Genomic DNA, 85,281 nt, shown 5'->3' with positions numbered 1-85,281 from the left:
GAGCACGCGTTTTCCGGCGAGCGCGAGCGCGACCGCCGTGCCCGCGAGCCCGACGATCAATGTGATCAGGAACACTGTTCCGTCCTCCTGGGGTACGGCCATTGGCTGAAGCGTAGGGCTCGCCGCCAGCTGGAGCGCGTGCGGGTCCCGTGTTGTACCGATGAGTAACTTACCAAGCCCGCGCCACGCGCTCGCACCGTAGTGGACCGGTCAAGGCAAGAGGTACCCCGCGTTTCCCGTTCGTGACACAGCAGACCTTGGATTGGGTGATTTGTGACGTTAGTCTCAGCGACGCCCCCAATCCCCCAGAGGCACACAGAGGCGGGCGTTCGCCTCACCGGTATCCCCACCCCCCAAGGAGCCGTGTTCATGCGCCGCGTCATCATCACAGGGCTTGCCGCCCTCGCCCTGGGCCTCGGGCTCGCCCAGGCGCCCGCGTCGGCCGACAACCCGTACACGCCGTCCGAGGCGGACTTCGCCGACTGCCCCGCGAAGCCCGCGGGCGCCTCGGACTGGACGTGCTTCGTCATGACCGCCCTGGACGGCCAGTTCCGCCTGAAGAACATGAAGGCCCGGATCAACTCGCCCTACCGGCTCACCATCGGCCAAGGCAACGTGAACGGAAGCAAGATCGCCGTCCTCGGCTCGCTGAAGGGCGACCCCATCCCATTCGTCACGGGTGTGCTCGGCACCCCGCTGGAGATCCCCGACCCGACGGGCTGGAAGGTCCAGATCGAGGCTGCGGGGCAGGTCTCGCCCGGCATCCTCTACCCGTCCAAGGTCGGCCTGAAAGCGCGCCTCATCGGCGACGGCCTCGGCCCGAACTGCTACATCGGCTCCAACGCCGCCCCCGTCACGCTCGCCCCCCGCATCCAGTGGGCGCTGCCGTGGGTGATCGGCGGGCACCTCATGAACCGGACGAAGGTCTACGACGACGTCTTCGCCATCGACTGGGCGACCGGCTGCGAGAGCCAACTGCCCAACGTGCTCATAGGCGCCGCGAACGCCACAAGCAACCACTTCGACGCCACGTGGGCGATCCGTACCAAGAAGCTCTAAGGACGTACCTCGATGAGATTCCGCCGTACCGGCGTCGTCCTCGGCGCGCTCGCCCTCGCCCTCGGCTTCGCCGCCCCCGCCTCGGCCGCGGAGCAGCCCTACGTCCCCTCCCCCGCGGACTTCTCCGACTGCCCCGCCCAGCCGGCGGGCGTGACGGACTGGACGTGTTACGTATCCATCGCCCTCGAAGGCGGCTTCACCCTCGGGACGCGCAAGCACATCCGCATCCTTATCGACAAGCCGCTCCGCGTGACAGCCGCCGAAGGCAAGGCGGCGGACGGCTCCAAGGTGACGGCCTGGGGAGGGGTCACCCAGCCGCAGAACTTCAAGGTGGTGACGGTGGTTCCGGGCACCAACGTCATCCTGTCCACCCTTCCGGAGATCGAAGGCAGGTTCGTCGGGCTCGGCCTGAACCGTCCGGACTCGATCCACGAGTTCAAGGTCAGGTTCCAGCTGTGGAGCCCGGGCGGCCTGCTCGGTCCGAACTGCACGATCGGGACGGACGCCGCCCCCGTCGTCCTGAAGCCGCAGAGCACGGTGTCGCTGCCGTGGCTGTTCTGGCTGACGCCCGGCGTCAAGATCTGGGCGAACGAGAAGGCGTTCGCGCTTCCGGCGTCCACGGGTTGCTCGACCTATCCGCTGCTCGGCCACCCGGACAACCTGCTCGGGCTGCCCGCGGCGGCCGGGGTCAACTCCGCCGACTTCACCTGGGCCGTCCGGCAGAAGAAGTAAGTACTGATTGTTATCAGAACAATCTTCCGCTCGGCCCAAACGCGAACCTACCCTCGCGTCTACACCACCCCCCTCCGGGAGCACCCTATGAAGAAGCTTCTGCGTCGCGCCGCGATCAGCGCCGCCGCTGTCGCCGCCGCGCTGGCGCTCGCCCCGGCGGCGCCCGCCACGGCGGAGAACCCCTACACGCCGTCCGAGGCCGACTTCGCGACCTGTCCTCCCAAGCCCGCCGGGGCGACGGCCTGGACGTGCTTCGTCTCGACGGTCGTGGACGGCACCATCGAGATCGGCTCGATCCGCGTCCTCGTGGACAAGCCCGTCCGCCTGGTCACCGCCCAGGGCAAGCTCGCCGACGGGTCCACCGTCGCGCGGGTGGGCAGCCTGACCAGCGGCGAGCTGACGATCCAGACCCCGCTCCTGGGCACCCCGATCTACACCGAGGACCTCACGGGCACCAAGGTGAGGATCGAGTCCACCGGGTCGGTCGTGGCGGGCACCGTCATGCCGAAGGAGTTCGGCGTCAAGTTCCGCTTCCTGCACCCGCTCATGATCGGCAACTGCTACGTGGGCACCGACGCCGCGCCGATCACCGTGAAGCCGCGCATCGGCCTCGCCCTGCCGGAGGTCCGCCAGGGCCTGCTCATGGCGCGGGTCTGGACGACGGACAACGCCTTCGCGCTGCCGAAGGCCAACGGCTGCGGGCTGATCCCCGGCGGCCTCGTCGACCTGATCGTCAACGACCGCTTCAAGCTGCCGAACAAGGTGGGCGACAACAAGGCCGCCTGGAACTGGATCGTCCGCCACAAGGACCTCTGACGACCGCTGACGCCCTCCCCGGCGTCGTCTCGCGAGCCGAACGGGCCCGCCGCCTGAACCCCCGACAGGCGCGGGCCCGTTCTTGTTTGTCCGTCGGGCTCCGTTTGCCCGGCGGAGGGGTACCAACTCGGAATAGGCTGCGTCACACCGGTGCTTGAGCAACTAAGTTGAGCCATCCTGACTCAACTCATTTGACACCAACCGGCGCGCGGGGCATCCTGGGACCTGTCAGAGCCCCGATTGAGACAGACGGAGGAAGCGGACGATGGCACGTGCGGTCGGTATCGACCTCGGGACGACCAACTCGGTCGTCGCGATTCTGGAGGGCGGCGAGCCCACCGTGATCGCAAACGCGGAGGGGTCGCGGACCACGCCGTCCGTCGTGGCCTTCGCGAAGAACGGCGAGGTGCTCGTGGGTGAGGTCGCCAAGCGGCAGGCCGTCACCAACGTGGACCGGACCATCCGCTCGGTGAAGCGGGAGATCGGCACCGACTGGAAGGTGTCGATCGACGGCAAGGACTTCACCCCCCAGCAGATCAGCGCCTTCGTGCTGCAGAAGCTCAAGCGCGACGCCGAGGCGTACCTGGGCGAGAAGGTCACCGACGCGGTGATCACCGTGCCCGCGTACTTCAGCGACCACCAGCGGCAGTCCACCAAGGAGGCCGGGCAGATCGCCGGCCTGAACGTGCTGCGCATCATCAACGAGCCGACGTCGGCCGCCCTCGCCTACCACCTGGAGAAGGAGGGCGACGCCACCATCCTGGTCTTCGACCTCGGCGGCGGCACCTTCGACGTCTCCCTCCTGGAGGTCGGCGACGGCGTCGTGGAGGTGAAGGCCACCAGCGGCGACAACCACCTCGGCGGCGACGACTGGGACAACAAGGTCGTCGAGTGGCTCGTCACCAAGTTCAAGAACGCCCACGGCGTGGACCTCTCCAAGGACAAGATGGCGCTCCAGCGCCTGCGCGAGGCCGCCGAGAAGGCGAAGATCGAGCTGTCCTCCTCCGCGGAGACGACGATCAACCTGCCCTACATCACCGCCTCGGCCGAGGGCCCGCTGCACCTCGACGAGAAGCTCACCCGCGCCGAGTTCCAGCGCCTCACGTCCGACCTCCTCGAGCGCTGCAAGGCGCCGTTCCAGCAGGTCATCAAGGACGCCGGGGTCACCGTCGACAAGATCGACCACGTGGTCCTCGTCGGCGGCTCGACCCGGATGCCCGCGGTGACGGAGCTGGTCAAGGAGCTCGCGGGCAAGGAGCCCAACAAGGGCGTCAACCCCGACGAGGTCGTGGCCGTCGGCGCCGCGCTCCAGGCCGGTGTGCTGAAGGGCGAGGTCAAGGACGTCCTGCTGCTCGACGTCACCCCGCTGTCGCTCGGCATCGAGACCAAGGGCGGCATCTTCACCAAGATCATCGAGCGGAACACCACGATCCCGACGAAGCGCTCGGAGACCTTCACCACGGCCGACGACAACCAGCCGTCCGTGGAGATCCAGGTCTACCAGGGCGAGCGCGAGATCGCCGCGTACAACAAGAAGCTCGGCACCTTCCAGCTCACCGGCCTGCCCCCGGCGCCGCGCGGCGTCCCGCAGATCGAGGTCTCCTTCGACATCGACGCGAACGGCATCGTGAACGTCTCGGCGAAGGACCTCGGCACCGGCAAGGAGCAGTCGATGGTCATCTCCGGCGGCTCCGCGCTGCCGAAGGACGACATCGAGCGAATGATGCGCGAGGCCGAGCAGTACGCCGAGGAGGACCGCCGGATCAAGGAGCAGGCCGAGATCCGCAACCAGGCCGAGACCCTCACCTACTCGACGGAGAAGTTCGTCAAGGAGAACGAGGAGAAGCTGCCGGAGGACCTCAAGAAGGAGGTCACCGACGGCATCGCCGAGGTCCGCAAGACCCTCGAGGGCACGGACACCGACGCGATCAAGGCTGCCGCGGAGAAGCTCAGCCAGTCCTCGCAGAAGCTCGGCGCGGCCCTGTACGCCCAGCAGCAGGCCGAGGGGGGCGCGGGCGCGACGCCGCCCGGCGCCGAGCAGGCCCAGCAGCAGGACGACGAGGTCGTGGACGCCGAGATCATCGACGACGACAAGGACACCAAGTGAGCAGTTCTCAGGAAGAACCGGTGATCCGCGACTCGCGGCGCATCGATCCTGAGACGGGCGAGCTGCGGACTCCGCCTCCCGCCGAGGAGGAGTCCGCGGCGCCTGCCGAGGAGGCCCTCGATGACGCCGCGGCCGCCCAGTTGCAGGAGCAGCTGGACGAGCGGACGAAGGACCTGCAGCGGCTGCAGGCCGAGTACGTCAACTACCGCAAGCGCGTCGAGCGCGACAGGGTGGCCGTGCGGGACCAGGCCATCGCGGGCGTGCTCACGGACCTGCTGCCGGTGCTCGACAGCGTCGACAAGGCACGCGAGCACGACGAGCTCGTCGGCGCCTTCAAGTCCGTGGGTGAGTCCCTGGAGACGACCCTCGGCAAGCTGGGCCTGGAGAAGTACGGCGCGGTCGGCGATCCGTTCGACCCGAACGTGCACGAGGCGCTGACCCACATCCCGTCTCCGGACGTGGCGGAGGACTCGGTGCTGGAGGTCTACCAGCCCGGATACCGGATCGGCGAGCGCGTGATCCGGCCGGCCCGCGTGGTCGTCGCCGGACCACAGGACTGAACGAGAACACCGAACACGCCCCGGGGGCGGCGGCGCCCCCGGGGCAGATCCGAAGCACATTCTGAAGGGGAGCCGGTGAGCACCAAGGACTACCTTGAGAAGGACTATTACAAGTCCCTCGGTGTCGCCAAGACCGCCACCCAGGACGAGATCAAGAAGTCCTACCGGAAGCTCGCTCGCAAGTACCACCCCGACGCCAACAAGGGCGACGCCGAGGCCGAGGAGAGGTTCAAGGAGATCTCCGAGGCGTACGACGTCCTGTCGGACGACAAGCGCCGCAAGGAGTACGACGAGGTCCGGACGTACGGCGGCGCGTTCCGCGGCGGCGGCGCCGGCGGCGGTCCGCAGGGCTTCGACCTGAACGACCTGTTCGGCAACACCGCGGGCAGCGGCGCCGGCGAGAAGCTCGGCGACCTGTTCGGCGGCCTGTTCGGCCGTGGTGGCGGCGGCACCCGGACGACGTCGACGCGCAGGCCGCGCCGGGGCCAGGACGTCGAGTCCGAGGTCACCCTGACGTTCAGCGAGGCGCTCGACGGCATCACCGTGCCGCTGCGGCTGTCGTCCGAGGCGCCGTGCCCGACGTGCCGGGGCACCGGCGCGAAGGCGGGCACCCTGCCTCGGGTCTGCCCGTACTGTGACGGCACCGGCCAGGAGACCCGCAACATGGGCGGGTTCGGGTTCGCCGAGCCGTGCAGCCACTGCCACGGCAGGGGCATGGTCGTGGACGACCCGTGCGCGACGTGCCACGGCAGCGGCCGCGCCATCGGCACCCGCACCATCCAGGCGCGCATCCCGGCTGGCGTCAAGGACGGCCAGACGATCCGGCTCAAGGGCAAGGGCGCCCCCGGCGAGAACGGCGGCCCCGCGGGCGATCTGCTGGTGAAGCTGAAGGTCGCCGCGCATCCCGTCTTCGGCCGCGACGCCGACAACCTGACCGTGTCGGTCCCCGTGACGTTCCCCGAGGCCGCCCTCGGCGCGGAGATCCTCGTGCCCGTGCACGGCGGACAGCCCGTCAAGCTGCGCATCCCCGAGGGCACACCCAACGGCCGCACCTTCCGGGTGCGGGGCCGGGGCGCGACCCGCCGCGACGGCAGCAGGGGCGACCTGCTCGCCACCGTCGAGGTGATCGTGCCGCAGAAGCTGACCGACGAGGAGCGCGAGGCGCTGTCGGGGCTCGCCGAGACCCACCGGGGCGACGAGCTGCGGGAGAGCCTGGTGCAGCAGGCGAGGGAGGGGTAGGCCGTGGACTTCCCCGATGACACACCCGTGTACGTCATCTCGATCGCGGCGCAGTTGTCGGGCCTGCACCCGCAGACACTGCGCACCTACGACCGGATGGGGTTGGTCTCCCCCGGCCGGGCCTCCGGCCGGGGCCGCAGGTACTCCGCGCGGGACATCGCGGCGCTGCGCGAGATCCAGCGGCTCTCCCAGGAGGAGGGCGTCAACCTCGCCGGGATCCAGAAGGTCCTCGACCTCCAGCGCGCGAACGCCGAGCTGCTGGAGGAGCTGGCGCGGCTCCGCCGGCTCGTCGAGGAACTCGGCAACGAGCTCGAATCCACCAGGGCGGTGGCCGCGCGGCTCGCGCAGCGGCGTGGGGAGGGGCGCGGGGGCGACCTTGTCCCGATCCGGCAGACCGGGGTCGTCCTTTGGCGCAAGCAGGACTGAACGACGGAACGACGCGGGGGTTGATCCATGGACTACAAGCTGACCAACAAGAGCCAGGACGCGGTGTCGGTCGCGATCCGGCGGGCGGCCTCGGAGGGCAGCCCCCAGGTGGAGCCCGCGCACCTGCTGGCGGCGTTGCTGGCGCAGAGTGAGGGCACGACGGTGCCGCTGCTGGAGGCGGTCGGCGCCGACCCGTCGGCGGTCCGGCGGCGCACCGAGGAGCTGATCGCGGGCCTGCCGAAGGCGCAGGGTTCGACGGTCGCGGCGCCGCAGACGTCCCGGCCGTTGCTCGCGTCGCTGAACACCGCGGCGTCGCGGGCCCGCCAGTTGCAGGACGAGTACGTCTCGACCGAGCACCTGCTGGTCGGCCTGGCGACGGACGGCGGCCAGGTCGCGACGATGCTGCGCGAGGTCGGCGCGTCCCCCGACGCGCTGCTCGACGCGTTCGAGAAGGTGCGCGGCCACGGCCGGATCACCAGCGAGAACCCTGAGGACACGTTCCAGTCGCTGGAGAAGTACGGCGTCGATCTCACCCAGAAGGCGCGGGACGGCAAGCTCGATCCGGTCATCGGGCGGGACGCCGAGATCCGGCGGACGGTCCAGGTGCTCTCCCGCCGCACGAAGAACAACCCCGTGCTGATCGGTGAGCCCGGCGTCGGCAAGACGGCGGTGGTGGAGGGGCTGGCGCAGCGGATCGTCACCGGCGACGTGCCCGAGTCGCTGCGCGAGAAGCGCCTCATCTCGCTCGACCTCAGCGCGATGGTGGCGGGCGCGAAGTTCCGCGGTGAGTTCGAGGAGCGGCTCAAGGCCGTCCTCAACGAGATCAAGGAGTCCGAGGGCCAGATCATCACGTTCATCGACGAGCTGCACACCGTGGTGGGCGCGGGCGCGGCCGAGGGCGCGATGGACGCGGGCAACATGCTGAAGCCGATGCTGGCGCGCGGCGAGCTGCGCATGATCGGCGCGACGACGCTCGACGAGTACCGCGAGCGGATCGAGAAGGATCCGGCGCTGGAGCGCCGCTTCCAGCAGGTCTTCGTCGGCGAGCCGTCGGTGGAGGACACCATCGCGATCCTGCGTGGGCTGAAGGGCCGCTACGAGGCCCACCACCAGGTGCAGATCTCCGACTCGGCGCTGGTGGCCGCCGCGACGCTCTCGGACCGGTACATCACGTCCCGGTTCCTGCCCGACAAGGCCATCGACCTCGTGGACGAGGCGGCCTCCCGGCTCCGGATGGAGATCGACTCCCGTCCCGCCGAGATCGACACGCTCCAGCGCACGGTCGACCGGATGAAGATGGAGGAGATGGCGCTCGCCAAGGAGTCCGACGACGCGTCCCGGCACCGGCTGGAGAAGCTGCGCGCCGACCTCGCCGACAAGCAGGAGCACCTGAACGGGCTCGTCGGCAGGTGGGAGCAGGAGAAAGCGGGCCTCAACCGGGTCGGCGAGCTGAAGAAGAAGCTTGACGACCTGCACAGCCTCGCCGAGCGCGCCCAGCGCGAGGGCGACTTCGAGACGTCCTCGCGGCTGCTGTACGGCGAGATCCCCGCGCTGGAGAAGGAGATCTCCCAGGCGTCGGAGGCGGCCGAGACGCGCGGCGCGATGGTCAAGGAGGAGGTCGGGCCCGACGACGTCGCGGACGTGGTGTCGGCCTGGACGGGCATCCCCGCCGGACGGCTCATGGAGGGCGAGACGGCCAAGCTGCTCCGCATGGAGGACTTCCTCGGCAGGCGGCTCATCGGCCAGCACGACGCCGTCGTCGCGGTGTCGGACGCGGTGCGGCGCTCCCGCGCGGGCGTCGCCGACCCGGACCGGCCGACGGGCTCGTTCCTGTTCCTCGGCCCGACCGGCGTCGGCAAGACCGAGTTGGCCAAGGCGCTCGCGGACTTCCTGTTCGACGACGAGCGCGCGCTCACCCGGATCGACATGTCGGAGTACTCCGAGAAGCACAGTGTGGCCCGTCTTGTCGGGGCGCCTCCCGGTTACATCGGGTACGAGGAGGGCGGCCAGCTCACCGAGGCGGTGCGGCGGCGGCCGTACAGCGTGGTGTTGCTGGACGAGGTGGAGAAGGCCCATCCCGAGGTCTTCGACCTGCTGCTCCAGGTGCTGGACGACGGGCGGCTCACCGACGGCCAGGGTCGCACCGTCGACTTCCGCAACACCATCCTCATCCTCACCTCCAACCTCGGGTCGCAGTACCTGGTGGACCAGTCGCTGACCCGGGAGGCGCAGCGCGAGGCGGTGCTGAAGACGGTGCGGATCGCGTTCAAGCCCGAGTTCCTCAACCGGCTCGACGACGTCATCGTGTTCGACGCGCTCTCGCCCGACGAGCTCGCTGAGATCGTCGACCTCCAGGTGGAGCGGCTCGCGCAGCGGCTCGCCGACCGCCAGCTCACGCTGCGGGTCACGCCCGAGGCGCGGGCCTGGCTGGCCAAGACGGGCTTCGACCCCGCCTACGGCGCCCGGCCGTTGCGCCGCCTCGTGCAGACGGCGATCGGCGACCAGCTCGCCAGGGGCCTGCTGTCGGGCGGGATCCGCGACGGCTCCGAGGTCGTCGTCGAGGTCGATCCGGCGGGCGACAAGCTGTCCGTGCACGCGACGGTGCCGCTGAACAAGCGCTGACCAGTGTCCTTTCCGGCCCGCACTCCTTTCCGGGGTGCGGGCCTTCGCCATTCCCGGACGGCTCCGCCACGGGCGCGACGGCGTCCACGAGAGCCAATTTCCGAGTTCGTCCATAATTGTGTTGACAGCTCCGGAGTGCCCCTGTAGTTTTACGGACATGGAGATCTGATCCCTTCCGGTTGAGCCGCAAGACGGCTCCCACCCCGTGGGCCACGGCCCGCCCGCCGAGTACCGGCGCCCGTCCTTCGGGCCGTCCGCTCCCCGGGCAAGCCCGCCCCTGCCCCGGCGTATGTCCGGTGTGGCATCCCGTTTCTGACGCGAGAACGCCCTCGCCGTCCGGAACACCCTCACGCACGTCACGGAGAACTCCGCGTTCCGCGCCGCGGTCCGCCGGTTTCTCCCGCCGCGCGCGCCTTTCGCCCACCCGATGATCCGGTGCATTTTCCGCTTCCTTTCCTCAGCCTCTGTGCTGCTCTTTTCCGGAGGATTTTCCATGCGTGAAACCGGCCGAATTCAGCGACCCCTCATTTCCGCGGACGACATCTCCGCGGCCCTCATCCAGCCCGAGAACTCCTTTCCCGAGGCCCTGCCCGAGATCGCCAAGCCCGAGGCCGTCCTGCCAGAGATCGCCAAGCCCGAGGAGGCGCCCGTGCCCGCCCGCAAGCCGAGCAAGAAGACCGCGTTCAAGCGCGCCGACCGCCGCACCGCCACCTTCGCCCCCCGCACCCGCGCCAACGCCCGCTCCCTGCCCACCCGCCGCATGAACAACCGCGCCGGCCGCTGACCCCACAGCCCGTCTGAAGCCACTCCCCCAGGGCCGCCACCCCCCAACCGGCGCGCCCTCCCCCGCACCCGCCCACCCCCCGGTGGCCGGGTGCGGGGTCGCCCCCATTTGGCACAGACCCCCACCCACCGCGTCGCAGGCATCCACCGCGTTGGTGTGTCGGTACAGCGGCGCGTTGATGCGTCGGCGCGACGGCACGCCGCTGCGTCCGCGTGGTGGTACGTCGGTGCGCTGTGTGTTGATGGGGTGGGTGTTGGTGTTGGTGTGGACGGGGGGCCGGAGTTCCGGTGCAATGGGGGCTATGACGGGATTGGTGTTGGGGCCGCTGCTGCGGTGGGTCGGGGAGCGCGGGGCGACGGTCTGGGTGGAGACCGCGGAGCCGTGCGAGGTGACCGTGCTGGGGCGGACCGAGCGCACGTTCGCGGTGCACGGGCACCACTACGCGCTCATCGACGTCGAGGGGCTCGAACCCGGCAGCACCACCCCCTACGAGGTGCACCTCGACGGACGCCGGGTGTGGCCGGAGGCCGGAAGCGAGTTCCCAACGAGCGTCATCAGGACCGTCGATCCCGAGCGCGCGCCCTCGGTGGCGTTCGGCTCGTGCCGGATCGCGCCCGCCGCCACGGCCACACACGGCGTCGACGCGCTCAGCGCCTACGCGCACGCGCTGAAGGACGGCGCGGAACCGCCGACGGTGCTGCTGATGATCGGCGACCAGGTGTACGCCGACGGCACCGGCGAACGGATGCAGGCGTTCATCAGGGGCAGGCGCGACATCACCGAGGAGCCCGGCGCCGAGATCGCCGACTTCGAGGAGTACACCGAGCTGTACCGGCTCGCCTGGGCGACCGACCCCGCCGTCCGCTGGCTGTTCTCGACGGTCTCCGTCCGGAGCGTGTTCGACGACCACGACGTCCGCGACGACTGGAACACCTCCTACGCGTGGCGCAAGGAGATCACCGCGCTCCCGTGGTGGCGGGACAGGATCGTCGGCGGCCTCGGCGCGTACTGGCTGTACCAGCACCTCGGCAACCTCTCCCCCGACGAGCGGCGCGCCGACGTGCTGCTCGCCGAGGTGCGCGCGGCGGGCGACGGCGGCGCCGCGCTCGACACGTTCGCCGAGCGGGCCGACCGGGAGCCGGAGACGGCCCGCTGGTCCTTCCGCTTCGACCTGGGCCGCACCCGCGTCGTCGTGGTGGACAGCAGGGCGGCGCGGCTGCTCACCGCGGAGCGGCGGGCCATGCTCGACGACGCCGAGCACGCCTGGTTCGACGCCCAGCTCACCGGCGACGTCGACCAACTGCTGATCGCCAGCTCGCTGCCGTTCCTGCTGCCCCCGGTGATCCACTACGCGGAGGCGTGGAACGAGCCGGTGGCGGCGCGCGGCGAGCGCGGCTTCGGCGAGAAGCTCAGGCGGTTCGCCGACCTCGAACACTGGGCCGCGTTCCGGCTCAGCTTCGACGCCGTCGCGCGGGCCGTGCTGGAGGTCGCCCAGGGCGCCAGGGGAAACGCGCCACGCTCGATCGCGTTCCTCGGCGGCGACATCCACTACAGCTACCTGGCCAGGGCCAAGGGCGGACTGCCGATCTTCCAGATCGTCTGCTCGCCCTTCCGCAACCCCCTCACCGGCGTCATGAAGTGGGCCAACCAACTCGCCTCCGTCCGCCTCCTCAACGGCCCCGCCCGCCTTTTCGCCCGCACCACCGGCGTGCGCCGCCCCCCCTTCACCTGGCACCTCACCGACGGCCCCTGGTTCAACAACGCCATCGCCACCGTCACCCCGAACACCGTCACCTGGCAAACCCCCAACTCCCCCACCTCGCTGCGGGTCCTGCACAGCGCCGCCCTGCGCGACGACTGAGCCCGCCAACCCCACCCGAGCCCGCCCGACCACCTGCCTAACCTCCTCCCGAACGCTCGCTTCGCCTCCGCCGCCAGCCGAGGATCAGCCCGCGGCGCAGTGATCAGCAGTTCTCGGAGCAGCTCCAGCGACAGGGCCTCGACTAGGCGATCGGTGGCGCGTGTGGGTCCCGGCACGTAGCCGAACCAGCCACCGCACGCCTCACCCCACCAGACGCGACAACCTGGAACCTCACGCTCCAACGCCGCCGCCTGACGCGCCTGCGAACGCCTCGCCTCATCCTGCGCGGCGGCTTCCCGACTCAGCCGCACCATCACCGACCGCCCCCCACCGCTGAACGAAGACGACCCGCCAGCGCGGGCATCGACGTCTCCCACACCACCAACGCCAGCAGCGCCCGCACGTTCGACGCCGGGCACTCCGCGTCACCGTCGTCCCCGACCTCCAGCACGAACCCGCCCCCGGCCATCCGACGCGGGCGCACACTCGTCCCGACAACCATGCCCCGACGGCTCACGAGCAGATACGGGCGCTGGTCCTGCCAACGCAACCGCGCTCGCACCCCTACCGCTGCCAACGGCATCCGCAACAGCATCAACGCCGCCCACTCGACCCGCGCCCGGTGTGCCGGATATCCCATATCCTGGACCACGATGGGAACCTCTACTTCCGATCAAGGCCCAGCGGCGTAGCCGCGCCGCTGGGGCCGCCATCTACTGGTCTCGCGAAGGGCTCGATAGCGGCGTCCGGGCATGACGTGGCATGGATGGATAGACGTGGACTTGAGGACGCTGAGGGACATCTCAGCCATCGGTGACCCGATCGAGCGAGCGCGGGCGGTCAGCCGCGCCATGACCGAGCAGCAGGGCATCACCGAGGAAGCGGCGCGCGTCAGGCGGGGAGCGATCGCCGAAGCACGCGAAGCCGGGTACAGCCTGGAGGAGATCGCCAAGGCCCTCGGGGTCACACCAGGTCGGGTATCGCAGATGCGCAAAGGACCGGTCGCCAGGGCACCGGAACCGCCGGTCAGCCAGGGACCGAAAGTCATCGTGCAGCGCGCCCTGCCGACCGACCCCGGCACGCGCGGCTCGGTCTCCCTCTTCCTCACCGAAGCCGAACGCCAGGGCATCCGACCCGGCCGCACCATGCTCTACACCGGCCCGGAGGCGTCCAGCGAACACGTGGCCGCAGCCCTCCGCGTGGACAACGGCGAAGACGTCATCGCGCGACGCAAGATGATGCTCGCCAACGACGTCCCCGTCCGCATCGCGACGAGCTACTTCCGCGCCGACCTGTTCGGCGCGACACGGCTCGCCGAACCGGACTTCGTCAAACCGACCCTGCAAGCCGCCATCGAAGCGCTCGGCTACCGCTTCGGCCACGCCGAAGAGACGCTGACGGCACGCCCCGCGACGCGCTTCGAAGCCGACACCCTCGAACTCGACCCAGGTGAATGGGTCGTCCAAGTCCTCCGCGCGTCGTACTCCACCGAGGGAACACCCATCCACGTCCTGGAGACGATCTGCGCCGCCACCCGACACATCTTCCCCATCGGACAAGTCGGCGGCCTCGACGAGTTCTGAGTGCGTGATGTCCTGCCCTTGGAGATCGAGCGGAACCGCGTCCGGGGGTCGGTTACGGGTGGGAGCCCGCCAAGGCGGCCCATGCCGCGGAGCCGTGTCCCAGCACGGCGAGCGAGCACACCGCAGCCACCACCGCACCACGGACACCACCCACGGAGACCCCCCGTCGAAAGAGCAAGTCGGTCCGCACAACCACCCACGGCGCCCGACTGCCCGGAACCGAACCACCAGCCGACAGCAAAGAATCTGGCCAGGACCAGAGGACTGGAGCCGACCGCCCGGCCGCAACCCTTCCGCGGCCCCCGCACCGGCGTGATGAAGTGGGCCGACCACCTCGCCTGCGTCCCTCTCCTCAACGGTGCCGCACAGCGCCGCGCCGCGCGACGCTGAGCCCGCGAACCACACACGCGCCCGCCTGACCACCCGCCCGAGCCCCCGTTCAACCGCCCGCCGAACCTCCGTGTGCCGGAACATCGTGCCCCCTTGTCTTGGTCTCGGCCGATGCCCCAAGCCTCCCCGCGAAAAACCCCGTTGAGCGCTGCGGACGCGATCTGTGGATAACTTTTTTTGGCCTGGCATATCCCATCTGACCAGGACGAACGCCGTGGAACGGCAAGAACGCGGCGGTCCGGGGACCGCCGCGTTCTGGGCGTTTTGTGGTGGTTTGGTGGGGCTGGTCAGGCGTCCAGGAGGGCGTCGTATTCGTCCTCGGGGCGGCCCAGGTCGACTCGGGCGCGGAAGCGTAGGCGGAGGAGGCCCTCCAGGCTTTCGGCGGCGTCGCCGCGGGTGCCTTCGGGGAGGGCCAGCACCAGGTCGGCGCCGTGGGTGGACCAGGTGTGGGCGCCGAGGAGGTCGCCGTGCTCGTAGAGGATCTCGGCGACGGAGCGGTACACCTCGGGGTCGGTCGGGGCGCTCTCCCGGATCTCGGCGAGCAGCCCGACGGCGCCCGCGTTGTCGCCCAGCTTGAGCAGGGCGTCGGCCAGGTAGACGCGGGGATCGCCGTAGGTGTCGCCGCCGTCCTCGATGGCGCGGCGGTACACCTCGGCCGCGCGCTCGTGGTCGCCCGCGTGCTGGAACTGCTCTCCGGCGCGGAGCAGCACCATCGCGCGGGTGAGGCCCTCGTCGCGGGTGGCGTTGTCCGCCCAGTCGGTGAAGGTCAACGCCGCGGAGCGGTGCTCTCCCGTCCGCAGGCTGTCGAACTCCAGGTCGTCGAGATCGCCTTCGGTCACGTGGGTCACGGCTAAGACGTTACCCGCGCCTCCCCGGGAAAACCGGAAGATTCCTCAAGATCGGCAGTGGGTGGCGGGGAGATCACCGACGGGAGCGTTCGAGCGCGTCCCAGAACCCGCGCCGCAGCGAGTGCCTGACCTCGTCGTGCAGGAGGAAGTCGATGGGCAGCGCCGAGCCCTGGAGCAAACGCGCCTCCAGGTCGGAGGGCATCCGGGGCTTGCGCGCGAGCACCGCCTCCAGCCAGAGCGCCGGCGCGTCGCGGGCGACGGACTCGCCGAACTCCTGGCCCTCGGTGTGCGCCGCCTTCACCGCGTCCGCCAGGCTCGGCCCGGGAGACGGCACCGACGGCTGCGGCACGACCGGCATCGCCTGGGCGCCCGTGTAGGCGGCGGCCGGGGGCGGCGCGGAGGGCGCGGCGGGCGGGCTGAGCGGGTAGGACGGCAGCGCCGTGAAGGACGCGGAGCCCGAGCCGAACTGGGTGGGCGGGCTGGCGGTGCCGAAGGGCGACGGGCTGGGGGCGGGCGTCGGGGTCGTGGGCTGCGAGGTGTAGCTGGGCTGCGGGGAGGGCGCCACCGAAGAGGTGCTGGAGAAGGGGATGCCGCTCAGGACGTTGCCGGTCGAGGAGGGGGGCGCGAGCTGGTGCGCGGGGGCGGGGGCCGGGGCGGGCGGGGCGACGACCGGGGTGGCGACGGGGGTGGCCGCCGGAGGGGAGAGCGTGGATCCGAGCCCGTTGGTCAGGGACGACGCAAGGGACGACCCGTTGGGCGACGTCCCGGCCAGGACGCTCGCCAGCGACGGCGGAAGCGAGGAGACCGAGGACTCGACCGGACGGGACGTGCTCTCCGGGACGGCCGAGGCCGCGCCGCTGGGGGAGAGCGCCACGTAGGGCCGCAGGTGGCCGGCGCCGATCTCGATGAGGTCGTCGCACTCCTGGCGCAGGATGCGCGAGATGGTCCAGTTGCCGTCCACCGCGACGTGCACGACGGTCACCCGGATGCCGAGGTCCTGGGCGTCCTGCAGGACGGTGGCGAGGTCCTCGTCGCCGCTGACGACGACGGCGTCGGCGATCGCCTGGTTGCGGGCGAGGGTCATGAGGTCGCGGTGCAGCTCGGTGTCCACGCCCTCGGGGCGGCCGGGGCGGCTGCGGCCCATTCTGAGCTTGAGCCCCGGCAGGTCGGCGAGCGCCTCGTGCTCGGGCGTGCGACGGCCCTCGACGCTCGTCTCGTACCAGTAGCAGCGCAGCAGTGGCATGCCCGCCCGCTCGCGCGCCAGGTTGCCCAGCAGCTGGAGGAGTCCGGCATAGTCCCACGACACCTGGTCGCGCTGGCGGATTCCGTGCACCGCCATCGCGCCGTCAGCCAGCAGGTAGCCGGCGTCTACGAACAGCGCACAGCGTTCCACGTGGCGACACCTCTCCGACCCCGAGTGGAGGTCTGACCCGTTACGACCCAGCTCAGAGCCCGAGCGGCTCCGGCCTGATTAGCCACTCTCGCCGTATGCCGTTCCGGCGATTCGCCATCCTTCTACGCACACATACCGCGCGCAAGGGTGAGAACGCAGGTGAGATGGCTGAACACCTGCTCAGGCGCGGACGGTACCAGCCTTTCCGGTCCATCCGTTAAAGAGTTCACATGTTCTTTACGGCGGATCTCGACACCGGTCAGCTGCGCAACGGCGCCGTTACCGTGACCACACCCGCCACATAGGCATCGGTTTTCGTCCTCAGTTCCACTGCTGACCCTCCTCCCAGTTCCACGGGGTGCGCCACCGCGTCCACCCCGAACGTCAGTGAAGCGCCGAGCGCGCCTGCCGCGTCACTCCTGAACGCGTTCGTTCCGCCCAACGGACGCCCGTCGAGGAAGATCGCGTCGTCGGTGAGCTCCGCGTCGCCCTCCCAGGCGACGAAGCCGAGTTCCGCAGGGGCGGCCGCCGGGAGGAGGCCGTCCAGGGGGACCCGTAGGGAGGACGCCCCGGTGGGCCCGAGGGCGCGGGCTCCGTCGAGGATCATGGCCCGGCTGTGCGGGGCGGACAGGTCCTCGGCCACGACGACGAGGCTCCAGCCCGCGTAGTGACCCACTCCCTCGCCGCTCGGTGCGTCGGCCACCGTCCAGGTGCCCGTGCCGCCCGCTCTGACCTGCGCCGTCACGTCGGCGAAGGACTGGTAGGCGGGGTAGCCGGGGAGGTCGACGACCTCCGTGCGGTCGGCCTTGACCGTCTTGTAGGGGCCCGAGGGGCCGCGCAGCTTGGCCGTCGGCCCTTCCCGGCCGGAGCCCGACCAATAGAGGCCCGCGAACAGGACACGGCCCGGAAGGGCGAGCCGCGCCGCACTGGACCTTGACGTCGAGGGCTCAGCGTCCACGTCGAGCGGGACCATCTGCCACAGGTCATTGTCGAGGCGGTCGCCTTTGCGCTCGCGAGCCTGCGCGCAGCCCTTGCGCTTCTCGGGGCAGCTCAGGAGGGCGTTGCCCGCCCTGAGGACGCGCACCTTGCCGTCCACGGCGTACCTCGCGGGCATCCCGGCGGCCCGCACCCCGGACGCTGCCTTGGCCGTCACCCTCGTGCCCGAGGAGCGCAGGGCGACGGACGGCCCCTCTCCCTGCCGGGCGCTCTCCGCCACGCTGACGTGCAGGTAAGCCGATGAGGAGCCGCCCGCAGGCAGCCCCGCCCGCGTGCAACGCAGGGAGGACGCCCCGGGACGGCAGGACCAGCCGTCTCCGGGCGGTGTCCGGGGCGCCCACAAGGCGGACGCCCTGCCTGTGGCGGCCCCGTCGAGCGACACCCCTTCGGGCAGCCTGACATCGGCGACGAGGTCGTCGGACGCGCCCCGCCCCTCGTTGCGCACCGCGAGCGCGATGATCCCCGGCCTGCCGGGGAACAGCACGCCGACGGTGCCGATCTCCGCGCGCAGCCGGGGCGACGGCACGGCCGAGGGCGTAGGCGACGCCGTCGGCTCCGACGGCCTGGCCTGCGGCACCGCGCTGACCGGACGCGGCTTCGCCGGCCGCACGACGGGATCGGCGGGCTGCCGGGGCCTGGGCGGCTTCGGAGGCGGCGGCGGCGCGGGCGCGGCCACGGGCGGGGCGGGCGGCGGCACCGCGGGCACGGGCGGCGCGGTGTGCGAGGCGGGCCAGGCCATGACGGCGGCCGCCACCAGCCCCGCGACGACCCCCGCCGCCACCACCGCGTTCCGGCCCTGCCGTGGCGTCTTCCCCCACCACAGCCCCACCCCCGCGAGGCCACCCTTGGCCAGGTAGGACGCCGAAACCGTGCCCAGGACGAGCGGTGCCACCACGACGGGCAGCCTCCGATTGATATCCCGCAGCTCCAGGTAGACGCCCCGGCAGACGGCGCACTCCTCCAGATGCCTTTCCGTACGCGTGCTCTCCCGACGTCCCACGGCGTCCCGGATATAGGCGGGCAGCCCTTCGAGCACCGGCGTGCAGTCGGAGCCGGACCGCAGGGGGGCGTGCATCCGCAGGTAAGCCTGCTTGAGCCCCTCACGCGCGCGGTAGGCGAGCACGGACGTGCCGTTGGCGCTGAGCCCGAGCACCTTGCCCGCCTGCGCGGGCTTCTCGCCCTCCACCACGGTGTGCCACAGGACGGCTTGCCAGCGTTCGGGCAGGGAGAGGTACGCCCGGACGATCAGCTCGTTCTCCAGCCCTGCCAGAGCGGGATCGACGAACGGAACGCCCGGGTCGTACGCCTCGATGGCGTCGGTGCTCGTCTCACGGGCACGCCGCCGGTACCTGTCGATGACGGTGCGGCGCAGCGAGGTGAGCAGGTAGGGCCGGAAGGCGTCCGAGGGGCCTCCCCCGCGCCGAAGCAGGTCGAGCACCTTGGTGAAGGTGTCCGCGACGACGTCGTCGGCCTCGGCCTCGCCCTCGACAAGGCGGCGGGCCAGCCTCAGCGCCGCCTCCTTGTGCCGTTCGTACAGCACGCCGTACCCGGCGGTGTCGCCCTGCCTGATCTGGTCGATCAGTTCGGCGTCGCTCGGTTCGAGGGCCGTCTGCTCCCCCATGGCACCCCCTTTGCAGCCGCCAGTAATCTATTGGCTACGGACAGTGCCTAGAGGTGTTTCCGTGAAGCTCGCCGTGACCCGTGGTCGCGCGAATCTTTACCCGGTGTTCCCGCTACAGCTCGGCGATGATCTTCCGGAGGGACTCGCAGAGGTTCTCCGGTGTCGTGTGGGCCGTCTCCCAAGCGCGCGCACGGGCCGCGCTCAGCCTTGCGTCGCCCTCGGACGTGGCGAGGAAGGCGCAGGGCGCGTCCGGCCAGTCGCCGCCGTGCGCGGGCAGGTCGGCGTCCAGGAAGACATAGCCGCCCACCAGCCGCTTGGCCGCCTTCTGGGCCCCGCCGAGCGACGGCAGGAGTGGCCCTGCGGGGCCGTGCCCGACCAGCACGAGCGGGGCCTCTGGAGCCGCCGCGGCGATGGCGAGCGCGGACCCGGCGACGTACCGGGCGCCGGACATGGGATCTTCGGTGGGCTGCGGAACGACGACGTGCAGCCCTTGCGTACGCAGTTCGTCGGCGAGCTCCCCCGGGAGCGGTGCGCCGAGTAGAACGAGAGTGCCTGGCGTCATGCACCCATCGTGACATCCCGCTCCCACCCGGGTGCGGACCGGGACCCCGTGAACCCTAGGCTTGACAGGTGAGCGATCGCGAAGACCTACTGCAAGAGATCAAGACCAAGGCCGTCGTCCACGGCGACTTCACCCTGTCCTCGGGTAAGAAGGCGTCCTTCTACGTGGACCTGCGGCGGGTCACCCTGGACGGCCAGGCGGCCCCCCTCGTGGGAAGGGTGATGCTGGACCTCACCACCGACCTGGGCTACACCGCCGTCGGCGGGCTGACCCTGGGCGCCGACCCGGTGGCGACGGCGATGCTCCACGCCGCCGCGGCGCGCGGCCAGATGCTCGACGCGTTCGTGGTGCGCAAGGCGGCCAAGCAGCACGGCATGCAGCGGCGGATCGAGGGCCCCGACCTGGCCGGGCGGCGCGTCCTGATCGTCGAGGACACCTCGACGACGGGCGGCTCCCCCCTGACGGCGGTGGAGGCGGCGCGGGAGGCGGGCGCGACCGTCGTCGGCGTCGCCACGGTCGTCGAGCGCAGCGCGGCGGAGCCGATCACCGCGGCGGGCCTGGAGTACCGCTACGCCTACGACCTGGACGCGCTGGGGCTCTGAGCCGGGCGGGACGCTCCCGGGGTCACTCGCCGACGCTGCGGGCCTCGGGGGCGCCCTCCACGAACGAGATCGTGACCTTGCCCGCGGGCAGCTTCAGCGCCTTGCCGTCCACCTGGACGCGGACGGCGGCCGAGTCCCCGATGGTCACGTCGACGTCGGGCCACAGCACGTCGCGTTCCTCACCCTTGGTGAAGTGCCCCTTCCAGTACACCGGCGTGTTGCCGGGTCCCGCGGCGTAGACCTCGACCTTGCGGACGAATCTGAACGTCGCGTAGACGGTGCGGTCCTTCTCGACGGCGCCCGCCATGGTCGTCGTCGAGTCGTCGGGGCGGACCGCCGCGTTGGCGGGCCCCATGGCTTCGGAGTTCATGGAGCTGACCAGGGCGGCGCCACCGACGACCACAAGACCGAGGGCGAGTGCCACCCCCACGGCGATGATCAGGATGTTGACGAGACCACGAGGGTCATTACGGTGACGTCCCACGGGATGAGACTAGCGACACAACTGGGGTTCAGCGAACGAAACTACGCATCAGTGACCCATGAGACCAACCAGTGTTCACTACCCCAGTCACGACCTTCCACCCAGCCCCCGTCAAGGCCCCTTTCGGAGAGTGTTCCAGGGCATACGAGATAGTAGGGAGCAGAGGCAGACCATCGCCGCACCCTCCTGCGGCACCGCCGTGCCCGCGCGGCGGCTGACCTGCCCCGGATGAGAGGAACTCACATGCCCATCGCCACTCCCGAGGTCTACGCGGAGATGCTCGACCGCGCCAAGCAGGGCGGTTTCGCCTACCCGGCGATCAACGTGACCTCCAGCCAGACGCTCAACGCCGCCCTGCGCGGTTTCGCCGAGGCGGAGAGCGACGGCATCATCCAGGTGTCCACCGGCGGAGCGGAGTACCTGTCCGGTTCCCTCAAGAGCATGGTCACCGGTTCCGCCGCGTTCGCCGAGTACGCGCGCGTGGTGGCCGCCCAGTACGACGTGCAGATCGCCCTGCACACCGACCACTGCCCGAAAGACAAGCTCGACGGCTTCATGCGGCCGCTGATCAAGATCTCCCAGGAGCGCGTCGCCCGCGGCGAGGAGCCCCTGTTCCAGTCGCACATGTGGGACGGCTCGGCCGTGCCGCTGAAGGAGAACCTGGAGATCGCGGTCGAGCTGCTCGCCGAGTCCGTCAAGGCCCGGACGATCATGGAGATGGAGATCGGCGTCGTCGGCGGCGAGGAGGACGGCGTCTCCCACGAGATCAACGAGAAGCTGTACACCACCGTCGAGGACGCGCTGGAGACGGCCGCCGCGGTCGGCACCGGCGACAAGGGCCGCTACATCCTGGCGGCCACCTTCGGCAACGTGCACGGCGTGTACAAGCCCGGCGCGGTCAAGCTGCGCCCGGAGGTCCTCAAGGAGCTCCAGGACGCGGTCGGCGCCCAGTACGGCAAGGACAAGCCGTTCGACCTGGTGTTCCACGGAGGCTCCGGCTCGTCCTTGGAGGAGATCCGTGAGGCCCTCTCCTACGGCGTCATCAAGATGAACATCGACACCGACACCCAGTACGCGTTCACGCGTCCGGTGGCGGCCCACATGTTCACCAACTACGACGGCGTCCTGAAGGTGGACGGCGAGGTCGGCAACAAGAAGCTGTACGACCCGCGCTCGTGGGGCAAGGCCGCGGAGGCCGCGATGGCCGCCCGCATCGTGACGGCCTGCGAGGACCTCCTGTCCGCCGGCAAGAAGATCAAGTAAGCCCCGGAAGTCCAGGGCGGGGGCCGGGATGCCTAGCATGCAGGGTATGAGCCAGAACCTGCTGGGCGGCCCGGCCCCCACCCTTCTGCCCGACCTGCCCGAAGCGTCCGGGCTGCTCGCCGACGGCGTCGCGCCGCACGAGGTGGCGGCCAAGTTCCCGGCCTACCCGCTCGCCTGGGCGATCCTCGCCGAGGCCGCCTACCAGCGCGGTGACGTCGTCGAGTCCTACGCGTACGCGCGCACCGGCTACCACCGCGGCCTCGACGCGCTGCGCCGCAACGGCTGGAAGGGCCACGGCCCGATCCCGTGGGAGCACGAGCCGAACCGCGGCTTCCTGCGCGCGCTGGCCGCTCTCGGCCGCGCCGCCGCCGCGATCGGCGAGGAGGACGAGGCCGAGCGGTGCAGGACGTTCCTGCGGGACTCCAGCGAGGCCGCCGCCGAGGCGCTGAGCTGAGGCCGCAGTTTCCGTGGACGACGCCGCCGGGTAGGATCTGATCGCAAGAGGCCCCTTGTTCGCTTGCGACCAGGGGCTTTTCTATTGGCCTGAAGGAGATCGTCAGATGCCGGCCATCGTGCTCGTCGGTGCTCAGTGGGGCGACGAAGGCAAGGGGAAGGCGACCGACCTGCTCGGCGGGAAGGTCGACTACGTCGTCCGCTACCAGGGGGGCAACAACGCCGGACACACCGTGGTGATCGGGGACAAGTCGTACGCGCTGCACCTGCTGCCGTCGGGCATCCTGTCGCCCGACGTCGTCCCGGTGATCGGCAACGGCGTCGTCATCGACCCCGGGGTGCTCCTCCAGGAGATCGACGGGCTGAAGGCCCGCGGCGTCGACACCGGCCGCCTGCTGATCTCCGCCAACGCGCACCTGATCATGCCCCACCACCGGGCGCTGGACAAGGTGTCCGAGCGGTACCTCGGCAAGGCCAGGATCGGCACCACCGGGCGCGGCATCGGCCCCGCCTACGGCGACAAGATCGCGCGCATGGGCGTCCGCGTCCAGGACCTCTTCGACCCCGGCATCCTGCAGAAGAAGGTCGAGCTGTCGCTGCGCGAGAAGAACCAGGTGCTCACCAAGGTCTACAACCGGCGGCCGATCCTGGTCGAGCCGGTCGTCGAGGAGTACCTGGAGTACGGCGAGCGGCTGCGGCCCTACGTGGCCAACACCGAGCTCGTCATCAACAACGCGCTCGACGAAGGCAAGGTCATCCTCCTGGAGGGCGCGCAAGGCACCCTCCTTGACGTCGACCACGGCACCTACCCCTTCGTCACCTCCTCCTCGCCGACGGCGGGCGGCGCCTGCTCCGGCTCGGGCGTGGGCCCGACCAAGGTGACGGGCGTCATCGGCATCCTCAAGGCGTACACCACGCGCGTCGGTTCGGGACCGTTCCCAACCGAGCTGCTCGACGACATGGGCGAGTACCTGCGCACCACCGGCGGCGAGTACGGCGTCACGACCGGCCGGGACCGCCGCTGCGGCTGGTTCGACGCGGTCATCGCCCGGTACGCGACCCGCGTCAACGGCGTCACCGACTTCTTCCTCACCAAGCTGGACGTGCTGTCCGGGCTGGAGGAGATCCCTGTGTGCGTCGCCTATGACGTCGAAGGGGTCAGGCACGACGAGATGCCGTCGAACCAGACGGACTTCCACCACGCCAAGCCGATCCTCGAGGTCCTGCCCGGCTGGGGCGAGGACATCAGCGGCGCCAAGACCTTCGACGACCTCCCGCCGAACGCGCAGGCGTACGTGCGGCGGGTCGAGGAGCTGTCGGGCGCCCCGATCTCGGCCATCGGCGTGGGTCCGGGCCGGGACCAGACGCTCACGCTGCGTGACCTGATTTAGGCGACACCCGCCCGGGTGTCCACCTTCACACCCCCCGATCGACCGGCCTCTTGCGCACTCCACCTACCCTTGGCCAGGAGTTGTTCTTCAAGAGGCAACCGGCACGATCGGGGGGCGTTACATTACCGTGCGTAATCTTCCACGCATGCGCCATCGTGTCGAACTCCACGGGCACCGGGGGGCCCGCGGGCTGCGTCCGGAGAACACGCTCCCGGCCTTCGCCCACGCCCTCGCGCTCGGCGTCGACGCCGTCGAGTTCGACGTCGGCTTCTCCTCGGACGGCGTTGTGGTCCTCCACCACGACCAGACCGTCTCCCCGCTGACGACCCGGGACACCGGGCCCGCCTTCCCCGGCGACCCCATGTACCCGTATGTCGGGCGCTCCATCAGGTCGCTGCGGCTCGCGCAGCTGAAGACTCTGGACTCGGGCGTCCGGGCGGCCGTCGCGGACGACCCGTACCACCGGACGGCCCTGCCGATGCCCGGCACGCCGGTGGCGACCCTGGCCGAGGCGTGCGCCCTGCTACGTCCGGCGGAGGGCGTGCGGCTGTGCGTCGAGCTGAAGACTGACCCGTCGTGGCCGGACGCGGAGGTAGCCCACTTCGTCTCCGAGGTGCTGACCGTGCTCGACGCCCACGGGCTGCTGCCCCGGGCGCGGCTCCTAGGGTTCGACTGGCGGTTCCTGAAGCACACCCGTCGCCTTGAGCCCTCGGTTTCACGGGTCGCCCTTGCCGAACCTCCTACCCTCGCGGACCCTTCCTGGCTCGCCGGAGCCGACCCGCGCGACCCGGCCCTGTCGGCCCTGTCCGAGGGCGCCACGATCTTCTCCCCCCAGTACACGATCCTGGACGAGGCACTCCTCACCCGAGCCACCGACCTGGGTCTCCCCGTCACCGTCTGGACCGTCAACGACCCATCCGAGATGTCCCGCTACCTCACCCTGGGCGTCTCCGCCGTCGTCACCGACTACCCCGACCTCCTCCGCACCGTCATGTCCACCCACCACCTCCCCCTCCCCACCCCCCACCTCCCATCCGTCCCGACCGCGCTGTAGCCCTGCCGCCCTCAGGGGCGGGCGTGAATCAGACGATTTGGTGGATGATCGGGACGTGGGCTTGGCCTGGGCGGTAAAAACCCCCTTATGGGGCTGTATGGCGGATATGTCCCCGGGTTCTCTCGGCGTGCGTTCCTTGGGCTGGGGGCGGCGGCGGTGGGCGGCGGGGCGCTCGGCGGTTGTTCCGGGCGGCGAGAGCGGGCGTTGACGGTGATGACGTGGGAGGGGGAGTTCGACGAGGCGGCCAGGGCGGCCGCCGAGCGGGCGCTCGGCCTGCGGGTCACCAGGATCGACCCGGACCTGACCCGGCTCACCGCGATGATCACGGCGGGCAGTCCGCCTGACGTGGTGCGCGCGGCGGGGGCGCTGGACACGCCTTTCCTCGTCGCGCGAAAGCTCGCCCTGGACCTCGACCCCTATCTGGCCGCGTCCAGCGCGCTGAGCGCCGACGACCTGGAGCCGATCGGCGACGTGTGGCGGTTCGACGGCGTGAAGCAGGGCGCCGGGCCCCGGTACGGGCTCACCAAGGACTACTCCCAGGACGCCATGTTCTGGTGCGACGCCGAGGTCTTCGCGGCCGCTGACGTGCCGCTGCCCGACGCGGCGAAGCCCCTCGGCCACGAGGAGTGGCTCGACCTGGCGCGGCGGCTCACCGTGCGGCGCGGCGGCCGGACCCGGATCCACGGCCTCGACGTCTCCGGACAGGGCATGTTCGTCCAGCTCATGGGGGCCACGGCGGCGGAGGGCGGCAGCGTGTTCAGCGCGGACCTGGCGCGGGTCGACTTCTCCGCGCCCGAGGCCACCGCCGTCCTGGGCTGGCACCTCGCTTACATGGACGCGAGGGTCGGGTTCAGCCCGGCCGACCCGAACCCCGACGGATGGCCGTTCCCCGCCTTCCAGGCGCGCAGGATGGCGATGGCGACGGCCGGATACTGGTTCGGCGCGCTGCTCGACGACGACCCCGCACTGGCCCGCGCCGCGCACCTCATGCCCGCCCCGCTGTTCGGCGGGCCAAGGGTCAGCCCGTGCTACAGCGGGATAGGCATGTGGATTCCGAGGGCCTGCCCCGATCCCGACGCGGCGTGGGCGTTCTTCGAGTGGTACTTCGGCGGGGAGCCCGCGCGGGAGCGGGCCGTCTCGGGGTTCGGGCTGCCCGCGTTGAAGTCCCTACGCTCGTCGCTTCCGCAGGGGGAGGAGTTCCAGCGCAGGGCGGTCGCCGTCCAGGAGGCCGAACTCCCCTATCTGACGGTGCTTTCGTTCACCCCCTACGCGCGTTCCGCTGAGCTCGAAGACATCGTCACCCGAGTGCTGCGCAAGGCGCACGCCGAAGGGCTGTCGGCCGGGAAGACAGCCGACGCGCTCAACACCGACATGAACGCCGTCCTCGCCCGGGGCAGGGACCTCGTCGGGTGAACCGCCTCTTCTACCTGTTCACCCTGCCCTGGGTGGCGGGTTTCGCCGGGTTCACGGCGTTCCCGCTCGGGTACGCGTTCTGGCTGAGCCTCACCAACACCGACGCGCTGGCGCCCGAAAGCAGGTTCGTCGGGGCTGCCAACTACGCCGAGGTCCTGGACGACGGGCTGGCGGGCGAGGCGCTCGTCCGGACCCTCGTCTTCACCGCGGTGACGGTCCCGGCGAGCGTGGCGGGCGGGCTGCTGTTCGCGGTGCTGCTCCAACTGCCCGTCCGGGGCAGGTCGCTGTACCGCGCGGTGCTGTTCCTGCCCGCCGTGGTGCCGCCGGTAGCGGGCGCCCTCACCTTCGGCGCGCTGTTCGACCGGGACACCGGCGCGGTGAACGTGCTGCTGGAGCGCTTCGGCGTCGCGGGGCCCGGCTGGACGGACGGGCCGAGGCTGCCGTTCGTCATCGGCGTGCTCGTGCTGTGGGGGCTCGGCAACCTCATGATGGTGTCGCTCGCGGCGCTGGCGGACGTGCCGCGCGACCTGTTCGACGCCGCCCGCGTGGACGGCGCCGGGCCGCTGCGCACGTTCACGTCGGTCACCCTGCCGCTCGTCTCCCCGGTGCTGCTGTTCCAGGTCGTCACGGGCGTGATCGCGGGCCTCCAGACGTATCTCCCGGCGCTGGTCCTGGGGTCGGCCGGGGCCGGGGGTTCGCTGGCCGCGCTGCCGGAGGGCGGTTACTTCTTCATGGCCCACGTGTACACGCGGTACGCGGTGGCGGGCCGCTTCGGCTACGCCTCGGCCCTGCTGTGGGCGCTGTTCGTCGTCACCCTGCTGTGCGCGGCGCTGATGCTGCGGACGACGCGCCGCCACGTCTTCACCCTCACCTCTCCCGGGGGCGCGCGGCCGTGAGACGTCAGGTGACGCATCTGCTTCTGTTCCTGTCCTGCGCGCTGTTCCTCGCGCCGCTGCTGTTCCTGGCCTTGGGCGCGCTGGAGAGCCCCGCCGAGCAGGCTTCCCCGAACCTGCTGCCCGAACGGCCGGTGTGGGGCAACTTCGTGCGCGCGTTCACCGACGCGGACTTCTCCGAGCGTCTGCCGACGTCCCTGCTTCTCGCGGGTGTCTACGCGGCGCTGACGACGGCGAGTTCAGCGTGCGCGGGCTACGGCCTCGCCCGGTTCCGCGCCCCCGGCTCCCGCCTTGTGTTGGTGCTGCTGGCGCTGACCATGATGATCCCCGGCGTCATCACCCTTCTGCCGACCTATCTGCTGTTCGCGAAGCTCGGCCTTGTCGGGACCTACTGGCCGTGGGTGTTGTGGGGCCTGGGCGGCAACTCCTACATCGTCCTGCTCTTCCGGCAGTTCTTCGTCTCGATCCCCCGAGAGCAGGAGGAGTCGGCCCTCCTGGACGGCTGCGGGCACCTCCGGGTCTTCTGGCGTGTCGTCCTTCCGCAGTCGCGTCCCGCGCTGGCCGCGTCCGCCGTGCTCACGTTCGCGTGGGCCTGGGGCGACTGGACCGCGCCCCTCCTCCTGCTCGACGCCGACACCACGACGCTCGCGGTGGCGCTGACCACGGCCTACGCGCACGAGCCAGGACACACCGCGGACAACCTGCTGGCGGCGGGCTCGCTCCTGTACACGCTGCCGGTCCTGGCGCTGTTCCTCGTCGCCCAGCGGTACCTCACCGCCGGCGCCTACGCGGTGCGGACGGGGTGAGGCCGGTGCGGGTCCAGATCGGCTCGGTCGTCGTGGAGACGGGGAACGTCGCGGCGAAGCGGACGGCACCGTCCCTGCTGCCTAGGCGGCCCGCGTCCTTCACCGGGCGGGAGGAGGAGCTGGCGGAGATCGTCGCGCAGGCGCAGGGTGAGCTGCCTCCTTCGGTGATCTGCCTTTCGGGCCGTCCGGGTGTCGGCAAGACCGCGCTGGCGTTGGAGGCGGCGCACAGGCTGCGCGGCGCCTACCCGGACGGCCACCTGTTCGCGGAGGTCGGGACGCACAGCGGGCGGCAGCGCCTGACGACGGCCGACGTGCTGGAAAGGTTCCTCGTCGCCTTGGATGTCGCTCCCGCGCGGATTCCCGCGAAGCTGGAGGAACGCTCCGTGCTTCTGCGTGCCGTGACGCGCGACCGAAGGGTCCTGCTCGTCGTGGACGACGTGGTGGCGGCTGAGGACCTCGCCCTGCTGTCGGCGTCTCCGGGCTGCCTGCTGCTGGCGACGAGCCGACGGGCGCTCGCCGGGCCGGGGATCCTGGGGTTCGCGCTGGACGGCCTGCGTCGCCACGAGGCGGTCGCGCTGCTCACCGGGGCGGGTGCCGACCCCGAGGCGGCCCCCGTCATCGCCGACGCGTGCGGCCTTCTGCCGCTCGCCCTGCGGATCGCCGCCGCGCGTCTGGCTCTTGACCCCGGGCTGCGCGCCGCCGACCTCGCCGAGGTTCTCGCGGAGCCCGACGCCCGGCTCCCGGCCCTCAGCTCCGGCATGGGGGACCGCGCCGTCAGGGCGTCGTTCGGCTACTCCTACCGGGCTCTGGACGCAGGTGCGCGCCGGTTCTTCCGGCTGCTCGCCGCGCTGCCGCTCGCGGACGTCACAGCCGAGTCCGCGGCTGTGCTCACCGGCGCCGACGACGCGGCCGAACGGCTGCGGGCGCTCGCCGACCTGCACCTGCTCGACGTGCGCGACGGGCACCGGGGGCCCCGCTACCGGACGCACGACCTCGTCGCCCTGTTCTGCCGCGAGCTGCTCGGCGACGAAGGCCGTGACGCCGCCGACAGGACGGCGGCCTGGTACGCCGCACGAACCCTGGAGGTGCACACCGCGCTGGAGACGGGCGCCGACCCCACCGAGGCGCGGCACTGGTACCGGGAGGAGTGGGACAACCTTCTCGCGGCGGGCCTGCGCCTGCGCGACCGTGGCCTGGCCGATCCGCTGTGGACGCTGGTCCGGGCCGTCGAGACCGACCTGGACGTGCACTCGCCGTGGAGCGGCTGGGAGCGGCTGCACCGCTGGGGCATCGAGGTGTTCACGCGGCACGGCCAGTGGGAGCGGGCCAGGGCCATGCACGAGCGGCTCGCGCTGGCGCTGCGCGAGGGCATGCGGATGACCGAGGCGTTCGCGGAGGTGCGGGCGATGCGGGCGCTGCTGCCCGTGGACCGGCGCGCCGCCGGGGACGCCGACGCCGACAACACCGAGGGCGACCTCCGGCGCGACGAGGGCGACACGCGCGGCGCCCTGCGGCTGTACCTGCGGGCGCATCCGGTGCTCGCGGCGCGCGGCGATCCCGGCACGACCGCCTGGTCGCTGCACGGCATCGCCGACACCCTGTCGGCGCTCGGCCACCACCGGCACGCGCTCCGGCTGCGCGCCGCCGAACTCGCCGCGTTCCGCCGGGCGGGCGACGGCTTCGGCATGGCGTGGGCGCACCAGGGCGCGGCCGAGGCGCACCTGGGCCTGGGCGACGCTGAGGCGGCCGAGACGGCCCTGCGGGCGGCGCTGCGGCAGTTCGCCGAGCTGGGGACGTTCAAGAGCGAGGGCTGGGCGCTGGAGCGGCTCGCGGAGGTCGTCCTGCGCGACGGCCGGGAGGAGGAGGCGCTGGTGTCGCTCACGGTGGCCCTGCGCTCCTACGAGGCGCGCGGCAATCTCGGCGACCAGGCGCGGGCGCTGCTGCGGATCGGCGACATCGCGCACGGGCGCGGCCGGACCGCCGAGGCGGCGGCGCTGTGGCGGACGGCCCAGGCGCGGCTCGCCGGGCTGGACGGCGGACGTGTCGAGAGCATCGCGGACGGGCTGCGGTCGCGTCTCGGAGGGCTGACGGACGCGGAGGCCGACGTGATACTTGCCTCGGGCTCGCGTTAAGGAGGCGCCTTGGATCCCGCCGTCGCAGCACGCCGTCTCTGCCTCGCCGTGGACATGGAGAACTACAGCGGCAGGAGCGACGCCGAGCAGGCGAGCGCGCAGGCACGTCTGGCCCGGCTGCTGGACGACGCGCACGCGGCGGCGTCGCCGAGCGCGCCGCTCGCCCGGCAGGCGTCCGGGGACGGCGAGGTGGCGCTCCTCGATCCGCCCGTGGACGAGGCGCGGTTCGTCTCGGACTTCGTCCACAGCCTGTGGACGGGCCTGCGCGCGCGGAACACGCCGATCCGGCTCCGCGTCGCGGCGCACACCGGGATCGCGTGGGTGGGCGCCAACGGGTTCGTCGGCAGGGCCGTCGTCAAGACGTGCCGGATGCTGGACTCCGCGCCTCTACGCGCCGCCTTGCGCAGCGATGAGGAGGCCCGCCTCGCGCTCATCGTCTCGGACGCGTTCTTCGACGACGTGATCCGGCGCGACCCTCCCGGGCTGTCGTCCGCCGCGTTCACCAAGACGCGCACCGGGCCGCCGGAAGCGGAGTTCTCCTGCGACGCCTGGATCTGGACGGGCCAGACACGACGGCTCCTCCCGGAGGCCGCCCACACGGCTCCGCCTCCGGCGCCGCAAGCCGAACCGGCCGCTGTCGTCGTCGCGCCGGTGGCTGCCATGTCCGTCACCGTCCATCCGGGGGGTGTGATCGGGACGCTGATCCAGGCGGGCGAGATCGTCGGCGGGTTCCGGGTCGCGCCCGAGCGCCCGGCCGACACGCCGTGAGCGCGCCCGAGCTGCGGCTTGAGGTGCACGGGAGCGTTGATGCGGCCGTCCAGGTGGGGCGGCTCGTGCTGCGGCTGCCCGCGCCGTTCCCGGCCCATCCGCCCTCGCGCGCGGCCCGGGGGCCGGAGCTGGCCGCGCTGTGGCGGGCGGCGTCCGAGCCCGTGCCGCCGCCCGGGATCGTCGTCAGCGGGCCGTCCGGCTACGGCAAGAGCACGCTGGCGCTCCAGTGGGCCTACCAGGCTCACGGGCTGTTTCCGGGCGGGCTCCACCACGTCGACCTGAGCGGGCCGCAAGCGGCGCCGCCGTGGAATCCGCCGGAAGGAGAACGCACCCTTCTCATCCTGGACAACGCGCGCGGCGAGGACGGCGTGCGGTCCGCGCTGCCGTCCGCCGAGTCCTGCTTCGTGCTCGTCACCTGCCGGGCCCCGCTTCCGTCGCTCGTCATCGACGGCTTCCGGTCGCTCACCTTGACCGCGCCGCCTTCACCGTCCGCGCCGCTGACGTCCCTGCTCCCCGACCTGGCGTCCGCGCCTCCCGGCCCGTTGGCCGACGGAGCCTTCACGACCCTGCTCCAGGCCGCGCAAGCCGAGGCCGAGGACACCGGCGACCACCCGACGCGGGCCGCGGCCAGCCTCCGCCTCGCCCGCCTGCACGCCGCCGCCTCCCACCGCGCCGCGTCGCTGCACTGCTACGCCCTCGCCCTGGACTCCTACGCACGGCTCGGGGACTCCTCCTCCTACGCGACGGCGCTCCGGGAGGCGGCCGCACTCCGTCCGCCACCCCAAGGAACCGTCACGTCCTGACCCGCGAGGCGTGGCGGCCGGGGCGCGTCGGCGGGGCTTGCGAGGGGCGCGGGCCGATACTGGGGGCGTGGGGGAGCGGGGGCCGGAGGCGATCCGGGTGCTCGGCGCTCGCGTGCACAACCTGCGGGATGTGGACGTCGAGGTGCCGCTGTGGCGGGTCGTCGGGATCACCGGGCTCTCCGGATCGGGCAAGTCGTCACTGGCCATGGGGGTGCTGTACGCGGAGGGGTCGCGGCGGTTCCTGGACGGGTTGAGCACCTTCACCCGCCGCAGGATCGAACAGGCGGCGAAGCCCGACGTGGACCGGGTGGAGTTCCTGCCCGCCGCGCTCGCCCTCCGCCAGCGTCCCCCGGTGCCGGGCAGGCACGGCACGGTCGGCACGATGAGCGAGGCGCTCAGCGTCGTGCGGCTGATGTTCTCCCGGCTCGGGGCGCACGTGTGCACCAACGGCCACCGCAATCCCCCCTCCCTGGCGGCCGCCGCCGACGAGTGGACGCGCTGCGTGGTGTGCGACGTAAAGGTTCCGGCTTCCGGGCGCCGAGTCCTTCGCGTTCAACTCCCTGGGCGCCTGCCCTGTGTGCCACGGCCTGGGCACCCGCGACGAGGTGGACGAGGACTCGCTCGTCCCCGATCCCGCCAAGACCCTCGCGGAGGGCGCGGTCCTGCCTTGGAACAGCGCGGGCCGTAGCTACATGCCGCAGGTGGCGGCCGAGATGGGCGTCCGGATCGACGTGCCCTACGCGGAGCTGTCGGAGCGGGAGAAGGACATCGTCCTGCACGGCCCGGCCGAGCAGCACGAAGTCACCCTTCCGTCCCGCAAGGGCAGGGCGTTCACCCTGAACATGACGTACGAGAACGCCGTCGCGGCCGTCACGCAGGCCGGAAGCAGCGGCAGCGAGACGACCCGCAGCAGGCTAAGCCGATTCTTCACCACCCACACGTGCCCCGCCTGCCACGGCACCCGGTACCGGCCGGAGGCCCTGGCCTCCCACCTGGACGGGCGCGACATCGCCGAGGTCACCTCCGACGACCTGGAGACGCTCGACGCGGTCGCCGCCGACCTGCCGGGAAGGCTCCCCGAGCCCGTGCGCGCGCTGGCCGAGCGGCTGTCAGGCGAACTCCGGGACGCCCTCCAACCGTTGCGCGCGCTCGGCCTCGACTACCTCACCCTCGACCGTGCGGGCGGCTCCCTCTCGACGGGTGAAAGGCAGCGCGTCCAACTCGCCCGGACGGTACGGGAGCGTTCGACGGGCCTGCTCTACGTCCTCGATGAGCCCTCGGTGGGCCTGCATCCCGCGAACGTCGAAGGAGTGCGCGCGCTGGTAGGGGTCCTGGCTGACAACGGGAACTCCGTCGTCGTCGTGGACCATGACGTCGACCTGCTGCGGGCCGCCGACCACCTGATCGAGATGGGCCCCGGCGCGGGACGGCTCGGCGGCACCGTCACCGCGCAGGGCACGCCCGCCCAGTTGGCCGACGACCCGGCGTCCGTCACGGGGCCGTTCCTCTCCGGGAAGGCCGATCCCGTCGTGCGCGCGCGGCGGCCCGACGAGGACGACGGCGTGCTGTCGGTCACCGTGAGCCGCCTGTACAACCTGTGCGACGTCACCGCACGGTTCCCGCTGCGCCGCCTCACCCTCGTGACGGGCGTCTCCGGCTCGGGCAAGACGGCGCTCGTCCTGGACAGCCTCGTGCCCGCGCTGCGCCGTCGTCTGGCCGGGCGGCCGCTACCGGCGCACGTGGACCGCCTGGAGGCCGAGGGCGTCACCCGGCTCGTCGAGATCGACGCGACGCCGATCGGCAAGAACGCCCGCTCGACGCCCGCGACCTACTCCGGCGTGCTCGACCCCGTCCGCCAACTGTTCGCCGCGGCGCCTGAGGCGGCCCGTCGCGGCTGGAAACCGGGCCACTTCTCCTACAACACCAAGGACGGCCAGTGCCACCGCTGCGAGGGCCTGGGCGAGCTCTCGCTGGACATCCAGTACCTGCCCGACCTCACGATCCGCTGCCCCGACTGCGACGGCGGCCGGTACAACCCGCAGACGCTCGGCGTGCGGGTGGACGGTCGGACCATCGCCGACGTCCTGCGGCTCACCGTCGACGAGGCGGCCGAGGCGTTCGCGGACCGGCCCGCCGTCGCCACGCGGCTCACCGCCCTCCAGGCCGTCGGGCTCGGCTACCTCACGCTCGGCGAGCCGACGCCCGCGCTGTCCGGCGGGGAGGCGCAGCGGCTCAGGCTGGCCGAGGCGCTGCGCACCGACCAGGAGGGCGCCCTGTTCGTCTTCGACGAGCCGTCGATCGGCCTGCACCCGCGCGACGTGCGCACGCTGCTGCACGCCCTGGACGGCCTGCTCGCGGCGGGCGCGACGGTCCTGGTGATCGACCACGACCTCGACCTCGTGGCGAACGCCGACCGGGTGGTGGACCTCGGGCCGGGGGCGGGCCCGCACGGAGGCAGGATCGTCGCCTCGGGGCCGCCGGACGCCGTCGCGGCCGATCCGGTCAGCCCGACGGGCGGGTTCCTCGCCCGTCACCTGAGGCGGGCCCGTCCAGGGTGAGCGTCTCCTACTCGCCGTCAGGCAGGTCGGAGAAGAGGGTGAGTTGAAGGCCCGCCGGACCCTCCAGCCGCGCGTTCAGCGAGTTCCACGGGGTCGGCCTGGGGGAGGCGATCTCCCGTGCGCCCGCTTCCACGAGGACGGGGGCGGTCTCAGCGGAGTCGGGCACCTCGAACGCCACCCTGATGTGCCCCGCGACGCGTTGGCCGACCTCGACCTCGTCGATGAAGGCGGCGTGCGCGGGATCAGTGATCTCCAGCGTCGCCCGGCCCGCCTCCAGGATCGTCACGCGCCCTCCGTCGCTGGAGAACGCCCCGCGCTCGGTGAGGCCCAGGACGTCCCGGTAGAACGCCACCGCCTCCTCGTAGTCCGCCGCCGTCACCACGAGCCTGAGTTCCGTCACAGCCATGCCGGGTGCAACATCGGGAGATCTGGGGTATTCCCACAGTTTTGTGGGGGTTGTGCCGTGCGGCGCGGGGCGCCTGGCCCCCGAACCCGCATACTGCTACAAATGTAGTTGATCGTTCCAACGGCACCGGAAGGCGCCGGAAGGGACACGCCCGGGGGTGCGGGGCCCCGGGTGGGGAATAAGGAGCAGCACACAGTTGGACGCCGTCACAGGGAACATCCTGCTCGTCCTCGTCCTCATCGGCCTGAACGCCGTCTTCGCCGGGAGCGAGATAGCGCTCGTCTCCCTGCGCGAAGGACAGCTACGCCGCCTGGAACGGCGCAGCGGACGCGGCGCGGCGGCGCTCGTCAGGCTCGCCCGCGACCCCAACCGCTTCCTCGCGACCATCCAGATCGGCATCACCCTCGCCGGGTTCCTCGCCTCCGCGACGGCCGCCGTGTCGCTCTCGCGGCCGCTGGTCGAGCCGCTCGGGTTCCTCGGCGGCGCGGCCGACGCAGCCGCCATCGCGCTCGTCACGCTCGTCCTCGCGTTCTTCACCCTCGTGCTCGGCGAGCTCGCGCCCAAGCGGCTCGCGATGCAGCGGGCCGAAGGGTGGGCGCTGCTCGTCGCCCGGCCGCTCGACCTGCTCTCCACCGTCACCCGGCCCGCCGTGTGGGCGCTCGGCAAGACCACCGACCTCGTCGTGCGGGTCTTCGGCGGCGACCCCAACGCGGCAAAGGAGCAGCTCGGCGCCGAGGAGCTGCGCGAGCTCGTCGCCGGACAGCGCGGGCTCACCGTCGACCAGCGCACCATCATCACCGGCGCGCTGGAGATCAACGAGCGCACGCTGCGGTCGGTGCTGCGGCCGCGCCGACAGGTCTTCATGCTGGCCGCCGACCTGCCCGTCGCCGAGGCGCGCGGCGCGCTGGCCGCATCCGGCCACTCCCGGGCGCCCGTCATGGCGGCCCGGCACGTGGACGACGTGGTCGGCGTCGTCAACCTCCGCGAACTCATCGGCACCGACGACGCCCTCCCCGTCGCGGAAGCCTGCCGTCCCGCCATGACGTTCCCCGAGAGCCTCAAGGTGGCCGCCGCACTGCGCAGGTTCAAGGCCGAGCGGCAGCAGTTCGCGCTCGTCATCGACGAATACGGGACCGTCGCGGGCATCGTCACCCTGGAGGACCTGCTTGAGGAGATCGTGGGCGAGATCTACGACGAGCACGACAGGGACGTCCTCGCCGTACAGACCGAGGCCGACGGGACCCTTGTCGTGCCCGGCTTGTTCCCGCTGCACGACCTGCCCGACATCGGCGTCACCCTGACCACACCCGACCGGGGCGACTACACGACGGTCGCGGGCCTCGTGCTCGCCCTGCTCGGCCACATCCCCGACGAGCCCGGCGACGTCGTGCGGGCCGAGGACTGGGACCTGGAGGTGTCCGAGGTCGAGCACCGGGCCGTCACCACGGTGCTGATCCGGCGGCGCAAGGGGGCGGGGCCCCTCGGCTGAGCCGCGGCGGAAAACCACGGGACGGAAGGGGGCTCCACGATGCACCATGAAAGGAAGGGCAGCGCGTCCGATCACGGCGACCGCGCGGAGGACTGGGTGACGGCCAAGGAACCGGGGACGGGAGGCGACTCGCTGCTGTGGCTCGGCACCCAGGTGACAGAGGTGGAGACCCTGCTGGCGCTCGCCCTGACCGCGCCCACCCTCCTCGCCGAGCGGCGCGCGCTCACCGAGCTCGCCGACGCCGCCGAGCGCCTCGCCCTCGGCGCCCGCTACGCCGCGATGGGCGACACCTTCTGGCACCGGACCCGGGTCCGCGCGCTGCCGCGCAGCCGCCGCGCCCGGCGCCGCGCCGCCAGCGCCGACCGCGGCGCCGCCCTCATCCTCGGCTGGCTCAACCGCTCCGCCTGACCCGTCCACGCCCGGCGCGTAGGGTGAGGGGACGTAAGCGGAAGTGCGGAAGCGGGAGGCTGGCGATGCCGCGCAAGGCGCCGCAACGGGTGATGCGTGTGGTGCTGACCCCCGAGCTGATCGTGCACACCGCCGTGGAGCTGGTCGAGCGGGACGGCCCCGACGCGCTGTCCATGCGGGCGGTGGGCGACGAGCTCGGCGTCAGCGCGATGGCGATGTACCGGCACGTCGCGAGCAAAGAAGAGCTCATCGAGCGGATGGCCGACTACGTCATGGCCACCCTCGACGTGCCCGAGGTGGACTCCGATGACTGGAAGGACGAAGCGCGCGCGCTCATCCGCTCGTTCCGCTCCATCGCGCGGGAGTACCCCCGCAGCCTCGCGCTCGTGCTGGAGAGCCGCGCCCGCATCCCGGTGCGGATGCGCGCGATCGAACGGGCGCTGGCCCTGGGCGTCAGGGCGGGCCTCGACGCGCGGACGGCGATCGCGGTGACCCACTCGCTCATGGCCTACGCGCTCGGCTCGCAACTGCGCGAGGTGGGCATGGGCCGGATGCTGGCCCGCGAGCACGACGACCCCGCCGAGACCCTGCGCGGCCTCGGCTCGGCCCGTTTCCCGCACGTCGTCTCCCTGCCGGACGAGCTGCTGGACACCGGCTTCGACACGGACTTCGAGTTCGGCCTCGACCTGTTCGTGTCGGCCGTCGAGGAGCTCGCCTCCCGGCGCCCCCCTGAGCGGCCTTAGGGACGGGTCCGGGGGAGGCGGTCCAAGGCGGACAGGAGGAGTTCGAGGCCGATGGCGAAGTCCCCCTCCAGGTCCGGGCAGAGCAGCCCCTCCGGAATCCCGAGGGCGCGGAAGTGCGCGGCGGCCTCGGGCTCGTCGGGCATCTTCAGGGCCCCCTCGACCATCATCTGGGCGCCGATGGCGAACGACATGAGCGCGCGCAGGACCCGCACGGACGTCGCCCCGTCGAAACCCTCCCCGACGAGGACGGCCAGTGCCCCCTCCGCCGTCCGCCACGGCACCTCAAGACCGACCCGGCTGGTGAGCACCAGGTACATGCTGCGTGGGTGACGTCGCGCGGCGACCCCGAAGGCGGCCACCAGAGCCCGCGCGGTCTCCTTCCAGTCGGTTCCCGGCGCGGGAGGCGGCACGTCGAGCCCGGCGAACACCTCGCGGGCCATGGCCTCGACGAGGCTGTCGCGGTCGGGGACGTGGTTGTACAGGGACATCGTCCCCGCGCCCAGCTCGGCGGCGATCCTGCGCATCGACAGGGCCTTGGCGCCGTCCCGCTCGACGAGGGCGAGGGCGGTGGCGACGATGAGATCCCGGGTCAGCGCCGGACGTTCCTCCGGCGTTCCCCCCTTGCGGGCCATCCCACCCCTCTCCCCACCGCTCGCGCCCTGACGAACCAGCACCGTAGCAGCGGCACGCGCCCGCGCGGCGCGCCGAACGTACGCCACACCTCTTGTTTACGTCGTACGTCCCATGCCACGGTGGAGGCATGGTCTACGTCTGCCCCGTCTGCGAGTACCGGTACGACGAGTCCACGGGCGAGCCTCGTGAGGGCTTCCCCGCGGGCACCCCCTGGAACGCCGTTCCCGACGACTGGTGCTGCCCGGACTGCGGCGTCCGGGAGAAGCTCGACTTCGAGCCCGCGACGGGCTGATCCGGCCCCGATCAGCCCGGTCGGGCCACCAGGGTCAGGTGGGCGCCGTGCGGGTCGACGATGGCGCAGGCGCGGCCGGACGGCAGGTCGGCGGGCGGCGCCAGCGTGCTCGCGCCCGCCGCGACGGCGCGCTCGGCCGCCGCGTCGCAGTCCGCGACGGCGAAGTACGGGATCCAGCGCGGCGGCCCCGCCCCGGCGACGGCGCTGGCCACCGGGGCGTCGTCCGCCGCCCACACGAGCCGGTCGCCCAGGTCGTCGCGGGCGAGGCTGGCGAACGTCCAGTCCAGCGCGTGCAGGTAGAAGCGGCCCGCGGCCTCCAAGTCGCCGGTGGACAGCTCGATCCAGCTCAGCGCGCCCGGCTCGTCGACCAGCGCCGCGCCCTGGTGCCGGTACGGCTGCCACAGGCCGAACTCCAGGCCCTCCGGGTCCTGAACCGTCCCCATGCGGCCCAGATCGCCGACGTCCACCCCGGGGAGCATGACGTGGCCTCCGGCCGCCAGCGCCCGTTTCAGGGCCGTCTCCAGGTCGTGGGTCTGGAAGAAGAACATCCAGCTCGCCGCCTCGAACGGGTCGGCGAGCTGCGACATTCCCGCCACTTCGGGACCGTCCGGGCCATCGAGGGTGAAGATGTCGTAGTCCCCCAGCCTGTCGTTGGTCAAGACGTAGGAGCCCCACCCGAACAGCTCCGCGTAGAAGCGCTTGGACTCCTCCCCGTCGGGGCTCTCGAGCTCGACCCACGACGGGGTGCCCCAGGCGTACTCCATGACTTCAGGCACTGGCCGCACCTCCCCCCTCCGGCTCACGCTACAGAGCGGCTTGTCCAGGGCACTTCCCGTCATGTCCAGCCAATTCCCTAGAAAGCGCAAGGCGCTGGGCGTATCCGCCGCCTTCAGCTCCGCAGGAGGACACCGCGCACGAACGCGGCCTGGCCCGCGTGCTGCAGGTCGTCGGAGATCACGCTGACGAGCCGGACACCAAGGCTGACGGGCGGATCCCACCCCTTGTCCACGATCCGACCGAGGTCGGCGGGCTCCAGGCCGCGCACGAAAGCCAGGGTCTCCTTGTGCACGGCGTCGTAGTAGCCGCGCAGGGACTTCGCCTCCACGACCACCGCCGCGACCTCCTCAGGCCCGTGCCCGTACCCCGTGTCCGCGACGTCGAAGGGCAACCCGAACCGCTCGGCCCACCCCCCTGCCGTCCACACCTGCTCCCGCTCCGCCACCTCCGCGACATGGTTGTCCTGCACCCGCGTCAGATGCCACACCAGCCAGCCAATGGAATTGGCCCCCGGATCCAGCCGCTCCGCCAACCGCTCCGCCGAAAGCCCCCGAACAGCCTCATGCACCACCTCCTTCACCCGCTCAAACCCGTCCACCAACACCTCCGCCACGTCCATGGCCACTCCCTCCGTTCCGCGTCTGCCGGTTACCTCCCACCGCCCCACGCGGGGAACCCTTCCACAGGTTCGGGCGCGGCACGCCGGGAGCGCGCGGTATCCCGTTGATCCAGGGGCACACCGGCCAGGTGCGCGGGTGGCCAAGCTGTTCGCCTGGATCGGCGCGGGCGCTCGTCCCGTGAAATGGCGCGCGACGGGAGCGGAATGGACGGAGTGGTGTTTCCGTCCATTCCGCTGGTTTCCCTTGTGTTACGGCCCGAGATTCGGAGGGTAAGTCAACGACCCTTATGTCGTGGCGTTTTCAGGGTTTGCGGGCTACGCCCGCGTAGTCGGGGACTTCGGGGGCGGCGAGGGCGCGGAAGTCGGGGCGCCAGCGGGAGCAGGAGACGACGCCGGGGGCGAGGAGGTGGAGGCCGTCGAAGTACGACGTGAGGCCCCCGATGCTGCGCAGGTGGTAGCTGGCGGTCGAGTCGGGGTTCTCGTTGTAGTCGCCTATCGCGTCGTTCTGCGCGACGTCGGTGTCCACGCCGTCCTCGATGACGACGAAGCTGCCCGGAGGCAGTGCGGCGACGAGCGTCCTGACGATGCCCCAAGGGTCGTCGGAGTCCGGGATCTGACCGAGGACGCCCAGCATCATCAGCCCGATCGGCTTACTGAAGTCCAGGGTGCGGGCCGCCTCCTCAAGGATCCGCTCCGGCTCCCGGACGTCGGCTTCGATGTAGTCGGTGGCGCCCTCGCGCGTCCCCGTGAGCAGCGCCTTGGCGTGCACGAGGACGAGCGGGTCGTTGTCCACGTAGACGACACGGCACTCGGGGGCGACGCCCTGGGCCACCTCGTGCGTGTTGTTCGCGGTGGGCAGCCCGGTGCCGATGTCCAGGAACTGCCGGATGCCCTCGTCGCGCGCCAGATACGTCACCGACCTGACAAGGAACGCGCGCACCTGGCGGGCCACGTCGACGATCCCGGGGAACTTCGCGGCGTGCTCGGCGGCCACCTGGCGGTCCACCTCGAAGTTGTCCTTGCCGCCCATCCAGTAGTTCCAGATGCGCGCGGAATGCGCGACCGTGGTGTCTATCTCATACCGTGGCTGGGTGTCCGGTGCCTCGCCGCTCACGCTTTCCCCTTTTCTCGGTTCTTTTCCCTTTTCGCTCCTCGCCGCGATGGTAGGCCCTGCACGGGCGGTTCCGAAGGGGAATTCAGCCGCGCCCTAACGCGAGTGATCACCGTCCCACTGTCCGAAAGTGTCCGAAACCCCGGGGTGGGGGCAGCGGCGTGACGGCACCCTCGTCACGCCGCCGGGATGGGACGCGTCAGCGGAGAGCCAGAGGGGCGGCCGGGTGCTCCACGGGAGCGTGACGCGGTCCGGGGACGGCGGGGGGAAGGTTCCGCCGTCCCACGACGGGCGCGGGCTCACCGGCCCACGGGCGGGCGGGGCCGAGCCGGGAATCCGGGCCGTAGGGATCAACGCTCAGCACGAGCATCGCGCACCCGAAGGGATTCACTCGGCCCCGCCGCCTTTCTTCGAGAAATGAACAACCGTACGCGCGACCCCTGGGGAATGGCCGTGCCCTGGATGCTCCTTGATCTCGGGAAAGGCTAGCCGCAGGACGGGCACGGGACGGCGAGAAACACACCGAGATTTCCATACCCGCCTTCTCGCGGGGTGTCCGAGCAGCCCGGGAGGCGCGTGCCTAACAAGATCAAAAATGGCGCTGAGCAGGTGTTCTTCTTGATCATTTGATTCGGGGACCGGCCCCGGGACGGGAATTCCACGGGCCGTCAAAGAATGTCTCCCGCCTTTCGCCCGCGCGCCCGGATTTCGGGTTCGCGCCAGAGGTGAGCGGCTTTCTCCCGGTTTATCGCACTATGGGTCTTCTATGGCGAATCGCCCGGAGGGCGCGGCACGACCGGCCGTTCTGTGACGGATCGGGGTGTGGAGTCCAGTAGGGTCAAAAAGATCCTTTGGGCGGCGCCGCTCCGGTCACCCGGCGTCGGCGGCCGCCCGGCGCAGGCCGACCCCGGGAGCCCCATGACCTTCGGCAGCGGCGCACGGCGTGCCCTGTACGCGTTCCTCGCCACCCTCCTCGCCTGCTCCGCGGCCGCCTGCTCGGCGTCGCCCGAGCCGGTCCGGACACCCGGCGGGGAGGCGGCGCCCGCCGACTTCTGGGGCGAGACGGCCGACATCCCCGCCGCCCAGAACGTGCTCACCGTCAAGGTGCTCAACCGGACCAACGGGAAGTACCCGGACGACAAGGTCTTCTGGCGCTTCAACGACCAGGTCCACTCGATCGCGGAGCAGCAGTACCTCGACATGCCCGCGAACTCCTCCGGCCGCATGTACTTCCACCTGGGCTCCCCGGACAGCCCCTACAACGACTTCATCGAGTTCACCGTCGGCCCCGACGTCTTCCACGGCAACACGACGCGGGTGGACGCGTTCGCGCTCAAGCTGGCGATGCGGCTGCGCTCGCACGACGGCTACGACGTCGAGGTCGGCGAGGACCGCGCGACGTTCGCCGAGTCCCGCGAGGCGACGTTCCAGCGCTTCGCCGACGCGGTTCCCGAGCCGTTCAAGGACCTCGCCCGCGTCGAGGCCCCGCACCGGATCGTCGCGCCGCGCACCGCGCCCGCCTTCCAGCCCGGCGGCGCCGCCGAAGACTACTTCACCGCTTACGCCGCCAAGCATGGCGTCAAGGCGACCACAGCGGAGGTCGTCGGCTGCGCTGGCCCACTCGCCGAGAAGGCCGCCCTGTGCGCGGCACTCAACCGACACGTCGCGGGCAAACCTGAGGCGACCCAGCTTGACCCGGCGTCCTACTACAAGGCCGCTCCGGCCAACCACTACGCGAGGTTCTGGCACGAGAACTCCCTCGGCGGGCTGTCCTACGGCTTCCCGTACGACGACCACGCGAACCAGTCCTCGTTCGTCTCCCACGGCTCTCCCCAGTGGCTCCTGGTAGCCGTCGGCTGGTAGCCCCCGCCGAAACACGCCATCAGGCTGACACAACCGGCCGTGCGCGGAAATCCCCTGAGGGCTCGCCCAGGCGGTCGCGAAGCCCGTCCGTCGGCATGGGGGCGGTGCCGGGTCGTCCGGCCTCGACGGACACCCTGATCGGCCGGTCTTCGGGAGAAAGATGCTCTATTGTCCCGATGATGGCCACGGTTCTTCTCGTCGAGGACGACGCCCACGTGAGGCAGGCGCTGCTGCGGGAGCTGCGCCTGTTCGGCCATGTCGTGAGCGGGGCGGGCCGCGCGCTCGACGCGCTGCGCGAGGTCGCCGCGGGCGGCCCCGATGTGGTCGTGCTCGACCTGGGCCTGCCCGACCTCGACGGCGGCGAGGCGCTGAAGATGCTGCGCGCCGTGTCCGACGTGCCCGTCATCGTGGCGACGGCGCGCGACGGCGAGCAGGAGATCATCCGGCTGCTCGGCTCGGGCGCCGACGACTACCTCACCAAGCCCTTCTCGGCGGGCCACCTGCACGCGCGCATCGAGGCGGTCCTGCGCCGGACCCGGACGGCCACGCGCAGCGAGACCCTCACGGTCGGCGCCCTACGGGTGGACGTGGACCGCAGGGAGGCGACCCTCGAAGGCAGGCCGCTCCAGCTCTCCCGCAAGGAGTTCGACCTGCTCGCGCACCTCGCCCGGCACGCGGGCAGGGTCGTGCGGCGGCAGGAGCTGCTCGCGGAGGTCTGGCGGCAGCCCGGCGGCGACGACCAGACGATCGACGTGCACCTGTCGTGGCTGCGCCGCAAGCTCGGGGAGCGCGCCGCCGCCCCGCGCTACCTGCACACCGTCAGGGGCGTCGGCGTGATGCTCACCGCCCCCGAGTGAGCTAGTACTCGTACACCTCCACCAGCGGAGGGTGCCCGTTCCACCTCGCGAAGACCGCCGAGCCGTGCACCCCGTCGGTGAGGTCGACACGCAGCCAAGCGGTCTGCTCCCACACCTTCACCTCGAACCCGTTGTCGGGCGTCGCGGACACCAGGCGCGCGGACTCCTTCCCGAGGGAAAGCACGACGCTCCCGGAGACGACGACGTACGTCCGCACGGCGCCCGTCTCGGCCGGGGCGCTCGACGGCGCCGGCGACGGCTTCGGCTGCGCGGGCTTCCCGGTGGACGGCGCCGTGGTGCCGGACGTCGAGGGCGGCCGGGTCGGCGACGGCGACGTCCCGGCGACGCCCGTCGCGGGGCGCTCCTCGGCGGTGTGGGTGGGCGTGCCGGTGGGCTCCAGGCTCGGCGGCCGTCCCTGGAGCACGGGCACCTGGGCCGCCACGTCCGGGACGGCCCACGCCGTGCCGCGCAGCGCGTCGCCGACGCCGACCCACGTGATGCCGACGCCCGCGGCCGTCGTCGCGGTCCACACCGCGAGAAATCCAAGCCTTACCCGCATGCGGCTCATTATGGCCCCGCGCGCCCGCGTGCGACATCCCGAAAAATGCGCATACAGACGCCCAGAAAAAGTTATCCACAGGCGCTCGGGCGGCGGTTCGGGAATTCGGGTAGCGTCGCGGCGAACGGGTCGGGCGAACGGCGCACGACCGGCGGTCGAGGCACGCACAAAGGCCGGGGGGAGGTGGCACATGAGGGGAGCGCTGGCCCGGGTGGCCACGGCGGTGACGGCGATGGTCGCGCTGTCGTTCGTCCTCCCGCTGGGTCTGCTCAACGGCCAGATGGCGCGCGAACGCGCGCTCACGAACGCCGAGCGCCAGGCGTCCTCGCTGGTGCCCGTGCTCACGGTGACGTCGGATCCGGCCCAGCTCGCGGCGGCGCTCGGGTCGATCCCGGCGGGCGCGGCGGGCGTCATGGCGCTGCACCTGCCCACGGGCGAGGCGCTCGGGGTGCCGCACGCGCCGCCCGCCGATCTCGCGCGGGCGCACCGGCTCAAGCGCGCCTTCTTCGCGGACGCGCCGGGCGGCAGGGTCCTGCTGCGCCCCGTCGTGCTCGACGCCGAGCGCACCGCCGTGGTCGAGGTGTTCGCCTCGTCCGCCGAGCTCACCCGGGGGGTGGCGAAGTCCTGGACGATCCTCGCGCTGGTCGCGCTGGCACTGGTCGGAGTGTCGGTGGCGATGGCCGACAGGCTGGCGCTGCGCGTGGTCAGCGCCACCGATCGGCTCGCCAGGGCGCTGAACCGGGTCGCGGGCGGCGATCTCACGGCGCGCACGGTGCCGGGCGGCCCGCGCGAGCTGAGGGCCGCGGGCGAGGCGTTCAACCACATGGTCGGCGAGCTCGCGCGGCTGCTGGCCGCCGAGCGGGAGGCGGGGGCGGATCTGTCGCACCGGCTGCGCACCCCGCTCACCGCGCTGCGCGTCAACCTCGACGGCATGGCCGCGCACCCCGGCGATCCGGCCCGGCTCGCGCAGAGCCGGGAGGCGCTCGGCAGGCTGGAGGACGCGGTCAGCGAGATCATCGCGACGGCGCGCGGGATGGACGGGGAGCGGCCCGCGGTCCGGTCGTGCGACGCCGTCACCGTGGTCAAAAGGCGGTTGGAGTTCTGGTCGGCGCTCGCGGAGGACCAGGAGCGCCCGTGGGATCTCGTCGCGCCGGACGACCACGCGCCGGTGCCGATCCCGGCGGCCGAGCTGTCGGCGGTGGTGGACGCGCTACTCGGCAACGTCTTTAGGCACACCCCGCACGGCACCGCCTTCCAGCTCAGCCTGCACCGGGGTGAGCAGGCCACCGGCCTGCTGGTGGGCGACGCGGGTCCGGGCATCGCCGAGCCGGGCGACGCGCTGCGCAGGGGCGCGAGCGGCGGCGGCTCCACCGGGCTCGGCCTCGACATCGCCCGCCGTCTCGCGGAGTCGACCGGGGGCTCCCTGCGGGTCGGCAGGTCGATGCTGGGCGGCGCGCAGATCGAGGTGTGGCTGCGCACCGCGCCCAGGGCGGCGCCGCGCCGCGCCGTCCACCGGTCCGGGCGCAGGGGCGCGCGGTGGTCGCGCCGCGGTGCGCGCAGCGGCTCCGAGAACGGCCTTAGGGAAGACTTAAGTTTCCCTTCCGGAACAATTCAACAGTGGACCGAGAACGGCGCTTGTTAGCACCCGCTGATGCCTTCCTTAAGACCCTCTGAAAGGCTTTTTCGCGGCCTTTCCCACTGCCTAGCATCCGGGGTGTCGGAAACCCCCACCCCCTTTCGGAGGTCCGGATGCACAGGCACGGCAAGACCCTCCTCAGGGCGGCGGCGGCCGTCGCCACGGCCGCCCCGCTGGCGCTGCTCCCGTCGTCGCCCGCGGGCGCGCACGGCTCCATGGAGTACCCGCTGAGCCGGGTGATCGCCTGCTACCAGGAGAACCCGGAGAGCCCGAGTTCGGCGGCCTGTCGCGCGGCCGTCGCGGCCGGCGGCACCCAGGCGTTCTACGACTGGAACGGGGTGCGGATCGGCGACGCGGCCGGGCGGCACCGCCAGATCATCCCCGACGGGCGGCTGTGCAGCGCGGGCGACCCCGCCTTCCGGGGGCTCGACCTCGCCCGCGCCGACTGGCCCGCGACCCGGCTCAAGGCCGGGACGGACTACACGTTCCGCTTCCGGGTCACCGCCGTGCACAGGGGCGGCTTCCAGCTGTTCATCACCAAGGACGGCTACGACCCGACCAGGCCGCTCACCTGGTCGAGCCTGGAGTCCCAGCCGTTCCTCACGGCGGCGTCGCCCACCGCGACGGGCGGCTACTACCACCTGGCCGGGCGGATCCCGGCGGGCAAGACCGGACGTCACCTCGTCTACGCGATCTGGCAGCGCACCGACAGCCCCGAGGCGTTCTACTCCTGCTCCGACATCGTCCTCGGCGGGTCGGACGGCGGCGCGGCGCCCGTGCCCCAGCCGCCCGCGCCCCAGCCGTCGGCGTCGTCGCCCGCGCAGAGCCCGCGCCCGTCGGGCAAGCCCACCAAGCCCGGCCAGCCGACGAAGTCCCCGAAGCCGGGCAAGCCGACGACGCCGCCGTCCTGCCCGCCCGGCGGCGGCCACGGGAACCACCACGCGGCGGCGCTCCCCGAGGCCAAGCCCGCGTCCGGCACCAGCGCGCTCACCGGCCAGGACCCGAAGGGCATGGGCCTGATCGCCGGTGCCGTCGGGCTGGCCATCGGCGGCGTCACCGGGCTGCTGCTCACCACCCGCCGCCGCCCGTCCCGGGCCCGGCTGTGACGCCCGCCCCGACGGCGGCGTGATCGGGCCCCACGAAGATCATTTACCGGCGCGGGAGATTCTCCGAACGGCTCGGGTGAAAGCACTGCGGATGACGCCTAATCAGCGCACCCGCATCCGCGTCGGCCCTTCGCACGGCGGTTCCGCCCTCCGGTCACGAGCGGCGCGGTGGCCTACGACCGAGGGGAACCCATGCACATCGCAGCGTCCGCGCGCCGACTGTCGGCGACCGTGGCGAGAGCCGCCCGCCGCCTGGCGGGAGATCCACCGCCCCGCGCCCAGTCGAGCACAGGCCGGGGGCGGGCGCTCCCGACGAAGTCGGGAGGTGAAAAGCGCCCGTCCCCGGCCCGGTCGGGCACAGGCCGGTCCCGCCGCCTGGTGCTCGGCGGCGTCACGGGCGCGCTGCTCTCGCTGACCGTCGCCACGACGGCGTTCGCGGAGATCAACCCGGTGGGCAGCGCCCCCGCCGGGGTCGGCCTGCTCACCGAGGCGACCATCACGAACATCGAGAGCGGCGCTCCGGTGCAGGGCTTCATCGCGCCCGCCGACTTCGACCCGCTGACCGGCTACCCCGCCGTCGTGCCCGACGACTCGGAGGCGCACAACACGAGCTTCGCCGGGCTCATCAGGGTCGCCGACCCCGCCCCCGGCTCCACGCGCAGCGGGCTCACCTACTGCATCGACCTGCGGACCAGCACCCAGATCGGGGTGAACTACGTGCTGGGCGACTGGACCGAGGCGAACGTGCCGAACCTCGGCTACGTCGAGCACATCCTCGTCACCTACTTCCCGAACACCAACGAGCCCGCGGGGGCGTCGAGCGACGACGTCAGGGCCGCCGCCGTCCAGTCCGCCATCTGGTTCTTCAGCGACCGGTACGTCGTCGACCCCGAGAGCGCCGCGAGCGCCGAAGTCCGCGCGCTGACCGAGCAGATCGTCGCGGACGCGCTCACCAACGGGCCGCGGCCCGAGCCGGTGGCGCCCGAACTGACCGTGACGCCCACCGAGATGGACGCGCCGTCCACCGGCGAGATCGTCGGGCCGTTCCAGGTGTCCGGCACCGTCTCGGGGGTGCTGCGCACGAGCGGCGGCGTCGAGGTGTTCACCGACGCCCAGGGCGGCAACCGGCTCCTGGACGGCGCCGAGGTGAGCCCCGGCACCACACTGTGGGCGCGGAGCACAACGACCAACCCCGTCCAGGGCTTTGTCGTCGAACGGGTCTCCCAGATCCTCACCGGCACCGTGCTGCTGTTCGACGGCACCAATCCCGATCTCGACGCCGCGCAGAAGCTGATCCTGGCGCAGGAGACGGAACTCGCCGTCAGGGGCGGCGCCCACCTGCGGCGCTTCGCGGCGGGCTCGCTACGGCTCACCAAGACGATCACGGGCGAGGCGGCGGGCCTCCAGGGCGAGATCGTCGTCCAGGTCGTCTGCACCAACGACGACCCCGGCACCGAGGACCAGCGGCGCGTCGTGACGTTCCCCGGCGGCCTCGCGGCGGGCGACCACGTCCGCACCCTCACCGGACTGCGCGCCGGGAGCACCTGCGCCATCACCGAGCCGGAGGACGGCGACAACCCGCTCGTCAACCTGGAGCACGATCCCGTCATCGAGCCGCCGACCGTCGTCATCGTCGAGGAGGGCACCGCCGACGTGTCCGTGACGAACGCGTTCGTCCGCGCCACCGGCGACCTCAAGGTCGTCAAGCGGATCACCGGTCCGGGCGCGGGCCACCAGGGCGAGATCCGGATCAGGGTCGACTGCACCGACGACGCCTTCGACCGCGTCCTGACGCTCCCGGCGCACGCCAGGCCCGGCCTGCACCGGCTGGAGACCATCACCGGCATCCCGACGCTGACCCGCTGCCGCGTCAGCGAGTCCACCCGCGCCTCGACGGGCCACCACACCGGCCCTGCCCGCACACTGGTCCGGCCGCGCAAGGTCACCATCTCCGACGAGCGCACCAGCGTCATCGTCGTGAAGAACTACTACGACAAGTGCAAGGAGAAGCACGGCCGCTCTCCGTGGCCGACCTTCCCGGCCCCGCTCTTCCCCGGCCTCCACTGACGGCCGGGGAACCCGGACGGGGAGGGCGTGCCCACACCGCGCCCTCCCCGTGCCCTCGCGATGCCCCGCTGTCCGGGTCAGCTCGACCTGAGGGCGTGGGACCACCACCTCCACGTCCTCACCCCGACGTCCTGACACGGCGCCTTTCCGGGGCTTTCCGGCCCGGGAAAGGGCGTGGGATCCTGTCCGCCACATCGGCGGGGAAACCCCGTTCCCCGTGTCCGGTCGGCGAGGAGGAATGGGCTTATGGGTGCGGTTCCCACGGTTCCCACGGTTCCCACGGTTCTCGGGCAGGTGGCGGGCGCCGAGCTCGGCGTCACCTACATGCACGAGCACGTGTTCGTGCTGACCAGCGACGTCCAGGCCAACCACCCCAGCGAATGGGGAGACGAGGAGACGCGCGTCGAGGACGCCGTCACCAAGCTCAAGGCGCTCGCCGCGCAGGGCGTGCGCACCATCGTCGACCCCACGGTCATCGGGATCGGCCGCTACATTCCGCGCATCCAGCGGATCGCCGAGAAGGTGCCGGAACTCAACATCATCGTCGCGACCGGCGTCTACACCTACGACGGCGTCCCGTTCTTCTTCCGGCACCGGGGGCCCGCGCTCAACGAGGTCCTCGGCGCCGACGTGCCCGACCCGATGGTCGACATGTTCGTCGCCGACCTCACCGAGGGCATCGCCGGGACGGGCGTGCGGGCCGGCATGCTCAAGTGCGCGATCGACGATCCGGGCCTCACCCCGGGCGTCGAGCGGGTCATGCGCGCCGTCGCCCGCGCCCACCACGCGACGGGCGCGCCGATCACCGTCCACACCCATCCGGGAACGCGCACCGGCCTGCTGGCCAAGCGGATCCTGTGCGACGAGGAGGGCGTCGCCCCCCACCGGATCGTCATGGGCCACAGCGGCGACACCACCGACGTGGACCACCTCACGGAACTCGCCGACGCCGGTTTCATCCTGGGCATGGACCGCTTCGGCATCAACATCGACACCACCTTCGAAGCCCGCGCCGACACCCTCATCGAGATGTGCCGCCGCGGCCACGCCCCCCAGATGGTCCTCTCCCAGGACGCCTCCTGCTACATCGACTGGGTCGACCCGACCATCATGCCCTTCCTCCACCAATGGCACTACCTACACCTCCAACAGGACGTCATCCCCCACATCCTGTCCAGGGGCGTCACCCAAGCCCACCTCACCCAAATGCTCATCACCACCCCCCAAACCGTCCTCGCCCCCACCTGAACACACATCCCGCCAACCCGCCGAGCCGTCCCGTTTTCCAAGTTCAGTCCCGTTTTCCAAGTTCAACGGCAAGCGTCCCGCTGAGACAGCCGCCCCCACCCCATCCCGCCACGCACACCGTAAGCAGTCCCGCGACGCGCCCGCCTTCCGTCGAACCGGTGCCGTGCCCTTCCGGGGGTCGCACGTCCGTTCCAGCCATTTTCGGGCCATTCTTTTAGTTCTGAATTAATGACCGGATCAGGGGCCCAAGCGCGTCAAATACCAGGTGGGAAAGCGCGCAGTCAACGCGCCGAGGTGATAAGCGCCCCGAAGGTAGCTGCGCCAGGGCTGGCTTGTGGGCAGGCCGCGCGACAGGGGAGGCTCAGGAGGCGCGCGTGGTTGTGGGATGTAGAGATAGGGATGGAGCTCATGGTCCGGCAGGTCGGATTCCTCATGGTCTGCACACTCACCCTGACGGCCTGCGGCCCCGAGCCCGCAGGCCCCTCAGGAACCTCGAACCCGACCTTCGAAGCCGTAGGCGAGGACCCAAAGGTGCTCCGAGTCCGCATACCCGCGACGGCCGGCACCAAGACCCAACTCGTCCTAGGCTACGAACCCCTCGGCAAGTGCCTCACCGTCCGAACCCTGAACCCCGACGGCAAGCCCCAAGGCGCCCCCACCGTCCCGGTCTGGACCGACCCGGTAACCCCCGAGCTGTCCAACGGCCGCCGAGGCATCTCCTTCAACAACACCCGCATCCTCCAGGGCGAGAACTTCCACGCCTCCCCCCAAACCGTCTCAGCCCTCATCGGCCGAGACCTGGCCTCCTCCGGCCTCCCCCTCACCTGCGGCACCGCCAAGGGCTTCATGATCATCCACTCCCCCACCCCCTAACCGATTCGCCCAGCCCCCCAACCTCCTGTATGCTCAACACTCGTTGCCCCACCGCAACACCACCCAGCACCCGTAGCTCAATGGATAGAGCATCTGACTACGGATCAGAAGGTTAGGGGTTCGAATCCCTTCGGGTGCGCAGCCTAAAGCCCAGGTCAAGCTCTCTGACCTGGGCTTTTGTCATTTCCGGCCATACGGCCCACCCAGCGTTTTGTCCGGTTCGTTGGGGTTGGATGCGTCCATGATCGGCTGCGTTTTCCCTATGCTTTCCCGCGAGCTCTCCCCGGAACCGCCCCTCTACCTGCGGTTATACGGCTGTCACGAGACAGGCTTTCCCGCGACTCTTCCCGAGTGGGAGCCCCGAGATCTCTGGGCGTCGGATGTCTACGCTCGCTACCAGGTGGCCATCTCGTCGGGGATCGCGGCCGGGGCCGACCCGATGCCCTTCGGATCAGGCACAGGAGAGTCGTCGCCCTTGACGGCGAGCTCTACCACCCCTTTGGCGATATTCCGGACCGCGCTGTACCGGTGACCGCCGCCCCAGCTACGCCACTTGTGGAGGGTGAGCTAACCCGTTTCCCCAGTGCCCAGTAAGCGACTTCGATGTAGGCGGTCGCCGTAGGTGATCTCCCTTGAAGTCGGCATCCAGAGGGGAAGATCAGGGCGTTGCGCGTGTCCAGGGTAGGGATGAAAGTCCCGACCGGAAAGTTCGGTCGAGAGCTCGGAGACCGTTTCCGGGGACAGCGGGGACAGCGGGGACATGGGTGATCGCGGATCTACGCGAAGATCAAAACCGAAGTCAGCGTGCCGGCGATCATCACAGGACCGAAGGCCATCCGGTCGCGGACGCTTGCCCGGCGGGTAGCGATCAGGACTCCGGCGACGAGCAGCCCCAGCGTGTGGATCGCGATCACGCCGACCCCGAATGCTCGAAGCCCCAACCAGCCAAGGATCAGCCCGAGGGAAGCCGAGAGCTTGACGTCCCCGAATCCGAGCTGGTCCGGAGCGATGAACCACATACCGCCGTAGAGCAGGAGCATGGTGATCATGCCCGCAAGCGCGTGCGAGAGGGGATCGAGTCCCATGGTCACTGACGCGGCGGTGAGCAGGGCGAGCGTGGCGGCTCCGGCCGAGAACGTCAGCGGGTCGGGGAGGCGACGAAGCGCGACGTCGATGTGGGCTAGAGCGGGCCCGAGGATAGCGGGCACGAGGAGCGCGGGGAGGTCAGCGCGCCATCCGACTTTGGCCGAGATCGCGCACACGAGGATGGCCGAGAGGATCACCGCTGGCCAAGGACGCTCCCGGACCGGCCGAAACCAGCCGGAATGCCGCGTGATCTCCGACATGGGTGCCGACTTTAGCCCCAGCGGCGCCTGGGGGCTGCGGTGGGCCCTCCGGATGGCTCCCGAACGGAGATGACAGAGGGCCCTCCAGCGGTCGCTGGAGGGCCCTCGATGGCCTCTATCGGCTTCTACCAGGAACGAAGGACACTGCTGATGCTCGCCTTGTCGCGGTCCTGCTGACCCGACAGGCACCAGCTGTATGCCTCTCGGAGAACCTCCGGGCTGTTGCCCGCCCATTCGGACGCCTGTGTGTCGGAGACGCCCGACTGCAACCAGAGAGAGATGCCTGCGTGCCGCAGGTCGTAGGGACGCCGCGCGAGAGGTGAGGCCTGCTCCTGTGCGGTCAACGCCTTCTCCCGAGCCCGACCCCAGACCTTCATGATCGTGGAGACGGAGAGCGGGCGGCCCTGCTCCCCGAAGAAGATCAGACCTCCCGGCCCTTCACCGAACTCCTCTAGATGCCAGCGGAGGAGCCCGACCCCCTCAGGAGGAATCGGCGGGTACCGGTATTCCCCCTGCTCCCTGTGCTTCAGCGGGCCCGAGTCCCGGCTCTGCCCCGAGTCGGTCCAGTCCTTGCCCACCTCGGGCGCGGCCTTGCTCAGCGTCCACTCCGCCCACTCCGCATCGGTGTCCGGAAGAACGACTTCCTCCTTCCACCTAGCCGGAACGACTTCCTCTGGCCGAAGCGCGGAGTAGTAGAGGGAGCCGAAGAACGCCTTGAGCCGGGGTCCGCTGCGCGGGACCTCGCCGACGGCCTCGATGAGCCGCGCGGCCTGCCGGGGATTCACCACACAGCGCCGGTCGACTTTGGCGATGGCGGCACGCCTGGACGGTGTCGCGATGCCGTGCACCGTGAAGGGATGGGCTTCCAGGATCTCTTCCACCAGGCCGTACTTGAGCGCCGCCGCGAGCATGACCTGATGCCTGCGCCTCGTGCTGAGGGCGGCGTCCTTGCCGTCGGCCTTCGTGGTGGCGGCCTTCAGCAACGCCCTCGTGACGGCCTGCCGTTCGAGATCACGCATCGGCCGGCACTCGGCTTCGATCCACTCAAGGATCTCCGCGTACTTGCCGGGCGCCTCCGTGCGATGAGCCGTGTTGAACCCCCAGCGTCGCAGCGCGGTACGGATCTCCCGGTCGGTGTACGGCCGGTCACCCGCGGACGGGAGCATCCCGAGGGTGGCAAGGCTGAAGGCATATGCCAATCCCGCCCTGTGGTTCCCGGAACTCCCCTCCCACTTCTTATCGACATAGCCCCGCGCCGCGGAGTACCAGGTGGTCGAGCTCTTCTCCCTGCGTCGGGCTTCCTCCTCCCGCCGCTCCCGCTCACGCGTCCAGGAGAGCGGTTCGCCGGACTCGATCTCGAACGCCTCTCCCGCCTTCTGCGCGACGTTGAGCTTGCTCTTGAACGCTTCTGCCAGGCCCGCCTTGGCGAAGGTACGTGTCTTCCGCTGACCCTGGACGTACCAGATCACGCGGTAGGAGACGATCTTGCCGTTCGCGTTCTTTCGCTTCTCGATGGAGTAGATGCGGATGTGGTAGCTCTCCATCCTCATTCCTCCCCTTCGAGTTCGGCGATCGAGATGGTGGTCGGCATCAGTTGCTCCCGTCCTTCTCGACGAGCCAGCGCTTGATCCTGCCGATGACGCGGCCCAGGTGCTCGATCTCGGCTTCGGTCTTCTTCGTCGCCTCGTCGAAGGCCCAGGTTTTGGGGAGGCCGGTCTCTTCGTCGAAGGCCGCTCCGCACCTGACCGCGGACTGGAGCATGTTCCGGAAGGCGTCGGCGTCGGCGCGCTGCCGGAAGGAGCGGCACCGTCGGCGTCCGCCGACCTGCCAGTTCGCTCGATGGGTGGGGGCCTTCCCCGCACCGTTGCCGCGGGTGTGGATCTGCCCGACTCGGACGTGCTTGGCCTTCATCAGTTCGCGTCCTCTCGGCTGCTGATCCAGCGGTCGAACTCGGCACGGCGGACCCTGAGGCGGCCGTTGGGGAGCTTCGCGCACCTCGGGCCGGTGCCTTTGAGGCGCCATTCGTAGAAGGTGCTGCGGGAGATTTCGAGCTCGTCGCAGATCTCCGCGACGGTGAGCCAGATGCGTCCGGTGTGCTCGGTCAACGCCTCACCTGCCGCTCTGCTGGGCGGCGCGGGCGCAGGCCTCGCACAGGGCGTAGGCCATGATGATCGGCCCGCTCGCGGCAAAGGATCCATAGAGGTTGTCCTCGTCGGTGCCGCACCGGTCACAGCAGGTCGCCTTGGGCCCCTCGGGCTTCAGGAAACCGGTGCAGTCCGTGCAGACGAGGATGTTCGTCGCCCAGGCGGCCGTGTGGGCGGGCCGGGGCGACGACGTGATGTGGGCGCAGTAGTGGATCTCACCGTTCTGGCACTTCAGGTGAAAGTCGCGGAACCGTTCGGTGATCCAGTCGTCCTGGTGGTGGATCGGGAATCCGTGCGCGGCGGCGGAACTGCTGATGATGGCGCTCGCCGCAGCGGACGCCGCACGCCACTGGTCGTCGAACGCGATCTCAGAGGGGGTCATTTCAGGTCCTTCCAAGAACCTCGGTAGAAGCTGGCAATGGGGTGAAGGGACAGGGCAGGGGGTTTGTGACCGGCGCCAGGGACATCGGGGACTATGGGGACTCAGAGGGCTCGGTGACGAAGTAGTGGCCTCTGCCGTCGCTGTAGAGCTGGGCGTCGTCGGCCATCCGCTTGACCGACTTCTTGGTCAGCTCGTAGGCGAGGCCGGTGCCAGCGGCGATGGCCTTCGGGGTTTGCCCCGGCTCCGCGCGCAGGAAGGCGAGGATTTGCCCGCGGGTGTCCGACATGACGAGTTCGGCGACGGGTTGGTCGAGGCCGAACCACAGCCCGAGCGAGGCGTCAAAGCCCAGCGCGAGCTCGGTCTCGTCCACATCTCGTCCAGTGACCTGGAGGACGCCGTCCGCTCTGCCTCGCATTCGGCGCAGGACGACGATCGCGTCCGCCGCACCGGCCAGGCCGTTCGTCCCGCTGAGCTCTTCGAGGAAGTCCTCGGCGCCCGCCTTCCGGGTGTGGTGGACGACCAGAAAGGGGACGCCGTAGCGGTCCGCGATGTGCTTGAGCTGGCCCACCGCGTTGTAGTCGGCCTCGTAGGCAGAGCCTGGAGGAGTCCGGCCGCGCAGCTTCGCGAAGACGTCCACGACGACCAGGCGTGCGGTCGGGTTGGCGTCCAGCCACATCGCGATCTGTGCCGCGCCGCCCTGGGCGAGGGTCGGGCACTCGATCACACAGGTCAGGCCCTTGGGAGGTCGAACCCCAGCCAGGACCGTGCCGAGCCGCGTCTTGAGGCGGCGGCCGGTCGATGCGGCTGCCGCCAGACCTTCCGGACCCGGTAGACGCCGTAGTCGTCGGCATGAACCCGGCTGATCTCGGTCTTCAGCTCCTCGTCCCGCTGGGTGCGGGCGCTGGGTCGGCGGGTCTTGGCCGCGTAGCAGGCGCTGGTTGCGATCTTCATCCCGTGCCCGGTCAGGACACGGCAGATCGGCTCGACCCCGAACACCTGCTTGAACGCGTCGATGAACGCTACGAGCGTCGCGATGGCCGGTCGAACTCGGCCGCGACGGCCTTCATCGCCGCCCACTCCGTCGGGTAGTTCGGACGCACCTCCCCGACCATGCGCACCGCACGATCACGAAGCTCAACAGGGTGGAGGGACGAACGTGCCATGACTCGACCCTCTCAGGGAATCGAGCCTCCATCAGACCCGGCGCGGTTCACCACCCGGCCGCGAAATCATCATCACCATCGACTTGAGATAAATACCATTTATGCGAGCAAGATCGTCTGACTGGGAGATCAGGTCTGCCCTCAAGCTGTCATAGGAAAGTCTCTTCGCTTGCGTCTTTCGTTTACCGCTCTTGGTCCAGAGTTCGATCGGGTACCAGCCGACGAGGTAGATGCCTGCTTCTGCTTGGGTCACTGGGAGATAGCGTCCGACCAGTTGCTCTTCTTGAGCTGTCAGCACACCATCATTCCATGAGCCTTTGACCTCGATCACTAGCTTGAGCGGTTCGGTTGCCGATGTAGCGTGGCCATCTGAGTCTGCGGGAATCGCCTCGATGAGGAGGTCCGTGCGCTTGCCGGATCCATAGGCGTTAGTGGGGTGGACGAGGACCTCGCGATTCACGACCACGCGGTGGCCTGACATGCGCAGTCTCAGTTCGTGGGCGAGGTAGGCGCAGAGGGCGGCTTCCAGCTTCGGCTCCCAAGACTCCGACATCGAAGCGCCGACCAGACTCGTTGATTTCGGGCTCTCCGGCTCGCCCGGAATACGATTCCAAAGCAGCTCGCAGTGAGAATGCAGATCTTTTTCGATATTCTTCAGGGTATCGAACGTGACCTCAAGGAGGTCGGCACTGTTACGGATAATTCGCTTTCTCTGGTCCGCGAGAAGCGCGGCCACGTCGCTTACCTTTACCTGTTTCCCACCAACGAGTGCGTAGCGCTTTTTCGCTGCGATCAGTGCCGCCGCTACCTCCAGCCGAGTTGGGTGCCTGTTGGCCAGGACACGGAGTTCCTTCACGGCTTGGAGCGTCCCACGTCCAGCGAGATTTCGGAGAAGCCGACCTTTCCACTGGTGTACTCGATCGTCGGGGCCGAGGTAGCGGAACCCAGATCGCGGCTCCGCGGTCTCCCCCGGGAACAGGTCATGAAGCCATCGGTAGAGGTCGGCCACGTCGATCTCGTCGAGTTGCGCAGTGATCCGTTCGCCTGCCTCAGCACGGGCGCAGGCGTGAGCCAGCCTTCGGCCCAGCGCCATATCAGCGGAAACATAGTCCTTGACCCTCGTCCAGTGCGTGCGAGCGTCGTGCAGCATCAGAGCCTGGGCAGCGAGGATCGTCGCTTCGGTTGCGCCATCGGTCTGCGGGCGGTGGTTGAGAGCTGCGTCGACAAGGTCCATTCCGGTGTCGCTGGCTATCTCCAGGAGAGAACCGATCAGCTTGTGCCACGCACGCAACGCCGCCTGAAGCGGCTCTGCACCCTCTGGCAAAACGATCTGGACACGATCGCAGGCGGTCAGATCGCTTTCACTTGGCACGACGTCGAGCACACTGGCAAGTTCGATAGCCAGCTCCTCCATCGCAACTCGCAGCTCTGGTGCCCACTCTGGATCAACCGCGTCGAGTTCTATGGGGTACTGCCCTTCGTTCAGCGACGCGACCCCGATCTGGCGAACTCGTTCTGCCAAGGGAGCTGGGGCCTTGCAGGCCGCCATACGCAGGAGGTCCTGGCGGGCAGACTCGCGACCGGATACACCGAAGACCTCGCTGAGGATGGCTGCCGACCAAGCGGCCCATACCGATGACGACAGTTCTGCGAGACGGTCGGCAGCATGCAGTTCCAAGAGGAGTGTGTACCCGGCCCAGGACACCCAGTTCTGAAGGCCTTTGCCGATCCAGGTTTCTGCACGATCGTTCTCAGCTTCCAGGTAGCGCAACGCGAGCTCTGGCAGGTCTGCCAGACCGTCTCCCAGGGCACCCAGTGCCGGCCAGGTCCTAATCGGGCCTGAGGGCTGCTCGTATCGGCCGTCCTGCAGATCGACCTGGCCGTGCCGTAGGAGCTTCCACAGACTGTCGTTGTCACCTTCTCGGACTTGGGCAAGCAACCGTGTGACTTCGGCGAGGAATGCGTCCTTCTCCGACCACCGCTCATCTCGCCGCGCGTGGCGCTTTCGCAGGAACCTGGCGTACTCGCCGTCGAGATCGACCGGCTCGTAGAACTGACGCAGGTACGGCCATGCTGGGTGGTCCTCGTCGTAGGCCAGGTCGAAGGCCCACCGCTCATTGCGCGGGAAAACGGCTTCGGCCAAGTGTCCGTAAAGAGTGACCGTGGTTCCATCGTTATCGTCGAGGCTACGTGTCTCGTCTAGGAGCCATACCAGGTCCGTCTTGTCCAGCAACTGGTGGCGGCTGGGCGGCCTCTCGTCCAGCCGCAGGAGTCGTCGGGTAGAAGCGCTCGGCCTCCAAGAGTCCACGATCTGCAAGGCAGCCTCTCGCGGGTCAACCCCGACTCGAGCTGCCTCTCCTATCAGTCTCTGCGCTAGACATCGCCTTAGATGCTGGCCCTGCGGGCCATCTATTCCCTCTTCATCAGGTAGCAGGGCTGCGGGCAGGCCGACCTTGCGATGGTTGAAGATCAAAATACAGATGATCTTCGCCAGAGGCTCCAAAAGCTGCTGAACGTGCTTACTCGTCAGCACGCGCTCGACCAAAGCGTCAACGATTGTGGAGCCGAGGCCCGCCTCGTTGAGGTCGAAGCCCTTCCCGCGATGACCAGGTTCCGAGACGACATCTTGTACCCAGCCCAGAAGTTTAGGTAGATCCGCCTCAGGGCACTGGTAAGGCATGTTTCGGAGGAACTGGCTATACATGTTGTAGGTGCGAGGTACCGGGGGAACCAGCGCCTCGAGCAGTGTCTCGACATCGAGGTGCTCAGGCCACAAGAAGGTCAACAGAGTCCCCCTGACGCGGTACTCCGGATCGACTCTCTTCGAGTAGGCCGTATCGGTGAGATCTGTGAGCATGCCGATGAGCAGCGGTACCGCAAAATGACCGTCGCATCTGAATGCCGCGCTCACCGCCAGGCGGCGTTCTCCCACATCCCAGGCATCGTTCTTCGCCACCCGCAGCGACGCCTCCGCCAGACGTGGCTGGCCCGGTCCGGCTTCTTCTGCCAACCTGAGCGCCAGCCGAAGCCGAGCCGTCGCATCCCACCCGTCAGGTCCGTTGGCTGGCGCTGCGTCGATGGCTTCAGCAAGCTGGTCTGCGAGCCCGGGGTGATGCAAGTCCCAGCGGGCGAACTGCCACGGGGTGTCGCTGAGTTCAACCTGTGGCGCTCGTTCCAGGAGCCTTTGCACGGTCAGGCGGCGGACTTCGTCAGAGCGAACCAGGGCACTGTGTACGGCAAGACTCTCTGGGTCTGCGGCGGCCAGCCAGTCAGTGGCCACGGGATTCAAGGCGACGAGCCATGCAGCGGTCTCGCGCAGCGGAGCGGGAATACTCGCGGTGTCACTGCCTGGAACTCCAGCGAGGAACAGGTTTGCGAGCTGACGCTGATCTACTCCGCAGTCTGTGAGGTACTTGGCCGCCAGATAGGCGGTGATCGACGAGTGCCGAAACGCCACCCTGTCGGTCTCTGGCCTGGTGAACAGCGCAGTCTGAAGGGTCTCCCAGACCATGTTGGCCGTGACTTCGAACGAACCGACCGTGAGCCTTTCATTGCCGTCCACAAGAACACCGTCTGGTAGATCGTGGATACTTGCCTCGCGTGCTGGGCCCAGCCATACCGTCCGCTTTCCGGAAAGCAGCGTCCAGGCCGCGATGCGGCCAGCGACGCGAAGTCTCTGCAATGCGGTCGAGGTTATGGGGCGTTGCTGCGCACGGTCTCTCTTAGGTCCCTCCGCCAGGAGGGTCACGCTACGGGCGAACAGGTCCTGGGGATTTCCCTGCAATCCTCCGTCAGCCTGATGCGCCACGACGAGCAGCTCCAAGGTCATGGGGGTGCTGGCCATCACGGCCGCTCCCGCCCTCTCCGCAGCCATGATCAGTTGCTCGCCCGACACACCGTCCGCGCTGTCCGCTAGCCGCACCGCCTCATCACGGGTCAACGGGACCAAATCAACGCAGTGACACACGCCGAACGCCTCAGCGAGCACGGACGTCATCCGACCCGGATAATCCGCAGTGCGGCAAGCCATGAGAAACCGAATTCGGCGTGTGTCCCTCCCCCTCAGCCATTTCCCCAACCGGTTCGCCAGGAAAGTGAGAGAGATCCCGATCTCATCGGCTTGATCCAAAACCACGGTCAGTGTCCCCGGATGAAGATCACCACCTCTCGGTGGGAGCCCGGAAAGCAGATCACCTATCTCCTCCACATACGAACTCTCACTCAGATACCCCGCGACCACCCACAAACACGCATCATGATCCCCATCCCAGACGTCATACACCCTCGGCAGGCCCGCTGTGAGGCTCGACAGAAGGAATGACTTTCCGGCCCCAGGCTCACCCAGGACAACCATCGCGCCGCTTTTCGCGACAACAACAGGATCTGCGAGCACACCTGGGGCCAGATCCCCGGCCTCTTCCACAACCGCTTCGAATCTCGAACGAAATGCTTCAGAGGACGGTAGGTCCGACCCCTCCGCAGTAACCTCGCCGCCCCGAATCCTGCACACGCGAGGCACCTGAAAACCGAAGACGTCTCCCACCACAGACCTGATCCTTCCAGAAAAACCCAGGCCATCGAGGGGTCCCACGGAATCCCTCTAAAGACCCGGACTCGGCAAGGTTCAGACACACACAGCTTCGAACCAATCACCCTTCGGGTTCAGATCGGATCACGCGCCCTAACGAACTATGTGATCCGCATCACTGCCCAGTCGCTTCCCCGTCATCGGCGATGCCTGGTGCTGGCGCCTTCTTCTTGGGGCGACCTGCTCCGCCGGGGCGAGGGCGGGATTCGTGCCAGGCGATGATCCGCGCTGGCTTCCACAGGTGCGTTCGTCCGATGGACTGATCCGGCTCGGGCATCTCGCCCCGGTGCCGATAGGCGCTGACCGTTCCGACGCCGACGTTCAGGTACGCGGCTACCTCGCTGGTCCTCCAGTACTCGGCCGACGGATCCGGCGCAGTAGTGCCGCTCACCGGTGGGGACGTCCTCTCGCTTGGCGGCATAGCAGGACCTCACGATACTCCGCGCCCGACAACGGCTCGCCGGGCGCTCGACGCGGGACTTGGCCCTTGCCTCACGATCCCCCGCCATCGCCCTCTTCGAACTGGCCCGTCGCCCGAATCGCTGCCCATTCTTCGTGATCGATCCGTGATTCGGGGGCTACTTTTCGGGCCGCTTTTCCGGCAATCGGCCCTCTCGATCTTGGCGTTCACCGACGAAAGGACACACGGTGAACGCCACCATCACCCGCTCGACCGGCCCCAACTTCACGCCGCGCTTCAGCCACTTCCGGCTGCTGAACGACGAGTGGGACGGACTGCTCATCAACCGCGTCGCGAACGCCACGACCGCGCGGTGGGCAGAAGAAGAGCCCACCCTGGCCGGCCTCGTCACGATCGCATCGTTCGAATCCGCCCGTCAGCGCCCCATCGCCGAGATCGACACGATCCTCGCGGCACTGCTGCGGCGGGCGTCGTTCGCCGGGAGAGAAGGCGACCTCGCGAGCCGGATCGTGTTTCAGTTCATGCTGCCCAAGGCCGCGAGGCTGACCTCCTTCTACCGGGACCAGATCCCGGACCTCGATGAGCGGTGCCAGCTCGCGCTCACGTCCCTCTGGATCGCGATCAAGGAACACCCCCGACACCTCGGGAAGTTCATCGCGCCGAACATCGGCTGGCGCGCGCACAAGATCATGCGGAAGGAGGCCCTGGTCTTGTCGCAGGAGACGCCGATGGGCGCGCTGGGCGGCGAGTACGAGCACGCCAACATCGGTGAGGACTTCGGCGGCGACGACCTCCACCCGAGTGAGCAGCTCGCCATGGTCCTCGTCTGGGCCGTCGCCCAGAAGGTGCTCACCATCGCCGAAGCCGAGATGCTCTCGGCCCGCTACAGCTCTGAGTCCATCGGCGAGCCTGCGAAGCAGAGCTGGAAGACGGTCGCTGACGTCGACTTGGGCATCTCGCCCGCGGCGATGCGTCAGCGGTGCTCGCGCGCCGCGCGCCGTCTCGCCGCCGCCATCGCCGCGTACGAGGGCGTGGCCGCCTGATGATCATCCGAATTCGAGACGGACTCATCTGGGCGCTCGCCGGTCTCGGCGTCGTCCTCGTCGCCGGTGTCCTGTCCCCCACCCCCACGAGCGCCGACCAGCCCGGCGAGATGTGCGAGCGCTACCAGTCCACTCCGGTCGACGGCGGATACGTCGTGAGCACGAACCGGTGGAACAGCCTCGGAGACCTCTGCCTCACGACCAGCGGCGGCACCGATTTCCGGGTCACCAGAAGCACGATCGATCCGGCGAACGTCGAGGTGGCCGGCCGTGGGCCGGGCGCCTACCCGAACATCGCCACGCCGCTCGACGACGACCGATTCCCGATCTCTGTCGACGCCCTGGCCGGTGCCACGACGAGCTGGGCGGTGACCGACGGCGGAGGAGGCGGCACCTACAACGCCGCCTACGACATCTGGTACCACCCGGACCGGCAGGGGTGCCCCGGCGTCATCACCGACGCCCGATCGATCGAGCTCATGATCTGGCTGAAACACCCCAACTTGGAGATCCCCAACGACTGGACGATCGCGAAGGATGTCCAGGTCGGCGATCGCCGCTACAACATCTACGGCTTCACGGGGCCGACCGGCCAGGCCGCCGTCATCTACGACATGGTCACTCCGGTGAACGAGGTCACCGATCTCGCCCTCGGGCCGATCACCCAGGACTTGATCAACCGTGGCAAGATCCCCGGCACCGGTGTCCTCTGCCAGGTGAGCGCCGGTTTCGAGCTCCACGCGGGCGCACCTGAGGGCTTGGCGACAACCTCGTTCGCCTTCAACCCCAACGGCACCCAGGCGCCGGCGCCAGCCCCGGCCAACGCCCCATGCGGGGCCAGCTCCGCGCCGACGGCAACACCGTCAGCGCCCGCTCCGGCTACCCCGACGGCGACCGTCCAGCCCAACGGCGGCGGCTCCCCGACGGCGAGCCCCGGCGTCAGGACCACCTAGCGCAAGGCACTCGGTCACACCTCCAGCTCGGCAGGGCCTCAGCCAGTTGATCCATCGCCCTGCCTAGCTGGAGTCGCCGCTTGACGAACGAACGCACCACCCCAACCCCAACCCCGACCGACGACGAGATCACGCTCGGCGTCGCCTACGCCGTCCTCCTCCCTCTGCTCGACCGCCTCGCCGTCCGGCCGTTCGACCGCCGGGTCCACGCAGAGCTCCGACTCCATCTGGACTTCCTCGCCGCAGGCACAGCCGACGCCTTCGACCGGCTCACCGCGCGCACGCCGGAAACGCTCGGGAACCGGGCCCTGGTCATCGAGTCGCTCCACGTCGACGCGGAGGGCTGCGCCGATGAATGAGCACCACTGGAACGACCATCGCGGTGTCGATGACGCGCTCAGGGAGCGGTTCCAGGTCGCCTTCCAGACCTCGCTGGAGATCTTCGGCAGCGCCAAGCAGCGCGCGATCAGCCGCTCCCAGCGCCTTCAGGCCGACCTCGAACGCAAGAGCCGCGAGGCACGCGATCGGCTGCGCGCCCAGCACCGCGCCGACATGCCGGTGATGCGCCAGGCCTGGTCGCGGGGCTGGTGGAAGAGCGTCAAGGACAAACCGGAAGAGATCGCGCATGTCGTGGAGGTCGCCGGGAGCTGGGCGCGGATGGGAGACCCCGCCGGCGAACGGACGCTCCAGGAGCTGAGCAGGAAGATCAAGGACGAGTTCGGCATCGACCTCGACCTCTCCCTGACTGATCGCGGCGACCTGGTCGAGCAACTCGGCACCGCTCTGGCGCCCGCTCCCAAGGAGCGCGACGACCTCGACGTCGCCAAGGCCTTCGCCCGCGCCAACGGCGAGAAGCCAGAGACCGCGGTCAAGGCGGCGCTCATCCGCCGTGAGCTCGGCGACGAGGAGTGGTGGAGCCGCGCACCGGACGAGGAGAGTCGTGGACCCGGGCTTCCTGTTGGTGGCCTGGGATCGGGTGAGCGGGAACAAGGGCGGGCGGGATCGGAGTTTCCGGCCGTTGCCGGTGCGGGAGCGGATGATTCCCAAGGCGGGAAACTGCGTTGTTTGGGGATCCGATGTCGAATGACCGACCCCTACGGATCAGAAGGCTAGGGGGTCGAATCCCCTCGGGTGAGCGATACAAAATCCCAGGTCAAGGCTATTTTTGACCTGGGGTTTTGTTGCCTCGAAGAGGACTTCCGTCCGGCTGGCGGCGAAAACCGGGCCTGATCGGCCTGCCCCGCCCGATATCCGCCCGCCGCCGGGGCCATGCGCAATTCACAAGGGTGGACATAATCCACCAATTGGGGCAACAGGCACTCTCTGGCGCGCCAGGTCCTCGGCGGCCTGCAGATCCTTGAGAAAGGCCGCGGGTCCCGGAGTCGGCGATGGTGCCGATGGGTGCGACGACCTCGTTCTCGACGATGCCGCTGTCGCCCACCGTCAGGGTGCGGGCCGGGGAATCCACGATGAGCGTGATGTGCGGGTCGGCCAGAACGGCGCCCGGCGCGTCCCCGCGCAGGTGGGCGATGCGGGGCTCGTCCAGCGCGTCGGAGGCGTTGGAGATCGGCTCCCGCGGGGACACGTCCTTGTTCGAATGGATCATGAGCTGCAGGAGCTGATGGGATTCGACCTGGAACTCGAGCGTCTCAGCGGCCATGGCGGGGGCACACCTTCCGGCCAAGAGGCAACTTGACATTGACAAAGCAATATTAGCAATGGATGCTTGCATTATGGCGCTACCAGATCTTGATGCTCTCATCGCCGAGGTCGACCGGAGCTGCGGCGACGCTTACCAGAACACCGAGCAAGAGCAGCCCGACTGGCTGGCTCTCCTGAAGACCGGGGTGGAGACGGCCGAGCGGTTGCGCGGCCTGGCGGACGACCTGGTCGAGGACTACGTCGAGCACTGCCGCCTGCACGGATACTCCTGGTCGGAGATCGGGACGGTCCTGGGCGTGAGCCGACAGGCCGTCCAGCAGCGGTACCTCGTCCCGCACAGGAGGTACGAGGCAGAGGAACTGCAGGAGGAGCTACGCACCGCGATGGCGCACATGAAGGAGGTCGCCATACGCCACCGCAACAACTTCATCGGCACGGAGCACCTGCTGTGGGGGCTGCTCTCAGAGGACAACAGCGCGACGCGTCTCCTCGCCGCGCTCGACGCGCCGGTGGCGGAGCTCAGGCGGCGGATCGACGGCAGGCTGAGCCTGGGCGCCTCCCAGGCCGCCGAGCGCATCGCCTGGACACCCTACTCCCGCAAGGCCCTCGCGACGGCCCAGGAGCTGGCCGCCGAGGAGGGAGAGTCCCAGATCGGCTGCGATCACCTACTCACCGGGCTGATCACGATCGGTCGTGGAGTGGCCTGCGACGTCCTGACCGAGTTCTCGGTGGACCTCACAGCCCTGCGGAAGGCCCGGGAAGGGGGTCAGCCGGAGAGTTCCGCGACCACCCTCGAGCAGACCTGAGCACCGGCTCCGGTTCCCGGATCGATGGGGGCGAAGTGATCCACTGCGGGGAGCAGGAGCACACCACGTCAAGCCGCGGCTCGGGGTCGGCGGTGGAGGTCAGGTGCTCCATTCCTTGCGGACGGGTTCGCGGGATGCGGCGAGGGCGCCGTCGAAGTCCGCGAGGCGTTCGGCGAGGGTGGCGGTGGCGACGCGGGTGGGGAGCGCGGCCGAGAACTTCAGGCCACGGACGGCTCGCGGATCCACGGTGGGAAGCGTGAGGGAGCCGGACAGCTCGGCTCGGGCGGTCTTCCAATCCTCGGGAGAGAGATCCTGACGGAGCCGGACGTGCGTGTCCGTGGGGCGTTGCACGGGGTCGGCGAGAGAGCCGAGAGAGGCGCTCAGGGTGGCGTTGGCACGGTAGCCGGCCCAGGTCCACCAGCGGGTGGCGTCGGCGTCCCGGACCAGCAGGCTGCCCGCGGGGTGCACTTGTCGGGGCGCGCGGTCGGCGCGGAGCTCGGCGAGCGCCGCGGCGGCGCGGCGGGTGAGGCGGACGTCCGGGTCGGTTCCCAGGAGCACGTCACGCATGGCGCGGGTGAGGGCGTACGAGAGCCCGCGGACTTCGCTGCCCTGCCATTTGGCGACACCACCGTCTTCCACCGGTTCGACGAAGGCGCGGCGTCGAGCCCAGTCGATGAAGGTGACCTGCCAGCTACGTCCGGCCAGGAGCAGGCGGCGCGGTCCCGGGCGTTCCTCGGTGAGGACGGCGGGGTCGGTGGTGCCGATCTCGGTGCGTCCGGCGAGCACGGTGAACTCGGGGGGCGCGGTGAAGGACGCGGTCAGCTCCATGAAGTGACGGCGTCCGAAGTGCTTCTCGGCTTCGGGACCGACGAACAGCATGCCCCCGTCGCTGTCGAGGAAGCCCTCCTCGACCAGATGGGACAGGAGGGGCGCGGCGGAGCGGTCGAAGGGCGCGAGGCCGTTCCACTGCTCGTGCCAGAGCCGGTCGCCGACGCGGTGTTCCTGGAGTGTGACGGCGATGAGCTGCTGCGCGACAAGGTGGCGCGGCGAGGGCGGCGGGGTGACGTGTTCGACCCAGCCGCGCGTCCACAGCGTGAGCAGAGCGGCGGCCTGGAGGAGGCTGTCGGGACAGGTAGTGAGGAAGAGGCAGTTGCGGGAGGTGCCGGCGCGGCGCCCGGTGCGGCCGACGCGTTGCAGGAAGGAGGCGACCGTCCCCGGCGCGTCGATCTGGATGACCCGGTCGAGGTCGCCGACGTCGATGCCGAGTTCGAGGGTGGAGGTCGAGACGATGACGCAGTCGCGGGCCTCAGCGAACGCCCGCTCGGAGCGTGCGCGTTCCGCGGTGGAGAGCGAGGCGTGCGAGAGGAAGACGGTGGTGTCGCGGGCGCGCAGGGCCGCGCCGAGTTCTTCCACCTGCTTGCGGGAATCGCAGAAGACAAGCCGCTTCTCACCGAGGTGCAGTGCGGAGATCACCTTGGCGGCGTTGACGAGCGATCCGACGTAGTCGAGCTCCACGTCACCGGCCGGACGCGGCGGCGAACCCTCCCCGGCGGCGGGCAGGACGGCGCCGGGGGCGACGACCCGGCCGGGCCGGTCCTCGTGAGCGGCCCCTTGGAGCCAGGTGAGCAGGGTGTCGGGGTTTCCGACGGTGGCGGAGAGGCCGACGCGCTGGATGCGCCGACCGGTCAGCCTCTCCAGCCGTTCGAGGACGGCGAGCAGGTGCCAGCCGCGGTCGTCCCCGGCGAAGGCGTGCACCTCGTCCACGACGACGGCACGCACCCGGCCGAGGACGTGGGTGTGGTCGGTCTTGACGCTGATGAGCATCGCTTCGAGGGACTCGGGCGTGGTGAGCAGCACGTCGGGGGGCTCGGCGCGGATGCGGCGGCGTGCGGATTCGGGGGTGTCGCCGTGCCAGAGTGCCGCTCGGCGGCCCAGCCACTGCGCGTAACCATCGACCCGGTGCACCAGGTTGTTCAGGAGGGCTTTGAGCGGCGCCAGGTAGAGGACGGAGGTACCGGTCCAGCTTTGCCGGCGCATCGCGGACAGGAGAGGGAACGTCGCGGCTTCGGTCTTGCCGCCCGCCGTCGGGGCGAGCAGGATCGCGTCCTCCCCGTCCATGAGGGGGTCGATCGCCGCCTTCTGCGACGCGCGGAGGTCGTGCCATCCGAGCGTGTTGACGATGTGGTGTAGGAGCACCGGGTCGAGGCGTTCTACCGGCAAGTGTTCCCGGGCGCGTGGCTCGTCCTGCACGGGCGCGCCTCTCAGAGCTCGAGATCGAGGTCGTCGGCTGAGACGGGCGCGGCGAGGTTCCGCTCGACGGCGGTGAGGTCGCCGACGTCCACGGTGAGCCTGTAGTGGACGCGCGGGTCGAAGTCGTCGAACTGGTCGATCCGGTCCAGGACGTCGCCGATCAGCTTCTTCAGGTACAGGCGCGGTGCCACGCCGACGTGTCCACCGAGTGCTCCCCCCACGGCCCGCGCCAGGTCGGCGAGGTAGGCGTCGTCGGCGAGCCGTTCGATCCGGTCGGGCGTCTGGGAGCCCTGGGCGTAGAGATCGCGGATGATGACGCCGAGGCCGGTCAGGGACTCCTCGGTGAATCCGGGGAGCCTGATCTGGACGGCCCGGGGATTGTCGAAGCGGGGATCGGTGGTGAAGTCGGTGGCCAGCCGCTGGGCGAGGGGCGCGAGCCGCTGCACGCCCTGCTGCCCGTCGTAGAAGGCGGGGGTGCCGGTGATGATCAGGTAGAGGCCGGGGAAACGGCCGGAGTGGACCTCGTCGATGAGCTGCCGCAGCGCGTTGAGCGCCTTGTCGCGGGCGTCGGAGCGAACCCGTTGCAGGGTCTCCACCTCGTCCAGGACCAGGACGAGGCCGGCGTGTCCGGCGTCCCGGAGAACGGTGAGCAGGCCCTGCAGGAAGCCGAAGGCGCCGAAGTGGTCGAGCTCGCCTCGGACGCCCGCGCCGCGCTTGGCGGACGCGGCGACGTGCGGCTGGCCCCCGAGCCAGGACATCACCGCGGCGGCGGTGGCCTCGTCGCCGGCGTTGAGTGACTGCCTGTAGCCGCGCAGGGCGGTGGCGAAGGCGGGCGCGTGCCGGGAGACCTCGGCCAGCCGGGCGGTGAGCAGCCGGTCCACCGCCTGGGACAGTTCCCCCTCGTCCGCACCGTCGGCGAGGGCGTCCTCCTCCAGGGCGTAGAACCAGGCGTCCGTGACCGGTCGCAGCGCGCTGGGCGGAAAGCTCGCGGTGGTGAGACGCTCCGTGAGACGTCGGTAGACGGTCTCCAGCTTGTGCAGAGGGGTCTCGGTCTCCGACACCTGCACCTCGGCCACGGCGAAGGTGCGCCGTTTGGCGCGCTCACCGAGCCAGCGGGTGAAGAAGGTCTTGCCGGAGCCGTACTCGCCGCGCACCGCCTTGAACGCCGACCCGCCGACGGCGACCGTGTCCAGTTCCTCGTCGATGGCCCGCTCGAAACGGCCGAGGCCGACGGCGAGCAGGTCCAGACCGCTCTCGGGGACGGCGCCGCGCCGCAGCGCGTCGATCACGGCGCGCCGTCGCAGGGCACCGACCGGGGAGCCGGTGCCGGACGCCGGGGATCCGAACGCGTTCACCCGGACAGTGTCCCATCGGCTCGCCGGCCGGGTGGCGGGTGTCCTTCGCGCGCGGCCGGAGCCGTACCGTGCCTCACAGGCCGAACTGTTCGATCAGCGGGGTCCGGTGCAGGCGCAGTGTGCGGTTGTCGGGCAGGATCTCCAGGATCTGGGCGCCGTCGTAGTTGAGGAGCTGGGCCAGCGTCGCGGCGAAGCCGGGGGCACGGGCGGCCGGTTGGCCCGCGCGTTCGGCGAGCGCCGTCATCGTCAGGGTGCCCGCCTCGACCAGGGCCGCCAGGGCCCTCGGCACCGCCTTGCCCTGGGGACGACGGGCCAGCATTCCCAGTTGCGCCTTGTACAGTTCCGTGGCCATCAGGCGCTCGACCAGGGCGGTGGCCGGGTCGTCGGAGCCGGAGTCCCGCTGGGAGGACGGCGTTGTCGCCTGTTCCTCGTCGAAGAGAGCGATGGTCGGCTCCGCCACGGCCGGGGCCTTCCTCGGCTGCTTGTGGCGCGGCCTCGCGACGGCCGCCACGGCGCGGTCCGCGGCCCCGGACCGGTCGGGGGTAGGCACGTCCGCGTCCTGGATCCACCACGCGGGCGCCGGATCGCCCAGCTCCCGCCAGCCGACGGGCGGCTCGGCGCCGAACGGCAGCAGGGCGAGCAGGGGTATGGCGAACTCGGCGAGGGTGGCTCCGCCGTGGTATCCGGCCTTCAGCGCCGTGTAGCGGGCGTCGCGATCACGCAGCGCGACGATCCGCGCGCCGGGCCGCGGCCAGACCACCCGGGGGCCGGACAGCTCGATCTCGGCCGGGGCGAGGGGCCCACCGGGCAGCCGGTGACGGGCCGAGGCGACGCTCGCGGCGGGCGCGTCGGTCCGGTCGCTCCGCCGTTCGATCACGTGCCCGTGGTCGGAGGTGAGCAGGACGGTCATGCCGTTCGCCCGAGCGGCCCGCAGAAGGGGCTCCAGACCACCGATCTCCCGGAGGCGCCACGCGCCGTCGCCGAGCTTCTGTTCCTTGCCGAGCCGGTCGTCCACGGTGTTGAGGACGACGGCGACGTGGGTGCGCTCGTCGGCGAGGGCCTCGGCGAGCTCGGTGGAGAACGGCGAGCCCGTGTCGGGGCCGCGCAGGTCGTCCTTGTGGAACACCGCCGCCGGGGCTCCCCGCCAGCAGGGATGCTGGGGAAAGAGCCGCTTCTCGTCGTTCTGGTCGCCCTTGGTCAGGGCACCGGCGAACAGCGAGGTCCGCGAGACGGAGGTGAGGGTCGGCAGCGCCGCGGCGACCGCGCGCCGGGTCGGCGCCCCCGCGGGTTCCGGCAGCGGGTCGAACTCGGACCAGTGGGCGCGCAGCTCCTCGCCGAGCTCGGCCGCGATGGCCGCGCTCATCCCGTCCACGAGCAGGAGCAGGACGCGCTGGCCGGGCGCGGCCACCACCGGCGCGACGACCCGTTCCAGCAGACCCTCCACGGTGAGCATGGCGCCGGGCGCGGTGCCGTCCGCCGTCCACACCGCGAGCCGCTCGGAGAACGCCTGGTCCAGGGCCCGACGGGTGGCCCGCACCTGTTCGCCGATGCGGCTGTAGGCGTCGGCGAGCGCGCTGTCCGTGTCGCCGCCCGCCTCCAGGTGCTCCAGTGCCCGGTCCACCCAGCCGAGTTCGCGGATCTGACGGGCGATGCCCTCGGCCACGGACGGGATCTCGGGCACGGGACGGGAGGCGAGCCAGCGTCGCAGCCGTGCCGCCATCCGCACGCGTTCGACGCGGGCCGGGGTGGTGTCCACGGTGGCCAGGGCGTGCTCGGCCAGTGCGGTGACGGTGCCGGCGATCTTCAGTGCGTCGTCCTCGGCCAGGGACCGGCCCGCGGCGGTGAAGCGGGCGTCGAGGCCGGCGGCGAGCAGCGGGCTGGCCGCGGCGGCGCGCTGCGCGCCGAACTTGGCGACGAGCTGCGCCGCCCGGTGCAGCACCGGATCGGAGAGCCGGTGCTCGCCCCGGTCGAGCAGGCCGCGTACGTACTCCTCGCCGCTGCGGGCGAAGGAGACGAGGAGGCGGTCGAGATCGTCTCCTTGGGCGGGGGGCTGGTCGCCCAACCACCGTTCGGCCCGCCCGCGCGCCCGGTACAGGTCGTGGTCGGGCTCGGCGTGCTCCCACAGGGCGGCGCAGACGACCGCGTACGCCGCGGCGTCCGCCCCGTGCTCCGCCTCGACCAGGGCGGCGATGACGCGGCCGGTGGAGCCCGCCTGTTCGGGTTCGCCGAGGAAACCGGACAGGCCCGTGCGTTCCGGGGCGCGCAGTTCCCGCAGCAGGTCGGGACCGCCGGGGGTGAGGGTCCAGCCCAGCAGGGCCACGGCGTCGACACGGTCGCCGTCGTCGAGTGCGGCCGGTGCCCCCAGCGCGTCGGTGTCCTGGCGGCTCAGCCGCAGTCGGCGCCTCGCCAGACGGGTGAGCGCCTCGTCGCGCAAGAGCAGTCCCTTGCCGAGCGCGGGCCAGCCACGGGTCGCGGCCGCGTCCAGCAGCGCCTCGGCCGCCCAGGACTCGGCACGCAGCCGGCCGTCGATCCCGCGCGCGTCGAACGCCTCCCGGACGACCTCCCAGTTGTCCACCGACCGGATACGGCCACCGTAGACGCGGGCGAGGAGGCCGGGGTCGAGGTCGGTGTCCTCGCAGTCGGTGAGGACGACCAGGACCCTGGGGTCGGGCGGCGCGGCCGCGTCCAGATGCCCCAGGATCAGCTCGTGCACGGCGAGCACGGAAGGCGCGACGGCCACGCGCGCGTTGAGCCCGCCCGCTGTCCGCTGCACGGCCGGAGCGTCCCAGGAGGTGTCGGCCCGCAGCAGCAGGACGCGGACCGCGCCGTCACCGAGACGGCTGCGGGAGGCGATGTACTGCCGGACGGCCGCGGCCGACAGCCGGGCGGGACCCGCGGTCACCGGGGCCACGGTGGAGGGCATCAGTCGATGACCTTCCAGACGACCTCGACCACGGCGTCCGGGTGCTCGGCCGCGAGCGCCGCGATCTCCGCCTGGAGCTCGGCGGCGGCCCGTGCGGCGGTGGTCCTCCCGCCACCGCTGCGGGCGGCGGAGCGCGACCCGGTAGGGGGTGTCGGCCGCTCAGGCTCGGGCAGCACCGGCGGGTGAGCCGAACCGCCTCCGAGGTCCACGCTCTCGGAACTCGGCACCACCCGGACGTCGGGCGTGGGAGGGGGGACCGGCGGTGCCTGCCGAGACCTCAGCAGGGCCACCACCTCCCTGCCGCAGCTGCTCAGCACCCCCGGCAGGTCCGGATACTGACCAGGATCACCGGCCGCCGCCTCCCGCATCCGCGCCAGGACGGCCTCGCCCTCGACCCCGACGGTGGAGGCCAGACCCAGGTGGTCCCAGCTCGTGCCCTGGAGCGCCCCGGCGACCTTTCCCGCGCTCTTCAGCGACATGCCGTACCGCTCCACCGTGAAGTCACCGAGGTCGAAGCGGGCCAGCCGCTCCACCACTCCCCTGGCGTCCGGACCCGCGTCGGTGACCTGCCCGACCAGCTCCTGTGCCTGCCGGGCCAGGATGAGTCTGGGCGAGTCGTCGGCCAGGCGCAGGAAGTCGCGGCGCTTCTCCAGCTCCGTGACCAACCGTGCGGCGTCCTGGGCGAGGGCGCTCGCCGCCTGCCTGACCTGCCCCGCGAACTGGTTGACGATCCGGCCGCGCCGGAGCTGCGGCGCCACGCCGCCGAACACCGCCTCGAACCTCCGGCGCGCCTGGTCCCACTCGTCCTCGGCGGGGAGCTGCTGCTCGCGCAGGGCGAACTCCGGTCGGAGCTCGTGCGGCGCGGGCGCGGGTTCCACGGGCACCCCGCCGCGCACCCACACCCGGTCGTCGACCTCCGCGTACGCGGCCGCGAGGAGTCTGCGCAACGGCTCGGGAAGCCCGCGCGGCTCGGGAAGGTCGCTCCAGTCGGAGAGCTTGACCAGCGTCGGTTCGGTCACCCCGTTTCGCCGCGCCTGGCTGCTGAAGTGGTCGGCCCACTGGCTCGACTGCCGGTAGTACGCCTCCCGCATCACGCCGAGTCCGAGCCCCTCGGCGATCCGCGCCATGACCTTGCGGTCCTTGGCCTCGACCTCGACCTGTCCGTCACGGTGCTCGGCTGCCTTGCGGACGTAGGCGAAGACGGTCCTGATCTCGGCTGCCTTGACGGACTTCCCTGTGCGCTCGGGGTCCAGGTCGGGATGGCCCGGGTACTGGTGGGCGAGCAGCCTGGCGGCCAGCTCGCGTGCGGCGTCGTCCAGCGGCGCGCCGAGCGGGAGCCGCAGGTCGGACACCTCCTGCTGGGCGACGAGATGGGTGTCGAAGCCGAGGTCGACGACCCCTTCCTGCTTCTGCGCCAGCCCGTACGCCTGCCGCAGCGCCTGGTTGACTCGCTCGAGGAGAATTTTGAGCTGTGACCCCAGCATGCCTTTGGCGCGGGCCTTGTCGTCGGCGTTGAGGCTGCGCGCGAAGTCGGAGTCGAAGCGGGTCTCGTCGGCGAGCGCCTTGTCGATGACCACGAGCCGTTCGAAGTCACCGCGCACGGTGTCGGTCAGGTGCGTCGGCAGCCAGGCCAGGGTGCGGCACTCACCGCCCTGCCTCTCACGCAGGGAGCGCAGGCGCTGCACGTCGTCCATCGGCCCGAACTCACCCTCGTCGTAGGGGAAGTCGACGACGAGCCGCCAGGCGCCGTCCTGGCTGGGCCGCAGCGTGGACTCGGGGAGCGAGTCGGCGTCCGCGACATTGCCGAACACCACCTCGACCTGCCGGTCGGTGCCCTTCCACACGAGGTCGAGCACGTCGTACGGATCAAAACCGCCGGGCCCGTCAGCGACGCCGAGTGCCTCCTTGAGCAGGGAGCGCATCTTGGCACGTCGGCTCGCCTGGTTGTTGTGCACCTGGGCGTTGGCGAGCACGGCGTCCAGGTCGACGCCGGTGAGCTCAAGGCGGATCACCGCACCCGGTCCGGTGCCGACGACCTTGATCTCGGGGAAGGTCGCCGCCCACTCCTTGGCCTTCTGCTCCAGCCGTCCGACCTCGGTGCCCGCGATGCGGGTGGTGATGGAGCCGTGGTTGAGGGCGTGCAGGCGGGCCAGGGTGAGATCGGCGAGCGCGGGCACACTGGGCGCGAGCGCGGACAGCAGCAGGGTCTGCACCAGCCTGCTGTCCCCGGTGAAGTCACGGCAGCGGGCCGCGAGCTGCGGATCGCCCAGGCTCGCCGGGCCTCGCCGGTACGCCTCGACCTGGTCCTCGGTGACCTGGTTGGCCCGCAGGAGGTACGGGCGCAGCTTCTCGCGGTAGAGCTTGTCGGCCGCCTCGAAGTGCACATGGGTCTCGCCGCTGAACGCCCGGTCACCGCCGCCCGCGATCGCGGGGTAGAGATCACCCAGCGGGACGAGCTGACCCAGCCGCCAGTCGTCACGGTGGTCGACGAGCAGTTGGCTCATCAGCTTCAGCCCGGTACGGGAGCGCTGGAGCGCCGAGGAGATGTGCACCAGCGTGTCCATGAACGCCGGGGGGAACGGGTACGTCTTGCGGAACGCGTCCTCGTCCGCTCCGGTGGTGGACTTGTCGTGCCCGAGCAGGGTGTCCCAGATGTCCGGTCCAAGCCTCTTGGCCTCGGCGAACGCGGCCTCCACCTTCGCTTCGGCGGCGGCGTCGACCGGCCTGAGCACGCGGGCCTGGGCGATCTGCGGAAGGTTGCGGTCCTCCAGGACGATCTTGTCGAAGCGTCCGCCACTGAGCTTCAGGCTGTCCTGCACGGCGGCCTCGGCCGCCCCGGACATCTCCTCACCGACCAGTTCCCGCAGGTCACGCTGACGGGCGATGAACGACACCAGCGGGATGGCGCGGCGCTCGTCACCGCCCTCCACGAAGTTCGTGATCTTGTCGGCCTCGCGCGAGACGAACCTCTGGTCGTGGATCCGCGAGGCAAGCCACAGGATCAGCTCGTCCATGAACAGGACCAGCCCGTCGTAGCCGAGCGCCTTGGCGTGCGCGGCGATGATGCCGAGCCCCCTGTCCAGCGAGACGAACCCGTCGGCGTCCTCGGCGGCGCTCCGCGCGAACGACGGGAACAGGGTCTGCGTCAGGTCCTGGACGAGACGCGCCCGCAGCTCACGTGGTGTGGAGGGGGTCTCCAGGTCGAGCTGCTTGGTGTTCTCGTGCTCCTCAGGAGCGGCCACCGCCGTGTCGAGCAGTTCGGTGGTCCAGGTGAAGGACTCGCCCCACTCGTCCTCCAGGCCGCCGCCGACGTCCGCGAGCTGCGCGATCACCCACTCGTCGCCGTGGCGCTTCCGCTGCTGGTCGAAGTCCTCGAAGAGCCCTTCGGTCAGGTAGACCTGCGGGAGCGGGCACCCCGGATGGAGCTTGCGGACGTGCTCCACGTACCGGCCGAGCACACGCTGCTCCAGGGACTTGGCACCCAGCATGTGGTAGGGCACGAGCAGGAACCTGTGGCCACCGGAGTCCAGCCAGGGGTGCCGGGCACGCACCGGATCGAGTTCGGCGCGCGCCCTGGCCGCCGGGTCGCCCGACAACAGGGCGTAGAGCACCGCCATGAAGTGCGACTTACCGGAGCCGAACGAGCCGTGCAGGTAGGCGGCCTTCGAGGAGTGGCCGTCCAGCGCGGACTTGATCAGGTCCAGGGCCTCGCCGAAGTTGCCGACCAGCCGGTCGGTGACCACGTACTCCTTCAAGGCGGTCCCGGCGCCCTCGGGGGTGACCGCCTCGCTCAGTTTCAGCACGAAGTCCGACGTGGACACCGACTCCGGGATGTCGATCAGCTCGCGCAGCAGCGGACGGTCCTCGGGGCGCGGGGTGCCCCTGCTCATGAACGCCATGATGTGTGTCTACTCCTCGCCCTGGTCAGTCCGACTCGGTGGGGGTGCGGTGCTCCTCCGCGCGGCGCCCCGCCCGCGCGTGACCGCCGCCGGTCGCCAGGCGCGCAGGGCGTCGTCGGTCAGCCCGAGTTCGCCCTGCTTCTGCTGCCGGAAGGCCAGGATCTCGGCGGCCGGGGAGGCGCCGAACTCCGGGTCGTACTCGCCGTACCACTGGTCGAGCCAGGGCTGGAGCTCCAGCAGACCCGCCAGATAGGGCACGATCTCGTCCTCGCCGAATCCCGCCTGCTGCACGTGCGAGGCGAGCGCGAGTGCCTGCTCCAGATGGTCCCAGCCGGCCCACCCGTAGAGCTCGGGCGACTGGGCGTTGACCGTGCCGTACGAGACGAACCGCTCCTTGGGCACGTCCAGCTTGCCGCGGGCACGCCAGTAGCTCACCTTGAGGAAGTCGGCGGAGGTGTACTTCGGCGGCAGGGGAATCCGCTCGCGGATGCTCCGTTTGGCGGGCTCGTCCGGCGCGGCGTCCTCCTGGCGCTGCAGGTCCCAGACGTGCTCCCAGTCCGCGCGCTTCCTCAGCGCGGCGGGCTTGTAGCGCAGGGCCGCCACGAACGGGACGTGCTCCTCGGAGAGCAGTTCCCGCACCGTCCTGGCCAGGTCCTGCCGGGGGGCGTACAGCTCGGCCACCGCGGTGAAGTCCGCGTCGGTAGACAGGTTCTCGGCGAGCCGGGCGAGCGTGGTGATGGTCGGGTTGCCCTGCTGGTCGAACCAGTACGAGCGGTCCTCGATCCGGTCGAGCAGCCAGGACCGCAACGCCTTCTGCCGCATGGCGTCCCAGCCCTCGGTGGCCCAGCGCCGCTTGTACTCGGGCCGCTCGACCATCCCGACGGCCCGGTTCGACTCGATCACCTCGATCCGCTTCCGCACGAGCTCCCGGTACTCGGCGGGCCAGTGCCCGGGAATCTCCGTGACCGGCGTGGACCCGTGCCGCTTGAACCACTCGCCACTGGCCTCCCCGGCCTCCACCCGGCGCGCGAGCACGATCTCGAAAGCCCGTTCACCCAGGGCAAGCTCCGGCACGGCCTCGGAATCCGGCAGCCGCAGATCCTCGGAATGCAGGTCGTAAAGCGCATACACCTGCCAGTCCAACTCCTCCTGAAGCGCGATCATGCGCGCACGAAGAGAGGCATAGCGCGCCTCAGCCTCCCGCAATGGCGCAGCCGTAGGCGTGAGGTCGGCGGCGAGAGCCGTCGGGGTCGTCGCGGAGAGCCGCTGGGCGAGCGCGTCAAGCTCAGCAGTGAGAGCAGTGGGATACTCAGCGGGAAGAGGAAACTCCTGCAGCTTGGTTCCGGTGAACTCATAGAAACGTTCCCAAGCCTGCGACTTGTAGCCCTCATTCACCCCCTGACTACCCTTGTCATGACTCACCATTTTGAGCCAGAAACCGGCGGTGGAGCTGTTGAGCAGCCCGAGCAGCCGCACATGCTCTTCCTCACTCGCCCCCTCCCACAACTTGATCACCGGAGCAGTGCGATTGAAGAGGAGTCCGTCACGATCGAAGCAAAACTGATTATGTGTTGCAACAAAGGCAAACCCCAGGCCGTACGGGTTGGCCAGCTTGCTGGAGTAGTTCTCCAGATGCTCCTGCCAATTTTTCCCGTTTTGTTCCATGGATTTTCCGAATATAACCCGATTACGGAGAGCCGTACGAGCTGGCCACAGGAACCGATACACAGCACCGCCAGCAAGCTGGAGTGGCGCGGTCTGCTGACGAGTTGCATAGGGGGCAACAACATGCACTGCATTACTGATAATAAGATCTCGAATGTTCTCGCCCGTCACCAGGGGACGCGTCCATTCGGCAACACCTACACGCTCCGCAGTCGCACGATCGTGGACAAAATAGACATCGTCAGCACCAGTCGATGTTGTACGCCCGACACTACTAGCGATCGCCGATAGCTTAAGTTTTGACATTGTGGCCAATTGCTCGACCATTTCCAGCCCGCCATCGGCCAAGATCCACGGCTGTTTGCCGAAATACCGGCTTCGCTCCAGGTCGTCCACCGACACCCACTGTGCCGAGCTTCCCGGGCGATCGACCTGCTCTACGATCGCCCGCCAGACGAGCCCCTCCTCCGGCTTCTCCGGTGCTGAGGGTTCGCCTTGGACGCTGCGGACGGTACGGATTGTCGCTTGGCGTTGGGATCCCTCCCTCGGGCGTCCCACGAGGATGACGGTGGGGGTTCCGTGGCCCGGGATGTAGGCGCCTGAGGTGTCGATGACCTCGGTGAGTTCGATCCTGTGGGCGAAGAACTCCTCGATGAGTTTGGTGCCGAACTCGCGTTTCATGAAGGAGTTGGCGGTGATCTGGCCGACCATGCCGTAGCCCTCGGGGCCGGCTCCGCCCCGTTTGGCGAGCTCGAAGAAGCGCTGGGCGAAGGGGACGGACAGCGCGTATGTTCCCGCGCACGCCTTGTACAGATCCCGGTACAGCTCGTTGAGCTTCTTGTCCTTGACCGTGATGTAGGGGGGGTTGCCGACCACCACGTGGTAGCGGCCCGGCTCCAGGATCCGGTCGTACTCGTGCACGTCCTCCGTCGCGTACGAGAACTCGGCGAGGGGGTCGCCGACAGCCTCTTCGCCCAGGCCGAGTTGCAGTTCGAGCTGTCGGGCCTTGATGAGGGAGTCGCCGACCGCGAGCTGGATCGGCCAGGCGTAGCCCTGGGCCTCGGCGAGCGTCCGGATGCCGCTCGCGGCCATCGCGGCGACCAGGAGGCGGAAGCGTGCCACCGCGACCGCGAACGGGTTGAGGTCCACGCCGTGCACCGACTCCAGCGCGGCCCGCACCCGTTCGTAGGTGCCGACCTCAGGACGCCGCTCGGCCCACAACCGGACCAGCCGCCGGAACGCGCCGAGCACAAAGTGGCCGGACCCGCAGGTCGGGTCGATCATCTTCAGCTTCGCGAAGCCGAACTCCCGGATCGCCGGCGTCATCGTCCGGTCGAGGATGAACTCCTCCACGAACTCCGGCGTCTGGAGGAGCGCGTACGTCTTGCGGGCCGCCTCGCTGAGGTCCTGGTACAGGTCGCCGAGGAACCGGGTGTCCCAGCCCTCGGTGCCGTCCTCGCGCAACGGATCGCTGAAGTCGTGTACGAGGACGTGTGCCGGTTCGCCGTCCTCGGTGTTCTCCTCGATCCGCTGCTCACGCCAGAACGCCAGGAGCGCGCCCGCGCCGTCGTGTGAGAGCGGGATCTGGTAGAGCGGATTGTGGTCGGGGTCGAACAGCAGCCGTCCGGCCTGTCCCGCCCCCAGTTCAGCGAAGGCGGTTTCCAGCCATCCCCGGTAGGTCGGGTCCGGGTCCTTCTCCAGGTAATCCTCGTATCGTGCCTGGGCGATCTCCCTCCCGGCGACGCCGGGGGCGGTGATGTACGGCTCGGGGATCAGCCCGTTGTCCTCGCTGAACCGGACGAAGACGGTGCCGAGGACCCACGCGACCGCCACCTGGGTGACCCGCTCGCCGAGCCAGGCGTTCCAGGTCGCCGCCGTGCGTCCCAGCTCCCGTGCCCGGTCGTACTCGCCCCGCAGCCGCTTCCCGACCTCGGGGACTGCCTTGACCTGCTGCTCAAGGTCGGTCTCCGCCGCCCTGACCTGCTTCTGCAGGTCGGAGAGGAGGCTCTTGCGGTCGATCACGGACGGCTCCTGTACGAGGTGAACGGGTGAGACGGGTCGGGTATGGATCAGGTCAGGTGTCCGGCACCAGATGTCGGCGCGCCACCCACGCGTCCGGTACGACGATCCACTCATCGAATCCTGCCTGATACGGCACGCTCTGTCCGGCCAACCGAGGGGCTCTCGCCGGGTCGGACTGTGCGACGAGCAGCCAGAGCGGGCTACCGCCCTGCCTTGCCTGTTCCGCGAGCCGTCCGAGCAGGTCGAACGCGTCGTACCGGGCGAGGATCGCGGTGTCGGTGAGCAGCAGCGGGCCGTCCGCACGCCGGGCGGCAAGCCGTTCCCGCAGTTTCGGCTCGACGCGCCCCCACGCCTTGTCGGTGCGGATGCGCAGTTGGCGGTGCGCCGGGCTGCCGGTCTCCGCGGCGTCGGCCTTCAGGACGGTCTCCCAGGTCGGCCGGTCGGCTTCGCTCACCAGGCCGCGCAGCTCGGCGACGAACAGCCCGGTCAGCGAGAGCGGCCGGGCCCCGTACGGCGCCGCCGCCAGCAGCCGCACCGCCTCCTCAGCCCGGCGCTGCGGCACCGTCAGCACCCGGAAGCCGTCCTGCCGCGTCGAGTGCGTCAGCCGCTGTTCCGCTTTCACAGCGGCGGCGACGGCGGTGTCCTCGTCGTACCGGGTCGGGGTGGACCGGCGTGACGCCGAGGCGCTCCAGCTCGCCGAGGTCAGTCCGGCGGTGGCGCCGCCCGGCGGGCGGTCCGGGAACAGCCGGAGCACCCCGTCGTAGCGCGTGGCCAGCTTCAGCTCAAAACCCGCCTGCCGCAGATCGCGCACCAGGGCGACGCCGGTCGGCAGCTCGCGCCGGGCCAGCGGGTCGGTGCCGAGGTCGGGAAAGCGGGTGGTGACCCGCTTGTGCAGGGCCTCGACGGTCAGGCCAGGCTGGTGGTCCTCCTCCGTGACACCCGGCAGCACGGCGACCACGCCGGCCTGGGTGATGCGCAGCGCGCGCACCAGGCTCAGATCGCGCGGGTAGATCTCCAGCCGGGGAGTGAGCGCGGCCGAGGTGGAGGCGGCCGCCGCGATCTCGGCGGTACGCCGCTCGTCCCAGTTCAGGCTGCCCGGCGGACGGCGCACCGCGGCGAGATCGGTGAGGACCGTGCTCGCGGTCGGCAGCGACTCCAACGCCGCGAGCCTGTCGGCGCGCTCGCCCAGCTTCAGCGCGTACGCCTGGAGGGCGGGCAGCGTCGGGGTGTCCGGACCGTCCACCCCTTCCCGGACGTCCAGGGCGAGCAGACCGAGGACCGGATCCGCGCCCTTGGGGGTGCGCGCGTGGAGATACCGGAAGAGCTGCGGGGACTCGTTGTCGTAGCTCTCCCGCTCCACCACCGCGCGCAGGATCGACAGTGCGAGCGCGCGGCGGGCGCGCCGCTCCGCGAGCTGGGTTCCGCGCCGGGCTATCAGCGCGTCGGCGAGCTCCACGGCCGAAGCCACCCGGCCGCGCTCGGCGAGCAGATCCACCACCTGTTCGCGCAGCAGGCCGAGGGCGGGGTCGTTGAACCAGCGCTTGCGGGCCTCCTTCACCATCGGCGAGATATGGCCCGCGGTCAGCCCCAGGGCCTCGGCGACGTCCCGCTGTCTGACCCAGGGCAGACCGTCCGGCAGCGCTCCCCGTTCGTCCGGCAGGCGGAGCAGCAGGCGGATCGCCTCCCGCTCGGTGGTGTTGGGGCGCGCGTTGCCGCTGGACGGCTTGGGTACCAGGCGGGTGGCGAGCGCGTCCAGGCTGAGTCGGCCGAGGACCAGCGGATCGCGCACGTCCGCGTCGGCCGAGACGACCGAGTCGGCGATGTCCCGCTCCAGCTCGGAGAGCTCCTCCCCGGCGGCCCTGCGTCCCTCCGAGCTCAGCGGCGCCGGGGCCGCCCTGCCCAGGCGGGCGTTCCACTCCTTCTGACGGCCCTGGATCTCCTCACGGGTGCGCGAGCCCATGCCCGGCGCGGTGAGGAACTTGCGCGCCGAGTAGTCCAGGACGTCCCCGACGGTGTTCAACCCCATCGCGAAGAGCTGTGACTGCGCCGCGAGCGTCAGGCCCGCCACCGACAGCGGGGTGTTCCGATCCGCGCGCTCCGCCTGGCCGTCGCGGAACTGTTCGGCGGAGGCGTCGTCCTCCCGCCCGATCCGCGGCTCCGCTGCCGTGTCCGGCCCGGCAGCGCCCGACACGTCCCGGACACGGCTCGCCCTGCCCGTCCGCTGACCGTGGCCGCTACTCGGCGCCGTCGTGCGCTGCGCGTCCAGGAAGATGCGGCGCCAGGCGGCCTCCATGGGCTTCAGGTCCGGGAAGCGGTCCTTCACGTCCCGGGCCAGGGCCTTGCGGAAGAAGGCGACCAGTCCGTCCCGGACGGCGGGCTCAAAAGCGTCGGCGGCGAGCTCCGGGTACGGCCACCTGGCCGGGTCGGTCTGCCGGGCGGTGACCGAGCCGTCCCCCCAGCGGGGCAGCTCGTTCGACGCCATCTCGTGCAACGTCACCGCCAGCGCGTACCGCTCGGCGTGCCCGTCGTACGAGCCGCGCGTGATGACCCCCACGAAGGGGTCGAGATAGCCCTCGGTGCCGGCCTCGATGTCCCTGGCCGGATATCCGGCGAGCGAGAAGTCGATCAGCACGAGCTGCCGGGTGCCGTTGGGACGGATCCGGATCGCGATGTTGTCCGGCTTGAGGTCCCGGTGCCAGATCCCTTCCGCCTCCAGGTGTTCCACCGCGCCGAACAGGTACTTGCCGTACGCCTCGAGCTGGTCCATGCCGAGACGGCCGTTGTCCCGCAACTGCCGCGCGACGGTGTCCTCACGGCGGCGCGGGCCCTTGCCGGTACCCCCGGCGCCGGGGTCCTGCTCCTTCGGCTCCCGGCTGTCGCCCACGTACTCCAGGACCAGGACCCGGCGGCCGCCGAGCGTCAGCGGCGCCTGCTCGTAGAGTGAGATGACGCTGGAATCCCGGTGGATACGGCTGAGGACCGCGGCCTCCAGGTCGAGGATCGCGTGCTTGGCCTCGCTCAGCGCGACCTTCAGTACCGCCAACGGCAGGGCCCCGCTCCGGCGCGGTTCGCCCTCCAGGTCCCGCACCAGGAACGCGCGCGACGTCGAGCCCGTGCCGAGGCGACGCGTCACCTCCCAGCGGCCGGCCAGCACGTCCCCGGCCACCGCCTCCAGCGGATCCTTCTCCGGCTCCGGACGCTCCGGTGCCGGACCGTCGCCCCCGGCGCCGTCTCCGCTTCCGTTGCCCTCGTCCGTCACGACCTCGTCGGCGAACGCCTCCTCGACGTACTCCAGCATCTCCAGGAAGTCATCGACCGTGGAGAGCCGTCGGCCCGGTTCGTACGCCGTGGCCGCTTCCACCAGTTCGTCTATGTCCGGGTGGAGTCCGTCCACCAGCGCGCTGGGACGCAGGCTTCCCCCGGCTTCCAGGTGGGCCATGACCTCACTCTGGCTCGCGCCCGGGGCCTGCCCGGTGACGAGCAGGTAGGTGAGCACGCCCAGTCCGTAGACGTCCAGGCGCACCGGATCGGCCTTCGGGAGGCGTAGCTCGGGCGCCAGGTAGGGATCGGCCCGCTCCGAGACGTGGGAACCGGAAAGCCGGGTGGGCGCCAGGGTGAGCGGTCTGCCTTCAGTGGCGCTGTGGCCGACGGCGATCTGCCAGTCCGCGATCTTCAGCCACGGTCGCAGCCAGCGCTGCTCCTCGCCGAGGTCCCTCCCGCGCGGACCGCGGTCACGCGGGACGACGTGTACCGCGTGCGCTGACAGCGTGCGGTGGTGGACCCGCCGGGAGTGCGCGGAACGGATCGTCTCGGCGAGCTGGCGCACCAGGGCGAGGCGGCCCTCCAGTTCCAGCCGCTGCCCGTGCTCGACGAGGTAGTCGTCCAGGCGCAGCGTCTCGGGGTGGTAGTCGAAGAGGATCGCCGGACCGGCGGGATGCCCCGAGGGCAGGTAGGTCTTCAGCTGCACCGCGCCCGGGTGCCGGAACCGGCTGAGCACCATGGCCTCCCGGGCCGCGGCCTGCTCCACGGAGCGGCGTTCGTCGTCGGAGGCGCCCCGCTCGCTGAGGAAGACGCGCACCCGAGCCAGGTCGTGCAACTGGGAGTGGCGGCCCCGGTAATCGGCCCAGGTGGGCCCGGAATCGAAGGCCTTGGCGTCGAGGAGGTAGCCGCCGACCTCGTGCTGACGGCGAATGGGCGCGATACCCAACCTTTTCAGGGCGGAGAGGACGTGGCGGGACGTCTCGGCCGTGATCCGGTGCCGGGCGTCGGACGGCGGCTCCGCGAGCATCTCCGCGAGCTGCTTGACGGTGAACACACCGTTCATGTCCGCGGGCGGGAGCGTCACCCGGAGTCGATCGTCGGTGAAGCAGACCGCCTCGCCCACCCAGATCCTGCCGCGCGTCCCGGGCCCTCGGGGACCGCTGTTGATCAGCCCGGACAGTTCCTTGGCCTTGCGGTTCGCCAGATGCAGCGGATTGCCGTGGCGCCGCCTCGTCCCGCCGGGGGTGGTCTGCACCCAGTCGTTGCCGCCGCCGTGGACCGCGCCGTGCCAGTCCTTCAGCTCGATGAGGAACACGCCGGCCGGGGCCGTCACCAGAAGATCTATCTCGCGTACGTGACCACTCGCCGCCGTGAACGTGAAGTTCGACCAGGCACGCCAGGGCTCCTCGTCCGGCAGACGCCTCCGGATCGCTTCGAGACCGCGACGCTCGTGCTCGTACTCGGACTCGGTGACCGCCGTCCACCGGCCTTCCCGCATACGGCTCTCCGTGTGTCTCTCTACCGGACGCACCCACGTCCGCCGCGTCCCTGTAACTCCCACTCCTGGCAAAGAATCCTAGAGGGTGTGCCTGTCCTTGAGGAGGTCTCCACCACCGGCGTCAACGCGGCACGCCCACTCCGATCAGCCCAGCACTTGATCTCCATCTGCCCACGCCATGAGCGAGCTCAGCATGCCGTCGAACGGATTCGTGCCGAAAGGACCGGTCGCGGCGTCTGTGTCGACCCTTGATCAAATGAGGCCGTTCTTCCTTGCCTGCTCCAACCATGACGGATACTCGGTCATCATCCGATCGAACAGCGCGTCGTCGCTGATCTTCGCGGGATCATCGACGGAGAAGAACGAGACATTGTCGACCAGTCTTCCGGAGAGGTCATCGAGCTCCCTGAGGAAGCCGTACGGGTCATACCATTGGTCGCCGGTTCTTCGTCGATGGCCATGAACTGCCAGAAGATCGGTTCGTAGCTGGACGAGGTGATGTGGCTGACCGACAGTCTCTCGTCGCTACTGGCCCCGTCGGTGATCCACATGACATAGACGGGCCTGTCCGCGTGAAGGGGCGTACGCCGCTTGGCGGCGGTTCCGAAATAATACCGTCGGATGAGCCGCATCGCCGGACCGTAGCTGGTACCGCCGCCGAGCGAAGGCCCTTGCCAGATCTCGTCAGCGAAGCCGACATGGTTGTCCGTCCCGAGCTCACCGATCCTCACCGCTTTGTCAGAGAAGGCGAAGACATCGACTTTCCCGTCGTCGTCAAACCTCAGTCCCATGGCGAGGACCCGCTCGATGAGCCGCTGAACCTGACCGCTGTCGAACAGGTCGTACATGGAGCCACTGACATCGATACACAACGCGACTCGCGCGTCGTGATGTCCGAGGCGGTGTTTGGCCAGGCAGACCGCTACTTGCTTTGTCATCGGAAGTAGCGCGGGCGCGGTGAGAGCCAGGTCGCGCTCCATCGAGGCGAGGCGTT

68 protein-coding genes, 1 tRNA gene and 1 pseudogene (1 of these 70 only partly in view) are annotated in these 85,281 nt (G+C 70.3%); 41 read left to right on the top strand and 29 right to left on the bottom strand.

The annotated features are described in order from the left end of the window. The first annotated feature begins 369 nt into the window (after positions 1 to 369). From LO762_RS26475 to LO762_RS26430, 10 genes are all read left to right on the top strand, one after another. A complete protein-coding gene (locus LO762_RS26475) occupies positions 370 to 1,059 on the top strand; it encodes a hypothetical protein (protein ID WP_230618727.1) in 690 nt (229 codons plus the stop codon). 12 nt (positions 1,060 to 1,071) lie between these two features. Continuing rightward, positions 1,072 to 1,791, top strand: a complete 720-nt coding sequence (locus LO762_RS26470; protein WP_230618726.1) for a hypothetical protein — start codon at positions 1,072 to 1,074, stop codon at positions 1,789 to 1,791. An 87-nt stretch (positions 1,792 to 1,878) separates the two neighbouring features. Continuing rightward, positions 1,879 to 2,607: a hypothetical protein gene (locus LO762_RS26465; protein WP_230618725.1), complete on the top strand. Its 729-nt coding sequence runs from the start codon at positions 1,879 to 1,881 to the stop codon at positions 2,605 to 2,607. A 265-nt stretch (positions 2,608 to 2,872) separates the two neighbouring features. Further along, the gene (gene dnaK, locus LO762_RS26460) at positions 2,873 to 4,714 is read left to right on the top strand and encodes a molecular chaperone DnaK (protein ID WP_230618724.1); all 1,842 of its coding nucleotides are present in this window, start codon (positions 2,873 to 2,875) and stop codon (positions 4,712 to 4,714) included. After that, positions 4,711 to 5,274, top strand: coding sequence for a nucleotide exchange factor GrpE (gene grpE / locus LO762_RS26455; RefSeq protein WP_230618723.1), 564 nt, complete (start codon positions 4,711 to 4,713; stop codon positions 5,272 to 5,274). The genes dnaK and grpE overlap by 4 nt, the downstream gene beginning before the upstream one ends. A gap of 75 nt (positions 5,275 to 5,349) precedes the next feature. Next, a complete protein-coding gene (gene dnaJ / locus LO762_RS26450; protein ID WP_230618722.1) occupies positions 5,350 to 6,513 on the top strand; it encodes a molecular chaperone DnaJ in 1,164 nt (387 codons plus the stop codon). Between the two features lie 3 nt (positions 6,514 to 6,516). After that, the gene (locus LO762_RS26445; protein ID WP_230618721.1) at positions 6,517 to 6,939 is read left to right on the top strand and encodes a heat shock protein transcriptional repressor HspR; all 423 of its coding nucleotides are present in this window, start codon (positions 6,517 to 6,519) and stop codon (positions 6,937 to 6,939) included. Positions 6,940 to 6,966: 27 nt separating this feature from the next. Continuing rightward, positions 6,967 to 9,561: an ATP-dependent chaperone ClpB gene (gene clpB, locus LO762_RS26440; protein WP_230618720.1), complete on the top strand. Its 2,595-nt coding sequence runs from the start codon at positions 6,967 to 6,969 to the stop codon at positions 9,559 to 9,561. A 493-nt stretch (positions 9,562 to 10,054) separates the two neighbouring features. Continuing rightward, positions 10,055 to 10,345: a hypothetical protein gene (locus LO762_RS26435; RefSeq protein WP_230618719.1), complete on the top strand. Its 291-nt coding sequence runs from the start codon at positions 10,055 to 10,057 to the stop codon at positions 10,343 to 10,345. Positions 10,346 to 10,646: 301 nt separating this feature from the next. Beyond that, complete coding sequence (locus LO762_RS26430) at positions 10,647 to 12,206, top strand: alkaline phosphatase D family protein (protein ID WP_230618718.1); 1,560 nt, start codon at positions 10,647 to 10,649, stop codon at positions 12,204 to 12,206. A gap of 313 nt (positions 12,207 to 12,519) precedes the next feature. On the opposite strand, the gene LO762_RS26425 is transcribed toward LO762_RS26430, so the two are convergent. Continuing rightward, positions 12,520 to 12,789, bottom strand: a complete 270-nt coding sequence (locus LO762_RS26425) for a hypothetical protein (RefSeq protein WP_230618717.1) — start codon at positions 12,787 to 12,789, stop codon at positions 12,520 to 12,522. 193 nt (positions 12,790 to 12,982) lie between these two features. Here LO762_RS26425 and LO762_RS26420 point away from each other — a divergent pair, with 193 nt between their 5' ends. Continuing rightward, the gene (locus LO762_RS26420; protein WP_230618716.1) at positions 12,983 to 13,789 is read left to right on the top strand and encodes a UTRA domain-containing protein; all 807 of its coding nucleotides are present in this window, start codon (positions 12,983 to 12,985) and stop codon (positions 13,787 to 13,789) included. Between the two features lie 677 nt (positions 13,790 to 14,466). On the opposite strand, the gene LO762_RS26415 is transcribed toward LO762_RS26420, so the two are convergent. The 4 genes from LO762_RS26415 to LO762_RS26400 form a co-directional block, all read right to left on the bottom strand. Beyond that, on the bottom strand, positions 14,467 to 15,027 hold the full coding sequence (locus LO762_RS26415) for a tetratricopeptide repeat protein (protein ID WP_230618715.1): 561 nt from the start codon (positions 15,025 to 15,027) through the stop codon (positions 14,467 to 14,469). 73 nt (positions 15,028 to 15,100) lie between these two features. Continuing rightward, positions 15,101 to 16,420, bottom strand: a complete 1,320-nt coding sequence (locus LO762_RS26410; RefSeq protein ID WP_230618714.1) for an NYN domain-containing protein — start codon at positions 16,418 to 16,420, stop codon at positions 15,101 to 15,103. Between the two features lie 259 nt (positions 16,421 to 16,679). Beyond that, positions 16,680 to 19,037 (bottom strand): sigma-70 family RNA polymerase sigma factor, encoded by a 2,358-nt coding sequence (locus LO762_RS26405; protein ID WP_230618713.1) that lies wholly within the window; start codon positions 19,035 to 19,037, stop codon positions 16,680 to 16,682. A gap of 112 nt (positions 19,038 to 19,149) precedes the next feature. Then, positions 19,150 to 19,599 (bottom strand): hypothetical protein, encoded by a 450-nt coding sequence (locus LO762_RS26400; protein WP_230618712.1) that lies wholly within the window; start codon positions 19,597 to 19,599, stop codon positions 19,150 to 19,152. A gap of 68 nt (positions 19,600 to 19,667) precedes the next feature. Between LO762_RS26400 and pyrE the strand changes: the two genes are divergently transcribed. Continuing rightward, the gene (gene pyrE / locus LO762_RS26395) at positions 19,668 to 20,201 is read left to right on the top strand and encodes an orotate phosphoribosyltransferase (protein ID WP_230618711.1); all 534 of its coding nucleotides are present in this window, start codon (positions 19,668 to 19,670) and stop codon (positions 20,199 to 20,201) included. A 22-nt stretch (positions 20,202 to 20,223) separates the two neighbouring features. Here pyrE and LO762_RS26390 read toward each other — a convergent pair whose 3' ends face one another. Next, the gene (locus LO762_RS26390; protein WP_230618710.1) at positions 20,224 to 20,685 is read right to left on the bottom strand and encodes a hypothetical protein; all 462 of its coding nucleotides are present in this window, start codon (positions 20,683 to 20,685) and stop codon (positions 20,224 to 20,226) included. 243 nt (positions 20,686 to 20,928) lie between these two features. Here LO762_RS26390 and fbaA point away from each other — a divergent pair, with 243 nt between their 5' ends. From fbaA to LO762_RS26330, 12 genes are all read left to right on the top strand, one after another. Continuing rightward, positions 20,929 to 21,948: a class II fructose-bisphosphate aldolase gene (gene fbaA, locus LO762_RS26385; protein ID WP_230618709.1), complete on the top strand. Its 1,020-nt coding sequence runs from the start codon at positions 20,929 to 20,931 to the stop codon at positions 21,946 to 21,948. A gap of 37 nt (positions 21,949 to 21,985) precedes the next feature. Continuing rightward, on the top strand, positions 21,986 to 22,402 hold the full coding sequence (locus LO762_RS26380; RefSeq protein WP_230618708.1) for a DUF3151 domain-containing protein: 417 nt from the start codon (positions 21,986 to 21,988) through the stop codon (positions 22,400 to 22,402). Positions 22,403 to 22,508: 106 nt separating this feature from the next. Continuing rightward, positions 22,509 to 23,792 carry an adenylosuccinate synthase gene (locus LO762_RS26375; RefSeq protein ID WP_230618707.1) on the top strand — a complete coding sequence of 428 codons (1,284 nt, stop codon included), beginning with the start codon at positions 22,509 to 22,511 and terminating at the stop codon, positions 23,790 to 23,792. Between the two features lie 145 nt (positions 23,793 to 23,937). Continuing rightward, entirely contained in the window at positions 23,938 to 24,846 is a 909-nt protein-coding gene (locus tag LO762_RS26370; protein WP_230618706.1) for a glycerophosphodiester phosphodiesterase family protein, read from the top strand. 213 nt (positions 24,847 to 25,059) lie between these two features. Further along, the gene (locus LO762_RS26365; RefSeq protein WP_230618742.1) at positions 25,060 to 26,259 is read left to right on the top strand and encodes an extracellular solute-binding protein; all 1,200 of its coding nucleotides are present in this window, start codon (positions 25,060 to 25,062) and stop codon (positions 26,257 to 26,259) included. Continuing rightward, positions 26,256 to 27,155 (top strand): sugar ABC transporter permease, encoded by a 900-nt coding sequence (locus LO762_RS26360; RefSeq protein WP_308104596.1) that lies wholly within the window; start codon positions 26,256 to 26,258, stop codon positions 27,153 to 27,155. The genes LO762_RS26365 and LO762_RS26360 overlap by 4 nt, the downstream gene beginning before the upstream one ends. A gap of 8 nt (positions 27,156 to 27,163) precedes the next feature. Further along, a complete protein-coding gene (locus tag LO762_RS26355; RefSeq protein WP_230618705.1) occupies positions 27,164 to 27,958 on the top strand; it encodes a carbohydrate ABC transporter permease in 795 nt (264 codons plus the stop codon). Positions 27,959 to 27,963: 5 nt separating this feature from the next. After that, the gene (locus LO762_RS26350) at positions 27,964 to 30,090 is read left to right on the top strand and encodes an NB-ARC domain-containing protein (RefSeq protein WP_230618704.1); all 2,127 of its coding nucleotides are present in this window, start codon (positions 27,964 to 27,966) and stop codon (positions 30,088 to 30,090) included. A gap of 9 nt (positions 30,091 to 30,099) precedes the next feature. Beyond that, on the top strand, positions 30,100 to 30,858 hold the full coding sequence (locus LO762_RS26345; protein WP_230618703.1) for a hypothetical protein: 759 nt from the start codon (positions 30,100 to 30,102) through the stop codon (positions 30,856 to 30,858). After that, positions 30,855 to 31,661, top strand: a complete 807-nt coding sequence (locus LO762_RS26340) for a hypothetical protein (RefSeq protein WP_230618702.1) — start codon at positions 30,855 to 30,857, stop codon at positions 31,659 to 31,661. Before LO762_RS26345 ends, LO762_RS26340 begins: the two co-directional genes overlap by 4 nt. Positions 31,662 to 31,728: 67 nt before the next feature. Further along, a complete protein-coding gene (locus LO762_RS26335) occupies positions 31,729 to 32,349 on the top strand; it encodes a hypothetical protein (RefSeq protein WP_230618701.1) in 621 nt (206 codons plus the stop codon). Continuing rightward, positions 32,237 to 34,219 (top strand): excinuclease ABC subunit UvrA, encoded by a 1,983-nt coding sequence (locus LO762_RS26330; RefSeq protein WP_230618700.1) that lies wholly within the window; start codon positions 32,237 to 32,239, stop codon positions 34,217 to 34,219. The genes LO762_RS26335 and LO762_RS26330 overlap by 113 nt, the downstream gene beginning before the upstream one ends. Positions 34,220 to 34,226: 7 nt before the next feature. On the opposite strand, the gene LO762_RS26325 is transcribed toward LO762_RS26330, so the two are convergent. Then, positions 34,227 to 34,625, bottom strand: coding sequence for a VOC family protein (locus LO762_RS26325; RefSeq protein WP_230618699.1), 399 nt, complete (start codon positions 34,623 to 34,625; stop codon positions 34,227 to 34,229). 196 nt (positions 34,626 to 34,821) lie between these two features. Between LO762_RS26325 and LO762_RS26320 the strand changes: the two genes are divergently transcribed. From LO762_RS26320 to LO762_RS26310, 3 genes are all read left to right on the top strand, one after another. Continuing rightward, positions 34,822 to 36,114 carry a hemolysin family protein gene (locus LO762_RS26320; RefSeq protein ID WP_230618698.1) on the top strand — a complete coding sequence of 431 codons (1,293 nt, stop codon included), beginning with the start codon at positions 34,822 to 34,824 and terminating at the stop codon, positions 36,112 to 36,114. A 39-nt stretch (positions 36,115 to 36,153) separates the two neighbouring features. Continuing rightward, a complete protein-coding gene (locus tag LO762_RS26315; protein ID WP_230618697.1) occupies positions 36,154 to 36,522 on the top strand; it encodes a hypothetical protein in 369 nt (122 codons plus the stop codon). 65 nt (positions 36,523 to 36,587) lie between these two features. Beyond that, positions 36,588 to 37,265, top strand: coding sequence for a TetR/AcrR family transcriptional regulator (locus LO762_RS26310; RefSeq protein ID WP_230618696.1), 678 nt, complete (start codon positions 36,588 to 36,590; stop codon positions 37,263 to 37,265). Here the strand turns inward: LO762_RS26310 and LO762_RS26305 are convergent. Continuing rightward, a complete protein-coding gene (locus tag LO762_RS26305) occupies positions 37,262 to 37,897 on the bottom strand; it encodes a TetR/AcrR family transcriptional regulator (RefSeq protein ID WP_230618695.1) in 636 nt (211 codons plus the stop codon). The two genes, LO762_RS26310 and LO762_RS26305, sit on opposite strands and share 4 nt — an antisense overlap. A gap of 128 nt (positions 37,898 to 38,025) precedes the next feature. On the opposite strand from LO762_RS26305, the gene LO762_RS26300 reads away from it, so the two are divergent. Continuing rightward, positions 38,026 to 38,190 (top strand): rubredoxin, encoded by a 165-nt coding sequence (locus LO762_RS26300; RefSeq protein WP_230618694.1) that lies wholly within the window; start codon positions 38,026 to 38,028, stop codon positions 38,188 to 38,190. Positions 38,191 to 38,201: 11 nt separating this feature from the next. Here the strand turns inward: LO762_RS26300 and LO762_RS26295 are convergent, their stop codons facing one another. From LO762_RS26295 to LO762_RS26285, 3 genes are all read right to left on the bottom strand, one after another. Then, positions 38,202 to 38,966 (bottom strand): VOC family protein, encoded by a 765-nt coding sequence (locus LO762_RS26295; RefSeq protein WP_230618693.1) that lies wholly within the window; start codon positions 38,964 to 38,966, stop codon positions 38,202 to 38,204. Positions 38,967 to 39,079: 113 nt separating this feature from the next. Further along, positions 39,080 to 39,586 (bottom strand): DUF664 domain-containing protein, encoded by a 507-nt coding sequence (locus tag LO762_RS26290; RefSeq protein WP_230618692.1) that lies wholly within the window; start codon positions 39,584 to 39,586, stop codon positions 39,080 to 39,082. Positions 39,587 to 39,887: 301 nt separating this feature from the next. Continuing rightward, positions 39,888 to 40,700, bottom strand: coding sequence for an SAM-dependent methyltransferase (locus LO762_RS26285; protein ID WP_230618691.1), 813 nt, complete (start codon positions 40,698 to 40,700; stop codon positions 39,888 to 39,890). Between the two features lie 915 nt (positions 40,701 to 41,615). Here LO762_RS26285 and LO762_RS26280 point away from each other — a divergent pair. Both LO762_RS26280 and LO762_RS26275 read left to right on the top strand, forming a co-directional pair. Next, positions 41,616 to 42,560 carry a glycoside hydrolase family 64 protein gene (locus LO762_RS26280; protein WP_230618690.1) on the top strand — a complete coding sequence of 315 codons (945 nt, stop codon included), beginning with the start codon at positions 41,616 to 41,618 and terminating at the stop codon, positions 42,558 to 42,560. Between the two features lie 179 nt (positions 42,561 to 42,739). After that, the gene (locus LO762_RS26275) at positions 42,740 to 43,417 is read left to right on the top strand and encodes a response regulator transcription factor (protein WP_230618689.1); all 678 of its coding nucleotides are present in this window, start codon (positions 42,740 to 42,742) and stop codon (positions 43,415 to 43,417) included. 1 nt (position 43,418) lies between these two features. Here the strand turns inward: LO762_RS26275 and LO762_RS26270 are convergent, their stop codons facing one another. Next, on the bottom strand, positions 43,419 to 43,976 hold the full coding sequence (locus tag LO762_RS26270) for a hypothetical protein (protein WP_230618688.1): 558 nt from the start codon (positions 43,974 to 43,976) through the stop codon (positions 43,419 to 43,421). 190 nt (positions 43,977 to 44,166) lie between these two features. Here LO762_RS26270 and LO762_RS26265 point away from each other — a divergent pair, with 190 nt between their 5' ends. The 6 genes from LO762_RS26265 to LO762_RS26240 all read left to right on the top strand — a co-directional run bounded on the left by LO762_RS26265 (position 44,167) and on the right by LO762_RS26240 (position 51,045). After that, positions 44,167 to 45,618: a HAMP domain-containing sensor histidine kinase gene (locus LO762_RS26265; RefSeq protein ID WP_230618687.1), complete on the top strand. Its 1,452-nt coding sequence runs from the start codon at positions 44,167 to 44,169 to the stop codon at positions 45,616 to 45,618. A gap of 107 nt (positions 45,619 to 45,725) precedes the next feature. Continuing rightward, a complete protein-coding gene (locus tag LO762_RS33220) occupies positions 45,726 to 46,718 on the top strand; it encodes a lytic polysaccharide monooxygenase (protein WP_304523709.1) in 993 nt (330 codons plus the stop codon). A gap of 192 nt (positions 46,719 to 46,910) precedes the next feature. Then, the gene (locus LO762_RS26255) at positions 46,911 to 48,785 is read left to right on the top strand and encodes a thioester domain-containing protein (protein WP_230618686.1); all 1,875 of its coding nucleotides are present in this window, start codon (positions 46,911 to 46,913) and stop codon (positions 48,783 to 48,785) included. A gap of 246 nt (positions 48,786 to 49,031) precedes the next feature. After that, positions 49,032 to 50,033 carry a phosphotriesterase gene (locus LO762_RS26250; RefSeq protein ID WP_230618685.1) on the top strand — a complete coding sequence of 334 codons (1,002 nt, stop codon included), beginning with the start codon at positions 49,032 to 49,034 and terminating at the stop codon, positions 50,031 to 50,033. Positions 50,034 to 50,432: 399 nt separating this feature from the next. Next, positions 50,433 to 50,906 carry a hypothetical protein gene (locus tag LO762_RS26245; protein ID WP_230618684.1) on the top strand — a complete coding sequence of 158 codons (474 nt, stop codon included), beginning with the start codon at positions 50,433 to 50,435 and terminating at the stop codon, positions 50,904 to 50,906. A gap of 66 nt (positions 50,907 to 50,972) precedes the next feature. Next, positions 50,973 to 51,045 (top strand) — tRNA-Arg (locus LO762_RS26240). Between the two features lie 637 nt (positions 51,046 to 51,682). Here LO762_RS26240 and LO762_RS26235 read toward each other — a convergent pair. From LO762_RS26235 to LO762_RS26200, 8 genes are all read right to left on the bottom strand, one after another. Further along, positions 51,683 to 52,252, bottom strand: a complete 570-nt coding sequence (locus LO762_RS26235; RefSeq protein WP_230618683.1) for an A24 family peptidase — start codon at positions 52,250 to 52,252, stop codon at positions 51,683 to 51,685. A gap of 125 nt (positions 52,253 to 52,377) precedes the next feature. Next, a complete protein-coding gene (locus tag LO762_RS26230; RefSeq protein WP_230618682.1) occupies positions 52,378 to 53,796 on the bottom strand; it encodes an integrase in 1,419 nt (472 codons plus the stop codon). A gap of 46 nt (positions 53,797 to 53,842) precedes the next feature. After that, positions 53,843 to 54,163 (bottom strand): hypothetical protein, encoded by a 321-nt coding sequence (locus LO762_RS26225; protein WP_230618681.1) that lies wholly within the window; start codon positions 54,161 to 54,163, stop codon positions 53,843 to 53,845. Next, complete coding sequence (locus tag LO762_RS26220; RefSeq protein WP_230618680.1) at positions 54,163 to 54,357, bottom strand: AlpA family transcriptional regulator; 195 nt, start codon at positions 54,355 to 54,357, stop codon at positions 54,163 to 54,165. The genes LO762_RS26225 and LO762_RS26220 overlap by 1 nt, the downstream gene beginning before the upstream one ends. Before the next feature lie 4 nt (positions 54,358 to 54,361). Continuing rightward, positions 54,362 to 54,778, bottom strand: a complete 417-nt coding sequence (locus tag LO762_RS26215) for a hypothetical protein (RefSeq protein ID WP_230618679.1) — start codon at positions 54,776 to 54,778, stop codon at positions 54,362 to 54,364. A 91-nt stretch (positions 54,779 to 54,869) separates the two neighbouring features. Further along, positions 54,870 to 55,511, bottom strand: a complete 642-nt coding sequence (locus LO762_RS26210) for an AAA family ATPase (protein WP_230618740.1) — start codon at positions 55,509 to 55,511, stop codon at positions 54,870 to 54,872. Beyond that, complete coding sequence (locus LO762_RS26205; RefSeq protein WP_230618678.1) at positions 55,508 to 55,855, bottom strand: hypothetical protein; 348 nt, start codon at positions 55,853 to 55,855, stop codon at positions 55,508 to 55,510. Before LO762_RS26205 ends, LO762_RS26210 begins: the two co-directional genes overlap by 4 nt. Before the next feature lie 117 nt (positions 55,856 to 55,972). Next, on the bottom strand, positions 55,973 to 59,938 hold the full coding sequence (locus tag LO762_RS26200; RefSeq protein WP_230618677.1) for a hypothetical protein: 3,966 nt from the start codon (positions 59,936 to 59,938) through the stop codon (positions 55,973 to 55,975). A gap of 1,239 nt (positions 59,939 to 61,177) precedes the next feature. Between LO762_RS26200 and LO762_RS26195 the strand changes: the two genes are divergently transcribed. The 4 genes from LO762_RS26195 to LO762_RS26180 all read left to right on the top strand — a co-directional run bounded on the left by LO762_RS26195 (position 61,178) and on the right by LO762_RS26180 (position 64,059). Beyond that, the gene (locus LO762_RS26195) at positions 61,178 to 61,993 is read left to right on the top strand and encodes a hypothetical protein (protein WP_230618676.1); all 816 of its coding nucleotides are present in this window, start codon (positions 61,178 to 61,180) and stop codon (positions 61,991 to 61,993) included. Further along, the gene (locus LO762_RS26190; RefSeq protein WP_230618675.1) at positions 61,993 to 62,946 is read left to right on the top strand and encodes a hypothetical protein; all 954 of its coding nucleotides are present in this window, start codon (positions 61,993 to 61,995) and stop codon (positions 62,944 to 62,946) included. The genes LO762_RS26195 and LO762_RS26190 overlap by 1 nt, the downstream gene beginning before the upstream one ends. Before the next feature lie 80 nt (positions 62,947 to 63,026). Beyond that, positions 63,027 to 63,305: a hypothetical protein gene (locus tag LO762_RS26185; RefSeq protein WP_230618674.1), complete on the top strand. Its 279-nt coding sequence runs from the start codon at positions 63,027 to 63,029 to the stop codon at positions 63,303 to 63,305. After that, positions 63,298 to 64,059 (top strand): hypothetical protein, encoded by a 762-nt coding sequence (locus LO762_RS26180; RefSeq protein ID WP_230618673.1) that lies wholly within the window; start codon positions 63,298 to 63,300, stop codon positions 64,057 to 64,059. The genes LO762_RS26185 and LO762_RS26180 overlap by 8 nt, the downstream gene beginning before the upstream one ends. A 46-nt stretch (positions 64,060 to 64,105) precedes the next feature. Here the strand turns inward: LO762_RS26180 and LO762_RS26175 are convergent, their stop codons facing one another. Then, positions 64,106 to 64,606 carry a hypothetical protein gene (locus LO762_RS26175; protein ID WP_230618672.1) on the bottom strand — a complete coding sequence of 167 codons (501 nt, stop codon included), beginning with the start codon at positions 64,604 to 64,606 and terminating at the stop codon, positions 64,106 to 64,108. A 73-nt stretch (positions 64,607 to 64,679) separates the two neighbouring features. On the opposite strand from LO762_RS26175, the gene LO762_RS26170 reads away from it, so the two are divergent. Then, positions 64,680 to 65,414 (top strand): Clp protease N-terminal domain-containing protein, encoded by a 735-nt coding sequence (locus tag LO762_RS26170; RefSeq protein ID WP_230618671.1) that lies wholly within the window; start codon positions 64,680 to 64,682, stop codon positions 65,412 to 65,414. 99 nt (positions 65,415 to 65,513) lie between these two features. Here the strand turns inward: LO762_RS26170 and LO762_RS26165 are convergent, their stop codons facing one another. The 8 genes and pseudogenes from LO762_RS26165 to LO762_RS26135 all read right to left on the bottom strand — a co-directional run. Then, positions 65,514 to 67,634: a DEAD/DEAH box helicase gene (locus LO762_RS26165; protein ID WP_230618670.1), complete on the bottom strand. Its 2,121-nt coding sequence runs from the start codon at positions 67,632 to 67,634 to the stop codon at positions 65,514 to 65,516. Positions 67,635 to 67,675: 41 nt separating this feature from the next. Then, on the bottom strand, positions 67,676 to 69,019 hold the full coding sequence (gene brxD / locus LO762_RS26160; RefSeq protein WP_230618669.1) for a BREX system ATP-binding protein BrxD: 1,344 nt from the start codon (positions 69,017 to 69,019) through the stop codon (positions 67,676 to 67,678). A 73-nt stretch (positions 69,020 to 69,092) separates the two neighbouring features. Next, the gene (pglZ, locus tag LO762_RS26155) at positions 69,093 to 71,921 is read right to left on the bottom strand and encodes a BREX-2 system phosphatase PglZ (protein WP_230618668.1); all 2,829 of its coding nucleotides are present in this window, start codon (positions 71,919 to 71,921) and stop codon (positions 69,093 to 69,095) included. Between the two features lie 20 nt (positions 71,922 to 71,941). Continuing rightward, entirely contained in the window at positions 71,942 to 75,832 is a 3,891-nt protein-coding gene (locus LO762_RS26150; RefSeq protein ID WP_230618667.1) for a hypothetical protein, read from the bottom strand. Positions 75,833 to 75,850: 18 nt separating this feature from the next. After that, the gene (gene pglX, locus LO762_RS26145) at positions 75,851 to 79,528 is read right to left on the bottom strand and encodes a BREX-2 system adenine-specific DNA-methyltransferase PglX (RefSeq protein ID WP_230618666.1); all 3,678 of its coding nucleotides are present in this window, start codon (positions 79,526 to 79,528) and stop codon (positions 75,851 to 75,853) included. Between the two features lie 52 nt (positions 79,529 to 79,580). Next, entirely contained in the window at positions 79,581 to 84,287 is a 4,707-nt protein-coding gene (gene pglW, locus LO762_RS26140) for a BREX system serine/threonine kinase PglW (RefSeq protein WP_230618665.1), read from the bottom strand. 252 nt (positions 84,288 to 84,539) lie between these two features. After that, entirely contained in the window at positions 84,540 to 84,668 is a 129-nt protein-coding gene (locus LO762_RS33985; protein ID WP_374201597.1) for a VWA domain-containing protein, read from the bottom strand. A gap of 77 nt (positions 84,669 to 84,745) precedes the next feature. Continuing rightward, positions 84,746 to 85,281 (bottom strand): annotated as a pseudogene (locus LO762_RS26135) (TerD family protein) (its annotated part continues 631 nt past the right edge of the window); the annotation flags it as partial.

Source organism: Actinocorallia sp. API 0066, from assembly GCF_020991275.1.
In the GTDB taxonomy this organism is placed as follows: domain Bacteria; phylum Actinomycetota; class Actinomycetes; order Streptosporangiales; family Streptosporangiaceae; genus Actinocorallia.
The sequence above is the reverse complement of the archived record's forward strand: the minus strand, read 5'-3'. Positions and strand labels throughout refer to the sequence as shown.

Coding starts and splice junctions, on each gene's coding strand:
- LO762_RS26475 (WP_230618727.1), top strand. CDS start 370: ATGCGCCGCGTCATCATCACAGGGCTTGCCGCCCTCGCCCTGGGCCTC.
- LO762_RS26470 (WP_230618726.1), top strand. CDS start 1,072: ATGAGATTCCGCCGTACCGGCGTCGTCCTCGGCGCGCTCGCCCTCGCC.
- LO762_RS26465 (WP_230618725.1), top strand. CDS start 1,879: ATGAAGAAGCTTCTGCGTCGCGCCGCGATCAGCGCCGCCGCTGTCGCC.
- dnaK (WP_230618724.1), top strand. CDS start 2,873: ATGGCACGTGCGGTCGGTATCGACCTCGGGACGACCAACTCGGTCGTC.
- clpB (WP_230618720.1), top strand. CDS start 6,967: ATGGACTACAAGCTGACCAACAAGAGCCAGGACGCGGTGTCGGTCGCG.
- LO762_RS26435 (WP_230618719.1), top strand. CDS start 10,055: ATGCGTGAAACCGGCCGAATTCAGCGACCCCTCATTTCCGCGGACGAC.
- LO762_RS26430 (WP_230618718.1), top strand. CDS start 10,647: ATGACGGGATTGGTGTTGGGGCCGCTGCTGCGGTGGGTCGGGGAGCGC.
- LO762_RS26425 (WP_230618717.1), bottom strand. CDS start 12,789: ATGCCGTTGGCAGCGGTAGGGGTGCGAGCGCGGTTGCGTTGGCAGGAC.
- LO762_RS26405 (WP_230618713.1), bottom strand. CDS start 19,037: ATGGGGGAGCAGACGGCCCTCGAACCGAGCGACGCCGAACTGATCGAC.
- LO762_RS26400 (WP_230618712.1), bottom strand. CDS start 19,599: ATGACGCCAGGCACTCTCGTTCTACTCGGCGCACCGCTCCCGGGGGAG.
- fbaA (WP_230618709.1), top strand. CDS start 20,929: ATGCCCATCGCCACTCCCGAGGTCTACGCGGAGATGCTCGACCGCGCC.
- LO762_RS26380 (WP_230618708.1), top strand. CDS start 21,986: ATGCAGGGTATGAGCCAGAACCTGCTGGGCGGCCCGGCCCCCACCCTT.
- LO762_RS26375 (WP_230618707.1), top strand. CDS start 22,509: ATGCCGGCCATCGTGCTCGTCGGTGCTCAGTGGGGCGACGAAGGCAAG.
- LO762_RS26370 (WP_230618706.1), top strand. CDS start 23,938: ATGCGCCATCGTGTCGAACTCCACGGGCACCGGGGGGCCCGCGGGCTG.
- LO762_RS26365 (WP_230618742.1), top strand. CDS start 25,060: ATGACGTGGGAGGGGGAGTTCGACGAGGCGGCCAGGGCGGCCGCCGAG.
- LO762_RS26325 (WP_230618699.1), bottom strand. CDS start 34,625: ATGGCTGTGACGGAACTCAGGCTCGTGGTGACGGCGGCGGACTACGAG.
- LO762_RS26315 (WP_230618697.1), top strand. CDS start 36,154: ATGCACCATGAAAGGAAGGGCAGCGCGTCCGATCACGGCGACCGCGCG.
- LO762_RS26310 (WP_230618696.1), top strand. CDS start 36,588: ATGCCGCGCAAGGCGCCGCAACGGGTGATGCGTGTGGTGCTGACCCCC.
- LO762_RS26305 (WP_230618695.1), bottom strand. CDS start 37,897: ATGGCCCGCAAGGGGGGAACGCCGGAGGAACGTCCGGCGCTGACCCGG.
- LO762_RS26300 (WP_230618694.1), top strand. CDS start 38,026: ATGGTCTACGTCTGCCCCGTCTGCGAGTACCGGTACGACGAGTCCACG.
- LO762_RS26290 (WP_230618692.1), bottom strand. CDS start 39,586: ATGGACGTGGCGGAGGTGTTGGTGGACGGGTTTGAGCGGGTGAAGGAG.
- LO762_RS26280 (WP_230618690.1), top strand. CDS start 41,616: ATGACCTTCGGCAGCGGCGCACGGCGTGCCCTGTACGCGTTCCTCGCC.
- LO762_RS26275 (WP_230618689.1), top strand. CDS start 42,740: ATGGCCACGGTTCTTCTCGTCGAGGACGACGCCCACGTGAGGCAGGCG.
- LO762_RS26270 (WP_230618688.1), bottom strand. CDS start 43,976: ATGCGGGTAAGGCTTGGATTTCTCGCGGTGTGGACCGCGACGACGGCC.
- LO762_RS26265 (WP_230618687.1), top strand. CDS start 44,167: ATGAGGGGAGCGCTGGCCCGGGTGGCCACGGCGGTGACGGCGATGGTC.
- LO762_RS33220 (WP_304523709.1), top strand. CDS start 45,726: ATGCACAGGCACGGCAAGACCCTCCTCAGGGCGGCGGCGGCCGTCGCC.
- LO762_RS26255 (WP_230618686.1), top strand. CDS start 46,911: ATGCACATCGCAGCGTCCGCGCGCCGACTGTCGGCGACCGTGGCGAGA.
- LO762_RS26250 (WP_230618685.1), top strand. CDS start 49,032: ATGGGTGCGGTTCCCACGGTTCCCACGGTTCCCACGGTTCTCGGGCAG.
- LO762_RS26245 (WP_230618684.1), top strand. CDS start 50,433: ATGGAGCTCATGGTCCGGCAGGTCGGATTCCTCATGGTCTGCACACTC.
- LO762_RS26235 (WP_230618683.1), bottom strand. CDS start 52,252: ATGTCGGAGATCACGCGGCATTCCGGCTGGTTTCGGCCGGTCCGGGAG.
- LO762_RS26230 (WP_230618682.1), bottom strand. CDS start 53,796: ATGGAGAGCTACCACATCCGCATCTACTCCATCGAGAAGCGAAAGAAC.
- LO762_RS26225 (WP_230618681.1), bottom strand. CDS start 54,163: ATGAAGGCCAAGCACGTCCGAGTCGGGCAGATCCACACCCGCGGCAAC.
- LO762_RS26215 (WP_230618679.1), bottom strand. CDS start 54,778: ATGACCCCCTCTGAGATCGCGTTCGACGACCAGTGGCGTGCGGCGTCC.
- LO762_RS26200 (WP_230618677.1), bottom strand. CDS start 59,938: ATGACGTCCGTGCTCGCTGAGGCGTTCGGCGTGTGTCACTGCGTTGAT.
- LO762_RS26190 (WP_230618675.1), top strand. CDS start 61,993: ATGATCATCCGAATTCGAGACGGACTCATCTGGGCGCTCGCCGGTCTC.
- LO762_RS26180 (WP_230618673.1), top strand. CDS start 63,298: ATGAATGAGCACCACTGGAACGACCATCGCGGTGTCGATGACGCGCTC.
- LO762_RS26175 (WP_230618672.1), bottom strand. CDS start 64,606: ATGGCCGCTGAGACGCTCGAGTTCCAGGTCGAATCCCATCAGCTCCTG.
- LO762_RS26170 (WP_230618671.1), top strand. CDS start 64,680: ATGGCGCTACCAGATCTTGATGCTCTCATCGCCGAGGTCGACCGGAGC.
- LO762_RS26150 (WP_230618667.1), bottom strand. CDS start 75,832: ATGAGCAGGGGCACCCCGCGCCCCGAGGACCGTCCGCTGCTGCGCGAG.
- pglW (WP_230618665.1), bottom strand. CDS start 84,287: ATGCGGGAAGGCCGGTGGACGGCGGTCACCGAGTCCGAGTACGAGCAC.